Origin of the sequence: Sorangium sp. So ce834, assembly GCF_051521425.1 — a bacterium.
GTDB lineage: Bacteria > Myxococcota_A > Polyangia > Polyangiales > Polyangiaceae > Sorangium > Sorangium cellulosum_D.
Genome location: NZ_CP150351.1, coordinates 13,295,831 through 13,411,173, shown reverse-complemented (window position 1 = coordinate 13,411,173; position 115,343 = coordinate 13,295,831). Strand labels below are relative to the sequence as shown.

Below are 115,343 nucleotides of genomic sequence, written 5' to 3'. Positions count from 1 at the left end.
TCGTCGTCTCGTTCGCTGGATTCGTGACCGTCCAGAGGTAGCCCTCGGCGTCGTACGCGAGCGCGGTGGTCTGCCCGGTCGGCGCCACGATGGCCGTCGCGTCGCCGTTCGCGTCGCGCTCGACGGTCGTGACCTGCTGGTCGACATCGGTGATCGTGATCAGCCGCCCCGCGTCATCGTAGCCGAACTGGTAGCGCACGGTTCCGAGGAGCGCGTCGCGGGTGGCGAGGTGCCTCCCCCGCGGGTCGAAGATGTACACCTCGGTGCCGTCTTCGCTCGCGATGGCGATGTCGGCCGACGCGATCCCCGGGAGCGCCATGTCGACGCGGCCGATGACATTATCGTTGGGGCTTCGTTCGACGTACACCAGGCTGCCATCAGGAGCGACCGCCAAGTGGGCAGGACCCCGGAGCCAGACCGCGGTCGCTGGACCTCCGAAACCGCAAGGCAAGCCGGAGCATCCCGCGACGACAGGAGCGCGGTTGCCGAGGATCGTGGTGAGCACCCCAGTGGGCGTGACGCGCCGGATGAGCCTGACCGGGCGTGAGACCCCCGTGACCGGGTCCGTCGTGTACGATTGTGCGGAGAAGTACACGCTGCCGTCCGGTCCAACCGCCAACGCGTCGGGAATGCCGATCGAGGCCGAGATCGCATCGACGCCGTCATTCGATGTGCTCCTCCCGTCGGTACCCGCGATCGTGGTGATGATTCCGTTGCGATCGATCCGTCGGATCCGGTTGGCCGTCGACGAGGATCCGTTTCCCGATGTATCGATGACGTAGATGTCCCCATCCGGTCCGATCGCTATGTCCCTGATCCCGGTGAATTGAGCCTGGACAGCAGGGCCGCCGTCTCCGGAGGTGCCGGAGGTCGGGGTAGCCCATGTTCCTGCTATGGTCGTGATGATCCCGTCCGGTGCGACCTTGCGAATCTTCTTGGAGAATGCCAGGTACAGGCTGCCGTCGCTGGACACGGCCATGTCCAAGACAATGTTATTGTCGAGCGGGCCGGAAGTGGCGAGCGCGCCGTCAGGCACGAGCGTGCTCGTGGTGCCCGTGGCGCCGTTGCCCGCGGCGGTGCTGATGCTCCCGTCCGGGGAGACCTTCCGGATGCGGTTGTTGCCCCATTCGAATACATAGAGGCTGCCATCGGGCGCGAGCGCGATGTCTTCGGGAAAGAACAATCGCGCTTGCGTCGCAGGCTGGTTGTCTCCGTTGTATCCGAACTGCCCGTAGACGCCGGCAACCGTGGACACAAGCCCATCAGGCGTGATCTTTCGGACACGACTGCCGATACCCGACTCGGAATAGTAAATACTCCCGTCCGGACCGACGGCGACTCCGTCTGCCTCAGAGATCGGCACGGAGTCGGCGCGAACCCCCTCGGCGGTCGCGCTGCTCGCGGGTGGCGGTGGAGCGCCGGCCACGCGCTGGACGATGGAGACGATGTTATGGCCCGTGCGACGCCGGCCGTCTCCTTGGTAGAGCGTGGACGTGTTGGGATCGTAGACGTGATGAGCGCTCAAGCTGAAGCCGCCGAGGGCAGGCGAGCCGTTGGTCCAGGCACCGAGCGTGCTCTCCCAGCGCCGGCCGAGCGAGATCTCCTCCCGCGTGCGGCTCCCCGTGATCATCACGTCGGAGGGAAGCCCGAAGGACCGGGGCCCGCCGCCGCCGGAGCCGCCGCCGGAACCGCCGCCGCTCGACATGGTCACCTGCGCGGCCGGCACGAAGTAGAAGCCTTCGTAGACGTAGTCGATGTCGACCGTGACCGGCTGAACGCCGGTGAGCACGCGCCCGAACGCGTCCTCGCCGTCCCACTCGAACGTGTACTGCTGGTTCGGCGTGCAAGGGCAGTCGACGCTGAAATCGAACGTCCTGCCCGCCACGGTCACCTTGAACTCGATCCGCTCGAGGCGGGTCGGCACGGTCGACGTGGTCAGGGGGATCGCCAGGCGATAGAGCTCCCGGTTGCGCCCTGCGGTGCGATCGCTCTTGTAATGAAGGCCGAACGGCGTCCCGACGACGGGCAGGCGCTCACCGAGCGTCTGGCTCTCGCATTCGATGATGGAGCCGCACTCGACGCTCGGGTCGTCCGGGTCCGCGCCGCCGCTGCCGGAGCCGCTGCCGGAGCCGCCGCCCCCGGAGCCGCCGCCGCCGCCCGAGCCGCCGCCGCTGCCCGAGTCGCCGCCAGGACCGACCGGCGGCGGCCCGTCACCGGGAGCCGGGCCGAACGGCCAGTTGCAGTCCCACGGCGTGAAATGCGTGATCAGGGACCGCCAGAGGGTCGTCCCCGCCGTGTACTGCGCGGCGAGCTGCCCGAGCTCCTCGGCGCTGATCCCCAGCGCGGCCAGCGCGCTCACGCCGTCGGCCGAGCCGTCACCGTCGGTGTCCACCGACGCTACCCCGCCGCTCACAGAGAGGATCTCGATCACGCGCCCGTCGGTCGACGGCACCCACGCCCCTTTCTGTGCGTCGTAGTAGCCCAGCGGCACGTGCATTCCGACCGGGAAGTCCAGGAAGTTCTCGACGTAGAACGGAATGGGCTTGTTGAACTCGACCTTCGTCGCCCCGGCGGCGACCGCCTCGTCGAGCCCGAGCTCCACCGCGTATGTGTACCCGGTGGTGGGCGGCAGGGTCCCCGGCATCGCCTCGGGACCGTTTGGCCCGACCGTGTACTCGGTCGCGCGCACATGCACCTCGGCCGGCAGCGCCACGGTCATCGTCGCGCCCGGCGGACCGTTCGGGTCCGGTACGGTCATCGTCCCCGTCGTGCCCGAGGGGAACAGCAGCGTCGCCTGGCGCGTGCCGCTCTCGTCCGACTGGACGCTCCCGCGCGCGACCTGCGCGCCAGCGGAGCTGCCCAGCGCGACGGGGGTCACCACCGGATCGCTCTCGATCAGGACCACGTCGGGCGCCTCGGACCAGCGCAGCCACTGGGTGCCCACCTGCCGCTGCACCGGCAGATAGCCGGCCTTCTCGTACTTCATCGTGAGCGGCTGGCCTCCCCGCACGACCAGCTCGAAGGCGCCGTCCGCGCGCGTGAGGACCTGACCGAAGCTCTCCGCGCTCCCCGCGCCGTGGTGCAGCACGCTCACCTTCACGCCCGAGATCGGGATACCTGCTCTCGTCGCGACCTTCCCCTTGACGACCGCGACCGAGGCCGGGGCGATCGTCGCGGTCACGCCGGTCTGCGGCGCGTTTGGCCCCTGATAGATGCAGCCCACCGCGTCGATGAGCCGCGTGGGCACGGTCGGGTCCAGCGTCGGACAGGCCACGTGCGTCACCGCGCCGGTCGTCGGATCGCATATGTCGATCGTGCTCGGATCGCTGTCGTCAGTCGGGATGGGCGTATGCAGGATGCCCAGCACCGGGTCGCAGGTATCGGTCGTGCACGCGTCGCCGTCGTCGAGCGTGCCGGTGCAGGTCGACTCGGTCGTGTAACAGACCTCCAGGCTCGGCCGCCGGCTGACCGTCGGCTCCTCGCTGCTCGGGAAGCTGGTGGTGAGGACCGGCGCCTCCTCCAGGAGCACGCCGTGGTTCGGGACGGCGCCCGCGAGCCACGCTGCGGTGAGCGAGGTCAGGTCGGCCGAGCGGATCCCGACGCCGGGCAGCGACTGGAACGACGCCGCGATCGCCGGGTCGAAGTCGCTCCCGTTCCCCAGGCTCTGCCAGGTCACCGTCGACTCGGTCCACGGCGAGAGGATCCGGTGGATGTTGATGGTGCTCGAGGTCGTGGTGTCCCGGAAGATCTGCTCGAGCCGCAGCGTCGCCGAGACGACGTTCGCCCCGGCGGGCACCGGCGAGAGATCGAAGCGCAGGACGGCGTGCCGCACGCCGAACTCGGCCAGGGTGCCCGTGCGGAGGAGCACGGTCGAATCGCTCCAGGTCGGGAAGGTCTCCCAGATGGTGGCGTCCTCCACCGCGCCGGCCATCCCGCGCTGGATCGTCACGCAGGTCGGGTCCTCGGAGCCCGCGGCGAGCTTCGCGGTGCCGTGAAGCTCCTCTCCCGGAGAGCCCGAGCTGCAGCCGGCGCCGAGCGCGATGGCGCTCATCAAGACGGCGTTTGCAAGAAGGAGATATCTTCGCCGGCACCTGCTCGGCGGCTCGAAGATCTCGAGCGCTCGAAGGGATGCTCGCCGAGGTCGTCTCGCGAGCAATCTAGCTGTTGTTTCAAAGTTCATTGCACCTCCGCGATCCGGAGCGCGTGCGTTACAGGAATGCAACATCCACGCGCCGGCCTCGCCTCGCGCCCGCGGTCGCCGAGGTCAATCACGCCTAGCCGCATTGACACGCGAGGCGCACACGAACGCCCTAAAAACATCCGGCGCTCAGCCAGGCAATCCACATACCGGCCGGCGTCCCTTCCCCCGCTCGGTCTCCGCGACGCTCGATCGTCGTTCGTCCCGGGCATGCGATCAGCAGGTGACCGCTATCACGGCAAAAATTCATGAGCTCGCGTGCCAGCGTGCCAGCGTGCCAGCGTGCCAGCGTGCCAGCGCGCGCATGATGGATCGGTCGCTATCGGAAGCCGAGCTCGTGATGTCGACTGCAATGGCTCGTCCCTGTGACCTCGACCGGACGAAACCGTCGCTCGCTGCCCCGCAAACGACACAGCGGATCCCCGACGGCGCGGGCTCTCGGCGTCTCACCAGACGGAGAGCACCGCGTCCAGCGTGGAGGCGCGCTCGCACCACGCGACGAATTCCCCTTCCTTCGGCTCTGTCACGACGACGATATAGTCCGACGCTGGTGACCACCGCCCCTGACGACCGCAGGAGCCGATCGGGTTCGACCCGCTGCTCTGGAGCGCGAACACGCCGAGCGCCGTGTCGCGCGACGGCCGCCCCCAGACGAACGTGGAGTCGCGTGCACCGGAATCGAGCACCAGTTGCCTGGACGCGGAGCCATCCATCTCCAGCCATACGACGAGCGTCTTGCCCGCCGCGTGGCTGCGGACGCTCACCGTCCTCCACATGAAGAAATAAGCCCACACCGCCGCGACCACAGCGGCAACGAGCAGGCTGCGCACGGCAGCTCGGCCGAGCGTGAAAGACCGCGATCCAGGGCTCATGCGCTTGCCACCAGGTTGCCGAGCTACTCGGTCACGGGCAGATCGTGGCCCTTGCGGACGAAGTAGGCGACGACGCGGTTGCCCAGCGGCTCGCCGACGCGCCGCACGGCGGCCCCGCCGATGCGGTCCCGCGGAACCGCATGGAAGAGCTCTTCCACCGGGACCTCCGCGTCGGCGGCGCTGGCCGTCACCTCCAGCTTGCAGAGCGTCGCGGCGCAGTCGGCGCGCCTCACCGAGAACGCCTCGAAGCGAGGCTCGCGCGCGAGCGCCAGGATCGCCGACTCCGTGTCGCGCGCCCAGACGTCGTCCCGCGTCTCCGCCCGGAAGGCAGCGTCGAGCCCTTCATAGTGTGCCTCGATGCGCGCCGCCTCCTCCGCAGCGGAGATGGGCTCTGGCGCCGCGCCCTCCGCCTCGGAGGTGCCTCCGTGCTCGGGTCGGTCGACGGCTCGACCTGGAGCCGCGGCCAGGCGACGTTCCCGCTTCAGCGCTCGCACCTCCTGCTCGAGCTGCGAGAGCTTCCGCTCGAGGCTCGCATTCCCTGAATCCACGCTCGGGGCGAGCTCTTCCCGTTTCGGGCGCTCGGCGCCTCTCACGAGCGCCAGGCCGCCCAGGACCGCGGCGCCCGAGAGCGCCGCTGCAAGTACCACCGCACCCACGCGCACGATCGCACCTCAGTCCGTCTGGTCGTTCTCGACGACCCGATACGAATAGATGCGGCTGTTCTGGGGTAGGAAACACGAGAAGAAGTAGTGGTCCCGGGCGGCCGTGCCGCTCGTCGGCGCGCTGAACGACAGCGTGACGTCTCCCGTTTGAGCGGCCGTGGTGTCGTCGAACATCACGCTGAGGCTCGTGCCGTCCCCGCTCATGGATATCCAATTACACAAGATGCCCTCGGTGGAGCTGGCGTCGTGTACCCGCATCGTGGCCGTGGGACCGTTGCTGGCCGAGACGCGATCGCGAACCACAGGGCAGACGGTGCGGATGGCGCTGGCGCTCGTGGTGTTCAGGAAGTAGTAGTTCAGCAGGCTGTAGGCATTGTTGCTGTGCGCTGCCGTGCAGTTGACTCCAGCGTAGTCCTTGATATCGGTCGCGAACGACGGAAGCGACGCGCAAAGCACGGCCAACCCCAAGAGACCCATCACCTTCCGGATACGAACCATAAAATCTCCTCGCCTTCACCGGCAGCCGAATCGTCCTCTACTCGGAGCGCGTGCATTACAAGCGAGCATGAGAAATGCACGCGCCGGTCTCGGATCGCGCCCCGCGCTCGCACGGGTCGACCACGCCTCGCCGCATCGACGCGCTACGCGCACGCACGCGACCCGAGAACACCTGACGCACGCGACCCAGCAAGCCACGTACCAGCCTGCACGCGTTCCCTCGCTCGGCATCAGCGATGCTGGATCATCAACCGTTCCGTGCAGGCGCTCAGCCGATTACCGTGCCACGGTGAGAGTTCACGGACGAGCGTGCCAGCGGTGCCAGCGTGTCAGCGTGTCAGCGTGTCAGCGTGCCAGCGCGCGCACGAAGGACCGTCCGTTGTCGGCAGCCAAGCTCGGGGTCGAACATGGAAGGTAGCGCGGGATGCGCGCGCTATCAGGATGCTCTGCGACGCAAAAGCATCCTGACCGAGCGCCCAGCAGCGGCATGGCAGGATGTGGAGCTGGTCGAGAAGGAGAAGGGCGCCCGTGGACGTGATCTCGGTCGTCGCGATCGCGACGCGACCCTCATGCGGAGCAAGCACGTTGGCATCGCAGCGCGCTACGCCGTCTCGGTCCGGGACAGGTGTGGCGGATTGCGGGCTAGCGGGCGCGCCGGCGCACCGAGGTCATCCGCCGCCCGGCGTGCGCGTGCCGCCCTGGGTGCCGCTGCCTCCCTGCGTGCCGCTGCCCGGTGTACCCTTCCCGCCTCCCTGGGTGCCGCTGCCGCCGTGAGTCCCGCTGCCGCCGTGGGTCCCGCTGCCGCCGTGGGTCCCGCTGCCGCCCGTCGTGCCGGTCCCGCCGCTCGGCGGCGCGAGAGAGCCGCCCCCGTAGGTGCCCGAGCCGCCCGGCGTCCCGCCGGTTCCGCCCGGCGTCCCGCCGGTTCCGCCCGGCGTCCCGCCGGTTCCGCCCGGCGTCCCAGTGCCGCTGCCCCACTCATGCGTGCCGCCCTGCGTGCCTGCCCCGCCATGGGCGCCTCCTCCCGGAGCTCCCATCTCCCCTCCAGGCGTCGTCTCCGTGCCGGGAGCTCCCATTCCCTCGGTACCGCCGGGGGTCTCTCCGCCGGTGTGCCCGGTCCCCGGCGAGGTCTGTTGTCCGCGCCCGTGGCTGCCCCCGCAAGCCATGAGCGGCACCGCGGCCACCACTACCAGAAACATGCTTCGCATGATGTGTCCCCCAGGTCGTCTGCGTTCGCGGCCCGTGCCGAGCCGCCGGCGATGCGGACGCGTCCATGCGCACGAGGCCCCCGAGGGTCCTGCGGCGTAGCGTCCCACCCTCGACATGCTGGAGCCGTATCCAGCCGCCGGGATCGAGACGCCGCCGGAACGGCGCATCGGGCCGCGCCCGATCGAGCACCGCTGCGCGCTCGGACGCAGACTGGCCTCCTCACGCCGGCCGGCGCTCGCGGGCGCGCTCGACGGCACGCGACCGCGCAGGCGGGCGCGTCGATGCTCGCGCGGCACAAGCACCCTCACGGCTCGACGCGGCGCGCCCGGCGCTTGCATGGGGCCACGACCACCTGTGACCGCGGCGCACGCCACGCCCGCGCGCGGCCGCTCGCAACACGGCGTGGGCATACGTGCAACGCGGGTGGGCGCAGAAGAAGGGGTGAGGCATGCGCGACAAGTTCCGGAATACGATCGTCGTGATCACGGGCGCATCGAGCGGCATCGGCCGCGCAACGGCGCTGGAGTTCGCCAGGCGCGGGGCCGCGGTGACGCTCGCTGCCAGACGGGAGCAGCCGCTGCGCGACCTCGCCGCCGAGTGCGAGCAGGCCGGGGGCAAGGCGCTCGTCGTGCCCGCCGACGTGACGAACGAGGCCGCCGTCCTGGAGATCGCGCGGCGCACCACCGAGGCCTTCGGCCGGATCGACGTGTGGGTCAACAACGCGGCGGTGACGCTCTTCGGCCTGTTCGAACAGACGCCCTCCGAGCCCTACCGGCGCGTCATCGAGACCAACCTGTTCGGCTACATCCACGGCGCCCGCGCCGCCCTGCCCCAGTTCCGGCGGCAGGGCAGCGGCGTGCTCATCAATGTCGGCTCGATGGTGTCGAGGCTGTCCGAGCCTTACGTCAGCGCCTACGTCGCCTCGAAGCACGCGATCCGCGGCCTGTCCCAGAGCCTGAGGCAGGAGCTCCAGGTGCTCCGAGCCCGCGACATCCACGTCTCCACCGTCCTGCCCGCGACGATCGACACGCCGTTCTTCCAGCACGCAGGCAACTACACGGGGCGCACGCCGAAGGCCATGCCCCCGGTGTATCCGCCAGAGCGCGTGGCGCGCGCCATCGTTCGTCTGGCGCGGGCGCCCCGGCGCGAGGTCTTCGTGGGCAGCGCGGCCCGGCAGCTGTCCTTGCTGTCGCTGGTGGCGCCGGGCCTCGCCGAGCGCCTGCTCGCGCGGAGCGTCGACCGGCTGCACCTGAAGCACGACCGCACGGCCTACGCGACGAACGGCAACCTGTTCACGCCGCTGCCCGAAGGGACCACCGTGAGCGGCGGATGGAAGCCGCGCGGCAAGAAGCGGCTCCTGCGCGCCGTGGTCGTCGGCCTCTCCGCCCTCGCGCCCGCCGTGCTGGGCCTCCTGTGGCTCCGCCCGAGGCTGCTCCCGTCGAGGTGACGGCGCGCCCCCGCCCCCGCGCCCTGGGCCGCCTGTCGCAAAACGACACACCCTCATCGCCGGCCGCGGGCGACACCGGCAGCTGGGCTCGCGGCCCCCACGGGATCTGCGCCGGCCTCGGTTGCGGAGCGGGGCGCCGGCTCTAGGTGCGTCGGAGGGGACATGTCTCCGAGCGACGAACAGGGCAGCTGGAACAGGCACGTCCTGGCGCGCCGGTTGCCATGGAATCCACCCGACAACCGTTGAGGGCAGCATGAAGGAACGAAAGAAGCTTGCAGGGAAGCGGATCGCGGCGCTCGTGGCGGACGGGTTCGAGCAGATCGAGCTGACCGTGCCGATGAAGGCGCTCCGCGCCGCGGGCGCGACGGTGGACGTCGTCTCGCTCCATCACGGCAAGATCCGCGGGATGAACCTCCACGAGCCCGGCGCGAGGGTGCGCGTGGACCGGACGCTCGGCGAGGCGGATCCGGCCGAGTACGACGGCTTGCTCCTGCCGGGAGGGTTCATCAACCCGGATCTCCTGCGCCAGAGCGAGGAGGCGCGCCGGTTCGTGCGCGCGTTCGACGACCTCCGGAAGCCGATCGCGACGATCTGCCACGGCCCCTGGGTGCTCGCGTCGGCGGAGCTCGTGCGCGGGCGGCAGCTCGCCTCATGGCCCGGCATCCGCGACGACATCGTGCACGCGGGCGGCGTCTGGCGCGACGAGGAGGTGGTGCGCGACGGCAACTGGCTGTCGAGCCGCGGGCCGCAGGATCTGCCCGCCTTCGTGCGCGAGATGCTCGATCTCTTCGCCGAGACCGCGCCGATCCACGCGGCGGCGTCGCCGCTGGCCGCCGAGTCGGCGCCGCCGCGCACGTCGCCCCCGCTCGCGGCGCTCAGCGCCACGGCGTTCCTGCCCGCGCCTTCCACGGCAAGGAAGTTCCTGAGCACCGCGGCCACGCTCGGGGTGGGCGGGCTGGCGGTGCTCGCGCTGCGCCGGGCGCTCGCGTGACGCGCGGGAGGCGGGGAGCCGGGCCGCCCGGCCCCCGGAGGGGGTGTTCGCCGGGCGGCGCGGGGGCCCCGCCGGACTCGCCTGGGACGTTTTCTCTCCGGCGCGCTGCGACCGTGTAGGTCACTCCACCGATCGGAAGAAGGTCGGGCGAGGAGAAGTTCGCTTCTTCCCCGGCGGAATGGACTATTATGTCCATCCCTATGGCCGAGGACAGCTACACGTTTGCGGGTTCGGAGCGTGCGCGAGAGCTGGAGCGCCTGCGGCGGATCGAGGGGTTCTTCGACCCCGGCAGCTGGCGCCTGCTCAAGGCGTCCGGGATGGGTCCCGGCTGGAGCTGCCTCGAGGTGGGAGCCGGCGCCGGGTCCATCGCCTCCTGGATGGCAGAGCGCGTCGGCCAGGAAGGCGAGGTGGTCGCGGTCGACCTCGATGTCGGGTTCATGGATGCTTCTCAGCTGCCGGGCGTCCGGATCATCGAAGGCGATATCCGCCAGCTCGACTTTCACGCCGCGCGCTTCGATCTGGTGCACGCCCGCTACGTGCTCGTCCACAGCGCCCATTTCCAGGATCTCCTCGACGCCATGCTCGCGGCGCTGAAGCCCGGCGGGCGCCTCGTGCTCGAGGAGCCCGACTTCACCGCGGCCAGGGGCGCGTCCGGCCCGGATATCGAGGCCTTCGATCGGGTGAATCAGTCGATCCTCGCGATGTTCCAGGCCGAGGGCAAGGACCCGGGGCTGGGCCTGCGCCTGCCCGCGATCCTCGCGTCGCGAGGGCTCGCCATCGAGGCCGTCGAGAACGAGGTGCCGCTGTGCCCGGGCGGCCACCCGCTGTCCGAGATCATGAGCCTCTCCGCCACCCAGCTCCAGGACAAGTACCTCGCGACCGGGCGGATCAGCGCGGAGGATCTCGCCGGATACGCCCGGTTCGCGGCCGACCCGGCGGCGTGGGGCATCTACTACGGCACCGTCGGCGTCGTGGCCCGCAAACCGGCCAAGTCCGCGGACTGACGCGCCGTTAGCGCGCCGTTCGCGCATCGTTCGCCGGGCGCACGCCGCCCGCGCGCGGATCTCCTCCAGGGAAGCATCGATGTCCGTCCCGCCGCCTCCGCCGCGGCTGGACATGGCACATCGCCGATCGCCCGACAGCGCCGCTCCCCTGCCCCTGGCGACCTCCCGTGACCACGCGGGCGCCGCCGCCCGGGCAGCGCCCTCGTCCGTTCAGCCACATCGAGAGGTGGCACCCGCGCGCCGGTCCGTCGCGCGACGCCGACGATTCAGCCGATCCTGTGCGCTCGTGAGCATCATCGATTTGATGGCTTTCGCGCTTGCATATCCCCAGAGCCGTTCAAGATAGGTGACGGGGCGGGCCAGGCATCACCGCCAAGCGCTCAAGCGCCGGCGCCGCTTCCGTCATTGACATGGGGGGGAAGTATGAAGTTTCGAATCGACTCTCTTCGTTTTGCATCGATTGCAGCCCTGGCGCTCGTGGGGACCAGCGCCTGCTCCGTCGCTGCGGGAGACGACGGCCTCGCAGCGGCGGACCAGGACAGCGCGGAAGAGGCGGTCGAATCCGCGTCGCAGGCCTTCACGCTCTCGGTCCCGGAGCTCGCCTCGGTGTTCGACGCCTTCGACGCGCTCCAGATCGCAGAGGCGCAGATCGCCCTGACCCGCGCGACCGACGCGTACGTCCTCGAGCTCGCCCAGGAGCTGCTCAATCACCACACCGCCGCGAACCAGCAGCTCCTGGCCGCGCTCGGGCAGCTGGGCGTGACGCCGGCCGACAACGCGATCAGCCGGGCGCTGGTCGAGCAGGGCGCGTCGGATGGACAGATGCTCGAAGGGCTCAGCGGCCGCACCTTCGACTGGACGTACGTCAACCTCCAGATCGTCCGGCACCAGGAGTTCCTGGCCCATCTCAAGGAGCAGATCGCCTTCGTCGGACCCGAGCTGCACCCGGGGATCTCCCACCTCATCCCCGGTATCCGGGAGGCCACGTCGCGGCACCTCTCGTTCGCCATGTCGCTCGTCTCGCTCCTCGGTACCCCGTACGTCTCGGAGAACGGCAATCCGCCGCGCTCGCCGTACTACGGCAACGGCGCCCCGTATTACGGCAACACGCCGTATTACGGCGGCGGCGCCCCGTATTACGGCAACGGCGCGCCGTCCTACGGCAACGGCGCGCCGTCCTACGGCCCCGTCTACTACGGCCCCAACGGGCCTTACATGCCGGCCTACCCGCCCTACGGCGGTTACGGGCGCAGCGCGTCGTTCGGCTCCGGCACGAGCAGCCCGTATCCCCCGTCTCCCGGCGATCGCCCGTGAGCCGTCGCAGGGCGCCGGCGCCGCCCGCGCCGGACGCCCTCTGACGAGCTGCGGCGCCGACCGGACCGCCGCTCCGTCGAGGAGACGGGCGCGGCGCGCTACAGCCGGCGCCGCGCCCGGCCGCGGTCCGGGATGACGCCGTGGATCTCCGCCTCGGTGAAGCCGGCGGCCTTGTAGAGGCGCTTCAGGTGCACGAGCTCGATGTGCGCGCTCTTCGCCACCGCGGCGCGGATGCGATCGAGCACGCTCAGCCGCTCGAGCGGGAGCCGGGTCGCCTCGACCGTCGAGCGCAGCGCCGCGGCCGCCGATTTCACCTCGGCCGCCGCCGCCTGCGCCTTGTCCAGGCTGAGCTTGGGGTGGATCCCCGAGCCGAGCAGCTGCGCGAGCACCTCCAGCCGATCCGGCTGCCCCGTGATGTCGCCGTCCTCGTAGTCGGCGAAATACGCCGCGCCGCCGGGGAACAGGATCGACAGCGCAGGATCCGCGGAGGGGCGGCCCACGGCGTTCCAGACGTCGTCGGCGACCTTGCCGAGCGCGTCGTCGGCGCGCGCGGACTCGGCCTCCACCTTGGCGAGCAGCGGCTCCGCCTCGGACCGCGCGGCGTTGCGCTGGGCCTCGACGCCGTCGAAGAGCGTCAGCACGGGCACGAGCCGCTGCTCGGCGAGCTCCCGGAGGGACCCCCCCTTCGCAGAAGCGCTCTGGAGCGTCGCGCGCACGTCACCGATGATGTCGTCCGCCGGCGCATCCTTGCGAATCACCTCGCCCATGATGTCGATCCTCCTCTGGCCTCACGAGGCGCCAAGGCTGCGGAGTCCAGCGAAGCACGACCCGCGAACGCCCCCCGTCGGCGCTGTCACCTCGGGCACCATAACGGACCATCGCCCGCCCGATCAACCGGATCGCAGCCCGCCGACGCCGGCCCGACGTGGGCCTCCGGGGCGCGTCGCTGGTACACTCCGGCCGTGCACCCCGGCCCGCTGTCGCTCACGGCCCTGCTCGCCTTCCCGCTCGCCTTCCCGCTCACCGCCCACGCCGGTCAGGCGGGCGGCGAGCTCGTCGCAGCGGCGGCGGCGGCGGGGCGGCCGCCCGAGTGCTCGGCGCGGTCCAGCCGGGCCATCGCGCGGGGCCCCACGGTCTGGGAGCGCGCGCGCGCGCCGGAGCTCCCGCGCTACTGCGACCTGCTCGCGCGCGGCCAGGCGCAGCTCGGCAGCAACCCGGAGGCCGCGCGCGAGGCGGCGCACCTCGCCGACCAGCTCCTCCCGGGGCACGCCGCGCCGCAGGTGCTGCTCGCCCGCGCCGCGCTCGCCCTCGGCTCCCCCGAGGACGCGGGGCGCGCCTTCGATCGCGCGCGGGGCATCGACCCGCGCAGCGTCGAGGATCCGCACACGATGCACGATCTCGCCCGGTCGCTCGCCCGCACCGGCAAGCGCGACGAGGCGATCGCCATCTACCGCGCGCTCGTCCCGCGCATCGACCTGCTCGGCACCGCCGATCAGCGCGCGCTCGTGCTGCTCGAGGCGGCGCACCTCTCCATGGCCGCCGCCGGCGCGGCCGCGAAGCCGCCGTCCGGCGCGGCCGCGGGGGGCGCCCGCGGCGACCTCGACGAGGCGATCGCCTACCTGCGCGAGGCGCGCCAGCGCGCGCAGACGCAGCTCGCCCGCGACGTCACGCTGTCGCTCGCGCTCGCGCTGGACCGCGCCGGCGACAAGGCCCAGGCCGACGCCGCGCTCGAGGGTGAGGCGGCCGACGCGGGCGCCGGGGGCGACCCCCGCGCCCAGGCGGCCGCGCGCGCCCGCGCCGAGGCCGCCCGCGCCCGCGCGGCCGACCACCGCGCCGAGGCGGCGGCGCGGGCGCGCGCGGCCGACCAGCACGCCGGCGCGGCCGCCCGCGAGCACGCCGCCGACGATCTCGCCAGCGCGACGGCGCGCCTGCGCACCGTCGGCTACCTCGCGGTCCCGGAGGACAGGCTCGCCCTCGAGGCGCTCGCGCTGGAGCGGACCATGGCGGCCGCGGCGATCGCGCGCTGGGAGGCGTACCTGTCGGGCGCCGGCGGCCAGGGGCCGTGGGCCGGGGCGGCGCGCGCGCGCCTCGACGCGCTCCGGAGAGGCGCCGGCGGCGGGGGCCAGCGGCCCGCGCGCGCCGCGGCGACGGGGGCGGCCGGGCGCGCGATGGCCCCCGCGCCCGGCCCGGGCGCAGGGGGCGCGCGATGAGCCAGGGGCCGCGCCTGCGCCGGCGGCCTCGCTCGCCCCGGCGGGCCCGCCTGCCCGGCGTCGCGGCGCTCCTCGCGCTCGCGCTCGCGGCGGCGCCCCTCCGCGCGGCGCCGACCGTCTGGTCCCGCGCGCTGGATCCCGCGGCCGACGAGCGCGCTGCGCTCATCTCCCAGGCCGACGCGCTCCTCGCCCGGTACGACCGGCTCCGGCGCTCGCCGCTCCTCGAGCGGGTCGATGAGATCGGCCCGCTCTGGCTGCGCGAGGCGCGCACCCTGTACGAGCGCGCCGGCGCGCCGACCTCGCGCGATCCGTCGGTGCGGCTGCGCTACGCCGACATCCTGGAGCACCTCGGCGACGTGGAGGGCGCGGTCGCGACGCTCGAGGGGCTCTTGCGCGCCCAGCCGCCGGCGCCCTCCCGGGCCGACGCGTGGCACGCGCTCGCGGTCTGCTATGCGCGGCTCGGCAGGTACACCGAGGAGATCAAGGCGTACGACGAGGCGCTCGCGCTCGAGCCGCACGCCGCGTCGCGGGCGCTCTTGCTGGCCAACCAGGCCGAGGCGTACATGGCGCTCGGCGACATCACCGCCGCGGTCGAGGGCTACCGCGCGGCGCTCTCGACGCTCGGGTCGCTCGACATGTTCCGCTACGGCGTGACCACGCTCTGGGGGCTCGCCGTGGCGCTCGACCGGTCGGGCGACCTGGAGGGCGCCGTCGAGCACATCCGGCTCGCGAGGACCTACGACCGGAACGACCAGCAGATCAACGGCGCCGGCTGGTTCTACGTGCCCCCGTACGACGAGGCCTGGTACGCCGCGCTCGGCCACTGGGCCGCGGCGCGGAGCGCCGAGCTCGGCGCCGCGCGCGCGGAGGCCTACCTGCAGGCCGTGGCTGCGTGGGAGTCGTACATCGCGCGCGCCCCCGGGAACGACCACTGGGTGGCGCTGGCCAAGGCGCGGCGCGCGCAGTGCGATCGGGAGCGGGAGCAGACGATGAAGCGCCTGCGCAAGCCCGCGCCCGCGGCGCCGCTGCGGCGCTGACCCGCGGCGCTGTGCTGGGCGGCGCGCCGCGGTCCGGTCGCGCTCGCGCCGCGCTTCCGGCCGCCCCCGCAGGTGCTTCCGGGAGTTCCTGCACGTCGCCTCCGGTCGCGCTCCGATCGCACCGCAGCGGACGCGCGTCGCGCCGCGGCGGGATGCGAGGACGCCCCTTTACGACCCCGCCCGGCGGGTTCACCTTAGCGTGGTCGCCCTCGCGCGCGGGGGCGGCGCCGGCCAGCTCACCCCGAACGGAGATCCGTCGAGATGCGCGACTCGGTGTTCAATGAGCCCGTGCTCTGGTCCGGACGCCCCAAGGTCGTCGCGACGCCGCTGCTCTACGTCGTGGGCGCGACGGTCTGCGGCGTGACCTCCGCGATCAGCACGGCGTCCGCCATCGTCGTGAGCAAGGCGCTCGGCGCGTCGCCGACCCAGCTGCTCGCCTTCGCGGCCTGGATGGCGAGCCTGGCGGTGGCGTTCAGCTACCTGCCGCGCTGGTGGCGCTCGGAGCTCGAGTACCTGCTCACCGACCGGCACATCGTGGTGCAGCGCGGGAAGCTCCGGCGCTCCATCGAGCGGCGGTCGATCAGCTACGCGCGCATCCACTGGCACCCGAAGCACCCCGGCGTGGGCGACCTCGAGCTCGTGAGGGCGGTGCCCACGGGCGCCCTCCGGCGGCGGCTGTCGATCGTGCTCAACGGCGTCGTGGCCCCGGATCGCGTCTGGGCCATCCTGCGGGGCGTCGTCCCCTCGGCGCCCGCGGGCGACGGTCACCGGCTGCTCTCGCAGCGCCTCGACGAGGGCGAGCGGGTGCTCTGGTCGGCGCACCCGGCCGACGGCTGGCACAAGTGGCTCCCGAACGGCCTGCGCGGGGTCGGCTCGGTGCTGCTCGGCGTGCTCCTCGGCGGCTTCGCCGTGGTCACGGCGGTGCACGCCGTGCGGAGCATCCGCATCGTGACCGCGGCGGGCATGGATCCGGAGAGCGTCTCGTTCGTGGCGCTCGTCGCCTCGCTCTCGCTCACGATCGTGCTGCTCGTCGCCGCGGGCGCGGCGATGCTCTACATGTCGGTGGTGCGCCCGGCGCGGCTCGCGGCGCGGACGCGGTACCTCATCACCGACCGGCGCGTGCTCATCCAGCGGGGCGACGAGGAGCTGCACCTCGATCGCTCGCGCATCGTCGACGTGATCGACGCGCCGGGCGCCGGGGGCCTCCGCGACGTGTTCCTCGTGCTCGACGGCCCCCGCGCCCGCGCCGTGGCGGCGAGCGGCGCCTTCGGCGAGGCCCCGGGCGCCGGCCTCCAGCCGGTGCTGCACCGGGTCACGGACGTGGAGTCGGTGCGGCAGATCTTGCGGCCGGCGTAGCGCCCGCCTCGGCGCCAGCGCGCGCCGGCGAGCGCGATCAGCGGCGCGTGACCCGGGCCTCCAGATCGCGCACGCGCGCCTCGAGCTCGCGCACGCGCGCCTCGGCGGCGGCGCGGGCGCGCTGCTCGGCGACGCGGGCGCGCTGCTCCTGGGCGCGCGCCTCGCCCTCGGCGCGGAGGGCCTCCTCCTCGGCGGGCACGAGATCGGTCGCGCGGGAGGTCCGCGCGACGCGCAACGTCGGGTGCGGGCCGTCCTTCAGCACGACGACGTGCGCGTCGAACGCCTCGATCCAGAGGGGATCGGCGCCGGCGTGGACGCGCAGGTAGGTGCCGTCCGGATCGCGGCGGTAGAGCTGGAGCGGCACCCGCTCCTCGGAGAGCGGCGCGCGGGCCGAGGCCGCCTCGGGATCGAAGAGCAGCAGCTCGGGGCAGCCGAGCTGCCAGTACTTGGCCGGCGCGACCTCGTACGCCCGGCGATAGTCGCCCGTGACGATCTCCAGCGCGAACCGCGGCGGGCGGTGGCCCGGCAGCCACGTCTGCCACTGCCGCGGCAGCGGCGGCAACGGGCGGTGATCGAGGACGTAGAGGTCGGGCATGACGCGCACCAGCGGCTCGGCCCGCACCCAGGCGAAGGCGTGGTCGGTGCCGGCGTACCAGTCGACCCACCCGCGCTCGCGCGCGAGCTGCGCGAGCACCGAGAGCAGCAGGCGGACGATCCCGGACCGCTCGGCCTTGCCGTGACGCTCGGCGTCGTCGGGCAGGTACCAGCCGGACCAGTCGATCGCGGCGCTGGCCTCCTCGGGCGACAGATCGCGGAGCACGAGCGCGCGGGGCGGCCGCCGGGGGCTGAGCGGGTACCCGATGCGGTTCGGCGAGGCCACGCGGGGAAACTAGCACCCCGGCACGTCCCGCGGGAACGCAGCGGCGCGCCGGATGCGCCGGATGCGCCGGATGCGCCGGCGTCGCCGGATGCGGACGCCTCACGACCACCGGCGCGCTCCGCCGGGCGCCTCGTCGGGCGACATGCGCCGCCCGCGGAGCGCCCCCTGCGCGCCCTCATCAGGCGACATGTACCCGCGACTCGCTTGACAGGGGAAAAGGTTTCATGTCTTCCTACCTGCCCAGAGCTTTCTTTACATCCTTCACGCCGGGAAGCGCGTCGCGCTGAGCGATCTCGCGATCTGCGGTTGGCCCCCGCTGGAGCCCAGCGCGACGAAACAGCAGCACCACGGTGATCGCGCAACCATCGCGGCTGCCCGGATCCGGGCGCGCCGAGCCGCGTGGTCGTCCGGGCGAATCGAGCCCTGAGCGCGCGCACGGAGGAACTTAAAATGAGAACCTTACAACATCGGATCGAGACTCTATTTGTCGGCGTCGGCGCTGCCTTCATCGGCGCTGCCTTCGTGGTCGCCTGCTCGTCAGGTCCGGGTGGCTCCCCGCAGCAGGGCCAGGGCACCGGCGGCTCGGGCGGGGCGCCGGACGAGTTCGGCGCGGGGACGGGGAACATCTTCGACGTGGGCAGCGGCGGCCCCGTCGAGCCGCCCCCCTGCGAGGTCTGCGAGGACTTCCCCGCGGCCCCGGTGCTCGACGACGCCGGGACGCCGCCGCCGGCCAACGCGCCCGAGCTGTTCGGCGCCCCGGGCAGCGGCGCGCCGGGCGGGCCGTGCCTCGCCGAGCCGGAGATCGGGGCGCTCTTCCCGAACAACTGGCTGCGGCCGAGGTTCCGGTGGACCGCGCCCGAGGGGCAGGACCTGTTCGAGATCCGCGTGCACGCCGACCGGGAGAAGAACGACCTGGTCGTCTACACGACGAACCGAGAGTGGAAGATGCCCAAGGACATGTGGGAGAAGCTGGCGTCGCATGTCCGGAACGAGCCGATCACCCTCACGATCCGCTCGGTGTCGACGAGCGCGCCGGGCGCGCCGCTCCTCGGCACCTCCGGGCCGATCACCATCGCGCCGGCGCCGGCCGGCGGCAGCATGGTGTACTGGGCGGCAATCGGCGAAGGGCCCGCGGACGCGTGGCTGGCCGGGTTCGGGGTGGGCGAGGAGGGCGTCGTCGACGCGCTCAAGGTCGAGCAAGTGCAGCAGGGCGGCCGCAGGACCGAGAACGGCGGCCTCCGGAACGACGGCGCGGTGAGGTGCATCGGGTGCCACACGTCGACGCCCGACGGCGAGTCCGTCATCTTCACGGATCACTGGCCGTGGGGGCTCGCCATCGCCTCCGTGCAGAAGGACTCCGTGGGCGAGGTCCCCTCGTACGTCACGCCGGGCGGCTCCGAGGCGATGAGCCAGGCCTGGCTCGGCGCGCCCAGGATGTCGCCGGCGCACTTCTCCCCGGGAGACCGGATCGTCGTCACCTCCTATGGCCGGGATCGCGGCACGGTCTGGGACGGCCAGTCGTACAGCGCCATGCCGAACGCGCGCCTCGCGTGGTTCGACCTGGAGTCGCCGGTGCCGACCTACCCGCTCGACGCCAACCCCAACCTGGTCAAGGAAGAGATGGCGGCCGCGGAGGGGACCGCATACGGCTTCATCGCGCGCGAGGGCGACACGCGCGGAGCGCTGATGCCGGACTGGAGCCACGACGGCGACACCATCGTTTACGTGTCCACCGACGCCGGCAAGGACGGGCGGATCGCCGCCGGGGCCGGGGATCTCTACACGGTGCCTTACAACGACCGGCAGGGCGGCGCGGCGACGCCGCTAGAGGGCGCCGCGGAGCCGGCGTTCAACGAGTATTACCCGGCCTTCTCGCCCGACGACCGGCTGATCGCGTTCAACCGGACGCCGAGCCCGGGGGAGATGTACTATAACCCCGCGTCCGACATCTACGTGATCCCCGCGGCCGGCGGCGCGGCGACGCGGCTCGCGGCCAACGACCCGCCGGCCTGCGTCGGCGTCACGAGCCCGGGAATCCACAACAGCTGGCCCAGGTGGTCGCCGGAGGCCACGACCGTCGACGGCAAGACCTATTACTGGGTCATCTTCTCGTCGTCCCGCGACGGCTACACCCTCCAGAAGGACCCGCAGAAGAAGGCGTCCCAGCTCTACGTGACCGGCGTCGTCGTGGAGGGCACGACGGTGCACACGTACCCGTCGATCTATCTCTGGAACCAGACCAGGAACACGAGCAACCACACGCCCGCATGGGACGTGTTCAAGATCCCCCCCGCGCCCGTCCCCCTCTGACGCCGCGCGCAGGCATCCCCGCCGGGAGAGCGAGCCCCCGCCGCCCTCGGACACATGCCCCGCACGGCGCGTCCGTCCGGGCCCAATGAACATCCGCCTCATCGCGTGTTGGCGGAAATAGCCAGTTACGCCACCCACCCATGGCACACGTGTGCCAGGCGGCCCCCGCCAGCGCATGCATGTCGTGCTTCCCGCGGCGGGGCGGGCCGTGCGCGCGCGAGAATCGCCGCGTTTCGCGGTGAACCGCGCGAGCGAGCGGCTGGCGCGGGCCTTGCGACGCCGGCGGGCACCATGCGAACCCACCGCGCCCATTCCTCCCTCTGGCTTCTCCTAGCAACAGGCCTCCTCGCCGTCGGATGCGTCACGGAGCCCTCGTCCCCCGGACCCGATGAGAGCGCGTCGCAGCGCGCGGCGCTCCACCGGGCCCAGTCGTGCGACGACCTCGAAGCGCTGCTGAAGCAGGACGCGCTCGCCAAGATGAACGCCCAGATCGACGCCATGATCGCGAGCTACGGGGCGATCGGCGACGGCCGCGGCATCGGCTTCGGCGGCCCCGGCGTCGCCCTGCCCGGGGGGGCCGCGGACCCCACCGGCGTACCTTCCCCGACGCCGCCCCAGACCAACAGCCCCGAGGACTCGGCGGCGGGCGGCGAGAGCGATGCCCCGACCCACTCGGACACGAACACCCAGGTCGCCGGCGTCGATGAGGCCGATATCGTCAAGACCGACGGGAACAACATCTATATCCTGCACGACCAGAGCTTCTACACGCTGACCGCGTGGCCGGCGTCGTCGCTCGCGGTGGGCAGCTCGCTCGCGATCGAGGGCAGCCCGATCGAGATGTTCGTGGCAGGCGACAAGGCCGTCATCTATTCGTCGGTCAACGGGGCCTCGATCTACGAGAAGGCGGGCGTCGAGCCGCGGCCGGGATACTACGACTACAGGATCGACATCGGCATCGCCCTGCCCGGAGGCGCCGGCGCGCCCACCGTCACGCCGGGCAGCGGGCCGGCGCAGGACGATGCGCCGGCCCCCCCGGAGGGCTCCGGCACGCCGCCCAACGCGGGAGACGCCGGCGCGCCGCCGCCCAACCCGGGAGACGCCGACCCGCCGCCGGATGCCGACGACAGGCCCGCGGAGCCGCCGCCGGACGGCGACTCCGAGCCCACGCCGGCGGACGGCGCCCCGTCCCCCGATGAGCCGGTGACCGACGCGGCCCCGCCGCCCGACGTCTACGCCCCGCTCACCAAGCTCACCGTCCTGAGCCTCGCGGGCGGCGCCCCCAGCGTGGCCAGGGAGCTCTACTTCGAGGGCGGCTACGCCTCGGCGCGGCGCGCGGGCGAGGACGTCCGCACGGTGCTGACCGGCGGCGCCCACGGCCCCGCGCTCAGCTACTGGCCCACCGACCTCACCGCCTTCCCCGAGACCGCCGAGGCGTGGACCGCGGCGTTCGAGCAGCTCCGCGCCGAGAACACGGCGATCATCGAGGGGTCGTCGCTGTCGGCGTGGCTGCCGTACCGCTTCGAGAAGGAGGGGGAGACGGTCACGGAGCTCGGCGCGAGCTGCGCGGACTTCTACATCCCCGAGGCGGGCACGACGTCGTACGGCCTGACGCAGATCGAGTCGATCGACCTCGACGACCTCGACGAGGCGCCGGCGTCGACCTCGATCATCGGCGCGACCGACACCGTGTATTCGAGCCACGACGCCCTCTATGTCGCCGCGCGCGGCTGGCAGCAGCCGACGGCGCCCAGCGCGGTGAACGCGAGCACGGACGTCACGCACCTGCACAAGTTCGATCTGGTCGCCGACCCGAGCCAGCCCCGGTACGTCGCGTCGGGCTCGGTGCCCGGCCACATCCTCAACCAGTTCTCGCTCGACGAGCACAACGGCAAGCTCCGCGTCTCGACGACCGCCATGGTGCCCGGGACCGAGCGGTGGACGACCCGCAACGGCGTGTTCGTCCTCGAGGCGCAAGGGACCGAGCTGGCGCGCATCGGCGCCATCACCGACCTGGCCCCGGGCGAGCAGATCCGCTCGACCCGGTTCATCGGGGATCGCGGCTACGTGGTGACGTTCCTCCGGGTCGACCCGCTGTTCGTGCTCGATCTCTCCGACCCCGCGTCGCCCTCCGTCGCGGGCGAGCTCAAGATCCCCGGCTTCAGCGAGTACATGCACCCGCTCGACGACGGGCACCTGCTGGCGATCGGCAGGGACGGAGACGAGAGCGGCAGGGTGACCGGCCTGTCGCTGCAGATCTTCGACGTCACGAACCCGTCGGCGCCGGCGCTCCTGCACAAGGAGTCTCTCGATGGGGACTACGCGTTCTCCGAGGCCGAGTACAACCACAAGGCGTTCACGTACTACGATGAGCGCGACGTGCTCGCCTTCCCGGTCGTGAGCTACGACCGGGAGACCGGCGCGGTCGCGAGCGCGCTGGAGCTCTTCAACGTCGATATCGCCGGAGGGTTCAGCCACCTCGGCGCGGTCGACCACAGCGGCTTCTTCAGCGCGACGTCGGGGTGCTACTACTACGGCGGCGCCGACGTGAAGCGCGGCCTGTTCATCGAGGACTACGTCTACTCGATCTCGTACGGCGGCGTGCTCGTGAACGCGCTCGACGACCTCGCGACGCCGGTGGCGTCGCTGCCCCTGCCCGCCCCGACCTCGTGGGGGTACGGCTGCGACGGCAACGTCACCGAGCCCGCGCCGGGCGAGCCCGTGCCGACGCCGGGTCCGCGCGGCGAGGAGTAGCGCCGCGCCGCGGAGCGCAGGCCGCGGCGCCCCGCCCCTCGAACGGGGGCGCCGCGGCGGCGCCGCGGCGCTCAGGCCCCTTGCCGGGGCGCCTCCCACGGGTGATCCGGGTAGAACTCCCGCATGAGCCGCGCGGTGTACGCGACGAGGTTCGCGAAGCCCTCGGCCCTGCGCCGGAGCGGCGAGTCGAAGAACGGCGTGAGGATGCCGGCCAGCGCCGCGAAGGCCGTCGCGTCGACGCCCGCGGGGCGCCCGCCGAACAGGTACGACCTGTCCCCGAGCAGCGCCGAGAGCGCGGTCAGGGAGCGCACGCCGAGCGCGACGATCTCCTCGTCCGAGTGCCGCGCGACGCCGAGCGCGCGGTAGTTCTCGCGGACGCGCGCGAGGAGCTCCTCGCGCAGCTTCGGGCGCATCTCCTCCGGCGCGCCGTCGACGAAATGCGCCGGGCCCTTCTCGAAGTTCTCCGGGATGAGCCAGCGCGCGTACCCCGAGGTCGCGACGAAATGGTTCTCGAGCATGCGCTCGATGGCCCACGCCTCGGCGCGCTGCCGGGCGTCGAGGCCCGCGTCGAGATCCTTGCCGTACTTCCGCTCGAGGTGCTCGCGGATGAAGTGCGAGTCGGCGATGCGCGCGCCGTCGTCGTCGATGAAGGGGAGCTGCCCCTTCGGCGACAGGTCAGGCCGCGCGCGCTCCTTCCTGTAGGGCAGGCCGAGGAGCTTGAGCTGGACCTCGGTCTTCGTCACATAGGGGCTTGCTTCCGGCAAGCCGAACGTGGGGCCGAAGCCGTAGAGCGTGATCATGGGAATCTCCTGGAGCTTGGGTCCGCCGTGGACCTCGCTTGATGTAGACCCGCCCTGCTGACAACCTGGTGTCAGCATCCTCGTGCGGCGCGCCGATCGACTGTTCCAGATCCTTCAGATCCTGCGCCGGCAGCGGGCGCCGGTCACCGCGGCGGCGCTCGCCGAGGAGCTCGAGACGTCGAAGCGGACGGTGTACCGCGACGTGGCGGATCTCCTCGCCCAGCGCGTCCCGATCCGGGGCGAGGCCGGCACCGGCTACGTGCTCGAGCGCGGCTTCGACATGCCGCCGCTGATGCTCACGCCCGACGAGATCGAGGTCGCGGTCCTCGGCGCGCAGTGGGTCGCCCACCGCGGGGACGCCGCCCTGCGGAGGGCGGCGCAGGACCTCATCGCGAAGATCGCCGCGACGGTCCCCGAGCGGCTGCGCCCGCTCGTGCTCGATCCGGTGACGGGCACGCCCCCCGCGCTGGACCAGGTCCCCGACGCGCTCGACCTGGCCGAGGTGCGCGCGTCGATCCGCGCCGGCACGAAGATCTCGCTCCGCTACCGCGACGAGGCGGGCCGCGAGAGCGAGCGCGTCGTGTGGCCCGTCGTGGTGGGGTACCGCGAGTCGACGCGCCTGCTCGTGGCGTGGTGCGAGCTCCGCCAGGACTTCCGCTCCTTTCGCACCGATCGCGTGGTCGGCGCCACGTTCCTGCCGGAGCGCTACGGCGAGAAGCCGAGCGCGCTGCGCGCGCGGTGGCGCGCGACCCTGCCCGCGCGCGGCGAGCCGCGGAAGCGCGCGTAGCCTCGCCCGCCCGCTCAGCGCCCGAGCTTCGCGAGGAATGCGTCGCGGCCGCCCCGCCCCGCGAGCGGCCCGCCGCCGAAGTCGAGGACGCCGTCGAAGTAGCCGGTGAGGAGGACGTCCCCGCCCGGGTCGAACGCGACGTCCGTGGGCGTCTGGCTCTGCGCGTCGCCGAAGCGATCGCCCCACAGGGCGCGGCCGTCGGCGTCGAGCTCGACGAGGAAGACGTCCTCCTGCCCCGCGCTCTCGAGCCGCCCGCACGCGAGCTCGAGCGCGCCGCGGAAGAACCCGCCGACCGCCACGTTGCCGTCGGCGTCGGCGGCGATCGCCGTGCCGTCCTGCCGGAGCGCGCCGCCGAGGCGGCGGCTCCAGACGTGATGGCCCCTCGGGTCGAGCTTCAGGACGAACGCGTCGTTGTCGCCCGCGCTGCGGCGCGGTCCGCCGCCGAAATCGACGCTGCCGGTGAAGCCCCCGGTCACGAGGACGTTGCCCCACGGATCCACCGCGACGGCGGAGGCGTTCTGGCTGCCGGGATCTCCATAGCTCCGGCTCCAGACATGATGGCCGTCCGGATCGAGCTTGGCGACGAAGATGTCGGAGCTCCCGGCGCTCGGGAGCGGCCGGCCGCCGAAATCGAGGCCGCCGCCCAGGGAGAACCCCGCGAGGACGATGTTGCCCGCGCCGTCGACCGCGAGGCCCTCGCCGCGATCGATGTCCGCCGTGCCGAACCCCTTGCTCCAGAGGTGATCGCCGGAGGCGTCGAGCTTCGACACGAAGACATCCTCGTCGAACAGGCCTCCTGTGCTGACGAGCGGCGACGCTCCGCCGGAGAAGTCGAGGGAGCCTTCGAACGAGCCCGAGACGAGGACGTTGCCGGCGCCGTCCGCGGCGATGGCGCGCGGGAAGTGGCGCTCGTCGCCGGACGCGGCTCGGCTCCAGAGATGATTGCCGCCGGCGTCGAATTTCGCCACGAACGAGATCTGGAGTCCGTCGAAGGGGTTCATCAGCGAACCGCCGCCGAGATCGATGGGGTCGCGGAAGCCGCCCGCGAGCAGGATGCTGCCGTCCGCGTCGACGGCGACGGCAGACGCAAACGATGAGGGGGAGTCGAAGGCGCGGCTCCAGAGGAGGCCTCCGTCGGCGTCGAGCTTCGCGAGGAACGCCCCCGAGGCGGAGACAGGCCCGCCGCCGAAATCGACCGCGCCCGCGGCCGAGCCCGCGAGGACGATGTTCCCCGCGCCGTCGGCGGCGACCGAATACCCGATCTGCTCCCGTGCATCGCCGAACCGCCGGCTGAAGAGGTGGGCGGCGCCGGGACACGAGCGGTGGCACACGTAGCTCGCGGGCGGGCGCGTCGCGCGCGGAGCCTCGCGACACGCGGGCTCCGCGTCCTCCGCGCGGCACGGCGGCGACGCGGGCGCGCCGTGGCTCGGGACCGCGCCGTCCACGTCGCGGTGCGGCCTGCGAGGGGGGAAGGCGGCGTCCTCGACGTCCCCGGGGCCGCCCCGGCGGATCGTGGCGCAGGGCGGAGACGACGCCTCGGCGGGGATCGCGAAGAGCACAGGGAAGACGAGGAGGAGCTGAGGAACAGAACATCTCATGAGTTCTCCGGTGCCGGAGCGCGGCTGTCCGTTGCTATCGCACCGCGATCGTCGCCGATTCCGCCCAGCGCGCCGCCTCGGACGAGCCCGCTTCGCGCGGTCGGACGGCCTCGAGCGACCAGCGCGAAGCGCTCGACGCCCGCCGCGATTTCGAGCGCATGATGGGGCCGAGCCGGATGGATGGCTTGACAACGGACCGACCGATCGCGCCTGCTGGCACGATCCCCGCGCCGCGCTCCGCCGGTGGGGTGTAGGTCGAACACGCATGATCACCGGTCTGGACCTCTTCGCAGCGCTGCATCGCATTGTACAGGACGCCACGGACAGCCTGCCTGGAACGCGGCGCGGCAGCCTGCTGATCCGAGAGGGAGATCGCCTGATCTACCGGGCCGCCGTGGGCCTCGAGAGCCTGCTCTCAGGCCCGCTGCCGATCCCGTCGGACGCGGGGCCGGCCAGCGCGGTCTCTCGGCTCGATCCGGGCGACGGCGCGCGCGCGGCGGCGGCGGCGGCGTGGTACCGAGAGCACCTGCCGGGCGCGGTGGCGCTCGACTGGCTGCCAGCGGACGCGGTCGTGGTCCTCGCGCCGGTGTGCATGCGCGGGCGGCCGGTCGGCGTGCTCGCCATCGAGCAGCCGGCCGCGGAGCCGCTTTCGGACGAGCGCAGGGCCCGGCTGATGGCCCTGGCCGGCAGCGCCGGCGCGGCGCTGGAGCGGCGCGAGCTCTTCGACGACAAGGCGCGGTCGGCCCACGAGAACCGCGTGCTCGAGGAGGTGCTGAACGCGGTGGCCTCGCAGGCCAGCCCGCAGGAGCTCGTGGAGATCATCTCGAGCGGTATCAAGAGCGTGCAGCTGCGGCCGCAATGGAGCGCGGTGGAGCTCGCCCTTGTGGAGGACGACGCCTGCGGGGCCTCGCCCGCGAGCGAGCGCGGCGCGGCGCGTGAGCTCCGCGTCTACCGGGCGCCGCGGCGCGCGCCGGTGGCCTACTGGAACAACCTGCGGGAGGGCGCGCTCGTCGCGGGGCGCGCCCTCGGCGTCGGCGTGACCCACCGGTGCGGCAGCGCCGCCGGCGAGGCCGGCCAGCGCGCGCTCATCGACGAGGGCGTGCGCCGCGGGGTGAGCGGCATCGCCGTGGCGCCGGGCGACGCCGCGGCCCTCGAGCCGGCGATCCGGCGAGCGGCGGAGGCCGGGATTCCGGTGATCACGTTCGATACGCCGCCTGCCGAGGGCAGCAGGGCGCTGGCCTACGTCGGCACCGACAACGTGGCGGCCGGCCGGCTCGCCGGAGAGACGATGGCGCGGCTCCTCCCGGACGGCGGGGTCGTGGGCGCGCAGGTCTCGTCGCTCCGCGCCATGAACGGTCGCGATCGGGTCGCGGGGTTTGGCGCGGCGGTCTTCGGGAAGTCCATCTCGATGCGATCTCCGCTGGAGAACCATTACGATACTTCCGCGGCGATGCAGCTCGCCCTGGACGCCTTGCGCGAAGGAGGGCTGTCCGGCGCCTTCGGGGCTTGCGCCGAGAACGGCCCGGCCTGGGGCATGGCCGCGAGGGCCCTGGGGAGGGCGGGAGATCTCAAGATCGTGGCGTTCGATCTGATCCCGGAGACGATCGCGATGCTCCGGGAGGGCACCATCCATGCGGCCGTGGTCCAGCGCGAGCACGACATGGGCTATCGCGCCGTCGAGGTGCTCCACGACATGGTGTCGAGGGGGGTGGAGGCGACGCTGGCCGAGCTCCCGGCGGCGGGGCAGGCCGAGGATCGGCCCCTCCCGCGCTTCATCGACACCGGCGTGGACCTCGTGACCCTCGAGTCCACGCCCTGGTCTCGTCCGCTGTCGGAGCACCTGACCCTGGAGACGAGCCGCAAGTCCGCCAACCGGAGGCGCGGGGGCGCGGCGGTGGATCGCTCGCGCGAGTTCCTCGTCATCAGCCTGGATGCCGAGGAGCAGGGCCTCGCCGAGGGGCGCGCCCGGCTCGAGCGGGAGACCCTGGTCGGCCGGGTGCTGAGCGCCGGCCGGTCGGTCGTCGTCGACACGCTGGCGAGCGAGCACGACCGCTGGCCGGATGTCGTCGAGGCGCGCCGGAAGGGCAGCCGCACGCGGGCCGGCGTCCCGCTGCTCGCCCGGGGGGTCGCGCTCGGCGTCCTGGTCCTCGACAGCGCGCGCCACGCGGCGTGCTCGCCCGAGGACCTCGGGCTGATCGAGCGCATCGCCGACACCCTGGCGGTGGCGCTCGAGAATGCGCAGCTCGTCCGCCGCATCACCGAGCGGACCCAGGAGCTCGAGCAGGCGAACCGGCAGCAGGCGGCGCTGCTCAGCACGATCCATGAGCTCTCCAGCCCGGTCGTCCCGGTCGCGCGCCATATCGTGGTGATGCCCATCGTCGGGGCAATGGACCGCCAGCGCTCGGGCCGCTTCCTCGAGTCGATGCTGCGGGAGATCTCCGAGCGGCACGCGCGCGTGGTGCTGATCGACGTGACGGGGATGGCGGCGGTGGACGCCGCGGCGGCGGATCACCTCATGACGGCGGCGCGGGCAGCGGGGCTGCTCGGGGCCGAGGTCGTGCTCGTCGGCATCGCGCCGGCGGCCGCGCGGCTGATGGTGGAGCAGGGGCTGGACCTCGGGGGCGTCGTCACCCGCTCGACCCTCGAGCTCGGGTTCGCCTACGCGCTGTCGAAGATGGGCGGCCGGCTCGTCTACGGCGGCTCGCCCCCCGCCGCGCGGCCGTGAGCCGCGCGCCGCAGCGCGCCCTCGGCCTCTCGGCGGACCGGCGGCGCCGATCGCACCCCTTCAGCCGGCGTCGAGCTCGAAGGCGCCCTCGTAGATGGCGTCGACGGGAACGGCGGCGCCGATCGCGAGCGAGATCGCGCCTCCCGCCTCGATCACGAGGTAGCGCCAGGAGCCGTCGGCCTCGCGCCGGAAGTGCTCGACGCGCACCGAGGTCTGCGAGACGAGCAGGTAGTCGGTGAGGGACGGGATGCGCTGATACGCTGCCCACTTCTCGCCGCGGTCGTACGCCTCGGTGCTGGGCGACAGGACCTCGACGGCGACGCTCGGGTTCGCGAGCACGTCGCTGGTGCCCGGCTCCATCCGCACACCGCCGCACGCGACGACGGCATCCGCGTAGACGTAGCGCTCTCCCTGCTTCGCGGAGATCCGCTGGTCCGATGACAGGGCATGGCACGGCCTGCCGCGAACGGCCGCGCGGAGCTCCGCCCCCACGGCGTTCGAGAGGAAGTTGTGCCGCGGGCTGCCGCCCGCCATCGCGAAGACCTCGCCGAGGGAATACTCGTGCTTTGCGACCTGCGCGCGCTCCCACTCGAGATACGCTGCAGCGCTCATGCGCTGGGTGGCGGCGGCGTCGCCCATGTGCGCGAACATAACGGAACCGCCGGGCCGGAGCCAGGCTCGGCGGCCCAACCGGCGCGGCCGCCTGCCTGCCGCCGCTGCCCGATGAGGAGCGGACCGGCGCGTCAGGTGCCGAAGCGGCGCGCGTTGCGGAGGCGGGCCTTCGCGGCCTCGACTTCCTTGTTCTTGGGCGGAGCCGTGGTCTCCAGCGACTCGACGAGGCGGCGCGTGATGGCGGCGATGTCGTCGACGGCTCGCTCGAAACAGGCGACGTTCTTCCCGCTCGGGCTGCGGGTCCCGCTCACCTTGCGCACGTATTGAAGGGCGGCCGCCCGGATCTCTTCCTCCGTCGCCGGCGGCTCGAAGTTGAATAGAGGACGGATGTTCCGACACATGCCGCGAGCCTACCGCCGAACGCGGCGCGGTGGAACCGGCGCGGCCAGAGCGGCGCGGCGCTCCCGTCCTGCGCAGCGGCGCTGCGCACCGCGCGACGTGCCTTATCGCGGCTCCAGCTGCTCCAGCTCGCGCACCCGCGCCTCGAGCTCGCGCACCCGGGCCTCGGCGGCTTCCCTGGCGCGCGCCTCGGTCGCCGCGACCTCTTCCTGGGTGGGCACGAGCTCGCCCTTGCCGTCCGGGCGCGCGAGCCGGAGCCGCGCGTCGGCCCCGCTGCCCACGACGCAGAGCCAGCTGTCGAGCGCGGGGCTCCACGCGGGGCCGGCGCCGGCGTGCACGCGCACGTACGCGCCGTCGGGGTCGCGCCGGTAGGCCTGGAGCGCCACCCTGCCGGCGGGCGGCCGCTGCGCGGCGGCCAGCGGATCGAAGATCGCGAGCTCGGGACAGCCGAGCTGGCAGTACTTGAGCGGGATGTCCTCGTAGGCCTTCTGCCAGTCGCTCGCCACGATCTCGAGCGCGAAGCGCGGCGGGCGGTGGCCGGGCAGCCAGGTCTGCCATTGCTTGGGCAGCGGCGGCGCGGGCCGGTGATCGAGGAGGTAGACGTCCGGCGAGACGCGCACGAGCGGCTCCTCGCGCACCCACGCGAAGAACCGCTCCGAGCCGGCGTGGTGGTCGGTCCAGCCGCGCTCGCGCGCGAGCTGGGCGATCGAGGACAGGAGCAGGCGGGCGATCTCGTCGTGCTCGCCCCACGCGCCGATGCCGTCCGCGTCGTCGAGGTACCAGTCCGACCAGTCGATGGTCGCGCGGAGCTCCTCGGGCTCCGGATCGCGGACGACGAGCGCGCGCGGCAGGCGCGTCGCGTGGGGGTTGGCTCCGGTGCGGACGGGCGGCACGAGCTTCGACCGTAGCACCCCCGGCGCAGCGGCGGGAGGCGGGCAGGCGCGGGCGGGCGCGGGCGAGCGCCGCGGGCCGGCGCGGGCGAGCGCCGCGGGCGGGCACGGGCGAGCGCCGCGGCAGGCGTTGCGCGGGCGGCCGGCGGCGCATCGCATCGCCAGGGCGCCCTCGGGGCTCCCGGTACGGCGCGCCGGCGCCATGTCGGCGGCATGCGTTTCGAGGGGGTCCTCTTCGACGTCGACGGGGTGGTGGTCGACTCGCCGCACGAGCGCGCCTGGCGCGAGGCGCTGGAGGCGCTGATGGCGACCGAGTGGCGGGCGATCGCGCCCGAGACGCGCTACGCGCCCGAGCGGTTCACGACGGCCGTCTACCAGAGCGAGGTCGCCGGCAAGGCGCGCGAGAGCGGCGCGCGCGCGGCGCTCGACTACTTCGGCGTGCCCGACGCCGCCGAGCGCGCGCGGCTCTACGCCGAGCGCAAGCAGGAGGCGCTGCTCCGGAAGATCGAGGCGGGGGAGTTCGTCGTCTTCCCTGACGCGATGCGGCTGATCCTGGGGCTCAAGGCGCGCGGCGTGCCCATCGCGGCGGCGTCGTCGTCCAGGAACGCGGGCCAGCTCCTCCGGAGGATCCGCGCCGACGCCTTCTCCGAGCAGCAGCGCATCCGCCGCCCGGCCGTCGCGCCCGGCACGACGCTGCTCGACCTGTTCGACGCCGACCTCTGCGGCGTCGCGGTGGCGCACGGCAAGCCGGCGCCGGACCTGTTCCTGGCCGCCGCGCGCACGCTCGGCGTGCCCCCGGCGCGCTGCCTCGTCGTCGAGGACGCCCCCGCCGGGGTGCAGGCCGCCAAGGCGGCCGGGATGACCGCGCTCGGTGTGGCGCGGCTCGCCGACGACGCGTTGCTGGCCGCCGCGGGGGCGGATCGGGTCGTGACGACGCTCGACGCGGTCGATCCGGATGCCGTGGTCGAGGGGCGGATCGCGGCGAAGGCGGCGTGAGGGCGGCGCGCGGCCTGACCGCGGCGCGCGGTTCGAGCCCACGCGGGGCGTCGCTCTTTGGTCTGCCGGTTGCTCCCGGGAAGCGCGAACCCATGGTCGTCTTCACCGCGTGTCCAGCGGTCCCAGACTTGCCCATGGGAACGATCTGGTCATAATGGTCACATGCGCAAGGCGTCGCTCGCGGAAGCAAAGGCTCACCTTTCCGCCTTGGTGGATGAAGCGGAGCACCACAAAAGGCGCACCTTGATCCTACGGCATGGCAAACCCGTGGCTGCGATCGTGCCGATCGATGTGGCTGTCCCGCCAAAGCCGCATCTGTCCAAGGTGGAGATAGAGCGACTGTTCGCAGGGCTGGGTTCGACGGAACCCCAGGAAAGCGCGGTGGAAGATCTGCTCTCGGGGCGACGATGAAGCTCGTTCTCGATGCTTCCGTCGCCGTTGCCGCCGTGCGGCCGAATGAGCCTTCTCATGCGGTTTCGCGGGCCCGAGTCACGCGCATTCTCGAAGGTCTCGACGAGCTCGTCGTGCCAGCGATCTTTCCGATTGAGGTCGGCGCATCGCTGGCGCGCGTCGGTGAGCCGACCGCGGCCGTGTGCGCTTATGTTGATGCGCTGATGTCCGTCGCGAGCGATGTAGCTACCATAGGTCCCTTGCGCGCGCGAAGAATTCGAGACACGGCGATCGCATCGAAGCTTCGCGCAGCGGACGCCGCCTATGTCTGGCTCGCGGCTCAGGAGGCGATGCCCTTGTGTACACTCGACAGGGAGATGACGCAGCGAGGCAGCGCCTTTTGCCGAGTCATCCCGCCTTGATTTGAGCAGGCCTCGCCTCAGCCGCCCTGCTTGCGCACGACCGCGAGGCTCCAGATCTCCCCGGCGCTCGTCCCCACCCACAGGGTCGGCGACCCCTTGCCGGCGGCCACGAGCACGGCCGGCTCGCCGCGGGCGCCGAGCGCGACGCTGGCCGTCGGCGCGAGCGGCGCGCCGGAGGCGGCCTCGATGGCGGCGCCGTCGAACAGCGCGACGCGGCCGTCGGCGAAGCAGGCGAACAGGCTGGACTCGAGGACCGCCACGTCGGCGACCGGATCGCTGAAGGCGAGCATCTTCGCCGCCAGCTTGCCCGACGACCGCACGACCGCGCAGGCCGCGCTCGCGCCGCGCTTGTACACCGCCGTCAGCTTCGGGCCGCCGCGCACCCGGTCGAGGTTCTGGGCCGCGCGCGGCAGCGAGGCGCGCAGCGTCGGGCCCGGCTCGGGCGTCGCGCCGGGGTGGACGCGGAGCTCGCCCCCCTCCCCGGCGCCGTCCATCACCACGTGCGTCTCGGTGTCGGTCAGGTCGAACGCCCGCGCCGAGCCGCGCACCGCGAACGTGCGGCCGTTCACCTCGATCTTGTCGAGCTTCAGCTCCGTCGCGCTGCCGTCCCAGCCCAGCGAGAGCGCCGTCTCGCCGGACGGGCGCGTCGCGAGCTGCCGCGCGTCCCGGCCGACCTGATCGAGCTTCGGGCCGTGCGTGATGCCGAGCAGCGCCCAGACCGCGTCGTCGCTCCGCACGACGGCCACGTCCTTCGAGAGCAGCGCCACGTCGTGCGCCGACGACAGCGACAGGTTCGTCGTCCTCGCGCCGGCGCCGCCGATCGGGCAGACGCCGAGGCGCACGGGATCGGTCGAGACCATCGCGACCAGGCCGGGGCTCGCGAGGAACGCGGCGCCGCGGATCTCCGCGTCGAGGCCGTGCACCTTGCGGGGGGAGCTCAGATTGCTGAAGGGCATGGCCGACGAAGATACCGGTTCTCGCGGGGCGGCGTCAGCCCTTGATGAGCGAGCGGACCTCGATGTCGAGGTTCTCGGACTCCGCCACGGCGTCCATCGCCTTGCGGAGCTGGGCGAGCGACACCCCGACGGGGACGTCGACGTGGGCCTCCATCCGGAAGAGCTGCGAGCCGGTCACGGGCGCCTCGTAGGCCGAGGTCTCGAGCGAGACGATGTTGACGCCCGCGCCGTGGAGCGCGCGCGACACGGCGCGGACGATCCCCTCGTGATCGAGCGCGTCGACGGAGATGACGCAGGGGATGGTCGCCGCGCGCCGGTGCGACTCGGGGCTCTTGGTCCTGCGGCTCTGCACCGTGAGCCCCGTCGCCCGCGTGAGCGAGGCGGTCTCGCGCTCGACCGCCTCGATCGCGCCCGGGGGGCCCGACGCGAGCAGGAGGATGCCGAACTCGCCGCCGAGCACCGCCATGCGGCTGTCCTCCACGTTGGCGCCGCGCTCGGTCAGGTAGTGGGTCACCTCCGCGACGAGGCCCGTTCGGTCAGGGCCGAGGCAGGAGAGGACCAGGAAGGCTTCGGGCTCGGGCGTCGTCGTCATGCGGCGCATCTTAGTCCGATCCGCGCAGCCGGCGCGACCGGCGCTTCCGGCGCAAGGCCATCGCGGGCGCGCGTCCGCGGCGACGAGCGCCCGGACAGCGCCGTCCAGGTCGGCGCGCGCGCTCCCGCGGGATCGAGCGGCCGCGCGCCGCGCCCGACGAGGCGCTTGTCTCCGGCGGGGCGGTGGGCGAGAGGACGGCCATCCCCATGCCGTACGAACGCGACAACATCCACCGCCTCACGCCGTACACGCCCGGCGAGCAGCCGCAGCGGGCCGACGTGGTCAAGCTGAACACCAACGAGAACCCGTACCCGCCGCCGAGCGCGGTGCTGGAGGCGATCCGGGGCGTCTCGGCCGATCAGCTCCGCCGGTACCCGCCGCCCCGCGCGCAGCAGTTCCGCGAGGCCGCGGCGCGGCTCCACGGCCTGTCGCCCGAGCAGGTGATCGCCACGAACGGCGGCGACGAGCTGCTGCGCATGGCGGTGACGGTGTTCTGCGAGCCCGGCGGCCTCGGCCTCGGCGAGACGTACCCGACCTACTCGCTCTACGACGTGCTCGCCGAGATCCATGGCACGACGATCACCCAGGTCCCCCTCGAGGAGGACTGGTCGGTCCCGGAGGAGTTCGCGAGCCGCCTGAACGACCGCGGCTGCCGGCTCGCGCTCCTCGTCAACCCGCACGCGCCGTCGGGGCGGCGCGAGCCGCTCGACAAGCTCGAGCGCATCGCGCGGGCGTTCCGCGGCGTGGTCCTGATCGACGAGGCGTACGTCGATTTCGCGGAGGCCGACGCGATCCCGCTGCTCGATCCGGCGCGCGGGCTCGACAACGTGCTGCTCCTGCGGACCCTGAGCAAGGGGTACTCGCTCGCGGGGCTCCGGTTCGGGTACGGGCTCGGGCACCCGCGGCTCATCGAGACGCTCGACAAGGCGCGCGACAGCTACAACACGGATATCCTCGCGCAGGCCGCGGCGACCGCGGCGCTGTCCGCGCGGGACGAGGCGAGGAAGAGCTGGGAGCGCGTGATCGCGGAGCGCGCCCGGCTCACGGCGGCGCTGCGCGAGCGGGGGTTCACGGTGGCGCCGAGCCAGACCAACTTCATCCTGGCGACGCCGCCGGCAGGGGGGCTGTCGGCACAGGCGATGTACCGGGCGCTCCACGACCGGGCGATCTTCGTGCGCTACTGGGACGCGCCGCGCCTCCACGACAAGCTGCGGATCACGGTGGGCACGCCGGAGCAGAACGACGCGCTGCTCGGGGCGATCGCCGAGGTGTCCCGCGCGGCGGCCGGGGCGTAGACAGACCCCGTTCGCTGTCCGCTTCGTGCGCGGGTGTACGATCCTTGCGCAGCTCCTCACCTCCCCTGCCTCGCATTCCGCCGAGCGGCTCCGCTGGCCTCGACCGTGCAACACGCAGCGCGCGACGGACAGCGCGCCCGCGAGGTCGGCTGAGCCAGCTTCATTTCTTCACGAGGAGAGGAGATCGCTTCATGCGCCACCCCAGCATCCGGTCATCACGTCACGTCCTGTCGCGCCTCCTTCGCGGCGCGAGCGTCCCCTGCCTTTCTTTGGCGCTCGTGGCGGCGTGCGCTCCAGACGCTGGCGACGGCAGCCCGATCGGCGCGCTGACCTCCGGCGTGAGCGACGCGGGCGGCGGCGGCGGTGGCGCGGGCAACGGCAACAGCGGCGGCAGCGCTGGCAGCACCGGCGGCGACGGCAACGGCGGCGGCAGCGACGGCAGCGGCGGCGCGGGCGGTCCGCCCGGCGCCTGCGGGCTGAGCGGCGCCACCGTGGAGCGCTCCTATTCGCCCAAGCTGTTCGCCACGGGCGCGGATCCCTCCACGGACGCCGAGTGCAGCGGCGTGCTCAACCCCGAGCGCGGCCTCTTCCGCTTCACGGATCTCCGGAGCCTCGGCTCGCTCTCGCATCTCCGGGGCGAGGGCTACTCGCTGATCTACGGCAAGGTGCTCATCGACGACTACCGCACGCGGGACATCGACCAGGACCTCATCGACCGACTCGACGCGAGCTTCGCCGCCGCGCGCGCGGCGGGGCTGAAGGTGCTCCCCCGCTTCTACTATGCGGACACGGGCACCGCGCCGGACGCGCCGCTCGACCGCGTGCTGTCCCACATCGACCAGCTCAAGCCCGTGCTCGAGCGGAACGCCGACGTCATCGCCGTGCTGCACCCCGGCTTCGTCGGCGCCTGGGGCGAGTGGCACTCCTCGACGAACGACCTCACCAGCCCTGCCAGCCGCCAGCAGATCTTCGACGCGCTGCTCGCGGCGCTGCCGAGCGACAGGATGACCCTCGCGCGCCGCCCCTCGCACAAGCTCGATGCGTACGGCGGCCCGCTGACGGAGGAGACGGCGTTCTCCGGAGCGCCGCTCTCGCGCGTCGGCCATCTCAACGACTGCTTCCTCGCGAGCGCCGACGACGTCGGCACCTACCAGCTCCCCAGCGAGAAGGACTATGCCATCGCGGACTCCGCGTTCACGCCCGTCGGCGGCGAGACGTGCGCCCCCAATCCGCCGCGCAGCCAGTGCGGCTCGGCGCTCGCCGAGCTCTCGCTGCATCACTGGAGCTTCATCAACACGGACTACCACACCGACGTGATCGACGGCTGGCGGTCCGAGGGCTGCTTCGAGACGATCGCCTGCCGCCTCGGATACCGCTTCGTGGTGATGGGGCACGAGTCGCCCGAGCAGGTCGGTCGCGGACAGCCGCTGTCGCTGCGGCTGCGCCTGTTCAACGACGGCTACGCCCGGGCCTACAATCCGCGCCCGGTCTACCTCGTGCTCCAGCAGGGCGAAGCGCGGCGCGTCGTCCAGGTCGACGCCGACCCGCGCCGCTGGGCGCCGGGCGAGGAGAGCGAGCTCTGCCTCGAGGCGCAGATCCCGGCCGATCTCTCCCCGGGCGACTACCGGCTCGGCCTGTGGCTCCCGGACGGGTCCGAGCGCCTTCGCGACGACCCGCGCTACGCGATCCAGCTCTCGAGCGGCGCGGCGTGGGATGCCCAGAGCGGCGTCAACCTGCTCGACGCCACGGTCCGGGTGGTCGAGTAGGCGGATCCCCTCGCGTCGGCGCCGGGACGGCGCCCGGGCCCTTGCATCTCCGGCTCGCGGGCTTACCTCATCGCGTGATCCCGGCCCTCATCTCGCGCGTGGGCCCAGGCGAATCATCGGAAAGGAAGTCACGCCATGCGCGCTGTCGATCGTCTTGAAGTCGAGAACAACCCCGTCGCCACCGCCGAGGGCGGCGAGGGAGCTCCGTCCGGGAGCGAGAAGACCGTCGAGACCTCCTGGTCCGATGCCGTGCGCCTCCTGGAGGAAGCCGCCGCCATCGCCGCCGCGCGCGGGTGCGACCCGCAGTCGTTCACGAACGCCGCCTTCGCCGCCTACGTGGCCAAGAACCCGGCCTTCCGCCGGTGGATCGAGACCGCGCAGCTCGCCCACCGGCTCGATCACCTGCGGCGGGAGGGTCGCATCGGGGTGGCATGATCGCCGCCCGGCGCAGCGCTCACAGCACCCGCTCGAACGCGCTCTCCAGCGCGGCTCTCCCGCCGCGCTCGATCACGTCGCCGTGCGCCACCACGATGCGCTCCGGCGCCCACGCGAGCATCCGCTTCACCGCCGCGCCCACCGCCGCGCGATCGCGCATCATCGAGCGCGCGAAGCGCGACGGACCGAACCGCCCATACGCCCCGTTCAGGCGCATGAAGAGGCGCGTCGGGAAGTGCGCGCTCTGCGTGATGTGAAAGCAGAGATCCCAGAGAAAGAGGGTCCTGCTCGGCCGGTGAAAGAAGACCACCTCGTCGACCTTGGGCATCCCGCCGACCGTCACCTGGTCGATCTCCGCCGACCACAGCGGGTCCGGCGCGTCGCCGAGCTCGTCCGTGAAGGCCACGTCGGGCCGCTTCTCGCGGAGCCGCCGGGGGCCGAACAGCCGCGCCCCCGGGAACGCCCGCGCCGCCGGCGCGAGGCCGAGGTGGTGGAACAGGTTCGGCGCCACGATCGCCCGCACCTCCCCGAGCGCCCGGATCTCGCCCGCCACCTGCTCCACGCCCGGCAGCGGCGAGAAGAGGAGCAGCCCGCCGTCCGCGAGCCGCACGACCGGAGACCGCGCCGGGAAATGCATGCCTGGCAGCTTCAACGTGTCTTCCGCAACCCAGAGGGCTTGATCGAGTTGTCGCAGCATGCTCCAATTGGTAAAGCTGCTTGACCATTTAGTCAAGTAGCTTTACCATCATGGCCAAGAACGACCTCGATCCCAGCGATCTTGCCGAGCTCGAGCGGCGCAAACGCGCGAGCCTCGGTCAGCTCCTCCTGCGCTCGGCGCGGCTGCTCGACGAGCGGGCGATGGCGCGCATCGCGCGGCGCGGGGCGCCTGGGGTGCGCCGGGCGCACACCGCGCTCATGCCGTACATCGATCTCGAGGGCACGCGGCTGACCGATCTGGCCGAGCGCGCGCGGGTGACGAAGCAGGCGGTGGGCCAGCTCGTGGAGGAGCTCGAGGCGATGGGCGTCGTGGAGAGGACGCCCGATCCGGAGGACCGGCGGGCCAAGCGGGTGCGCTTCACGCCGCACGGGCTGAAGGCGCTGCTCCACGGGCTCGGGGTGCTCATGGATCTGGAGGAGGAGCTCACGCGGAAGCTGGGCGAGAAGCAGATGGCGTCGCTGAAGAAGGGGCTCGCCGCGCTGCTGGCGGCACTGGAGGCGAAGGAGGAGCCGCCGGAGGGCGGGTGAGCGCCGGGGCGGACGGTATTACCGCGCCCGGTAGATGCACCTTATCGGGCACTTTTTGAGCCGACTGCTCGATGACCATCCGGAGCCCGAACCCCCGCCGGAAGCATCCGTATGCCCATCACCCGCAGCGACGGCCAGCGGGCGCGCGCAGGACGCGTCAAGGGCGCGCTGCGGCGACCGGAGGGAGCGCACCCTTGCCGCGCCCGAGCACGCCCGCACCATCGCGCTCGTGACCGGCACGCATCCGGTTGCTGATGACGATCAGCCAGCCGGGTCTGCTCGCCATCAATGAACCGGCTCGGTAACAATGCTGAGCGACTTCGGCCGCACCGGTCTCAGCATCTCGGGCGGCGACGCATCATGCATCACCTGAACATCCTTTCAAGACACGAGCAACCGTGACATGTCGATTGCCTTATATTCCCATGGCTTAGCCGATCGCCCCCCCCTGCGGAGACTCTAGATCGCATCCGCCTGCATGTCGGTGCAGAGAAAGGTAGACACCACCGTCCCAGTGCCCTTAACCTGCACGCATGCGACTGGCGCAGGTTGTCATCAGACGGTTCAAGTCAATCAAAGATCTATCGATCACAGTCCCCGCAAGAGATGAAAGCCGACAAGGTTCAGCAGACTTCGTATCAATCGTCGGAGAAAACAACGTAGGCAAATCATCCATCCTCGAAGCTATTCGATTAGCCTGCCCCGGAAGCGGCCGACCAACAAATGATCAATTTCACAACCTGAACCCGTCGCTTGGACCAATCGAAGTCGAACTTGAGTTCGATAGGCTTACGGATGCCGACAAAGAGAAGCACGCAGTACGGTCTCACATATTCACAGATGGTGGCATCGAAAAATATCGAATAAAGAAGTCGTGGAGAGCTCCAGGGGTCGCCCCCGAATCATTTGCATACAGCCCGACCACGAGGCAACATCGGTTTCGTGAATGGCCCGAGCTAAAATCGAAAGCAGAGATCGCAAACCTCGGACCAGAGTGGAAAGCGATTGTCGATACCGCAGACGCGGCAGGCTCGAGAAAACTATCCAAGCCTAGCAAAGACTCATACCTTCGTGCCGCCGTGCAGATCAATTCACCTCTTATCGAAGAGACTCAGCCATGGGCGCCCAATCCCGGCGGCAATCTGTCGAATCTCGACTCTGTGCTTCCTACAGTAATATGGGTACCAGCGCTTCGCGAGACCGGGGCCGAGGCCGATGTCGGCGAGAAACAATCCGCCGTCCGCAAGATTGTCAATGCATTGTTCGAACAACAGCTGTCGAAGCACGAGAGAGTAATCAGATTTCGGAGAGCAGCAGAGGAGCTCGCGCAGCTTTTTGCGTCTGACGGCAAGCACAAGATTGTGGCAAGCGTCGAATCGCAGATCACCTCCAAGCTTAGAGAGCTGATTGACATCTGTGCCGATCTGCGATTTACCGCACCGGATGTAACCGCAGACTTGGCAAGCAAGACGGAATTTCGGGTTCTCGACGGTGACATATCAACTCGTCCAGAGCACCAAGGACACGGTGCACAGCGGTCCATCGTGCTCGCTCTGCTTCAGATGTGGGCCGAGCAGTTGCGCGTCGTTGGGAGCTCCGATGCTTCTAGAACACTATTTCTCATTGAAGAGCCTGAGATCTATTTGCATCCAGAGATGTGCCGCCGCATGCGGGACGCTTTGCTTAGGATTGCGCAGAGCGGAGTTGGCCAAGTCGTTTGCACAACACATTCTCCGGTTTTTCTCGATCTTGCGGATCGACACGACGGCATCGTAATTGTCAAGAAAAATGGTAATCCGGAAATCATTCAACGAACAAACGATATATTTGGCAACGGTGACAGCGACAAGGAACGGCGCTCAAGACTGAGGATGCTTCTCAATTTCGACCCTGCCGTAAACGAGGTATTTTTACGCGTAGGGTCACAATGGTTGAGGGAGACTGCGAGATCGCATCTATTGACGCAATCGCCAGGAAACTGTGCGATCTCGGAGAGGTTCACTGGCCTACATATCTTGCAACACGCAGGTCTGTTGCTCTGATTAACTGCAGGGGCAAATGGACCATTCCCGCATTTCAGATTGTCCTCAATGAATTCGGGATCGAATACCGCGTGATACATGATGAGGACGAGGCCGATGAGGCTACTAATGCTAACGACCAGATAGGTTCGCTCTTACCGTCGCAGCGCCGTCGTCTTGTTCATCGACCCAATTTTGAAAAGCAGATATTCGGCAAAAATTGGAGAAGCGACAAGCCATGGAGGGCAACAGCTGCGATAGGATCTGCCAGATCCGTCCATCACTCACTGCGCGAGTTCTTTGAGTATGCACTGCATGAAAAGATTGAACGCATGCGCCAGCCAAACGACGGCGCTGCGGCTAATGATCTCGCGTTCACGATGTACCAGCAGGCACCAAAACGCAAGCTTCGGGATCGGTTGAGAATGATAACTGTACCTGCTCACGTGATTCGTGAGGCTTATCGAGTTGAGCAGATATTTAAGCTCCCTGCTGGGCCGAGCTTCTCGCCTGACGTGTCCGACGCTGCTCAGTTGTTTCGCATAGAGGGATCGCGGGTTAGTGCATTCGCCATAGTAAAGGGCGATTCAATGGAAGACACTCTCGTCGACGGCGACGTTGTAGCCTTAGAATTCCTCGATTCGGTGTATCTGGATCCGGTGGGCGAAGATCGGGACAAGATGCCCAAGGAATTTTTTTGTGCCAGGATCAACCATGACGATATATATGCACTGGCAATAAATGACAACATTGAGCATAAGTCGTACACCATCAAGAGGGTTAGGGTGCACGAGCTGGTTACTGGTGGCTGGATCTGTCAGATCTCAGCTGATAACCCAGAGGCTCCATGGGGCGAGCGCGGCCATGTCGAAGTTCGCAAGACGGATAGGGTTCATTTTGCGGCACGGGTTATCGGTATTGTGACCGCTCCGGATGCCACTACGGTAACCGAGCCAATGGTTATTCCGATTGCGGACGCTTGAACGAATAAATTCTAATGGGAGCTTTGGCATGCATGGATGATCGTGAGGTGGCCAGGCTCGCCGTGAGCGGATTCGGGATTCCGCCGGAGAGCGCCGTAGGCGCTGGGACGTACGAACGCTGACACCGTGATCCTGGAGGCCGACGTCGAGCGCGGCACCGTGTCTGACGGCGGCGTTCTGGAAGTGCTTAGGAGCGAGTGCGCAAAGCGGTCGCGAGGTCGAGCACGGGCGCGACTGCGCGGGTGCGTGCGTAGCGTTAAGGAGCTCCGGGAGGGTGTGCGCGGCCATCTGCGCGGTCGCAAGATCATCCGCCGCAAGGTAGGCGCGATTGCTTGTGCGAGGATCCCGACGAGCACCTGGCGCGGGCTTGCTCATCGCGGCCGCTTCGGGCGGTGAGGGGTCGCCTGCGCTGCCTCATATGTGGGCGCCGAGTGCACCGCCGAAGATGCCACGGATCGTCCAGCCGGCCAGAGATCGCGCGGATAGCGCTCAAGATCCCCAGGCTGACGCCGGCCTCCGCTCCCTCGAAGGCCGCATAAATCCAGCCGGTCGTGCCATCCTGCTCCCCCACCCCGTGCGACGCACCCCCTCCCCGGCAGCCGGGCGGCTCGGCAACACCTCCCCCCGCACCGTGGACGAGCTCGGGCAGCCTCTCGCCCGCACCCGCGGTCCCGGGGATCTCCCCGAGCCCGGCGCTTCCCCTGGACCCGCCGCCGCGATACGACATCGCCGTGACACGCACGATCGCCCTCGCCCGCTGGCTCCCCCTCCTCGCAGCGCTCTCCTCCGGCTGCGCCCCCGCGGCGGCCCCCGCCGCACCGGCGGCCGACGAGGGCGCCACGAAGGCGGCGAGCTCGGCGCTCACCGCGCTGTCGCACCGCAAGTTCGACGTCCACGGCTGCGCCGCCTCCGAGGCGCGCGTCGTCCCGGAGGCCGAGGTGCGCGCGGGCTCGCCTCAGGGCGAGCGGTGCGTCATCCTCGTCGCGCGCAGGAGCGACCAGACATGGCTCGTCGCCGTCCGCTCCTCGCTGTCGTCCAGTTCCTTCGGGGCGCAGGCGCTCGTGACCGTCCTCCCCCAGGCCGAGGGCGTCGGCGCCATCGAGTACACGCGCTGATCCATCACCACAGCCGCGCCGCTCCGCTCCGACGCGTCCGCGCGACTCCGGCGCCGCCAGCCGCTCACCGCGCCGTCGCGACGAGGAACAACCTCCGGAACGGAAACGGCGTCTTCCCGTCCGCCGCCTTCGGATACGCCGCAGCCACCCGCGTCCCGTACGCCTCCAGGAACTCGGCCCGTTCGCCCTCGTCGAGCGCCGCGAGCAGCGGCCGGAGCGCCGTCCCCAGGGTCCACTCGACGACCGGGCTCTCGCCCTCGAGGATGTGCAGATACTCCGTCTCCCAGAGGTCGATCCGCGCCGCGTGCGGCGCAAGCACGTCGTAGTACGCCGCAGGCGCCGCGACCGGGCTCTCCCGCACCACCTTCGCCAGCTTGTCGCGGAAGCGCGGCATCCGGCTCACCTCCACCATCGCCGTGTGCGACGGCGCGCCGTGGTTCCGCGGCATCTGCACCGCCAGCACGCCGCCGCGCGCGAGCCGCCCGAGGAGCGCCGGAAACAGCGCCGCGTGGTCGTCCAGCCAGTGAAGCGCGGCATTGCTGAAGATCAGCGCCGGCGGCGCGGGCGGCGCGAAGCGCGCGATGTCGCCCTCGACGAACCGCCCCCCCGGCAGCGCGGCGCGCGCCTTCGCCAGCATCTCCGGCGAGCTGTCGACCCCGAGGATCCCCCGGCCCGGGAAGCGCTGCGCCACGAGACGCGTGATGTTGCCCGCCCCGCAGCCGAGATCGACGAGGTCGCCCGGGACGGTGACGTCGACCCGGCCCAGCAGATCGACCGCCGGACGCGCCCTCTGGTCCTCGAACTTCAGGTACTGAGCAGGATCCCAGCTCGCCATGCCGCCCTCCACCGGACCTGCGCAGCAGCTCGTGAGCTCCCCGCTGCCCGTCTCACCACCTCCCGTTCCACCAGATCCGGACGCGCCTGTCGACGCAGAAATCAGGGTCGCCCGCTCCCCCGCACCGACCGCCGCCCCGTCGCGTGGCGATCCGCCACAGCCCTGCCAGGTCGCCACGGCGACCCCGCGGGCCGATCGCGCCCGCGCTGCGCCCCCCGCTCCCGGCATGTCCATTGCTCGACGCGCGCCCGGAGTCCTGCGAGCCTTGGCAGCACGGTCCGGGAACGCGGCCGCCGGCCGCCGCCCCTCGTTCGCACCGATCCACAGGAGAACGCTTGAACACCCGAGCCACGAGCCGTCCACCGCCGCGCTCTCGCCTGACACCGATGCTCCTCCTGGGGCTCGCCGCGCTCGCGGCGGCGCCCGGCTGCTTCAGCGCACGCGCCTCCTCGGGCGGCGGCGAGACGACGCCGCCGCCCCCCGCCCGGTCGATCCGCACCGCGGACATCGAGGTGCCCGCCGGATACGTCATCGAGGTGGTCGCCACCGGCCTCACCTTCCCGACCGGCGTCACGTTCGACGACGCCGGGCAGGTCTACGTCACCGAGGCCGGCTACTCCTATGGCGAGGTCTTCACCACGCCACGGCTCCTCCGGATCGAGCCGGGCGGCCGCACCACCGTCGTCACGACCGGGAAGAACCCGCCGTGGACCGGCGTCGCCTGGGCCGACGGCGCGTTCATCGTCTCGGAGGGCGGCGTGACCGAGGGCGGCCGGATCCTCCGGATCACCCCCGGCGGCGAGCGACAAACCCTCGTCGCAGGGCTCCCGAGCTTCGGAGATCACCACACGAACGGGCCCGTCGTCGGCCCCGATGGCTTCATCTACTTCGGTCAGGGCACCGCCACGAACTCCGGCATCGTCGGCGAGGACAACTACAAGTTCGGCTGGCTGAAACGACACCCCGAGTTCCACGACGTCCCCTGCAAGGACGTGACGCTGACCGGCGCCGCGCTCACCACGCCGAACCCGCTCACCAAGGACCAGGACGACAAGGCCACGACCGGCGCCTTCGTCCGGTTCGGCACGCAGACGCAGAAAGGACAGGTCATCCCGGGCAAGGTGCCGTGCAGCGGCGCCGTCATGCGCGTGCCCGCCCGCGGGGGCACGCTCAACCTCGTCGCCTGGGGGTTCCGCAATCCGTTCGGGCTCGCGTTCTCGCCGGACGGCAAGCTGTTCGTCACGGACAACGGCTATGACGAGCGCGGCAGCCGCCCGGTCTGGGGCAACGCCGACTCCCTCTGGGCCGTGAAGCCGGGCACCTGGTACGGCTGGCCCGATTTCGCCGACGGCCGCCCCGTCGCGCAAGATCGCTACGCCCCGCCCGGCGGGCAGACGCCCCCTGCCCTCCTCGAGACGCTGCCGAACCCGCCGCCGCAGCCGGTCGCGCTCTTCGCCGTGCACAGCTCGTCGAACGGTATCGACATCTCGCGCGACCCGTCGTTCGGCTTCGTCGGCGACGCGTTCGTCGCGCAGTTCGGCGATCAGGCGCCCGACGTCGGCAAGGTCCTGCACCCCGTCGGCTTCAAGGTGGTCCGCGTCGACCTCAAGACCGGCGTCATCCGCGATTTCGCCGTCAACCGCGGCAAGGACAACGGCCCGGCGTCGCGGCTCAAGACAGGCGGCCTGGAGCGGCCCATCACCGTGCGCTTCGATCGCGCGGGGAAGTCGCTCTACGTCGTCGATTTCGGCGTCATGCTCATGGATGAGCACGGCGCCAAGCCGAAGCAGGGCACGGGCGCGCTGTTCCGCATCACCCGCGCGGCGGCCGCAGGCTGAGGGAGGAGGCGATCATGGTCCTGCGCGCTGTCATTTGCGGTCTCCTCGCCACGTCGCTCGGGCTCGCGGCCGGGTGCGGCTCCTCCCGGAGGAGCGAGCCGATCCTCGGGCCGCCCCCGCTCGACGAGCCGCCCGAGCGGCGCGGCGAGGTGGTCTTCATGAAGCAATGCAACCAGTGCCATCCGGGCGGAGCAGGAGGGCTCGGGCCGGGGCTCAACAACAAGCCGGCGCCCGCGGCGGCTATCCGGCTCCAGATCCGGAGCGGGCTCGGCGCGATGCCCTCCTTCTCGGAGAAGGAGATCTCCGACGCGGACGTGGACGCGATCATCGCCTACATGATGTCCATCCGGACCTACGAGAAGGGGGATTGAGCGGACGGCCACGGCGCCGAGCCGCCCTCGGCGCGCCGCCGCCGGACAGACCAGCTCGAAGCAGCGGAACCACGCGCAGGGAACACGCAGGGAAAGCGACAAAACCAGGAGAGGAGCCGGGTCATGGCAGCCATTCGCGGCGTAATCTTCGACGTCGACGGCACGTTGATCGACAGCAACGACGCGCACGCCCGCGCCTGGGTCGATGCGCTGGAGGAGTTCGGGCACAAGGTCCGGTTCGAGGAGGTGCGGCGGCTCATCGGGATGGGCGGCGACAAGCTCCTCCCCGAGGTGACGGGGATCTCGAGCGACAGCCCCGAGGGGAAGCGGATCAGCGGGCGCTGCTCGGAGATCTTCATGAAGCAGCTCCTGCCCGAGCTCCGCGCCTTCCCCGGCACGAAGGAGCTGCTCGAGGAGCTCCACCGGCGCGGCCTCAGGATCGTCATCGCGAGCTCGGCCCAGAAGGAGAAGCTCCGCGAGCTCCTCAAGCTCACCGGCGCCGACGGGGTGATCGAGAGCGCCACGTCGTCGAGCGACGCCGAGCAGTCCAAGCCGGATCCGGACATCGTGCAGGCGGCGCTCGACCAGCTGAAGCTGCCGCACGGCGAGGTCGTGATGATCGGCGACACGCCCTACGACGTCGAGGCGGCCGCGCGGGCCGGGCTGCGCACGATCGGCTTCCGCTCGGGCGGCTGGACCGACAGCGCCCTCGCGGGCACCATCGCCGTGTACGACGGCCCGGCCGACCTCCTGGCGCAGCTCGATACATCGCCCCTCGCCGGCGCGAGCACCGCCCCCCAGGCCGAGAAGACGCCGCAGCAGCGATACGTCTAGGCAGGCGCTCGGGCGGCCGCCGCCCGGCTCGGCGCGACGGCCGATGTCCGACCGAGGCTTGCCCGGGGCCGCGCTCCGCTCAACGTGCGCGCGCATGGACCCGTCGAGCGATACCCGCGATCCTCAAGAATCGGAGATCACCCAAAACGACGATTCGAACGAGCTGCTCTTCACGAGATCGCTGGAGCGATGCTCCCGGCTCGTGCAGACGGACGAGGAGCTCCGGCGGGCGCTGCCCTCCCCGGCGGCGCTGGAGAAGATCCGGAGCTGTCGCACGACGATCGAGTGCGTGGCGACGGCCTTCGAGCTCTACGCGGATCGCCCCTGCATCGGCCACCGCCCGCTCGACACCGCGGCGACAGCGGCCGCCGGCGGCAGCGCGCCGCGGTATCTGCCGGAGTTCCGCGCCGTCAGCTACGCGGACGTATGGTCCCGCGTCGAGGCGTTCGCCACCGGGCTCCAGCACGAAAAGCTCGCCGACACGGGCGATTTCGTGGGCATCTCGGGCTTCGGCAGCACCGACTGGGTCGTGGCCGGCCTCGCCTGCATGTACCTCTCCGCCGTCTCGGTGCCGCTGCAAACCGACGTGACCCCCGCCGACCTGGAGCTCATCGTCACCGAGGCCGAGCTCGCTTGCGTCGTTTGCAGCGTGGGCCAGCTCGCGCGGATCGAGGACATCCTGCCGCGGTGCCCCTCCGTGCGGAGCATCGTCGTCATGGACCTGCTGGAAGGGGATCGCTGCGGGCACAGCGAGCTCGAGCGCGCAAGGCGAGCCCTGCGGCCGCTGGAGGCGAGAGGCCGCCGCCTCGCCGTGCGGGCCATGCACGAGGTGGAGCGCCTCGGCCGGCAGCAGGGCATCGCGCCGAAGGTGCTGCCCGCGCAGCGGGGCGAGCCCGATCCGCTGATGACCCTCATGTACACGTCCGGGAGCACCGGATCGCCGAAGGGCGCGATGATCCCCGAGAGCCTCTGGCACCGGTACTGGCAGCGCGTGTTCACGAGGAGCCAAGACCCGCGCCTGGACCTCGTGCCGCACGTGGGCCTCAACTACAGCCCGATGAACCACTTCATCGGGCGCAGCCAGGTCGGCCGCTCCCTCATGCGCGGCGGGATCACGCACTTCGTGCTGAAGAGCGACATGTCCACCCTGTTCGAGGACCTCCGCCTGGCCAGGCCGACCACGCTGTTCCTGGTGCCGCGCATCGCGGAGCTGATTCACCAGCAATTCCAGGCCGAGGTCCTGAGGCGTGCTCGAGGGCTGAGCGCCGGCGGCGACGACGCCGCGCGACGGCGGATCGAGCGCGAGATCATGGCGGAGATGCGCGGGTCGCTGCTCGGCGACCGGCTGCTCCACGTGGGTATCGGATCGGCGCCGACGCCGCCAGAGGTCCTCTCGTTCCTGAAGCGCTGCTTCGACGTGCCCGTCTTCGAGGGGTACGGCTCCACGGAGGCCTCCTCGCTCACGTCCGATGGCCGGCTGGATCGGGAGTTCGTGACCGCGTTCAAGCTGGTCGACGTCCCGGAGCTCGGCTACTCCACCACGGACCAGCCGTACCCGCGCGGCGAGCTGCATATTCGATCGAGCCTCATGGTGCCCGGCTATTACAAGAACGAGCAGGCCACGAGGGCGCTCTTCGACGACGAAGGGCTCATGAACACAGGCGATATCGTCGAGCAGCGCGGGCCCGACACCCTCGTCTGGATCGATCGCGCGCGGAACGTGCTCAAGCTGTCGCAAGGAGAGTTCGTCGCCACCTCGCGGCTCGAGGTCCTCTACAGCGCCGGCAGCCCCTTCATCCATCAGATCTTCCTCTACGGCAACAGCGCGCGCTCGTACCTCCTGGCCGTCGTCGTCCCCGAGATGCGCGAGATCTCGGCCCACCTGCGGCAGCGCGACGTGAAGCCCGACGGCGAGCCCGTCCGGCAGCTGCTCCGCGCGGAGATCGACCGCATCGCGCGGGAGCACCAGCTCCGCGGCTACGAGATCCCGCGCGATTTCCTGATCGAGCCGGCCCCGTTCACCCGGGCGAACGGCCTGCTCACCGGGACGCAGAAACCGGCGCGCGCCCGGCTCAAGGCCAGGTACGGCGCCCGCCTCGAGGAGCTCTACGCGACGATCGAGCGCACCCAGCTCGAGGAGCTCCGCAGCCTCCGCGAGGGGGGCGGGGCGACGCCGGCGTCCGCCGCGACGGTGGTGAAGAGGGCCCTGGAAGCCACGCTCGGGATCGCCGGCGTCGAGCCGCGGAGCGCGCGGAGCTTCGCGCAGCTCGGCGGAGACTCGCTCAGCGCCGTCCGCGTGAGCCGCCTCATCGAGGAGATCTCCGGCGTGGACGTGCCCGTGGGGCTCCTGCTCAACCCGACGAGCAGCATCCGCGCGATCGCCGATCACCTGGAGCACGCCCTGGCGGGTGAATCCCCCCGCCGCGCCGCGCGCTTCGAGGATGTGCACGGCGCCGGCGCCGAGGTCGTCCGGGCCGCGGATCTGCGGCTCGACAGGTTCCTCGGGCCGGACGAGCTCGCGGCCGCGAGGCGCGCGACGCCGGCCGCCGCCCTGCCGCCGCAGGCCAGGGTGGCGCTCCTGACCGGCGCCAACGGGTTCCTCGGCCGGTTCCTCGCGCTGGAGCTCCTCGAGCGGCTGCCCGAGGAGGGCCGGCTGTACTGCGTCGTGCGCTCGCCGGACGACTCGCTCGCCTTCGATCGGCTCCGCGCGACCTACGAGTCCGATCCCGCCCTCCTGGAGCGGTTCGACGCGCTGTCGGCGCATGGGCGACTTGTCGCGCTCGCCGGCGACCTCGTGGAGCCGAGGTTCGGCCTGGCGGACGACCTCTACGCGCACCTCTGCGCGGAGATCGACTGCGTGGTGCACAACGGCGCCCTGGTGAACCACGCCCTGAGCTACCCGCAGCTCTTCGAGCCCAACGTCCTCGGCACGGTGGAGGCGCTCCGCCTGGCGCTCGCGCACCGGGTCAAGTCGATGAACTACATATCGACCGTCGCCGCGGTCGGCGGCCTCGACCGGAGCGGTCCCATCCGCGAGGACGAGGACATCCGGGAGCTCTGGCCGGAGCGCGCGCTCGGCGCCGGATACGCCGTCGGGTATGCGACGAGCAAGTGGGCGAGCGAGGTGCTGCTGCAGAACGCCCACGACGCGCTCGGCCTCCCCGTCAACGTCTACCGCCCGAGCGGCATCATGGCGCACAGCCTGTATCGCTCCCAGATCAACGTCCCCGATTTCTTCACGAGGCTCCTGTGCGGCATCGTGTACACGGGCCTCGCCCCGCGATCGTTTTACGAGGGCGGCCGCCCGCACCGCGCCGGCCACTACGACGGCCTGCCCGTGGACGCCGTGGCGCGGAGCATCGCCGCCGTCGCCGTCGATCGGCGGCCCTCCGCGGGCGATGAGGGGGAGACGGCGCGCCGCGCGACCTACCATGTCGTGAACCCCTACTGGGACGATGGCATCTCGCTCGACGTCATCGTCTCGTGGGTCCGATCGGCGGGTTACCCGGTGGAGCGCGTCGACGACTACGCCGCGTGGTACGCGGCGTTCCGCGACCGGCTGATGCAGCTGAGCGAGCCTCTCCGGCGCCACTCGCCGCTGCCGATCCTCAACGCGTGGGAGCGCCCCGCGCGCGCCGACGGGGAGGTGTTCGACGCGGAGCGCCTCCTCGCCCGGCTGCGGCAGCTCGCGGCGCGCGGCGGGGCGGGCGATCTCGCGCCCCTGCCGCACGTCAGCGAGCAGCTCATTCACAAGTACCTGGGCGACATGGTCGCGCTGGGGCTCGTCGAGCCAGCCGCCGTGCGCGCGGCGTCCTGACGCGGGACGACACCGCCCCGGCGCGCTCGGCCCCGCCCGAGGTCGCTACCGCTCGCCGCCCGCGATATGCGCGAACAGCACCTCGGGGGCGATCGGCTTGACCAGGTGGGCGTCGCACCCCGCCTCCCTCGATCGGCGCACGTCGTCCTGCTGGCCGTACCCCGTGAACGCGAGGATCCGCAGGGCGCCCGCGCCCGCCTCGCCCCGCATCCTCCGGGCGACCTCGTAGCCGTCCATCGCCGGCAGGCCGATGTCGAGCAGCACCACCTCGGGCGCGAACGAGCGCGCCGCCTCCAGCGCCGAGGGCCCGTCGTGGGCCAGCGCGGTCACGTGGCCCGCCTGCTCCAGGAGGAGGACGAGGGCGTGCGCGTGATCGCGGTTGTCGTCCACGACGAGGATCCGGCGCGTGAGCGTGCCCGAGACCGGCCCGGCCGTGCCCTCGGCCTCGGCCGGCGGCTCCACGGCGGGCAGGCGCACCGTGAACTCGCTGCCCCGGCCCTCGCCCTCGCTCGCCGCCGCCACCGAGCCGCTGTGCATCTCGACCAGCCGCTTCACCAGCGTGAGCCCGATGCCGAGGCCGCCGCGCGCGCGGCCGAGCGTCGGGTGCGCCTGCTCGAACAGGTCGAAGATGCGCGGCAGCATCTCCTCCGGGATGCCGTACCCCGTGTCCTTCACCCGGACGACGATCTCCGACCCCTCCTGGCGCGCCGAGAGCCAGATCCGCCCGCCCTCGCGGGTGTACTTCGCGGCGTTCGTGAGCAGGTTGACGACCACCTGCTCCAGGCGCGCGGTGTCGCCGAACACCGGCAACGGCCGCGGCCCCACGTCGAGCGCGAGCTCGTGCTTCGATGCGTCGATCAGCGGCGCGGCCGCCGCCACCGCCTGGTAGACGACGTGGCCGAGATCGAGCGGCTCCTGCTTCAGCGTGATCTTGCCGCGGGTGATCCGCGAGACGTCGAGCAGATCGTCGACCATGCGGCCGAGCTGGCCCAGCTGCCGCTGCATGACCGCCTGCGCCCAGGCCCGCCGCGGCTCGGGCACCGTCGGCATCTGCGAGATGCGGAGCGCGAACTGGATGGCCGAGAGCGGGTTCCGGAGCTCGTGCGCCAGCATCGCGAGGAACTCGTCCTTGCGGCGGTCGCCGTCGAGGAGCGCCTGCTCGGCCTGCTTGCGCGCGGTGATGTCGTTGAAGGAGACCGCCACGCCGTCGCCGACCTTCACCGCCATGTTGCGGACCCACACGCGGTGCCCGCGCGCCGTGTACGCGATCTCCTTGTCGTGCGGCTCGCCGGTCTCGACCACGCGCACGTAGAGCGGGAAGAGCTCCGTCCGCTGGTCGGGCATCACGTCGAGGAGCCGCCGGCCGACGAGCGCCGAGACGGGCACGCGGAGGAGCCGGCCGGCGGCCGGGTTCGCGAAATCGAAGAGGAAGTCGGCGATCCGGCCCGCCTCGTCGCGCGCCGGGCGCAGCACGATGAACGCGTCGAGCGAGAGCTCCTGGGCCGCGCGGAAGCGCTCCTCGCTGCGGCGCAGCGCCTCGTCCGCCTCCTTGCGCGCGGTGATGTCCTCGATCACGCCGACGGCCCGCACCGCCTTGCCGCGCTCGTCCCGGAACACCGCGCCGCGCACCATCACCCAGCGGACGCCGCCGTCCTTCCGGACGAACCGCTTCTCGCTGCGCCACTCGCGCTCCGCGCCGTGGACGGCCCGCTGGTACACGGCGAGATCCCGCGCGCGATCGTCGGGGTGCGTGAGGTCGACGAAGGTGCGCTCCAGGAGCTCCGCCTCGGAGTAGCCCGTCAGCGCGCAGAACTCCCGGCTGACGGCGAGGATCCGCGTCGTCGACGGCTCGCCGGTGGCCACGGCCACGCCGGCCAGCTCGAGCGCGAGGTGGAGATCGCGCTCGCTCAGCAGCGCCGCGGGTGCCCGGTCGAGCTCGCGTCGAAGGCCGCCGTCGCCGGAGCTCTCTGCCCCGGATAACGATGCGCTCTCCGCGTCATTCCGCTCCTCTCGAGTCCCCGTCACCCGCCCTCCCCCGGCGACGCCCCGCCGGACCGCCGGCCAGCGGGCCGGCGGCCCGGCGGCCCGGCGCGCGTCGCGGCCATCGTAGACCAACGGCGCGCTCCTGACAGTGACGAAACGAGCGGGCCCGACGCGTCGCAGAAGCGCCATGGACGCGGCGCCCCGTGGACCGGAGTCGCCTCTCGCCAGCGCCCGCGCCCCCCCCGCCACAGCGCGTGTCGACAGCGCGGATCGGCGCCGCGCCGGGAGCGGGATGGCGAGGGAGAAAGCTCAATGATCTTCGCGTCTTCTCACCGCCATGGGCGCCGTCCGCGCCAGTGCGGCCGGCGCCCGCGCCGCCGAGCGGGCGGATCGCCCGCGCCGCGAGGTCGTCGCGGCGCTCGCGGACGCCGCGCGGCGCCGAGCCCGCGCGCCGTCGAAGCCCTCGACGCGCCGCGCGAGCGCGCGGTAGCATCGCGCGCCGCAATTCACCGATAGCAAGGAGCGCCGCGCAGCGCCTCGCCCGCCGCACGCAAACCCTATGAAGCTCGCTGTCATCTCAGGTAGTCACCGCAATGGCTCCGAATCGGGGAAGGTCGCCCGCTACGTGCAGCAACAGCTGTCGTCGGCGCCGGACGTCTCCTCCGTCTACCAGCTCGATCTCGCCGACAACCCGCTGCCGCTCTGGGACCAGGAGGCCTGGCAGCCCTCGGAGAAATGGGAGCGCCTCTGGTCGCCCATCTCCGCCGAGCTCACCGCGTCGGACGCCTTCGTGATCGTGGCGCCGGAGTGGCACGGCATGGTCCCCGCGGGGCTGAAGAACTTCTTCCTCTTCTGCACCAAGGGCGAGCTCGCGCACAAGCCCGCGCTCATCGTCGGGGTCTCCGCGAGCATGGGCGGCGCCTACCCGATCGCAGAGCTGCGCATGAGCAGCTACAAGAACACGTACCTCTGCTACATCCCGGATCACGTGATCGTGCGCCACGTGCGCGATCTCCTCAACGACCCGGCGACGCCGCAATCGCCCGACGACGGGCGCATCCGCGAGCGGCTCCAGTACGCGCTGGGCCTCCTCCTCCAGTACGGCAAGGCCCTGCAGCAGGTCCGCGCGAGCGGCGCCGTCAACCTGGCCCGATACCCGTACGGGATGTAGCCGCCGGCCCGGGTGCCGAAGATCCTCTCGCGTGAGACCGCCGCGGTCGAGGGCAGCCTACGGGCCGCGCGGCGCGCCAGGCCATGCCCGCATCGCGACCTCGACAGCCGCGCGGAGGCTCTCCCGCGATGCGCCATCCCGCGCCTGGACCGACATTCCCAGCAAGACGGTCGCATAGAACGTGGCCAGCGCGGCGGCGTCCGTGTCGGGAGCGAGCTCGCCGGCCTCGACGGCGCGCTGGATCCGCGCCTCGAACCCGCTGTGCCACGCCCCTCGGTAGCTCCGCAGCAGGCCCTGTACGGGCCGGGCGCCGGGGGAGCACTGGGTCCCGGCCAGCGCGATCATGCACCCGGGCGGATGGTCGGGCCGGGTGAGCTCGTCGGCCGCCGTCTCGAGCAGCCGCTGCACCGCGCCCCGGGCCGTCGGCTCCTCGGCGACGATGCGGTCGATGTACCCGCCCCGCCCGGCGAGATACCGGTCGACCGCCGCCCGGAACAGCTGCTCCTTGCCCCCGAACGTCGCGTAGAGGCTCGACGGGCTGATGCCCATCGCCGCGCTCAGCTCGTCGAGCGACGTCCCCTCGTACCCCCGCTCCCAGAACAGGACCATCGCCCGCTCCAGCGCCGCCTCCTGATCGAAGCCGCGCGGCCGCCCTCGCCCCCGCCGGAGTACCCCCGTCGCTCTTTTCATAACGATCGTTCCAAAAATCGCTTGACGGACTGCAACAACCTACACAAGCTTCCATTGAAGGAACGTACTTAGCTTCCATTGAAGGAACGATCGTTCCAAAAAAGGGGGAAGCTGCGATGGGTACGTTGAAGGGCAAGGTTGCGCTGGTCACCGGGGGTTCGCGGGGCATCGGGGCGGCGATCGCCAGGCGCCTGGCGCACGAGGGCGCCGCCGTGGCCATCACCTATGTCGCGTCGCCCGCGAAGGCGGCCGAGGTGGTGGACGCCATCGAGGCGGCGGGCGGCAGGGCGATCGCCCTGCGGGCGGACAGCGGCGACGTCGAGGCGGTGAGGAGCGCGGTCGCCCAGACGGTGAAGGCCCTCGGCCGGCTCGACGTGCTGGTGAACAACGCCGGCGTCTCCGCCATGGCGCCCATCGATCAGGTCTCGCTGGAGGAGTTCGATCGCCTCATGGCGGTGAACGTCAGGGGCCTCTTCGCCGCCGCGCAGGAGGCTGTCCGCCACATGGGCGAGGGCGGGCGCATCATCAACATCGGGAGCATCTGCGGCGACGTGGCGCTCATGGCCGGGATGTCGGTCTATTGCGCGACAAAGGCGGCGGTCGCCGGCCTCACACGCGGCTGGGCCCGGGATCTCGGTCCACGCGGCATCACGGTCAACAACGTCCAGCCTGGCCCCGTGGACACCGACATGAACCCGGCCGACGGCCCGCTCGCCGCCGGGATGAAAGGCCAGATCCCCGTGCAGCGCTACGGGCAAGGCGACGAGGTCGCCAGCATGGTGGCGTACCTGGCCGGCCCCGAGGGCGCCTTCGTCAACGGCGCCAACCTGAACATCGACGGCGGCATCACCGCCTGATCGCTCCGGTTTGGCCGACCAGGCGGGCTGTGACGCTACGCCTCGTCCTCCACCAGCGAGACGGCGAGCAGGGCGCCCCCCGGCGCGATCGCCCGCAGCGCCGCGGGGACGGCCGCGAACGCGAGGCGCTCGACCTGCTCGGCAACCACCGAGGGCCGCACCAGGATCGAGCCAGGCGCGCCCTCCGGGGCCGGCGCATCGCCGTCGAGCTCGGCGAGGGATATCCACGCGAGCCCGCCGTGGTCGACGCTCACCGCACGGGCTGTCGGGTCGACGCAGCACTGGGCCGCGAGCAGCACCACGTGCGCGATGTCGGCGTCGACCTCGACGGCACCGGACGCAGGATCGACATAGGAGGCCACCTCGACGGCGTCGGGCACGAGCTCGCTCCAATCGACCTGTGGCGTCCACGAGGGCTGCGCGACGAGGCGCGCCAGCTCGAGCTCGAAATCGATGATGGCGTCGGCGGCGGCGAGCTCGCGCAACCCCTCCACGCGCTGCGCTGCGAGCGAGAGCGCGTTGTAAACGACGGTCGACCCGTCGACGAGGTCGGCGCCTGTCGCGCGGGCGCGCAGCGCCGCCGTCACCTCGTCGCGCGAGAGCCCGAGGACCGCGGCGAGCGTCGCAATCCGCGACGCCTCGATGGGCGAGCGCATGCCGGCGAGCGCGCGGTCGAACGCCGGCCGCCGCCGCGCGAGGAACCCGAGCAGGTCGTCGAAGGCAAACGCGCGGGGCACCTGGCCTTCGATCTCGGCCGGCGTGACCGCGTGCCGCTCGCGGAACGTCGCCTGCAGCGCGGCGTGGAGCTCCTGGACGGCCTCGAGGTCTGCCGGAAACACCCACGCTCCCGGAGGGAAGGGCGCGCGCCCCTGGCGGCCCCGGACGGCGAAGCGCTCGGCGCAACGGACGGTCATACCGGCACGGCTATCACGGGTGGGCTGGCGCGTCAGGAGCTTCTCCGACTCAGGGCGAGCAGGTGCCGGTGCCGTTGTTCTCCTGGAGCATCAGTGCAGGCACCCAGTCGAGTCGCTCCACGAGCGCCTCGACCTCGCAGCCCGGCAGGCTCTCGTTGTCCCGGATCTCCATCGTAGCGCTGATCGATCGAGCTCCCAGGTCGCGAAGCGTCGCGAGCGACCGGTTCCCCTCGATATTGAGGTGATCGAGGTTGGTCAGGTCCTCGAGTCCGGTCAGCCCGACCAAGGCGTCATTGTCTCGGATGGTGAGCTGGTTCACGCGGACCACGCCGCGCAGAGCGTCGATGTCGACGAGCGCCTGGTTGCCTGCGAGCCTCACCGCCTGGATCACGCCGCCGTCCGCGCCGAACGAGCCGACCCCGTCGAGGCTGGTGAGCGCGGCGTTGCTGGAGATGTGGAGCCCGCCTGTCACGCTGCGGAGGCCGCTCAGGCCCGCGAGGCTCGTGAGCCGAGGATTGTCGAAGAGCTCGAGCCGATCGAGCTCCGAGATCTGCTCGAGCCCCGTGAGGCTCACGAGCCCGGAGTTCTGGCCCACGACGAGGGCTGACAGCTCCGTGATGCCGGCGAACCCGGACAGGTCCGAGAGGGAGCCGCAGCCGGTGACGGACAGCTGCCCCACCCGTGTTCCGCCGCCGAAATCGATGGTGGTGAGCTTGGGGTTGTCCGAGAAGGAAATCGACGGCGCGTGGTCCAGGTCCGAGCGAAGGTGCGCGAAAGCGTTGGCGCTCACCAGCTCGGGGTTCGCTTCGACGGCGGCTTGCTGGGCGACATCGCGGAGGGAGGGCACGCCGTCCAGGCTGCTCATCGCTGAATTGCCGATCACGACGAGGGCGTCGGTGGTCTCGAGCGCTCCGAGCCCGGTCAGGTCCACGAGCCGCTCGTTCGAGTAGATGGCGATGGAGCGTGTGGAGACGAGGCCATCCAGGCCCGCGAGGCTCGTGAGCCGAGCATTATCGATGATATCCAGCCGGTCGAGCGCCGAGACCTGCTCGAGCCCCGTGAGGCTCACGAGCCCGGAGTTCTCTCCCAGGATGAGAGTCGACATCTCCGTGATGCCGGCGAACGCGGACAGGTCCGACAGGGAGCCGCAGCGGGTGACGGACACCTCGGCCAGCCGTGTCACGTCGCCGAGATCGATGGTGGTGAGCTTGGGGTTGTTCGAGAAGGAAAGCGACGACGCGCGGTCCAGGTCCGAGCGAAGGTGCGCGAAGGCGTTGGCGCTCACCAGCTCGGGATTCGAGTCGACGGTGGCTCGCAGGACACCGCGGAGCGAGGGCGCGCCGTCCAGGCTGTTCATCGCCGCATTGCCGCTGACGACGAGAGCGTCGGTGGTTTCGAGCGCTGCGAGCCCGGTCAGGTCCACGAGCCGCTCGTTCGACGAGATACCGATGACGCCTGCGGAGACGAGGCCGTCGAGGCCGCGCAGCGAGCTCAGCTGCCGGTTTTCCCGCAACGTGAGCTTCTTGATGGCCGTGAGCCGCTCGAGGCCTTTCAAGCTGACGAGCCCATCGTTCTTGGAGATGAAGAGCTCCTCGAGGCCGTCGACGGCGCCGAGGCCCTCGAGGCTGGTCAGCCCGTCGTTGTCGACCAGGTTGAGCCACCCCCGGCGCAGGCTGCGCAGCCCGTCCAGCGTCGCGAGCCGGTCATTGCCCTCGATCCAGAATACCCCTTCCTCGACGTTGTCGAGGCCTGACAAGGACTCGAGGGCATCGTTGTCGACCACGCGCCACTCGGCCGCTTTCACCCCAACGCCGGCGACGCTCTCGAGGAGCGGGTTCTCGCTGATCAGGACGGCCACGGCCTCTCGCAGGCTCTGAAGCCCGCTGAGGCTGAGCAGCGAGGAGTTCCGCATCACCTCCAGCTGCAACCAAACGGAGGAAAGGGCGCCGAGACCATCCAGGCTGGACAACCGCGTGGTGTCGATGATCTGGAGCTTCCCCTTGATGTTCTTCAGACACGCGAGCGGGGACAGGTCGGAGACGTCGCCGCCGATGGAGAGCGTGCCATCGAGCACGGTTACGCCGCGCAGGTCCTCGAGACCGTCCTGGTGAGTGACGCTCAACGAGCCGCTGTACACGCTCGGAGCGCACCCCTGCTCGGCGCCCCCCTCGCCCGCGTCCGGCTCGCTCGGCATGCCTGTCGACGAGGTTTGGCCGCCTGAGCTGGAGGCCCCCACGGCGTTCGCTGGGCCCTCGGCGCCCCCGGCGCCGCCGGCGCCCCCGGCGCCGCCAGCTCCTGTCGTCGATCCGACCTCGCCTCCGTCCGCCGGCGGTTCTTCGATGTGACGCTCGACCCGGCCCCCGCAGGCCGGCGCGAGCGCAACCGAGGCAAGCACCCCCATCCACCACGGCATCCGCATACCGCGACGCTGGGCTCACTCCGATTCCGCGTCAAGACCGGCCAGGGCCATGCTGGACGTGCGCGATTGCAACGCGGAAACTTTACAGGCGACACGGAGCGCGACGCGCCCGTCCAGCGCTGGTGGCTGCACGCCGCACCGAGACCAGCAAAACGACGGCGTCGTATCTGGATCAGGGAGCGGCGTCGATCGGCGTGCTGCCTCAGTTCGTCTCCAGCTCGCAGACCGGGAAGCCCTCCTCGTCCAGCTCGCAGGTCGTGCCTTCAGAGCACGGAAAGATCTCGATCCCCCTCCGCGGCGAACAGAACCGCGTGGCGGACACGCCTTCCTCGGTGACGGCGCAGTCGCCGACCTCGGGCATGAACGAGCAGTCGTACGGCGTGGAGTTCGGCCGGAACCAGCAGAGCGGACGTGCGCCTGGTCCTTCCGCGCAGGCGGCGTACGCGGCGTCCGCCTCGACCGTGGGATCGATCTCGACCAGGCGCGCGTACGGCGGGACGAGACCGGGGATGTCGGTGCCGGGGTTTCGCACCTGGCACAGGGCGCCGGCGAAGATGGTGTCCACGCGGCACTGGCTCCCCATGTTGTTGACGTTGGTGCCCGTCACGACCGTCGTCGAGGGCGTGTCGGTCGACGCCTGCGTCCCGCCGAGCCAAACCCCGAAATCGTTGGCGACCGCCGCGATGCGGTAGCAGAGATCGCGCTCCGCGTCGCCCGCCCAGACGCCGTCGCAGCGGGCCTTTGTCGCCGGCGACACCCGCGTCCGGTACGCGCCGTTCGCGTCGATGTCATCGCCCCACATCCGGGGCAGGCAGTCCTTCGACGCGAAGTAGTCGGACTGGCCCTCGGAGGCGCTCACCGTGCCGAACCGGCCTTCATCGAGCCCCTCGACCTGGGTGCGCTGCGGCGGACCGTCCTTGAACGGGAAGCCGCCGAGCGCGTGGCCGACCTCGTGGCAACCGATGAATGTCGCGAGGTCGCGCGTGAGGCCGGGACGGAAGAGGTCGGACCCCACGATGATGTTCCAGGTGCGGTCTGCGGCGATATCGATGCGCGTCAACGAGCCGGTGACGCGCACGGTGAGCTGCGCCCCGTGGGCCTGCGCTTCAGGGGCATACGCTGCCGCGACGCCTTCGACGAGGAGCTTCACGTCCGATTCGGACACCGGCTCATCGCCGGCGAGCGGCATGTCCGACGCCTCGACCCCCTCCGGGTCCTGTCCCACGGCAGACGCAGGGGGGCTCGAGCACCCCACGATGGCGCTCGTGGCCAGCGCCACCGCGAGCAAGGCTTTTGCGCTCCGCATACCAACAACGACCATGGTGCTCCTTTCGCCGCGCGTGCTGCGCGGAACGGTGCGCGCCGACGGCGGCTCGCATGCCGCGGCCGTCCGCGGACGAGCCCGCGTTTCGCTGCGATCCCGAGTCGATTCGGCGCCCCCAATGAAGCCGCCCGCGGCGTCATTCCCCCTGCGCGAGGCGCGGAGCGCCTCGATGAGAAGAATGGCCGCTGGCGAGCTCGACCCTAGAGGTCCAGCTGGGCCCTGCGTCGCTGCTCGGCTGTCCTGTGGATGCCGGCGCCCTCGGTCGTCCTTCGCTCGAACCGCGCGGGACGGCGTCGTTTTCCTGCTGTGCCAACCGGCGGTCCGACGCGCCGCGGCGCACCGCGCGCTCTGCCCTCGCGCCTGCTGGCCTGATTCCACCCACCAGCAGTCCAGCCAGGGATCCGGAGAGAGAGTTCAACGCAAAGGCGCAAAGGCGCAAAGGAAAATTAATATGTGTTGTTTTTGCGCCCTTGCGCCTTTGCGTTGAAAATTCTCTTCGCTCGCGAGGCAGATCCCTGGCGGGATTGCTCGGCGGAGGCGACCCCCTTTGGCCTGCTCGGCGATGGCATCTTTGGAGACTTCGTATGCCATACCGTGATCCTTTCCATCGCTCTCGACGAGAGACTCTGCCATGACGGGCTGCCGGCCCCGACAGTCGGGCCCGATGCCGTCCTGGTAGCCACTGAGCCCGCGAGCGACTCGACGTCCGCCGGCCCGCCCGAACGCGCGAGGGTCGGGTGAGCAAGCGGCGGACGGGGGCCAAGTCCCCGCCTGCACCGACACACCCCCCGGGCCGGTCACGGTCCAGCCCGAGGTGATCCTCGCCGAGACCCGGCCGCCGCGCCGAAATCCCTCGCCCAGGCTGCGCCTGACGCGCTCGGTGAATATCCACCTTGACAGGTGAACAGTACTGCGCAAAGTTCGAACGGGTAGGCCCGCGCTCGCCCCCCCTTCGAAGCGAGGAGATGACAATGCCCATCATCGGACGACAATGCACACGCGACGGCAGGACGGTTTGCCTTCGGATGAGTCAGGCCGATCTGCCGGTCAATCTCGAGGGGCCCGGGCTCACGGTCGTTTACGGGTGGTCGAGCGAGGAGCGCCGCGCGAAAGGGCTCCCGGCTTCGATCCAGGGCGTCGAATTCCGCACGGACTCGGGCAAGGTCCTCGCGTTTGACCACTGCCCGTTTTGCGGCGGGGAGCTCGCGGGCAGCGCGACGAGCGTCCGAGCGACCGTGGCACGACGCGCCGCGTCGGAGGGCGCCCGTGCCGAGCTGCCGCCGGTGAAGGCCGAGCGCGCACGGCCGGACGTGCGTGCGATCGAGGCCGCGCCGCCTCGCCCGCCGAGCGCACCGGCGCCGAGCGCACCGGCGCGCGAGCAAGCGGCGACGGGCTCGACCTCGCTGAAGGAGCTTCGCGAAAAGCTCGGGCTCTCGCAGGCCGAGCTCGGCGGAAAGCTCGGCCTCGCGCGCAGCTCGGTCGCCAACTACGAGAACGGACGGTCACCCCTCTCGCAACGGCTCCGCAAGTGGATCGCGAAGCACGAAGCGAAGCTCACCGAAGGGGGAAACGGCGCAGGCCGCCGCGGGAGCGCGGCCGCGTAGCACGCTCGTCATCGACCGGTGGTTCTGGCGGGACGTCTGACCCGCGGCACTGGGCGCAGCCGGTCACCTCGCGGCCCGGCCCCTGCCGCGGATCAGCCGCGAGCCCGTCCGCGCCAGCGCGATGGGCGCAGTCGAGGTGGAAGCTCGTCGGCCTCTCGCGCGGCTCGGGCGCCCCGAAGAGCGCCTCCTCGGCCGCGTCGAGCGCGCTGGCCTCCCGCCGGCCGCCGAGGATCTTGGCGAAATCTTCATGGATCTTGAGGTTGTCGTCGACGACCAAGATCCGTCGCGGCGGAGCGGCGGTCTCCACCTCGTTCAGGACCGGCTTCGGTGAGATCGACTCCATCTCGTTTCACCACCTGGCTCCATCTCACGATGCAGCAGAGCGCGGCGATCAGCGTGAGCCTTCCTTCGACGTCTGAGGGCGCAGCGGAAGATCGAGGATGAACGTCGCGCCCCGCCCAGGAGCGCTCCGGCACGTGAGCGTGCCGCCCATCTCCTTCGCGGCCAGCGCGCTCGTGTGGAGACCGAAGCCGTGCCCGCTCGGCTTTGTCGTGAAGCCCTGCGTGAACAGCTTCGAGGCGAGCCGCTCGTCGATCCCGGCGCCGTTGTCCTCGACCATGAGCTGGAACCGCGCGCCGCCGTCGCCGCGGATCGAGGCGACGATGCGCCCGCCCTCACGGCCGCACCCCGCGATCGACTCCGCGGCGTTGCGGACGAGGTTGACGAGGATCTGCAGCGCCTTGTGGCGATCCAGCGTCGCCTCCGCGACGGGCTGGTAATCCCGCGCGATCTCGATGCCCGTCAGCGCGAGCGACGCGGAGACGAGCGCGATCGCGTCGTCCACGAGCCCCGGGAGCTCGCAGAGCTCCGTCACGCCGATCGCGGTCGCATAGCGCTGCTGCTTGTTCACGATCGCCTTGAGGTGAGAGAGGTACTCCTGCAGCCGCGTGACCTCCGCGAGGATCTCGTCGCGCTCGGTCGCGAGGTGCGCCGAGAGCTCCCTCAGGAAATTGAGGATCTTCCAGGCGCGGTCGGGCGTGGACAGCGAGGCGGGGAGGCCCTCGCCCTCCGCCTCGAGCAACCGGACGAGCTTGCCCACGTTCCCGACGCGCGACGCCCGCAGGCGCTCGGCGACGAGCTCCGCGCCGACGTTGATGCTCGTGAGGACGTTGCCGACGTTGTGCAGCACGCCCGCCGCGATATCGGCCATCCCTGCCCGCCGCGACGTCTCGGCGACCAGCTTTGTCGACGCGATGAGCTCGCGCTGCGTCCTGCTGAGCTCGCGCAGGCTGGCGTCCAGCTCGCGGTTGGCCGCGACGATCTCGGTCCGCTCGCGCTCGACCTGGGCCGCGAGGATGCTGTTGTTCACGAGCGCGGCGAGGTGGTTGCCGAGGAGCATGAAGTGGTTCTGATCTTCCTCGGAGAACCTGTGAAACTTGGCGGTCCGCGGCGAGCTGCCCGCGAACAGGAGGAGGCGTGAGCCCCGGCGCACGCTAGACGAGAGCCAGAGGAACTCCTCGAGCCCGATGGCGTCCGCGAGCCTCCGCAGCGTGGGCGGGGCGCTCGGATCGCACCGCCCGCTCCCCTTCGCCCGGAAGAGCGCGTCCGCCTCCGCCTCGACGTGGGTCAGCGCGGGAGGCGGCCCCGGGTCCATCGTATGCATCGTCACGCGCCCGCTCGGCGCCTCGTATTCGAGCGCGCCGGCGCTCTCGAAGCTCAGGCTCCCCACGAGGAGGTCGCTCCACCTCGCGATCAGGCCCGCCATGTCGGTGTCCTGGAGCTCCGGAGAGAGCGCGTGAAACGCCCGGAGCCACTCCTCCGTGCGGCGCCGCGCCTGGCGGAGCTCGAAGAGCTCCCGTTCTCGATGGATCAGGAGCGTGGCCTTCGCCTTGAGCGTCTCGACCAGCGCCGCGGGATCCGTCGCCATGGCGCGCTCACTCCGAGAGGGCGAGGACCGGATACGTGTAGTTATGGTAGACCGGCTTTCCGGCCACCGGGTAGATCTCGCCCCAGCACACGACGCCGGCCCACGCCGCCTCCGGGCCGAGCGCCGCCTGCATGTCGAGGTTCTCCTTGTTGGTCAGCGCGTCTCCCAGGAACGGCTTGGTCCGCGCGCCGCACTCGAAGCCGAAGACGGCGCGGAGCTTCTTGCCCTCGAGCCGGGCCTTGAGCTCGTGCACGAGCCGGTTTGCGCTCGCGAGCACGTCGTCGACCGTCCGGTGGTGAAGCATGACCCGGGTCCCGGTCGGGATCGCCGCCCCGAGGAGGACGCCGCTGCGGCTCCTGTCGAGGACGAGCGCGCACCGGATCAGCTGCTCCGTCGCGGCGCCCGCGCCGTCGACCGCCATCCCGATCGCGATCGCCGAGGTGTTGCCGACGTCGCCGGGCGGCGCGGCGCCGCCGGTCATCTCCTCCCACACCTCGAGGGCAGGCCGCCCGTCCAGCTCGACGAGGTAGTTGCCCTCCGCCCGCGTCACCGTCATCTCGAGGCCGATGGGCGAGCACCCGATACAGCTCGCGATCGTGGCCGTGAAGTCACCCCACAGGGCGCAGGCGACCGCAGAGCGGGTGAGCACGCGGTCGTCATGGTATTGAGAGGTCTCCGTCATCTCCCGCCCGAAGAAATGGGAGGACGCGCCGCCGACGACAGGGCACTGCACCTCCGCGTGCAGGGCGTCGAGGAACACGTGCGCGTCGACGCCCGACAGCGGATCGTAATTCAGGAGGACGACCTTCGGCGGCTCCGGCGAGCCGGCGCGCAGGCGCTGGCCGCAGAGCCGGCCCTTCTCCGCGGTGTCGGTCTGGACCTCCTCGACGCTCGCGGCCGCGATCCGCACGCCGTCCCCGCCGAGGCCGAGGACGCTCGCGGCGTACCCCTCCTCGCGCACGCCCCCGCGGCCCATGACCCCTTGTCCGGAGCAGCCCACGATGGAGGCGCCCGCCCCGACGCCCTCGCGCAGGCCCTTCAGGAACGCGGCCTGATCGTGATTCACGGTGAGGTACGCGAACACCACCTTCGGGGGATCCGCGAGCTCGCGCGCGAGGCGCTGCCCGGTCTCGAGGCCGGTCTCGTACGACCGCCGCCCCTGCGTCATGATGCTCTGCACGCTCAGCTTCATGATCGGCTCCCTCCTGCGCGTCGCGCTTCGCTGTCGGCCGGCGCCCACCGCTGCGCGGCTTCGAGGCGCTCGATTCGCTCGAGCGCGTTCCGCCGGAAGCATGAAACGTTACTGGACTTCACCGCTGACGTCCATCTTATGCACGGGCGGGCGTCCGGGGCTCGTGGCCCAGGTCCCGCAGGTGGATGCCCAGGCGGGGCGGTGGTCGCCCGGGCTGGCGGCGCGGGCGGGACCCGCGGCGCGGGCGGCGCGGCACGCTGGTCGGCGGCGCGAGCCCAGCGCCGCCGGGGCCGCCCCGGATCGCTGCGCTTTCTGTGGTTCCCTCGCTGCGCGACCTGGGTGAAGCTCCAGAAGCGCGCCATCACGACACCGGTTGGGCGTCGAGGCGCACACCCCGGAGCGATCGAGCTCCGGAGCGACGAGAGGAGCGCCATCATGCATCGATCGTGGCCTGCGGTGGTCCCGTGGTTGATTCCCATCCTTTCGGCAATGCACGTCGCGTGCGGCGACGCCGGCGCAGATCCGGGCGGAGCAGGCGGCGCGGGCGGAGACGCGCGCGATGGCTCGAGCTCGTCAGCCCCGGCGGCCACCTCCTCGACGGCCGCCGGAGGGGGCTCCGAACTCTGGATCCCGGCGCTCGACACGCCGTGGCACTGGCTGATCGACCACCCCCTGGACCTCGACGACCCCAAGGACATGGGCCTGGTCGATCCCACCGGCGCGCCGCTCGATCTGCCGCCTCCCGTGGTCTACGACATCGACTGGGAGTTCACGCCGGCAGAGACGGTCGCCGCGCTCCACGCGAGGGGCGCCAAGGTGATCTGCTATGTCGACGTCGGCGCGTTCGAGGATTATCGATCGGACGCCGGCGACTTCCCGGAGTCGGTCAAAGGCGACCCGGACTACCACTGGGAGGGCTCGTTCTGGCTCGACATCCGGCAGATCGACGTCCTCGGGCCGATCATGCAGGCCCGGTTCCAGACCTGCAAAGACAAGGGCTTCGACGCCATCGAGCCCGACGAGGTCGACGGGTACGCCAACGAATCGGGGTTTCCGCTCACCTATGAGGACCAGATCGCCTACAACCGGTTCATCGCGGATCTCGCGCACGGGATGGGCATGTCCGTCGGGCTCAAGGGCGACATCGAGCAGGCGGAGGACCTGTGGCCGTACTTCGACTGGACACTGAACGAGCAGTGCTTCGAGTTTGAAGAGTGCGAGATCCTCGTCGATACCTTCGTGGCGAACGGCAAGGCGGTGTTCCACGTGGAGTACGACGATCCGTTCTCGGGGCACATGACGGACAGGTCGCTCTTCTGCGAGCAGACGAACGCGTGGAACTTCAACAGCATGGAGATGCCGCTCGACCTCGACGGGGGCCGGTGGCCCTGCCGGTGATCTCCGGGTCGCGCGCGCGATCTGCCCCGCGCCGACGCTCTGGCGACCGCTTTTCGTCCAGTCCTCGCCCCACCGGATCTCGCCCGGGTGCTTCTGGCGCAGACGCTCCAGCTACGGCTCCTCTGCTCGACGCTTCGGGATCCGCTTGAGAACGGAGCGCATTCCCCCGAATCGACATTGTTTCTCCCCGGCCGACCTCGCCATTGCGCGAAGCTTCTGCAGCCGATTTGATAACGCCGACGAGCTCTCCAGCGCGAGCGCGACCGCGATCCGTCGACTATCCTCGCGCACCGATGAACGCCAGGTTCCTCGCGTGCGTTTTCGCGATCACCGTTCTCACTGCATGCTCGAAGACCTCGCCAGATACGACGTCGACGGACGCAGGCGCAGGGCCTAAAAGCGGCGCGCGCCTCCGCATCGCCGTCGTGCCGAAGGGGACGACGCACGAGTTCTGGAAGAGCGTGCACGCGGGCGCGGTGAAGGCCTCGCGCGAGCTCGATGTCGACATCGTATGGAAGGGGCCGCTCAGGGAAGACGACCTCAAGGGGCAAATCGATGTCGTCTCGAGCTTCGTCGCGCAGGGCGTGTCCGGCATCGTGCTCGCGCCGCTGAACGGCACGGCGCTGAAGGCGCCGGTGCACGCGGCGACTCAGGCGAAGATCCCGGTGGTCGTGTTCGACTCCGACCTCGCCGGCGACGAGCACGCGAGCTTCGTCGCGACCGACAACCACGGCGCCGGCAAGCTCGCGGGAGAGCACCTCGGCAAGGCGATCGGCGGGAAGGGCAACGTCCTCATGCTCCGTTACCAGGAGGGCTCGGCGAGCACGCAGGGCCGCGAGAACGGCTTCCTCGACGCGGTGCGCGCGATGCCCGGCATCACGCTCGCGAGCGTGAACCAGTACGGCGGCGCCACCACCGAGACGGCGTTCAACAAGAGCGAGAGCCTGCTCCTCGCCCACAAGGCCGCGGAGGGGACGATCGCCGGGGTGTTCACGCCGAACGAGTCGACGACCTTCGGGATGCTGCAGGCGCTCCGCAAGACGGGCGCCGCGAGCCAGGTGAAGCTCGTCGGCTTCGACGCGTCGGAGAAGCTCCTCGGCGCCCTGCGCGAGGGCGACATCGAGGCGCTCGTCGTGCAGAACCCGTTCCACATGGGGTACGTCGCGGTCAAGACGATGGCGGCGCACCTCCGCGGCGAGCCGATCGAGAAGCGCATCGACACGGGGGCGCGCGTCGTCACGAAGCAGGACCTCGACGACCCGGCGGTGCAGGACATCGTGAAGCCCGACCTCGCCCGGTGGCTCGGGGAGTGAGCGGCCCGTGACGGCAGAGCGCGCGCCCCTCCTCGAGGCGGCCGGCCTCGCCAAGGCGTTCGGCCAGAGCGCGGTGCTGCGCGGCGTCTCGCTGCGGATCGCGCCGGCGAGCGTCCACGCGCTCCTCGGCGAGAACGGCGCGGGCAAGAGCACGCTGACCCGCATCCTGCTCGGCGTGGAGCGCGCCGACGCGGGCTCGGTGCGGCTCGGGGGAGCGCCGTACGCGCCGGCCTCGGCCGAAGGCGCGCGCCGCGCGGGCGTCGTCCTCGTCCCGCAGGAGCGGACGCTCTGCCCCCACCTCTCGGTCGCGGACAACGTGGTGCTCGGGATCGAGCCGGCCGCGCGCGCGCGGCCCGGGATCCGCGACCGCGCGCGCGCCCGCGCCATCGCCCGGGAAGCGATCGCGCTCGTCGCCGAGCGCCCGGACCGCGTGCCGCTCGACGCGCCGGCCGGGGAGCTCGGCGTCGCCGATCAGCAGCTCGTCGAGATCGCGCGAGCGCTCGCGCAAGGCGGCCTCCGCGAGGGCGGGCGGCTCGCGGCGCGGCTGCTCGTCCTCGACGAGCCGACCTCGAGCCTCGGCCACGCGGACGCCGCGCGCCTGTTCGACCGCGTCCGCGCCCTGCGCGACGCCGGCCTCGCGGTGCTGCTCGTGACGCACTTCCTCGCGGACGTGCGCGCGCACGCGGACCGCTACACGGTGCTCCGCGACGGCCGCGTCGCCGGCGAAGGCGATCCGCGCGAGACCGAGCCGGCGCAGATCGTCCGCGAGATGCTGGGCCGCGCGCTCGAGGGCGCCCGCGAGCGCGCGGCGTCCGAGGCGGCGCCGCCGGGCGGCGGCGAGGTGGTGCTCGAGGTCAAGGACGTCTCCGGCGTGAAGCGGCCGAAGCGCGCGTCGCTGACGCTGCGCCGGGGGGAGATCCTCGGGATCGCCGGCCTCGTCGGCTCGGGCCGGACCGAGCTCCTCCGCATCCTCGCGGGGCTCGACCCGAAGCAGGGCGGCACGGTCACGCTGCGCGCTCCCCGCGGGATCGGCCTCCTCAGCGAGGATCGCGGCGGGGAAGGGCTGATGCTCGGCCGCTCGATCGCCGAGAACATCTGGCTCTCGCCGCGCGCGCCCCGCTTCGCCGCGCCGAGCTCGCTCCTCCCGGAGGCGGCGCGCTGGATCGAAGCGCTCGCGATCCGCGCGGCGGGGCCGGATCAGCGCGCCGGCGAGCTCTCGGGCGGCAACCAGCAGAAGGTCCAGCTCGCGCGCTTGCTCCGCGAAGACGTCGACGTGCTCCTCGTCGACGAGCCGACGCGCGGCATCGACGTGCCGAGCAAGGCGCAGGTGCTCTCGCTGCTCCGCGGGCTCGCGGGCGCCGGCAAGGCCATCGTGCTCGTGTCGAGCCAGCTCGACGAGCTCGTGACGACGTGCGACCGCATCGCGGTCCTCCGCCGGGGGACCCTCGATCCGCCGCGGCCCGCGGCGTCGTGGACCGCGGCGTCGCTCCTCCTGGAGGCCTCCTCGTGAAGAAGCGCCCGCCGTGGCTCGGCCCGCTCGTCGCCCTCGTGCTCGTCTACGCGCTCTTCGCGGCGCTCACGCCCGACACGTTCCTGCGCAGCCAGAACCTGCTCACGATGGCGCGGCAGACGGTGGTGGTCGGCATCTGCGCCGTCGGCATGACCCTGGTCATCGCGACCGGCGGGATCGACCTCTCCACGGGCTCGCTGGTCGCGTTCACGACGGTCGTCCTCGCGACGCTCCTGCGCGCGGGGGTGCCGGCGCTGCCCGCGGCGCTCGCCGCCACGGCGGCGGCGGGCCTCGCGGGCGTCGTCGCCGGGACGCTCGTGGGGCGGGCGCGGATGATGCCCTTCGTCGTGACGCTGGGCACGATGAGCGCGCTGCGCGGCGCCGCGAAGGGGCTCGCGTCCGAGCAGAAGATCGACGCCGATCCGCGCGGCCTCGACGCGCTGCTCTCGGCCGACCTCGCCGCGCCCGGGCTGTGGATGACCGCGGCGCTCGCGCTCCTCGTCTTCGCCGTCCTCACCTTCACGCGCTTCGGGCGCCACGTGCTCGCGGTCGGCAGCAACGAGGCCGCGGCGCGGCTGTGCGGCATCGACACGGGGCGCGTGAAGGTTGCGGTGTACACCCTGTCGAGCCTCCTCGCCGGCGTCGCGGGCGTGATGGAGTTCTCGACGCTGACGGTGGGCGACCCGACGGACTCGGTGGGCCTCGAGCTCGAGGTCATCGCGGCGGTCGTCATCGGCGGCGCGCCGCTCTCGGGCGGCGAGGCGAGCGTCGCGGGGAGCGTGGTCGGAGCGCTGCTCATCACGGTCATCCGGACCGGCGGCGTCCACCTCGGGCTGCCGAGCTGGGTGCAGGAGATCGCGACGGGCGCGATCATCGTGGCCGCGGTGGCCGTCGATCGGGTGCGTCGCGCGCGCGGCGCCCGCGCGGCCGCGGGCTGTCAGCCTGCGCCGCGAGATCCACCAGCGCGACCATCCTCTGCGCAATCGCCGTGAAGGTGTCCTCCGCCTCGGGATCCTCCGGCAGCCGGTCTGGCAGGGTCGGGCGCGTGCGGTGGATACGGTAACGCTCGGCGAGCCGCGCCCCCGGGAAGGCGCGGTGCAGCTCCTCCATGCCGCCGATGAGCGCCACGAGCCCGCCCATCGTCGCCGTGCCGTTGTCGGAGTCCCACCCGGACAGGGTGCCGATCTGGACGGTGCGCCGGAAGCTCCCCCCGCCGAACAGGAGGGCCATCGTCCCGGTCGCCAGGTTGATCGCGGACTCCGTGAACCCTCGATAGACGAAGCCGTACGCCGAGGCCCGCTCCTGATAGCGATCCGCGATGGCGTCGCGGACGCTCTCCCAATCCTCGGGATCATGCGCCGACAGATACGCCGAGAGCACGAAATCGATGACATCGGCGGCCTTCGACGCATCCGGCAGGTAGCTCCTGGCCTCGCGGACGATGCGCACGATCTCCTCGCGCCGCGGCTTCTCCGGATCGACGGTCGCCGCGAGCGAGAAGAGGAGGACATGGAACTGCGCGGCGTGCGCGGCGTGACCGCGCGCCGTGGTCCGGATGGGGAGGTCGGCGATCCGCAGCGCGAGCTCCGGCATGCCGGGCGCGAGGGCGCCGAAGATCTCCGTGGTGAGCTGCGCGTCGATCTGGAGCGCGTCCGGGTTGAGCGCCGGGTCGCTCGTTTTGGGGGGCAGCACGCCTCGCTCCATGAGGTCGCGCGCCCTCCGGTTGGAGACCCAGATGAAATCGTTGATGTGCGCTCGCCACCCGTCCCGGATCGCCTCGGGAGACAGGAACAGCGTCCTCGCCTCGGTCATGAGGTGCAAGTAGACATATTCGATATCGGTGTCGTCATCGGCCGGGCAGGGGTCGAGGAGCACGAAGTCGATCCGCGCCCCGTTGCGGCCTTGGGAAGTCCCCCAGTCTGCGTCGGTGAAGAAGGGGCGCTCGACGCGGACGCCCTCCGTCGTCAGCCCCGTCCAGTTGGCGATGCACTCGCCGAGCCACATCGCGCGGAGCCGCTCGGCGTAGGCTGCGCGATCGAGCTGCCCGCGCGCCCTGGAGGAGATTCCCGGAAGGTCGCGTTGCTCCACGGGAGCTGCCGGCGCCCCGCCCGCGCCCGCGAGCGACGCGATGGAAAGAAGCGTGAGCAGCGGGCCGCGCCAGCGCGCGGAAGGCGCGATGCGGCATGTTCCTTCGAGGAGGCGAGGGCCGCCACGAGTGCGCATGAATCACTCCTTGAATGCGCGCCCGGAGCGTCGCGCCTGGTTTCGCCTCGCGTTAATGCAAGCGAGGTGCCGAGCCCGCTCCCCCGGCGCCGATCGCACCCTTAAGTTGTGCTCATGAGCATCGGGCAGCACATCGCGCGCGCCGCGGGCGCACGCCTGGACCTCCTCGTCTCCAGCGCGGGCCGCCATCTCCTCGGCGGGGCCCTCGCCGTCGCGCCGGGCGCTACGTCGATCGCTCCGGTGCTGGAGGATCTGCTCTCCTTTCACCCCGGGTGGATATCCCGGAGCGTGACCACCCACGACCCCTCGGGTGGCAACAACGATGGATATCGCCCTGGGGTCGCGCAGGAGGGGGAGCACCGGGTCCTGTTCCATGCCCGCGGCGAGGGGAGAATCACGCGGATATGGATGACCGCCCCGCGCGCGGAGCTCGACAAGCCGGATCAGGAGCTCTGGATCGAGATCGACGGGCGCACGACCTTCCGCGGCTCACCCCATGATTTCTTCGAGGGCCGCGGCCCCTGGAAGCCGCCCCTCGTGCTCGGCGTCGACGCGAGCTCGGGCGCATTCACCAGCTACGTCCCCTTCGCCTGGTCCAGCGAGGCCAAGGTCCGCTTCCGGGGCGTCCCCATCTATTACCAGGTCACCTACCGCGAGGGCCCCGGCGCCGCGTCGGGGCCGACGCCCGAGGAGCTCGCGGGGTTCATGACCGAGGACTGGACCGCCACCCTGCCCGCCCCCACGCATCGGCAGGCCCCGAGCCCCGGCGCACCGCTCGTCCTGGCGATCGGCCCAGCTACGGTATCGGGCATCGACCTCCGGATCCCCGCGGGAAGCCTGAAAGACCTGAACGTGAGGATCGGTGAGCAGCCGCCGGTGCCCGCGTCGTTCTTCTTCGGCCTGGCCAGCACGGGCGCCGAGGCCGACGGCGGGTGGACCACCTTCCGGAGCGCGCTGCACGCCGCCCGGGCGCCCGATGCCGCAGGGTTCGGCCGGCTCGCGACGCGCCTGCCCATTCCGCTCGCGGAGGGAGAGGTGCTGTCGCTCGGGGCGGCGCCCGGGGCGTCCATCGCGGGCCTCGAGGCGGCCGTCGACCTCGCGCCCGCCCGCAGCGGCGTGCGGCTCCTCGCGCAATACCGCGATCAGGTGGCCCCCGGACGCGAGACGACGATGCCCCTCTTCGAGGGCGAGGGGCCGCTCCAGCTCGTCGCCCTCCTGGAGCACCTCAGCGGCGGCCGCCCCAACGACCGGACCTATCTCGAGGGGGACGAGATGATCCGGACCGACAGGATGTCGTACCCCCTGCAGATCGGGACCGGCACCGAGGATTACTTCAACGGCGGCTTCTATTTCCTGGGCGCGCACCATAACCCGTTCAGCGGTCTGCTCCGCTTCATCGTCATCCATCCCGAGAATCGCTGGCGGAACGCGCTGTTCGAGCATTCCTTGTACCGCCTGCACGTGGCCGACCCCATCGTGAGCCGCTCTGGCATCCGCTTCGGCATCGAGGCCGGCCCGACCGGCGCCTATACGCCGCTGCGGGCGCGCTCGCTGGGCCTCGCCTACGCCTTCTCGGATCCTCGGGAGATCGGCGAGCAGGAGGTCCACCTCGAAGGCAGGCGGCACCGCGCGCGCGCGGCCTTCGACGCCGAGCGCTCGGAGCTCCGGCGGGTCTCCCGGTCGCGCGAGGGCCGCGGGATCACCCGGATCGAGGTCGACTGCCCGCCCGAGGCGCGCGGGCTCTTGCTCCTCCGCGCGTACTCCGCGGCGAAGGCGCCCCAGACGGCGCGCGTGCGGCTCGACGGGCGGGAGGTCGGCGTGATCCACGAGATGCAGGCGAACCCGGTCCGGCCGCTCGCGGAGGACGCGCTCTGGGTCGATCTGCTCCCCGGCCAGTGCGGCGCAGACCGGCGCCCGGTCCTCGAGATCGACGCGCGGAGCTCCCCCGCGCCGTGGAGCGAGCGCGGCTACACGCTGCGGTTCTTCTCCGGGCCCCCCGCGCCGCAGCTGACGCAGGGCCCCGCGAGGAAGATCTTCGACGCCAATGCCCTCCGCGAGGCCCCGTCCTACGTGAACGATCATTCGATCGTCCAGCTCTCCGACGGCCGCTGGCTGCTCACGGGCATCTTCAACCGCGAGCCCTATCGGCCAGACTCCGAGATCGAGTTCGTCCTGGCGACGGCGGCGGAGCCCGGGCCGGCGCGCTGGGTCGAAGCCGCCTCGCCGAGCTTCGCGCTGGCGCCCGAGCGCTTCTCCACCCGCGCCCTCCCCGACGAACGCTGGATCTGGGCGCCGCACGTGGTCCGCGATCGCGACGGCGGCCTCGTGATGATCTTTCACGTGGGCACGCCCGACCCCGATCGCTCCGGCTTCCGGATCGCGCGCTCGCGCGACGGGTTCACCTGGACCCGCGACGGAGGGACGCTCTTCGAGGACATCTGCGTCGCCCGCGATCCGATGCTCGTCCGGCTCGGCGACCTGTGGGTGGTGTATTATACACGCTGTGCGTCGCGGGAATCGCGCCTGAGCGGCGTCGCTTACCGCACGTCGCTGGATCTCGCCCACTGGAGCCCGCCGACCATGGCGCTCACGCTCGGGCCGGAGACCGCGATGCGCAACAGCGGATATACCGAGTCGCCGTTCGTGTTCGCGCGGAAGGGGTGGTTTTACCTGACGGTCACGAGCTATCCCGTCGACGTCGACGCCACCTTCGTCTACCGCTCGCGCTCGCCGTTCGCGTTCCCCCCGCACCCCGTCGCCCGGCTGCGCGCGCACGCGGCCGAGTGGGTCGCGGAGGGGGGCAGCTTCGACGCGGGGCGCCTGTTCTTCACCGACGCAGGGCCCGGCAAGGGCGGCGTGTTCCTCCAGGAGCTCTTCGGCCTCTGAGCCGCGCCGCGCGAGGCAGGCGTCCGAGAGGGGCAGATCGTCCTCTGCGCGGTGGGCGACCATGTGCCGCGCCCCGCCGGTGTCCTCCAGCACGAGGAGCCCCGGGCGGCTCGGGATCAGCGCCACACCCGCGACGGCGCGACCCGCGCCGTCATGACCCGCCCAGCGCTCGCAAACATCGATGCCATGGGGTTCCCCATCTTACACCACGGGGATCGCAGCGCCGCGCCGTAACCACCCAACCAAAGGCATCGTGACCACCCCGGTCGCGCCGGTTACCCGAAGGAAGCGGCACATCAACAACGTGGCATCGTTTCCGTGCCGCAGGAGGAAGCCGTCAAAGGTCGACCACGCAGACGACGCTCGTGGTCGTGTCCTCGCCGTATTCCTTGACCTCGATCTGGATCTTCGAGCTTGCCTCGTCCGTTCCAGCGCCGAAGCGAGCCGCGAAGTCCAGCTCGTACCAGGTCTCGGTCGAGATCGGATCGGACACCTTCCACGCGATCAGCTCGTAGCCGCCGATCGACGTGTGATCGAAGACGAAGATCGTGTCGGCGGGGGCGGTGTGTGAGACGGTGAGTGAGGGGCTCACGAACTCGTAGGCGCCGGCCTCGCCGAGCTCGAGGCTGCAGGCCTCGCCCGAAGGCGTGGTCCCATCGTAGGTGCCGACCAGGCAAGCGCTGGCGCTGGGATCGCTCGTCAGGGAGATGTCGGGACAGGCGGCGAGGCGCTCTTCGAGCGCCGAGGGGCTCGAGCCCGAGCCGCCCGGACCCGAGCTCGAGTCGCCCGACCCGTCGTCGTCCCCTCCGCAGGCCACCACCAAGCCGAAGGTGAGCACGGGAACGAAAACCAGGTAAGAGCGCCGTCGAGCGGGGTTCATGTCACAGGAGGATGAGGTCATCGGATAGAGGCTAGCGGACAGACCAGCCCTCGCTCAGCTGTCAGATCTGACAGGGGGGGGCTCCGCAAGAGCCCGAGCAGCATCGCTTTCGCGACGGCGTGCTGGCGGTTCGAGACGCCGAGCTTGGCGCTCGCGTTCTGCAGGTGGAAATTTACCGTGCGCTCGCTCATGGCGAGGATCACGCCGATCTCCCAGGAGGTCTTGCCCTCCGCCACCCAGAGCAGGCACTCCCTTTCGCGCGGCGAGAGCGGCTGGCTCATCCTCGCGCCCTCCGTCACGAGCACGCGCCGGAGCGCCTCGTGCACATACCCCGCGAGCAGGTGCACGTAGGGGAGCGCGCGCCGTGTCCGCTTCCTCGCCGAGCGTAGCTCTGCTCCGGTCGCGAAGCTCAGCACGCCGAGATCGCCGCGAGGCCCGTGGAGCGGCGCGCTCAACCCCTCCGATAGCCCGAAGTCCTCTGCTTCGCGCATGACGCGACTCTCGAGCGCCGCCGGCCCGAGCGAGCTCCACTCGGTCGGCACGATGTGCTCCCGGCAGTAGGTCATCACCGGATCCTGACCGAGCAAGCCCTCGCGAAAATAGTGCTCGATCCAGGCTTCGGGGTAGCCGTTCGCGAGCGCGAGCCGGGAGCTCGGCGCGCCTTCTTGCAGCTCGAGCGCGTAGACGAACCACTCGAAGCCGAGCTCGGAGGCGTGGAGCCGCAACAGCTCGGTCACGTCGAGCACCGAGTCGGCGGTAGAAAAGCCCTGGAGCTCCTCGTGAAAGCGGCCAATCTGCACTGGTTCGAGGTTACACGCCCCCTCGCCCCAGTCGAGCCGCGCTCACGGATCGGATCGATCGCGCCCCCCCGCGCCCGCGGGCGGCGGGGAGGACAGCGCGTCGACCTCGCCGCGGGTCACGAGCTTGTCGCCGTCGCGGTCGAGCACCTTCAGCAGCTCGCCGACGACGACCTCGGACGGCGTCTCGGAGGTCGCCCGCGAGACGGCCGCCCTCAGCTCCTCGGCCGAGACGCGGCCGTCGTGGTCGGCGTCGATCGCGTCGAAGGGCCCGAGCTGGCGCCAGAGCTCCACGGCGAACGACTCGACGAGGACGAGCTTCGGCTCGCGCCCGGTGTCCGCCGGCGGCACCTCCTCCGGGTGCGCCTCGGCGAAGCGGACCAGCGGGGCGATGTCATCCATGCCGCCGAGGAGCGCTCGCGGGAGGGCGATCCGGTACGCGCGGTCGTCGACCAGCGGCAGGCCGCCGATCGCGGTCAGGACGCCCCGGTCGTCGATCGCCATCCGGTCGTCGAGCTGGAGGAAGCCGGCGTGCTGGGCGGGGGCGCGCGACCGCGACGCGGCCACGGCCTCGCGCACGACGCGGCCGGGCAGGCGGACCACCACGAGCTCGTTGCTGAAGGGCACCTCGGCCTTGAGATCGCCGTAGGTGAAGCGCTCGCGGTACTCGCGGCCCCCGCGGATGCCGCCGCCGTTGAAGAGGCACCCGTCCGCCTCGAGCGCCTCCCGGATGCGCGAGCAGAGGAGCGTCCCGAGCGAGGTCTGCCGCGTCCGCGTGCCGATCGACGAGAGCGCGCTCCCCAGGGGGAGCCGGAGGAGGGTGGCCGCGTCGAGGTCGCGCACGAGCTGCATGTGGCGGTCGACGCGCTCGCGCATCGCCGGATCCTCGGGATAGGCGCGGACGTCCTCGAGCCGGACGGTGACCGCGGGCAGGTCGGGCCCCCCGGCGGGCGGCGCCTCGGCCGGCCACGCGAGATCGATGACGGCCGCGCTCTCGGCGTCGGTGCCGGACTTGACGACCCAGCAGCCGTCCACGTCGTCGATGAGCACCTCGTGCTCGTGACCGCCGAGGATCACGGGAAAGGGCGGGTCGCGCTGCGTCCGCGCCAGCGCGAGATCCGCGTCGCGGCTCTGGTGCGTTATCGGGATCACGCAGGCGCAGCCCTCCTCGCGGACGAGCCGTTCGGCCCAGCGGACGGCCGCCTCGTTCGCCGGCTCGATGACGCATCCCCCGAACGCGCCCCGCCGGTACAGGCCCTGGACGTGGACGAGCAGGCCGAGGAGGCCGACCCGGACCGCGCGCCCGCCGGGGCTCGCGATCTCGAGGATCTCGTGCGTGGGCAGCGCCGGCGTGAACGAGGGCATGTTGGTGTTGAGCCACGTTCCCCGGAACTCCTGCACCCGCGCCCTGAGCTCCGGGAGCTCGATGTCGGCCTCGTGATTGCCGAAGATGGTGTGCGTGATCGGCACCGCGTTCATGCAGTCGACCATGCCCCTGCCGTGATCGAGGCTCGACAGCAGGCTCGGCGCGAGGAAGTCGCCGGCCAGCACGGCGATGAAGCGATCCGCCGGCCCGGCGGCGTGGTGCCTCACGAGGCTCGCGAGGCGCGGGAGGTTGTCGAGCGCGTAGACGTCGTTCACGCAGATGATCCGCAGAGAGGGGCCTCTGGGCGTGCCTTGTTCGCCGGCGGTCATGTCCCTTGAAGATAGCCCAGCGCGCGGGGCCGTGCCCTCCGCGCGCACGGCGGCGCCCGGGGATCCACCAGCGCGCCGCGGAGGCGTCAGAGGGTAATGCGCTCCGGCACGCTCTCGAAGGAGAACACCCGCCAGGGATGCGGACGGCCCGGACGCGTCGTCTCCGTCGCAGCGCCGCTCGTGAACTCCGCGACGACGCTGCGCCAGAACGCGAGAGCGCCCGCATTCCCCTCGGAGACGCGCACGGTCCACTCGCCCGGAAAGCGCTGCCATAGAAGGACGGCCGCCCGGCGGCCCACGCCGGAACGGCGGTACCGACGCAAGATGAAGAACTCGGCGACATCGAGGACATCCGGGTTATCCGCCGCCGGTGAGCCCCGCGTCGTCAGGGCGAAGCCCGCGATGCGCCCGGCACACCGGACGATGAAGGCGAACCGGCGCTCCCGCTCGGACCAGTAAAGAGCGAGCTTGTCGTACCCGAAACGCCCATCCGGCCCCAGCTCGAGGCCGGGGAACACGTCGCTGAGGTCGTGAATGTACAGCTCGAGGAGGTTGGACAGCAGCAGGGCATCGGCCGAGGTCGCCTCCTCGAGAGCAACTGAGATGAAATCCGCCATGGCAATTCCTCTGGCCTGTTCAGCCCCGATGACCGATCCGCCTCGAAGGCCACCGGGACGACACCGCAGGGTAGCAAGGCGCGCGGTCGCCGCGCCAGGGCAGGAACGGTCGAGGCGCATCGTCGCGGCGTCGGGATGAATGCGGCGCGCCTATCGAGCAACGAAGCGACCATGGCCGAAGACATGGAACGTCGTGGCTCGCGCCCCGGGGCTCGCCAGTGGGCCGCGTCTGCCCTGACCATCGCGGCGCTCGCCGGCCTCACCGCGTGCGAGCCTATCGGCCGCGGAGGGGACAGCGGCGGTGGAGCAGGCCCGGGCGGCAGCGGCGGCTCTCCGGGGGTAAGCAGCGGCGGCTGCGCGGATGGCGCGGGTGGATCGAGCAACGATGGCGGCGCCCCTGGCACCGGCGGCGACGGCGGCGCCCCTGGCACTGGCGGCGATGGCGGCGCCCCTGGCACCGGCGGCGATGGCGGCGCGCCTGGCACCGGCGGCGATGGCGGCGCCTTTGGCACCGGCGGCGATGGCGGCGCGCCTGGCACCGGCGGCGATGGCGGCGCCTTTGGCACCGGCGGCGATGGCGGCGCCTTTGGCACCGGCGGCGATGGCGGCGCCTTTGGCACCGGCGGCGATGGCGGCGCCCCTGGCACCGGCGGCGATGGCGGCGCCCCTGGCACCGGCGGCGATGGCGGCGCCCCTGGCACCGGCGGCGATGGCGGCGCCCCTGGCACCGGCGGCGATGGCGGCGCCCCTGGCACCGGCGGCGATGGCGGCGCCCCTGGCACCGGCGGCGATGGCGGCGCCCCTGGCACCGGCGGCGATGGCGGCGCCCCTGGCACCGGCGGCGATGGCGGCGCCCCTGGCACTGGCGGCGGCAGCAGCTCGACCGGCGGTGGCGGCTCGCCGAGCACGTGCGTGCCGGGCTCGGTCGTCGCCTGCTACACCGGCCCTGCCGGGACGAACGGTGTCGGGAGCTGCGCTTCCGGGACGCAGACCTGCCGCCACGACGGATTCGGCTACGGCCCATGCACGGGCGACGTGACGCCCGCTCGAGAGCGCTGCGCCACGCCGGAGGACGAGAGCTGCGACGGCGAGCCCCGCTGCGCTCAGCCGCCGCCCTGGGCGCGGGGCTTCGGCAGCCCTGGCATCGACGAGGGCTGGGCCATCGCGAGCGACGCCTACGGCAACTACTACGTCTCCGGCTCCTTCGAAGGAACCGTCGACTTCGGTACCGGCCCCCTGACCAGCGCCGGACGGTCGGACATCTTCTTTCTCAAGCTCGACGCCGCGGGCTCGGTGCTCTGGAGCCAGCGCTTCGGGACCGAGGAGAACGAGCGCGGAGGCGCCCTGACGGTCGACGAGAACGGCAACGTCCTCCTCACCGGCACGTACCGCGTCCTGCCCGGCCAGCCAGGCCTCGATCTGAACGGGTGTCATCTCCCCGCCGTCAACGACTATTACACCGCCTTCTTCGTTACCCAGGTCGATCCCGACGGCAACCCCATCTGGTGCAATGGCCCCTATCCTTCTTCGGACATGTACTCCGTCGAGCAGATCGCCGTCGACGCTCACGGCGACATGTACGTCGTGTACCTCCAGTGGGAGAGCGCCTACCTCATGAAGATCGACGCCGCGAGCAAGAGCACCCTCTGGATAGAGTCGCTACCAGGATACTACGTCGGCGGCGCGCGGCTCGCGCTCGACAGCGCCGGCAACCCAGTGGCGGTCGTGACCGAAGGCTCGAGCATCACGGACCTCTTTCCAAGCCAGTTCGTCGTCTCCAAGTACGCTCCGACGGGCGATCTGCTCTGGTTGCAACATTACCAATCCAGCTCGGACCCTTGGATGGGCGGCGGCGTGACGGCGCACGCGGTGGCGATCGATGCGGAAGACGAGATCTTCGTGACGGGCGACACGGATGGCTCCGTCGACTTCGGCAGCGGCGTCCTCCCCGCCGGCTCCGTCCTCCTCAAGCTGGATGCCGCGGGCGAGCCCATGTTCAGCCGCTCGGTCCGCTTCGGCGACAGGATCGCGCTCGCTCCCTCCGGTGATATCATCGTCGGCGGAGTCGGCCTCGCGCAGCTCGACGCGAGCGGGACGGAGCTCTGGTCGGTCAACTTCGATGCCTATGCGCAGGATATCTCCTGGTCCCCGAACGGCGCGGTCGGCGTCGTCGGCCGCGCGGCGGGCCCCGTGGACTTCGGGACCGGCCCGATCACCTATGGAGGAGGGTATGCCGACGCCTATGTCGCCACGTTCAACCCGCCAAGGAGCGGCGACGGCACGATCGCCCTCACCGGCGCTGCCGAGCGGGCCACCGACTTCGGGGACGGGCCCATACCGTACGCGGCCGGCACCGACGCCTTCGTCGCCACGATGACCCCCTGAGCGCCCAGCGCCGTCGACCTGTGTCGAGCTCCAGCAGGAGGACACGGCTGCGCAGCGATGCTCGCAGCTGCGGGACGAGGCGAGGAATCGAATCGCTCCCTCGTCGAGGCCGCATGAATGCGGCGCACCTGCCGGGCAACGAAGCCGGCATGGCCGAATACATCGAACGTAATGGTTCGACCCGCAGGGGTCGCGTGCGGGCCGCGTCCGCCCTGACCATCACGGCCCTTGTCGGCCTCGCCGCGTGCGAGCCCATCGGCCGCGGCGGGGGCGGCGGCGGCGAAGCAGGCACTGGCGGCAGCGGCGGCTCTCCGGGGGTAAGCGGCGGAAGCGTGACCGATGGTGCGGGAGGCTCGATCAGCGACGGCGGCGCGCACGGCACCGGCGGCGACGGCGGCGCGCACGGCACCGGCGGCGACGGCGGCGCCCCCGGCACCGGCGGCGATGGCGGCGCCCCCGGCACCGGCGGCGATAGCGGCGCCCCTGGCACCGGCGGCGATGGCGGCGCCCCTGGCACCGGCGGCAGCAGCTCGACCGGCGGCGGCTCACCAGGCACCTGTGTACCGGGCTCGGTCGTCTCCTGCTACACCGGCCCTGCAGCGACCAGGGACGTCGGGCGCTGCGCCTCCGGGACGCAGACCTGCCGCCACGACGGATTCGGCTACGGCCCATGCACGGGCGAGGTGACACCCGCTCGAGAGCTCTGCGCCACGCCGGAGGACGAGAGCTGCGACGGCGAGCCCCGCTGCGCTCAGCCGCCGCCCTGGGCGCGGGGCTTCGGCGGCCTTGGCAGGGACCAGGGCTGGGCCATCGCGAGCGACGCCTACGGCAACTACTACGTCTCGGGCTCCTTCGAAGGAACCGTCGATTTCGGTACCGGCCCTCTGACCAGCGCCGGACAGTCGGACATCTTCTTTCTCAAGCTCGACGCCGCGGGCTCGGTGCTCTGGAGCCAGCGCTTCGGGACCCAGGACTACGAGGACGAAGTCGTCCTGACGGTCGACGAGGACGGCAACGTCCTCCTCGCCGGCAGGTACGACCTCCCGCCCGGCGAGCCGGGCCTCGATCTGAACGGGTGTCTTCTCCACACCTACGGCCCCGCCTTCTTCGTTGCCAAGTTCGATCCCGACGGCAACCACCTCTGGAGCCGTGGTCCCTATGCTGATTTGGACGTGTACTCCGTCGAGCAGATCGCCGTCGATGCTCACGGCGACATGTACGTCGCGTACCTCCAATGGGAGCGCGCCCACCTCGCGAAGATCGGCGCAGCGAGAAAGGACATCCTGTGGACAGAGGAGCTACCAGGACGTTACATCATCAGCGCGCGGCTCGCGCTCGACAGCGCCGGCAACCCCGTGGCGGTGGTGAACCTCCGCTCGAACAACGTTGAGAACGTTTCGAAGAGCTTCGTGGTCTTGAAGTACGCTCCGACGGGCGATCTGCTCTGGTCGCAAGATTTCCAAGCCACCTCGGATCCTTCATTGGGCGGCCGCGCGACGGCGCGCGCGGTGGCGATCAACGCGGAAGACGAGATCTTTGTGACGGGCGACACGGACGGATCCGTCGACTTCGGCAGCGGGATCCTCCCCGCCGGCTCCGCCCTCGTCAAGCTGGATGCCGCAGGCGAGCCCATGTTCAGCCGCTCCGTCCGCTTCGGCAGCGACGTCGCGGTCTACCCCGCCGGCGACATCATCGTTGCGGGGCGCGGCCTCGCGATGCTCGACGCGAGCGGGACGGAGCTCTGGTCGGTCAACTTCGATGCCTATGCGCACATCTCCTTGTCCCCGAACGGCGCTGTCGGCGCCGTCGGCTTCGCGGAGGGCCCCGTGGACTTCGGAACCGGCCCGATCTCCTATGGAGGAGGATATAACGACGCCTACGTCGCCACGTTCAACCCGCCAAGGAGCGGCGACGACGGCGAGGGCGGCGACGGCGCAGGGGCGACCGGCACGGGCGGCGGCGGCGACCCGCCTGCGACGTGCATGCCTGGCTCCGTCGTCGCGTGTTACTCCGGCCCCGCCGGGACCCGGGGCGTCGGCCCCTGCGCTCCTGGCGCGCAGACATGTCTCCCCGACGGTGCTGGGTACGGTCCCTGCGTCGGCGAGGTGACGCCCGCCGCGGAGATCTGCGTGACGCCGGAGGACGAGGATTGCGACGGCGAGCCCCATTGTCCTCTGCAGCCGCCGTGGTCGCGAGGATACGGCGGCGCCGGCGCCGACGCAGGCTGGTCCATCGCGAGCGACACCGCCGGCAACTACTACGTCACCGGCTCCTTCGAAGGTACCGTCGACTTCGGCGCCGGCCCGCTGACCAGCGCCGGCCCCACGGACGTGTTTCTCCTCAAGCTCGATCCCGCCGGCGCGTTGCTCTGGAGCAAGCGCTTCGGCAGCGACTCAACGGACACCGGGCACGCCGTCGCCGTCGATGGGAGCGGCAACGTCTTGCTGGCCGGCATCCACGGTAACAACAACGGACCGCGGGACATGAGCTATGGCGGCTGCGAGCCCCTGCCCCCTCTCGGTTCCGAAGGAGTCTTCGTCGCCAAGTTCGACCGCGAGGGGAACCACATCTGGAGCCGGCGATCCGTGGTGGACAGGCGCATGCGCCACCTGTTCGAACAACTCGCCGTCGACGCGCTCGGCGACGTCTACGTGGCGTTCTTCCTGGGCGAGTGGTACTGGGATCCATCCAGCCCCTACGTCACGAAGCTGGACAGCGCAGGAAACCTGCTCTGGAGCAAGCCGCTCACGGCGGGGATCCCGTATCACGTCGAAGACCAGCGTCAGAGCGACAACGTCCTCCTCGCGGTCGACAGCGCCGGCTTCGTGATCGCGGCGAGCGCGTCCATCAGCACGTCCATCACCAATGACCCGTCCTGCCCCTGCGCTCACCGGTTCACCGTCCAGAAGCTCACCCCGACCGGCGACGTGGTCTGGAGCCGCGAGCTCGGTCCCTCGGACCCCGCCGACACAGGCATCGGAACGTCCGCCCTCGCGCTGGCGGTCGACGCCGACGACGAGATCCTCCTGACGGCCTACACCGACGGGACCGTCGACCTCGGGGGCGGCGTGCTCCCCGAAGGGCCCGTCCTCATCAAGCTGGACGCCGCGGGCGAGCACGTCTCCAGCCAGCCCATCCCCTTTGGCGACGCGCTCGCCCTCGACCCCTCGGGCAGCATCGTCATCGCCGGCCACGGGCTCTCCAAGCTCGACGCGAGCGGCACGACGCTCTGGACGAGCACCTTCGACGCGAGCGCCAAGGACATCGCCATCGCCCCGAACGGCACGATCGCCCTCACCGGCGCTGTCGATGGAGCGACCGACTTCGGGACCGGCCCGATACCGTACGCCGCCGGCACCGATGCCTTCGTCGCCACGATGCTCCCCTGAGCGCCCCGGCGCCGCCGTACCGCCACGGAGCAGACGATTTTCCGGACGATCGTCCGACGAGCGCACCGGTGAGGTGCGAGAGGTGAGGAGAAGCATGCGAGTCATCCGCTTTCTGCTGGCGTCGCTGTTCTGCGCGCTCGCCATGCTGCCCACGCGCGAGGCCTGGGCGGCCATTACCGTGACATTCGTGGAGCCCGGGCAGCACGCGTGGAGCCAGACGTATGTCAATGTTCGCGTCGAGGTGAGCTCCACGGTCCAGATCGCGCGCGTCCAGGCGCAGCTCGGCGCAGGATCGGGGATCCTCACGAACATCGGAGGCACCACGTACAAGGCGGGCATCTCGACCTTCGGGCTGCCCTATGGCGAGCACGCCCTGACCGTCACGGCGACCGACGTCGAGGGCACCAGCGTGTCCGCGCAGCGCACCGTGTTCCAGGACCAAACGCCCACCGCCCAGGTCCTGGCGCCGACGCACGAGGCGGTCGCCCATCCGTCGCTCCGGATCGCCGCCACCTGCGTCGACGACCACCCGGCGGACTGCTCCATCCGGGCCATCGCCACCTTCCACGACACGAGCCCGTCGACCTCGGTCGAGCTCGCGCGGGCCACCGCGGCGCTCGACACCGTCGTCGACCTCAGCGCGTACAGCGGCCGCAAATTCAATCTGAAATTCGACGTGCTGGACATCCATAGCATGATGGTCCTCCAGGGGCCGACGATCCTGGTCGAGGCCAGCCCGCTGCTCGAGGTGATCGACGAGGTGCCCGGGCGCATCCTCGATTTCGACGGGACGCGGATCCTGTTCACCAAGGGGCGAGAGGAGCTCTTCGTGCTCGATCGGGCGACGCGGGCCACCACGCGCGTCATGAAGTTACCCTATCCGTACCAGCTCAACGACGCCACGAGAGCGTTCCTCACCGGCGCCGGCGCCGCGATGGAGGTGCCGGCGCCGCCCGCCATCGGTCGCCCCCCGAGCGCCGTCTACGAGTGGCGCCACGGCGCCCTGCTGAAGCTGGCGGAGAACGGCCGCCTCGCGTTCGTGAGCGGCGACGCCATGGCTTACTCGGGCAGCGGTACGTACGTGCGCGATCTCGCGTCGGGCACCGACGAGCTCGCGCTCGGGGCCGCGCTTGCCCCCCCCAGCATGGATATCGCCGAGGACGGGCTCTTCGCGTATGTGGACGGCCCCAGGTCGCTCTACACGCGCAGGGATGGAACGAGCACGCTGCTGACCACGAGCGGGGATGAAATGACGCGCCCCGTGACGGACGGGATCAATGTCGTATTCACGAAAATCCTCAGATCCGGCCAGCCTCAAAGCATCCTGGCCACGCCCTCCGGGCAGGTGCCGCTCGGCGTCGCCCCTGTCGCGCGCCCCGAGGGCGCCCAGACGGGCGCCTACCAGCTCCACGCGGGTTACATCGCCTTTCTCAAGGGCTCGCCCGGCGCGGAGCAGGTCTGGCTCAGGACCCCGAGCGGCGCGCAGCACCAGCTCAGCTCCAGCACCCCCAGCCAGCTCGACGATCCGCCCGCGCGCCTGGGACACGACGGCATCAGCGACACCGGCGAGGTGATGTTCCTCACCCCGCCGAAGCGCTACCTCGGCGCCGCCGGCGCCGCTCCGCGCGAGATAAGCTCGCACCTGGGACATGCGCGCTGGCTCCAGGGCGCCTGGTACGTGGTGATGGGAAATACGCTGTTCCAGGTCGACGACGGGTCGAGCGGTGCGGGCGCGGGCGGCGGCGCCGGCGGGACGGGCGGCTCCACCGGCGAGTCGTTCACGAGCGCGCGCGGCGCGCGCGCCGCCATGTCGATGACGAGGGTCGGCGAAGCGGGCGCGCGCGCGACGAGCGCCCCCGCGGCAGGCTCGCCCGACCTTCCAGAGGACGAGCTTCCGGCGTCCAGCGGCTGCGCTCTCGCGGCGCGAAAGCCCGGGCTCGGCGGCGCCCTGGAGGCCGCCGTCCTCGCGACGCTCGGCCTCGCCATGGCGGCGCGGGGGCGACCCAGGCTCAGGCGAGATCGCGGAGGAGCCGACGCCACGCCGTCGAGGCGAGCGACGCGGCAGCAGGGCTCGGACCCGCCGAGCCCCAGCGCGGCCGGCTACTCCTGCGTGCGCGCGTCGCCCAGATAGTAATCGCGCTGCGACGGGTAATAGTCGGCGAAGCTCGGCAGCGGCGCGCCGAGCCGGGAGGCGACGAGCATGTCGAGGTAATACTCCCAGCCCGGCCCGGTATCGCCGGCGAGCGCGGGGTCGGTGAGGTGCTGGATGAAGGTGAGCTCGGTGGTCTCGCCCTTCGCCGCGAGCGACAGCTCGAGCCGCCACTCGCCGTAATCGTCCTTGGCCGTGAGCGCGAGGCGACGCGGCGGCTCGCAGGCGTCGATCGTCATGTCGCACCACGGCGCGCCCTTCTCGAACGCCATCTGGAGGCGCACCGTCTTGCCGGGGCCCGCCTCCCCCTCCCACGGGCCGATCCAGCGCGCCGTGCTCTCCGACGCGGTGACGCTCTGCCAGACGTCCTCGATGGGCGCGCGAAAGCTTCGCTGGATGACGAGATCGGCGCCAGTCGCCGTGCTCCGGACGCGGCCGGTGGGTCGGGGGCTCATGCTGTCTCCTTCCTTCGCTTCGTTTCGTTGTGGGACGGGGTCGCGGCCGCCATGCGCCGCTGCCGGCCGACGCGGTGGACCTCGGTCTCGAGCGCGTCGAACCGGCGGTGCCACGGGCTCTCCTCGCGCAGCTCTCGCAGGAACGCCTCGAGCTCGGCGAGCGCGCCGAGCTCCAGGCTGTACTCGCGCTCGCGGCCGCGCTGCACGTCGCGCACGAGGCCCGCCTCGCGCAGGACCCGCAGGTGCCGGCTGACCGCCGGGCGGCTGACCGGAAACGCGCCAGCGATGGCGCCCGCCGAGGCGGTGCGGCCGCGCAGCATCCGCAGGATTTCCCGCCGGATCGGATCCGCCAGCGCCTGGGCAACCGCATCCATCGGACAAACGTGTAACCGATTTGTTACTCATCGTCAAGCCGCGCGTCGCTCTCCAAGCCGCGCGTCGCGCTCCAAGCCGCACGGCACACCTCGAGCCGCGCGGCGCGCTCCAGCGGTGGGCGCGGCGCTCATTGCATGCGCAACGTGAGCGCCCACGCAATGGGCGCTCACCACCATTCGGCCAATGCATGCGCCGATCCAAAAAAGCGCCGCGCCGGAACCGGAACCAGAACCAGACGAATGCGGGGCCGCGCGCATCGACGAATGCACGAAACACTTGATTCCAGAACGCAGCCGTGCGGTTCTATCGTGAGGGGATATCTCGTTTTCACCCCGCAAGGAGGTCAGGATGTTCCTACATCGTCATCCACGCTCGCCCAGTTCCCTGCTGGTCACCGCCGCCGCTTTCGCGGGCCTCCTGGCCGGGCGCCAGGCGGAGGCCGCTCCGTCGTATACGCTCTTCGAGAGCGGCCAGGTCAGGCCGCTCGCGCTCTCGCCCGACCGCACCCTGCTCCTCGCGGCCAATACGCCCGACAACCGCCTGGAGATCTTTCGCGTCACCTCGGGCGGCCTCTCCCACCTCTCCTCCGTCAGCGTGGGCCTCGAGCCGGTCGCCGTCGCCGCGCGCAACAACCACGAGGTGTGGGTCGTCAATCACCTCTCGGACAGCGTCAGCGTCGTCGACGTGTCGTTTCCGCGGTATCCGCGCGTCGTGCGCACGCTCCTCGTCGGGGACGAGCCGCGCGACATCGTCTTCGCGGGCCCCGGGCGCTCGCGCGCGTTCATCACCACCGCCCACCGGGGCCAGAACGCGCCGCTCGATCCGCAGCTGACGACGCCCGGGGTCGGCCGCGCGGACGTCTGGGTCTTCAACGCCGGCACCGTCGTGAACGACGCCTCGCTCGGCGGCTCGCCCCTCACCATCCTCACCTTCTTCACCGACACCCCGAGGGCGCTCGCGGTCAGCCCGGACGGGGCCTCGGTGTACGCCGCGGGCTTCCACACCGGCAACCGCACCACCGCCGTGCACCGCGTGCTCGTGGAGGAGGGCGGCGGGCTGCCGCCGCCGCTCACCAACTTCCTCGGCGAGCCGCAGCCGGCGACGTCGCTCATCGTCCGCCACGACGGCGACCACTGGGTCGATATCGCCGGCCGCGCCTGGGACGACGAGGTCATGTTCTCGCTGCCGGACAAGGACGTCTTCGTCATCGACGCCATGGCGACCCCCCCGCGGCAGCGCCCCGGCAGCGCCGGCTACTTCACCGGCGTGGGGACCATCCTCTACAACATGGTCGTCAACCCGGCGAACGGAAAGGTCTATGTCTCCAACACCGAGGCGTTCAACCTCGAGCGCTTCGAGGGCCCGGGCACCTTCGCCGGCTCGAGCGTCCGGGGGCACCTGCACGAGAGCCGGATCACCGTGCTCGGCGGCGGCGCCGCCCTGCCGCGACACCTGAACAAGCACATCGATTACTCGACGTGCTGCGCCCCCGTCCCCAACGCGGAGAGCGAGAAGAGCCTCGCCACGCCGCTCGACATGGCGGTGACCAGCGACGGCTCGAAGCTGTACGTGGCCGCGTTCGGGTCGAGCAAGGTCGGCGTGTTCGACACGGCCCAGCTGGAGAGCGACACCTTCACGCCGAGCCTCGCGAGCCAGATCCCGGTCACGGGCGGCGGGCCGAGCGGGCTCGCGCTCGATCAGGCGCGCCGCCGGCTGTACGTGCTCACGCGCTTCGACAACTCCATCTCGATCGTCGACACGACCACGCGCGCCGAGCTCGCGCACCTCCCGCTCCACAACCCCGAGCCGGAGAGCGTGGTCCGCGGGCGGGTGTTCCTCCACGACGCGCGCTTCTCCTCGAGCCACGGCGACTCGTCGTGCGCGAGCTGCCACGTGTTCGGCGATCTCGACAGCCTCGCCTGGGACCTCGGCAATCCGGACGCGACCACCCAGGCGAACCCCGGGCCGTTCACGAGCATCAACCCGCCGTTCCCCGCCGACACCACGCTCAAGCCCATGAAGGGGCCGATGACGACCCAGAGCCTGCGCGGGATGGCCAACCACGGGCCGATGCACTGGCGCGGCGACCGCACGGGCGGCAACGACGAGCCCACGGCGCAGCCGGACAGCGGGACGTTCAACGAGCGCGCGGCGTTCAAGAAGTTCCAGGCCGGCTTCACGAACCTGCTCGGCCGGCACGCGCCCATTCCGGACGACGACATGGAGGCGTTCACCGACTTCATCCTCCAGCTGACGTATCCGCCGAACCCGGTACGGAACCTCGACAACTCCCTCACCCCCGATCAGCAGGCCGGGCGCGATCACTTCGTCCGCGAGGGCGGAGACGGCACGTTCTCGTGCGCGACCTGCCACACCCTGGACCCCGACGGGAACGCCGCCGCCGGCGAGGCGTTCCCCGGCTTCTTCGGGTCGGACGGCTCGAGCATCGGACAGGAGAACGGCCAGAGCTTCAAGAACCCCCACCTGCGCAACATGTACCAGAAGGTCGGGATGTTCGGCATGGCCGCGGTCCCGAGCCTCTTCCACCCGGGAGACAACGGCTTCATGGGCGACCAGATCCGCGGCTTCGGGTTCATGCACGATGGCGTCATGGACACGCTCTTCCGGTTCCACCAGGCGATCGGCTTCGAGGAGAGCGAGTTCTCGCCGAACGGCTTCCCGCTCGGCCCCTCCGGGGAGGTCCTGCGCCGGCAAGCGGTGGAGTTCATGCTCGCGTTCGACACGAACCTCGCGCCGATCGTCGGCCAGCAGGTCACGCTCGGCGCGCACAACGCGGCGGCGGCCTGGCCGCGCGTCGACCTGCTCGTCGAGCGCGCCGAGGCCGGGGAGTGCGACCTCGTCGCGAAGGTCCCATTCCTCCTGGAGGAGGTCGGCCTGCTCTACGCCGGAGGTGGCCTGTTCATCACGGATCGGAGCGCGGCCCCGCCGGTCGGCGACGTCGGCCTGCGCTGGTTCTCGGTGCTCACCGGGCACCGCGTGACGTACACGTGCATGCCGCCCGGCTCGGGCCCGCGGTGCGGCGTCGACCGCGACGGCGACGGCATCCGCGACGGCGACGAGCGCGACGCCGGCACGGATCCGGCGGATCCGTCGAGCCCCGGGTGAGCGGGCGGCGCGCGCCTCGCCGCGCGCGCGACCCGGCCGGCGCGGCGCGGGGCCTCAGCCGCGCCGCGCCGCGCCCGACCCGAGGCGCGCCTCGCTCGACCCGCGGCGCGCCTCGCTCATGCACCAGCGGAGCGCCTCCTTCAGGCTGCGCAGCGTGCATACCTGCGAGAGATCGAAGCCCAGCCCGACCATCGTCTGCGCGACCGGCGGCCGGATCCCGGTGACCACGGCCCGGCAGCCGAGCAGCGTGAGCCCGTTCGTGATCTTGATGAGGTGCTGCGCCGTGGTCGTGTCCACCGAATCGAGGCCGGTGAGGTCGAGGACGGCGAAGGCCGCCTGCCGCTCCACGACGGCCGCGAGCAGCGACTCCATCACCATCGCCGCGCGATCGGCGTCGACCGAGCCGATCAAGGGGACGATGAGCACGTCCTGCCAGACCTCGATGATCGGGCTCGACAGCCGCGCGATCGACTCCTGCTGTTGCTGGGTGAGCCGCAGCTGCTCCCGCAGCTGCTGCTCCACGCGGCGCTGCTGCGTGACATCCTCGCTGATGGCGCCGACGCCGATGATCTCGCCGAGGACGTCCTTCTGCGGGACGAACCGGGTCCGCCAGACCCTGTCCTGCCGGAGCTGCTCGGTGTGCGCGATCTCCCCCGAGAGGGCGCGCTGGAACGCCTCGCGCACGTCGGCCGAGCTGCCGCAGAGCTCGAGCATGTGCTTGCCGACGCCGTTTCGCTCCACGGCGTCGACCTGCGCGAGCGCCCCGCCCTGCGCCACCATGCAGATGCCGTCCTTGTCGAACGCCCAGATGATGATCGGCATGCTGTCGATGCAGGTGCGGAGCAGCTCCGCCTGCGCGGCGAGGGTCACGTGGTCGGCCAGGTTGATGCCGAAGGTCTGGACGCCGTCGACCTCGCCGTCCTCGCCGCGGCGAGGCGCGTAGTGCACGATCCAGTGCACGCCGTCGGCCACGGTGTCCGTGCGGATCGTCTCGCCGGCGAGCACGCGCCTGCACAGCTCGAGGACCTGCGAGCCCTCGCCGTAGAGATCGCGCATGGTCATTCCGACGATCTGACCTGGCTTGATCCCGAAGTGCGCGAGCCCGTTGCCCTCGGAGACCTGGAGGACGCCCGCCTTGTCGACGGCCCAGATCACCGCATCCATGGTCTGGAACACGTCGACGAGGATGCGCGCCTGCGTCTCCCACGCCTCGCGATCGGGTTGCACGGCGGCCCAGAGCGCCGTGTCGTCGGCTCGCCACAGGGTCCATCGCAGCGGGGTGCTCTCACCGCGGCCGTCCACGAGGCGCGCCGTCGCGGAGGTGCTGCCCGCGGCGGCGCGCGCGGCCGCCATCCGCGCCGACAGCTCGCCGCGATCGCCTTCATGGACGCGCTCGAGGAGCAGCCCGGGAGGGCCGACGCGCTGCTCCCAGGCGGGGCTGCAGGCGATCACCTCCCCCGTGCTGGAGAGCAACGCCATCGGCGTGGGCGTGCCGTTCAGCAGCGTCGTCGATGAGAGCGAGGGGAGCCTGTTGTCCATCGGTTCCTTGCAAGGCGGCCAGAAGTGGCGATTCCCGGCGCGCCTCCGCAAGCCTCTCGCGATGGGGGAACAACCGAGCGCCGATCGAACCGAGCGCCGATCGCCGTCAAGACACCAGGTGCGAACAGGTGGGAGACTGCCGAGAGGACCTTGGCGCTGGAACGGTCGAGACTAGCTGCAAGCGAGCCGAGCCACGGTGATACCATTTGACGCCGCGCGGGCGCTACAGCCATCGCTATGGGGCGCGGTCAACCCGGGGTCACGTCGTCACATCGATTTCCCGCGGAGTTCCCGCGGCTCCGCTCCGCGCGCGCCAGGGCCACGAGCTCGTCGACCGACCACTGATCGTCGACGTGCTCGCCGTACTTCGCGGCGACCACCCGCCCGTCGCCCGCGATCAGCAGATCGGCGGGCAGGCCGAGCCGGCCGCCGTGCGGATCGAGCGAGGGGGCCGGCCGCCGCCGCGCCAGGACCGCGGGCAGGCTCGCCGCGATCGCCCTGAGGATCGGCCAGTAGGCGCGCGGATCCAGGAGCGCGCGGGGCGCGGACTCGACGCCGAACTCGCCGTACAGCCGCTTGTCCGGGTCGGCGACGACCGCGAACGGCAGGCCGGCCACGTGCGCGCGCAGCTCGTCGGCGGGTGAATGGAACATCACCACCTCGAGGACGCCCGCGGCGGTGACCTCGCCGTGGCGACGCGCGAAGGAGCGCAGGTGCAGGTTGCAGACAGGGCAGCCGGCGAAGCGCCGGAACTGCAGGTGCGTCAGCCGCGCGGGATCCGGGACGCGGACGGGCGCGCCGGTGACGCTCACGAGATCCCGCCCGGCGACGACGGCGCCGGGCTTCAACCGCTCGGACATCGAGCCATTCCTCCTCCCGCACTCCCGCACGCGCCTTCTCTCTTGTCGGCGGTCCGTAGGCGTACGGTGTATACTTACTCAACATACGCGCACGATGTACGCTGTCAAGGCCATGCCCCGACCTCGCTCGCTCTCTCAGCCAGGCATCGCCGCCGCCGCGCTCGCGGTCATCGACCGTGAGGGGCTCGGGGCGCTCTCGATGCGCGCGGTCGCCGGGGAGCTGGGGATGAGCACGATGGCGCTCTACCGGTACGTGAACGATCGCGAGCAGCTCGAGCGGCTGGTGGTCGATTTGGTGCTCGGCGCCGTCGACGTCGAGGTGCCGGCGCGCGCCCCGTGGATGCAGCGGGTGGCGCTCCTCGTCGCGCGCGTGCGCGACGCCGTGCGCGCGCACCCGTCGGTGGTCCCGCTGACGCTGACCCATCGGCACAGCTCCGAGGGGGTGCGCCGGTTCGGCGAGGCGCTGCTCGGGGTGCTGACCGAGGCCGGCTTCGCCGGGGCGCAGCGGGTCATCGCCTTTCGCAGCCTGATCAGCTACGTCATCGGCGCGCTCCAGGCCGAGCACCTCGGGCCGCTCTCGGGCGACGGCACGGCGCAGCTCTCGGCGCTCTCCGAGGAGGACTACCCGTTCCTCTCGGCGACGGCCCGCGACGCGCGGCGCGTGCCGCCGGACCAGGAGTTCTTCGGTGGGCTCGCGATCGTGCTGCGCGGCCTCCACGCAGGCGAGCAGCGCTCGCGATAGCGCCGCGCGCCTGCGGGGGCGCGTCGAGCGTGCGTGGGGCGTCAGTACTCGGTGTTGTTGGACGTCGTGATCCGCGACGAGGACAGGCCGATGAACAGCGCGTCGCCGATGTCGCTGTACCGCGTGTTCCTCATCGTGACGGTGCTGGTGCTGCTGTCCGTCCTGAAGATGGCCTCATCCATGTGGGAGATGTCGCAACCATCGATGACGACGTCGACCTTGAACGTGGTGCCGCCGTTCTGCCGGATGAACTTGCCCGCGTTGGACGCCCGGAAGTTCGAGACCCGGAAGGTGCTGGCCGCGTTGATCTGGAACACCTTGTCCTCGCCGTTCACGGCCGAGCCGCCGTTGAGCACGACGGTGCCGGAGGCCTTGACGGTCAGGGCGTCCTCGCCGATGTCCTCCCAGACGATGTTCTCCAGCGTGACGTTCCCGTAGGTGTGGATGCCGTCGGCCGCCGGCGCGCCGAGGACCACGTTCCTCAGGACCGCGCCGTCCTCCAGCTTGAACACCGGCTTCTGGCTCTCGGACTGGCTGCCGTCGCCGAGCGCGCTGCCGGCGATGAACCGCCTGCCGCCGCCGTCGTAGACCTGGCCGGATCGCACGACGATCGTCGAGTTCACGACCCCTCCGCTCCCGGTCGTCGTGCTGCCGCCGCCCCCGCCCGCGCCGCTCGACGAGGAGCTCGACGTCGAGCTGCTGCTGCTGCTCGAACCGCCGCCGCTGCCGCCGCTGCCCGTCGGCACGAGCTCGATGTAGTCGAGCTTGATATCGTAGTCCGTCGCGCTGGAGCTCTTGCCGGTGGAGACCAGCTTGAACGCGACGTTGCCCGACAGGCTCTTCGTGCCGAGCGTCACCGTCTTCCAGCTGTCGCTCGACGAGGAGGAATACCCGTCGAGGTTCCCCACGGAGGAGCCGTTCACGTCGAGCCGGTAATTGCCGTAGATGTTCCGCTGAGCATACCGCACCACGACCTTGTACTCCCCCGCGGCCACCGATTTCGAGAACTGGAAGTGGTCGCCGCTGGCGTTCGCCTTGAGCCGCACGGAGCTCGAGCTCGCGTCGATCCCGTCCCCCGACGAGGTGGACCACGACTGCGACTCGCCCTCGAGCCGCGCGGTGCTCGCCGCGCCCTCCAAGCTGCCCATCTCCAGCAGGGCTTCCTCTTCCGAGAGGCAGCCGGTCGCGACGATCCCGGCGGCGCCGAGGGCGAGCAGCACATGACGAGCGAACGTCGATCGAAGGTTCATCGTTCCTATCCTTTTGTCCAAGTAAGTTGAGGATCTGACGGCGCCTCGCGAGCACCCCCGGTCCGGAGGAGCTCTGCGCTTCGCTCGTCACAGCAGGCTTCTAGCAACGCGCGGTCCACACGCGAGCTCGCCCGCGATCGTGGCAGACATTCGATATTATTGGATGATTTCGCCAGGAATGCGCCGCCGCGGACCCTGGAACCAGCGGCGCGCCTGGGGCCGTCACGCGCGGCAGTACACAGTGTCAACCCGGAGTTGACGCGGCGAGCGCTCGCGCGCGTGAGAGAGCATGGAGCGCTCGGCGGCATGGGAGCACATGCGAGCACATGGGGCGCTCGGCCGCGCGCGAGCCCATGCGCGCCCCCGGAGCGCTCGAGGCGCGCCGCTCCGAGGGGGCGCGATCCGTCGGGGCGCCGTCACATTCCCGCCCGATGGCCCGGGCATGAGAGCCGCCGCCCCGACCGCCCTCGTCCTGCTCGCCTGCTCCCCCGCGCAGCCGCGCCGCCCCAGCGCGCGCGATCCCGCCGAGCACGAGTTGCCGCGAGCGCACCGGAGGCGATACGTTGGACTCCCCTGCTCGTGAGGCCCGACCAAGGTGCGTTGTCATGGGAAATGAGTTCTCCGGTAATCCCTCGCATTCGGCCGAGTACTTCGGCGATACGCGCGACGGCTGGTGGAATCGCGACTACGTCGAGCTCCTCGCGCGGCGCTGGGGCCTGAGCCGCGTGCGCGAGGTGCTCGACGTCGGGTGCGGCGTCGGGCACTGGGGGCGCGTGCTCGGCGCCGTTCTGCCCAGGGCGGCCCGCATCACCGGCGTGGACCGCGATCCCGTCTGGGTCGAAAAGGCCGCCGAGCGCGCGGCGGCGCGCGGGGAGGCGGAGCGGTTTCGCTATCAGGTCGCGGTCGCCGAGCGGCTGCCGTTCGAGGCCGACACGTTCGATCTCGTGACGTGCCAGACGGTGCTGATCCACGCCGCGGATCCGGGCGCGATGATCGCCGAGATGGTCCGCGTCGCCAGGCCGGGCGGGCTCGTGGCCGTGGCCGAGCCGAACAACCTGGCCGGCGCCCTGCTCGACGCGGCCGCGCTGCGCGCGCCGGTGGAGCAGACCCTCACCCTCGTCCGCTTCCAGCTCCTGTGCGAGCGGGGCAAGGCGGCCCTCGGCGAAGGGAACAACTCGATGGGCGAGCTCGTCCCCGAGCTGTTCGCCAGGCACGGTCTCATCGATATCCAGGTCTATCTCAACGACAAGGCGAGCGCGGTCCTGCCGCCCTATGCGTCCGCGGAGCAGCGCGCGACCGTGGAGGAGATCGCCGACTTCGCCCGGCGCGACTTCTGGATCTGGAGCCGCGCCGACACCCATCGCTATTTCCTCGCCGGCGGCGGCGAGGAGCGCGAGTTCGAGGCCTGCTGGGCGGCGGCGATGGCCGCCATCCGCAGCAACGCAGAGGCGATCGCCCAGCGGACGTACGCGAGCGCCGGCGGCAGCGTCGGCTACATCGTGTCAGGGACGAAGCCGTCGCCGCCGTCGAGCCGTCACCTGAGCTCCCCGGACCTGCGCCGGGATCGATGAGACCGGCGAGGTGGCCGCCGCCTCCGGGCGGCGCGCTACGTGGCCTCGTTCATGGGCCGCATCACGATCTGCACGATGCGCGAGCGGTCGCGCGGCAGCGCGGCGAGCACCACGGCCTCGGCGACGTCCTCCGCGGTGGAGAAGCCCTGCATGCGCTCCGAGCCCGCGGTGCGCCCGTCGCCGAGGGCGAAGTGGGTCTCGACGCCGCCCGGGCAGACGGCGCTCACCTTGATGTTCTCCTGCCAGAACTCGCGGTCGAGCGCCTGCGTCAGGCCGACCTGCGCGAACTTGGACGCGCAGTAGATGGCCTCGTTGGGATAGCCCTGCAGGCCGGCGACGCTGGCGACGTTGATGATGTGGCCGCCGCCCTGGCGGCGCATGTGGGGGATGACCTCGCGGCAGAACAGCCACGTCCCCTTCATGTTGGTCGCCATGATGCGGTCGTAGTCCTCCTCGGACCACTCGAGGAAGGGCCGGTAGCCGCCGATGCCCGCGTTGTTGACGAGGATGTCGATCCGCCCGAGCTCGCGGATCGCCCGCTCCACGCACGCGGCCACGGAGGCGGCGCGGGTGACGTCGGCCTCGATCATGAGCCCGCGCCCGCCCGCGGCGCGGAGCTCCCGCTCGAGCGCCGACAGGTCCGCCGCGGTGCGCGCCACGCCGACCACGACGGCCCCCTCGCGGCCCAGCGCCAGCGCGCTGGCCCTCCCGATTCCCCTGCTCGCCCCGGTGATGAGCGCGATCTTTTCCTTCAACCGCACGTGTCCCCCTGTCTGCCGCGCGCGGTGGCGAGCGAGGCGTCGCTCCCCGGGCGCCGGCGGCGGGCACCGTATCACGCGCGCGGGGCGCCGGGGCGGAGCCGGTAGGCAGCCTCGGGCGGAGCGCCGCCGCACAGCCAGGCCCGGGCGCGGTCGCCCTCGCTGCCCGGCTTGACCCAGACGATCGTCCGGAGCGCACGGACCCGCCGCGAGGCGCCGGCGAACAGGCCTCGGGCCGCGTCGTCCAGGGGAGGCCGGCGGATCTGCGGCAGCGCCGCGTCGACCACGAGGCTCAGGAGAGACGCGAATGTAACTGCATCATATTTGCAATTGACTTTCAGTTGGACCGATCGCATACGGTGCGCCGCCGGCGGCGATCGCCCCCGGCGGACCTGCCATGCTTACGGCGAACAAGCTTTCGAAGTCCTACAGGGGCGTCCCCGCGCTCGACGCGCTCGATCTCGAGGTCCCGGCCGGAGAGGTGTTCTGTCTCCTCGGCCCCAACGGGGCGGGCAAGACCACCACGCTGAGCCTCTTCCTCGGCTTCATCAGGCCTTCCTCCGGCGCCGCCTACGTGGGCTCCGCCCACGTGGAGCCCGATCCCATCGCGGCGCGGCGGCTCATCGCCTACGTCCCGGAGCAGGTGCGGCTCTATCCGCACCTCACCGGCTGCGAGAACCTCGCGTATTTCCTCGGACTGTCGCGGGCGCGCGTGCCCTCTTCCACGGAGCTCTCGCGGCTGCTCACCGCCGCCGGCCTGCCCGAGGGCGCCGTGCACCGCCCGGCGAGCGGGTACTCGAAGGGCATGCGGCAGAAGGTCGTCCTCGCCCTCTCGCAGGCGAAGAGCGCCGGCGCCCTGCTCCTCGACGAGCCGACCTCCGGGCTGGATCCCGGCGCCGTCCGCGAGCTCTGCGCCGCGATCCGGCGCGAGAGCGACCGCGGCGCCGCCGTGCTGATGGTGACCCACGACCTCGGCGCCGTCGCGAGCATCGCGCACCGGATCGGCGTCATGAAGGCCGGCCGGCTCGTCGAGGTCGCGAGCGCCGCCGGCATGTCCGAGGCCGATGTCCTCGCGCTGTACCGCCGGCACTTCGACCCTCCCGGCGACGCGACTCCCCCGCTCCCCTCGCGCAGCGGCGCGTCCCCCGCCCCCGCGCCCGAGGCCCTGTCATGACCCCGCGCGCGCGCACCTCCGGCCTCGCCGCCGCGCTCTCCGCGCTGCTCTCCGCCCCCGCCGCCGCGGCGGCGCCCCCGGAAGGCGCCGCGCCCGCTGGCGCCCCCCAGGCTGCGGCGCTCGATGCTTCCGTCGACCTCGGCGAGGAGGTCGTCGTCGTCGGCCAGCGGATCGGCCCGCTCGACAGCGCCGACGTCGTCGCCTCGGTCGACATCCTCGGCGGCGAGCTGATCCAGGAGCAGAGCGCGGCCGAGCCGCTCGAGCTGCTCCGGCGCGTGCCGGCGGTCTACATCGAGTCCTTCAACCAGGGCATCATCAACGCCGACATCGGGCTCCGCGGCTTCAACACGCAGGGCGACGTCGCCCACACGAAGCTCCTCATCGACGGCATCCCCAGCAACCACCACGTCGGCCTCCCCGACATGAAGGCCGTCTTCCCGCTCGAGATCGAGCGGATGGAGGTCGTCAAGGGCACGAACGACCCGCGCTACGGGCTGAACAACGTCGCTGGCAACATCAACGTCATCACCCGCAAGACGGGGAACGAGCGCATCGCCCGGCTCCTCGCCGGGAGCTTCTGGACCGTCGAGCCCCAGGTGCTCGTCGCGACCGAGCGCGACGCGCTGAGCCAGACCTACTTCGCCGGCTACCGCGGCTCGGACAACTACCGCGATCACGCGAGGACCGACCGGGTCGCCGGTTCGGCCAAGTGGTTTTACGAGCCGTCCAGGGAGCTCCGGATCGGGCTCATCCTGCGCGGCATGCTCCTCGACGCCGACGCCCCCGGCTACCTGTCCGGCGACGACGCGCGCTCGCGCCCCACGACGTCGCCCGCCCACGCGGCGACCGACGGCGGCCGGCAGACGACCCTCCACGCGAGCGTCCACCTGGATCACGAGCTCGCCGACGGCCTCTCGTGGCAGCTGAAGGGCTACGGGCAGGCGTTCCTGCGCGACCGGTGGGTGAAGTTCGATCGCGACCTCGACCAGCAGCTCCGGGTCGAGGACGACCGGCAGTACGGCGCGATCTCGGTGCTCACGTACCGCGCGCGCGACCCCCGGGCGCTCGGCCTCACCGTCGAGTGGGGGGTCGACTACCAGCTCCAGGACAGCCGGTACCAGCGCATCCCCACGGTCGAGCGAAAACGGCAAGGCCCCGCGCTCCGCGACGAGGACTTCGCCCTCCACGCCGTCGGCTCCTACGTGCAGGCGAGCGCGACCCCGATCAAGCCGATCAAGCTCGTCGCCGCGCTGCGGGCCGATCGCCTGGCCGGCGCCGGCAGCTTCCTCGAGCAGCCCGAGGGCGAGGCCGCCCGCAGGGTCGATCGCGACCTCAACGACTACGGCTTCATCTGGCAGCCGAAGGCGAGCGTCATGGTCACGCCCGTCAAGGGGCAGAGCCTGTACGCGAATTACGGGCGCACGTTCCAGATCGGCACGGGCAAGGGCGCCTTTGCCGTCCAGGGCACGCCGCTCGATCCATCGATCAACGACGGCTGGGAGGTCGGCTATCGGTCGAGCGTCTTTCCGTGGGTCAAGAGCCACCTCGCCTATTGGGAGCAGCGCGCGAGCGGCGAGGTGCGGGACAAGGGAGACGGCTCCGGCGACGTCGAGAACGTCGGCGAGACGCTGCGGCGCGGCTTCGACGTCGAGCTGACGCTGCGGCCGTTCGATTTCCTCTCGGTGTGGGGCGCGTTCAGCCGCACCCTCTCCGAGCAGGTCGAGCCCGGGCCGGCGCTCGCCCCGAACAAGGGCAAGGAGCTCAACCACGTCCCGAGCTTCAGCGCCAAGGGGGGAATCGACCTCCACCCCGTGCAGGATCTGCTCGTCTCGCTCTTCTGCTACGCGCAGGGCGGTTACTACCTGAACAAGGAGAACTTCACCGAGGAGCACGGCGCGCGGAAGGTCGGCGACTACCTCGTCGTCAACGCGAGCGCGGCCTACGACGTCACCGAGGCCCTCTCGGTCGGCGCCGAGGTGAACAACCTGCTCGACCGGTCGTACGACACGTCCATCTGGTACAAGGACTTCGGCGCCGTAGGGGCCCAGCACAACCCGGGCAACGGTCGCTCGGCGTACGTGACTGGCACCTTGACCTTCTGACGCTGCCGCGGTCCGACGAGCCCCCTCAGGGAGTCAGCGCATGAGAGCCCTCTTCACAGCGGCGCGGCACGAGGCGATCCGCGCTTTCCGCAACCGCACCTTCCGCGTCGCCGCAGCGCTTGTCGCGGCGCTCCTCGTCGCGGCGTTCCTGCTCGAGGCCGCGCGCCACACCGCCGAGGCCCGCCAGCGCGCCGCCCTCCAGGAGCTCGTCCACCGCCAGTGGGTCGAGCAGCCCGACCGCCACCCGCACCGCGCCGCCCATTACGGGTCCTTCGCCTTCCGCCCCCCGAGCCCGCTCGGCTTCTTCGATCCCGGGCTCGAGTCCTTCGCCGGCACATCCATCTTCCTCGAGCCGCACCAGCGCAACGCCCTGAGCTTCAGCGAGGCCGCGCAGTCGAGCGAGCTCGCGCGCTTCGGGACCCCGAGCGCCGCCTTCGTCCTCCAGGCGCTGCTCCCGCTGCTCATCTTCTGCATGACCTTCGCCAGCGTCGCCGGCGAGCGCGAGGCGGGCACCTGGGCCCTCGCGATCTCGCAAGGCGTCACCGCGCGCGTGCTCATCGCCGGCAAGGCCCTCGGGGCGCTGCTCGCCGTCGCGCTGTGGCTCGCGCCGCTCCTCGCGCTCGCGCTCGCGGGCGCGCTGCTCACAGGCGTCCTCGACGCCTCCGGGGACACGCTCCTGCGCGCCGCCCTCCTCGCGGGCGGCTACGCCGTCTATCTGGTCGCCTGCGCGGCGCTCGGCGTGCTCGTCTCGTCATTCCACCGCCGCGCGCAGGCCGCCCTCCTCACGCTGCTCGGCCTCTGGGTCGCGCTCTGGATCGTCGTGCCGCGGCTCGCCACCCAGGCCGCGAGCCGCCTCCACCCGACGCCCTCGCGGGCCCAGGTCGAGCTCGACCTCGCGCGCGCCATCCGCGACGTCGGCGACAGCCACGATCCCAGTAACCCTCATTTCCAGGAGCTGCAGCGCCGCACCCTGACCGAGCACGGCGCCGCGCGGGTTGAGGACCTCCCGGTGAACTACGGAGGCATCGTCATGCGCGAGGGGGAGCGGATCACCACCGAGCTGTTCAATGATTATTATACGCGCCTGTTCGACGCGCACCGCGCCCAGGACGGGCTCGCGCTCCGGGCGGGCCTGTTCACGCCGCTGCTCGCGATACGGTCGTTCTCGATGGGGCTCGCGGGCACCGACGCCCACCACCTCGTCGACTTCGAGCAGCAGGCCGAGGCGCACCGCTACGCCTTCATCCAGCACCTGAATCACCTGCACACCACCAAGATCCGCTGGCACGACGACAAGGCGCAGCGGGTCGACCGGGCCGAGTGGGGCGAGTTCTCCCCCTTCCAGCACAGGCGGCCTCCCGCCGGCTGGGCGCTGTCGCGCGTCGCGCCCGCGGGCCTCGCGGTGCTCGCCTGGGCGGCGGCGCTCTCGCTCGGCGTCGCGCTCTTCACCCGCCGCAACGGAGAGGTCACATGAGCCCCTTTCTCGCATGGGCTCGCCTCGAGCTCCGCCAGCTCCTCCGCGCGCGGGTGCTCCTCGTCACCGCCGCGCTCCTGCTCGCGGCCGGCGCCGCCGCCATCGTGGACGGCGCGGCCCGCGTCGCCGCGGAGCGCGAGGTCATCGCGGCGCTCGAGCCTGCGCTCCGGGAGGAGGAGCGCTATCTCCGCACGACCCACGCGCCGAACGACGATCTCGGCCTCGTCCTCTATTACCTCGCGATGCCGATCGCGCACGCGCCGAACGAATGGACGGCGCTGTCGACCGGGCTGCGCGACGTGCACCCCTACAGCCGGCACCTGCGCTTCATCGGCCTCGTGCCCCAGCTCTACCAGACGGACATCGCCAACCCGCTCAAGCAGCTCGCCGGCAGCTTCGATTACGGGTTCGTCCTCATCTTCCTCGTCCCGCTGTTCATCATCGGCGTGAGCTACGATGTCCGCTCGCGCGACGACGACCTCGGCACCGAGGCGCTCGTCTGCTCCCAGCCGACGCGCCTGTCGCGCCTGCTCGCCGTCCGGCTCGCGCTGCGCGCCGCGCTGGTCTCCGCCGTCGCGCTCGCGCTGTTCGCCTTCGCCGCCGCCTGGCTCGGCCTCCCGCTCGACGCGCGCACTGGCGCCTTCGCGCTCGCCTCGCTCGCGTACGTCGCGCTCTGGTTCGTCCTCGTGTTCCTCGTGGCCTCGCTGCGCCGCTCGTCCGCGTGGAACGCCATCGCGCTCGTGGGCGCCTGGATGGCCTTTTGCGTGCTTCTGCCCGCGCTCGTCAACCTCGCGATCCTCACGGCCTCTCCCGCCCGCGGCGGCGTCGAGCTCACGCTCGCGCAGCGCCAGGAGATGAACGCCGGCTGGGACCGGCCGAAGCGCGCCACGCTCGATCCGTTCTTCGCCCGGCGCCCCGAGTGGGCCGCGACCCCGGTGCCCGAGGACCGGTTCTCCTGGCCCTGGTACTATGCGATGCACGAGATGGGCGACGCGCACGTCGCCCGGGAGGTCGAGGCGTACCACGCGGCGCTCGCGCGCCGGGAGCGCTGGACCGAGCGGGCCGCGCTCGCCCTGCCGCCCCTCGCGCTGCAGCTCCTGCTCGACCGGATGGCGGGCACGGACATGGCCACGGAGCTCGCCTTCCGGGACAGCATCGCCGCCTACCACGAGCAGCTGAAGCACTATTTTTATCCGCTCATCTTCAACTACAAGGGCCTCGCGGCGTTCGACATCGACGCGGTGCCGCGCCACCGCTTCGCGGGCGCCGGGCAGCCGGTGCACCTCTCCGCGCTCGCGGGGCTCCTCGGCATGCTCGCGTTGCTCGTCGTCCTGCTCCCGCGGGCCGTCCGCCGCATCGACGCGACCCCGGCGCGGGAAGAGGCGGCCGCCGCGAGGAGGGGTCCGGTCCGGCCGGCCGCCGGCGAGGAGCCCCCGAGTCGCCGCTACGGGCGGCTGACGCGCGACACGGACGCGCGGGAGACGTGAGCCATGGATGATCGAACGCCCCGAATCGAGGACATCGACGGCCTGCTCTTCACCCCTGGCGAGCTCGCCGCGCTCGGCGAGCCGCAGAGGGCCCTCTATCTCTCGCTGCCGCCCACGCTCCCCGCCGAGGAGATCGAGCGGGTCAACCGGGGCACCAAGGTCGCGGGAGGCGACTACGCCTACCGCGGGCTCGAGTTCTCGGTCCCGCCCGGCGTCCTCGTGCCGGGCGGGACGAGCGAGGTGATCTTCGACGCCCTCCACGACGGGCTCGTCGAGACGCGGGGCGCCTCGGTGATCGTGATGGGGTGCGGGGCGGGCGTCGAGCCCGTCCTCGCGCGACAGCGCGGCGCCCGGGAGATCCATGCCATGGACATCCACGAAGCGAGCGTCGCGTCGAGCCGCGCGAGCTTCGAGCGGCACACGGGCCCGCGCGACCCCGACCGGCATCGCTTCCTCGTCTCGGATCTCTTCTCCTCGCTGCCGCGCGGCGAGCGCGCCGACGTGATCGTCTTCAACCCGCCCGCCAACCCGCTCCGCTCGGACGACCCCGATCTCACCCGCGTGAACTTCTCGGGTTCCGCCATCATGGTCCGCTTCTTCGACGAGATCGCCTCGCGGGAGCTGCTCGCGCCGGGCGGCAGGGTCGTCACCGTGCTGTCCAACGCGAGCGACCTCCGGGGCATCGTGGCGCACGCCCTGCGGCGGGGCTTCAGGCTCGAGATCTTGAGGCGGAAGACCTGGTCTGCTCCCTACGACAGGATCCTGACCCACCTCCTCTCCTTCACGCTGGGCGAGCGCTGACGAGGATTCGACCGATGGCCCAGCACCGAACCGAGCCCGGCCAGCCGCCCTTGAGCTTCGGGTCGTACTGGAAGCTCGCGCTTCCCCTGACCCTCGCCGGGCTGTCGGGGCCCATCATGAACGCCACCGACACCGCCGTCATGGGGCATTTCGGCGACGCGGCGACGATGGGTGGAGTCGCCGTGGGCAGCCAGATCTTCAACACGCTCTACTGGCTCCTCGGCTTCTTCCGGACCAGCACGAGCGGCTTCGCCGCCCAGGCGCGCGGCGCCGAGGACCGCCGCGAGGCGGCCTTGCAGCTGTTTCGCCCGCTGGCCTTCGCGGGGCTGGTCGGCTGCGTCTTTCTGCTGCTGAAGTCCCCGCTGGAGTCCGCCGGGATCCATCTGATGGGGGCCCACGGAGCGGTCGAGTCCCACGCGGCGACCTACTACGAGGCGCGCATCTGGGGGGCGCCTGCGGTGCTCATGGGCTACGTGGTCGCCGGCTGGCTCATCGGCATGGCCGAGGTGCGGTGGGCCATGCTCCTCGCTATCGGGATGGACCTCCTCAACCTCATCGTGACCGTCACCTTCGTCAAGGTGCTCGGCCTCGGGGTGAGCGGCGTCGCCTGGGCCACCGTGCTGGCCGAGGTGAGCAAGGTCCTCGTCGGCTTCCTCGTGATCTGGCACAGAGGCCACCTTCGCGGCGTCCATCTCCGGTGGCAGGACTTCGCCGATCTCCATGCCATCACCCGGATGTGGCGGGTGAACGGCGACGTGCTGGTGCGCACCACCTGCCTGCTCGGCGTCTTCGGCTGGATCACCCGCCAGAGCGCGCTCCTCGGCCCCGAGGTCCTCGCCGTCAACGCGATCCTCATGCACATGCAGATCGTCATCTCCAGCGCGCTGGGCGGGCTCGGCAACACCGCGGGGATGCTCGCCGGCCAGGCGATCGGGGCTCAGTCCCGGCAGCGCTTCCACGACACGCTGCGGCTCTCGTTCTGGACGGCAGCCGTATCCGCGCTGGCCATCAGCCTCGGGTGCATCGTCGCGCAGCCGGCCATCCTCGGGCTGTTCACGCCCGTGGAGTCCATCCTGCAGACGACGGGCCGCTACTACGTCTGGATGGTCCTGTTCCCGCTCGCGATCTTCTGGAGCATGATCCTCGAGTGCGTCTTCACGGGCGCGACCCGCGCCGGCCCCGTCCGCAACTCGCTGCTCGCCGCCACCGTGGTCTTCTTCGCTGGGTGGCTCGTCTCCTCGACCCGCTGGGGCAACCACGGGCTCTGGATGGCCTTCCTCCTGTTCAGCTCGACCCGCTCTCTCTACCTCCAGCTGGCGCTCCCGAGGCTCGTGCCGCAGGCGTTCCCGGCGCGCTCTCGAGAGCCCGTCGCCGCCTGACGCCCGCCCCCCGCGGGCCGCCGTTCCTCCTCCAAAGGAGAGTGCTCGATGTGTTCCATCGCCGGCATCTTCAACAAGAAGCGGCCCATCGCGGCCGCGCAGCACGACGAGATGGCCTCGCTCCTCGAGGCGATGCACCACCGCGGGCCGGACGCGCGGGGCGCCCTGCAGTGCGCGAGCTGGGCGCTCCTCGGCAGCAACCGGCTGCGCATCACCGACGCCGGAAACCCGGGCGCGGACATGCCGCTCACCTCGATCGATGGGCGCCTCGCCATCGTCTATAACGGCGAGATCTACAACCACCGCGACCTGCGAGAGCGGCTGTCGGGCTTCCCGTTCAGGACCGCCTCGGACACCGAGGTCATCCTCGCGGCGTACGAGGCCTGGGGGCTCGCCTGCCTGGAGCGGCTCGAGGGCATGTTCGCCTTCGCCCTCTTCGACAGCGCGACGCAGACGGGATTCATCGCCTGCGACCCCACCGGGCAGAAGACCGTCTATCTGTGGGAAGACGACGACGCCCTGGTCTTCGCCTCGGAGATCGATCCGCTCATCAAGGATCCTTACCGGAGGAAGGACTGGGATCTCGACGGCCTCGCGGAGTTCACCGCCCACCGCTTCATCCTCGGCAGCGGGACGCACGTCCGGCAGATCCGCAAGCTCGAATCCGGCACCTGGCTGGCCAGGACGCCGGAGCGGCAGGAGACGGGGCGCTTCTACAGGATCCCGCGCGGCGACCTGTCGAGGACGGACGTCCCCGCGATCAAGCAGGAGATCAACGAGGCCGTGGTCGACGGCTGCCGCAGGACGTTCGATCTGGAGGTCCCCTACGGGCTTCTACTGAGCGGCGGGATCGACTCCACGGCCGTGCTCGCGGCGGCGCGCCGGGCGGGCCTCGAGATGAGGACCTTCTCGATTGGCTTCCGGCCGACGGGTCAGCTCCTCCCGCGGAGCGCCAGCGTCTTCGACGAGTTCGCTTACTCGAGAGAGCTGGCCCGGCAGCTCTCCTCGAAGCACACCGAGATCACGCTGTCGGACACCGACTACTGCGCTTACCTCGACCGGTGGATCGCCATCGCCGGCGAGCCGCTGGGCTCCCAGGAGGCGCCGTGCCTGATCCGGCTCTTCGAGGAGGCCGGCCGAGAGGCGCGCGTCATCTTCTCCGGGAGCGGGCCTGACGAGATCTTCGACGGTTACTCCTACGGCCGGGCGATGGCGGACGTGCCCCTCTCGGCTCTCGCCGAGCGCTACGACGCGACCTTCCGCTGGTGCGGGACGGCCGACCTCGGTCGGCTCATGCCCCACCACGACGCCGCGCGCATGACGACCGCCAAATACCGCGAGATCCTCTCGCTCTACCGCGACTGGCCGCTCGACAGCCTGCAGGCCGTGCAGCTCCTTCACTTTCACGGCCGGCTCGTCGTCTACGAGTTCCGGCAGATGGATCTCATCAGCATGCGCCACAGCGTCGAGGCCCGCTCGCCCCTCGCGAGCACCGGGCTCGTCCGCAGCGCCTTCGCCTTCCAGAGCAAGCTGAAGCAGCTCGACGGCCACGAGAAGGGAATCTACAAGCAGGCCCTCGCCGCTCTCGTTCCCCCGGTCATCGCCTCGCGAAAGAAGCAAGGCTTCCCCATCCCCGCGGAGATGTGGTTCTCGAGGCCGTTCCTGGAGAGGGCAGCCATCCTCTTCGAGCCGGGCTGCGTCCTGAGCGGCACCGGCCTCATCGATCAGCGAACCCTGCGGCGGCTCTGGGAGGACCCGGACCCTGCCACGCGCAACCTGTTCTCCCGCCTGTACACGGCCGAGGGCATCCTCCGGCGCCAGGCGCCGCACCTCTCGCCGTCGCGCGCCGCCTGATCCGGGTCACGCCGGGCCGGGCGATGATAGACCGGCCCCGACACGCGCGCTCAATCGCAACTGTTTTGCAATTGACATTTATTGTGTATTGACGCATAAGGGACCTGCCGGCGGCAGCGAGCCCCCCGGCGGTCCCGTCATGCCCCTGGCGTAGCGGCGTCTGGAGCCGCGCGGCGGAGCCCCCGTGCGCGGCGCGCCCGATCTCGAGGTCGCACAGCACGCCCGAGGCGCTCGCGCCTCGACTCCCGTCGCGCGTCTGTTCCGGCGTCGCGCGCGCTGCCGCCGGCCGAGAGCGGCGCTGTGGTTGAGGGGCACCACGTAGCTTGAGAAGGGAGTCCTTATGAATGTGATGGATGAGCCGATCGCGAGCCCTCCTCCGGTGGCGCTGCCGTGGAGGACGGACCGGGGGCGCCTCCTCGCCGAGGGGTGCACCGTGGTGCCCGGCGTCCTCGAGCCCGACGAGGTGCGCCGGTACCAGGCGCTCGCAAGGGGGATCCTCGCGCCGCAGCAGGCCAGGGACTACCAGGAGAAGCACGCCGCGATCGGCAGTCTGCTCGACATCCTGCGAGAGCCGGGGTTCGTCGATCTCATCGGGCACCCGCGGGCCCTCGCCGAGCTCCGTCGCCTCGGCTTCGACGAGCCGCGCTACGAGCACGGCATCGTCTTCAACAAGCTCCCGAGGACGCCGCGGACGTTCTGGCACCAGGACTGCACGATTTGGAGTCACCCGGCCGCGTACGAGCCGGAGCCGCACGAGCTGATCCTCATCTATTACCTCGTCGACACGACGCCCCACAACGGCTGTCTCCGCGTCATCCCAGGTAGCCACAGGAGGCGTCACCCGCTCCATGAGCCGCTGCGCCGCGCCAGCATCCCGGACCTGGAGCGCATGCGGGATCCGAGCTCACCTGCCTTCCGCAGCTACCCCGACGAGGTCTCGATCCCGGTCAAGGCGGGCGATCTGGTCATCGTCGACGTTCGCCTCCTGCACGCCACGCACGCGAACGACAGCGACGCGGAGCGAACCGCGCTGAGCCTCTGGTACATCCCGGCCTGCCGAGATTTACCCGAGCGCGTCCGCGCCCGCTTCACGCTCCGGGCGGGCCTCGATGAGCGGCTGCCGTACGTGCCCGCGGGCTGGCCCGGCGAGGCCGCGGCGCGGCTCCGCGCGCTCTTGCCGCCTGCTTACGAGGGGAGCGCCGCGCCCTTGCCCTGGCACACCGACCCTGACGAACGGCTCCGATGATCTGGAGGGCCTCATGAACCCGGTCACCGATTCTTCGCTTTCAACACGCATCCACCGCATCTATCAGGAGCTCGCGACCATGGGCTCCCTCGAGCCGAGCCAGCGGGTGAACCACCTGTTCAGCGAGCTCGTGAGCATCTCCATGTCCCGGTCGCGCGGCGAGGTCGACGAGGTGCTCGGCGACCCGGTCGTGAGCGCGATCCGCGAGGGCCTGTGGCGCGTCTGCTCGCGCGGCGAGTTCGAGCTGGAGCGCCACTGGGCGCGCCGCATCGCCGCCGCGGACGACCCGGCGGCCGAGCTCCGGAGCTTCCCCTACGCCGTCAATTACGAGAAGCTGACCCGGCTCGAGCTCTCCAGCCTGCGGGGCGTGCGCGACGAGCTGCCGCGGCGCGTACTGTTCATCGGCTCCGGCCCGCTCCCCTTCACCTCCATCCTGCTCGCGGAGCGCTATGGCCTCCCCGTCAGCAACATCGACGTCGACGAGGAGGCGTGCGAAGACGCCCGCGCGCTCGCGCGGCGGCTCCGGCTGTCGGAGAGGCTCGAGTTCGCCTGCGCCGACGCCCTGTCCTGCTCCGATCTCTCGGAGTTCGACTGCGTGTTCCTGGCCGCGCTCGTCGGCATGAACCGGCGCGAGAAGAGCCGCCTGCTCCACCACCTGCACGGGGCCATGCGCCCGGGCGCGCTGCTCCTCGTCCGCAGCTCGCAGCGCCTGCGCACGCTCCTTTACCCCGAGGTCGACATCCACGGGATGGCGCCGTTCGAGCCGCTCCTGGAGATCCACCCGCACGACGAGGTGATCAACTCGGTGATCATCGCCGAGCGGCCTGGGCACGACCGGAGCGCCGGCTGAGGCGGCCGCATGCTAAGGTCCCGGCCTGTCGAAACCCGGCCGAGGACCCCTCCATGACCACGCCCCTGCTCCCCTCGAAGCTGCCGTCGACCGGCGTCAGCATCTTCACGGTGATGACGCGCCTCGCGAACGAGCACGGCGCCATCAACCTGTCGCAGGGCTTCCCGGATTTCGACTGCGCGCCGGAGCTCGTCGAGGCGGTGGCCCGGCACATGCGCGCCGGCCACAACCAGTATGCCCCCATGCAGGGCGTCTTGGCCCTGCGCGAGGCGCTGGCGATGAAGATCGAGCGGCTCTATGGCCGCCGCTACGATCCGGCGACCGAGATCACGGTCACCTCGGGCGCGACCGAGGGCATCTTCAGCACGATCACGGCGTTCGTCCGGCCCGGGGACGAGGTCATCCTGTTCCAGCCCTGTTACGACTCGTACGCGCCGGCCGTGCAGCTGAACGGCGGGACCCCCGTGTTCGTCACGCTCCGTTTTCCGGAGTACCGCGTCGACTGGGACGAGGTGCGGCGCGCGCTCACGCCGCGCACGCGGCTCTTGCTCATCAACTCGCCGCACAACCCGACCGGGACGGCGCTGTCGGCCGACGACATGCGCGAGCTCGCGAAGGTCGTGGACGGGCGGGACGTCATCGTCGTCGGCGACGAGGTCTACGAGCACATCCTCTTCGACGGGCGCCGGCACGAGAGCCTCGCGCGGTATCCGGAGCTCTCGGATCGCTCCGTCGTCATCAGCTCCTTCGGCAAGACGTACCACACGACCGGCTGGAAGGTGGGCTATTGCGCGGCGCCGCGGCCGCTCTCGGCCGAGATCCAGCGGGTGCACCAGTTCGTGACCTTCGCGGTGAACGCCGCCATCCAGCACGCGTATGCCGAGGTCGTGATGCGCGACCCGCTCGCCGCCGATCTCGCGGCCTTCTACCAGGCGAAGCGGGATCTCTTCCTGCGGCTCATCGAGAGCTCGCGGTTCCGCCCGCTGCCGTGCGAAGGCACGTATTTCCAGCTGGTCGATTACTCCGCGATCACGACCGAGCGAGACGCCGATTTCGCGCTGCGCCTCATCCGCGAGCACGGCGTCGCCTCGATTCCCATCTCCCCGTTCCTCTCCGGCGTGGAGCCCGGGCCGGTCCTGCGGTTCTGCTTCGCCAAGCGGGACGAGACGCTGGAGCGCGCGGCGGAGCGGCTGCGCCGGGTCTGAGGGGCCCGCCGCGGCGGCCCCGCCCGGCCCGTCAGGCGTCCGCCCGCGTCCGCTCCGGGAAGAGCGATCGCAGCCCGTCCGGCGAGGCCTCGCACACCCCGCGCTCGGTGATGAGGGCCGTGACCAGCCGCGCGGGCGTCACGTCGAAGGCGTGGTTTTCCGCCTGGCTCCCCGGCGGGGTGATCCGCACCGTCGCGAGCTCGCCGGACGGCAGCCGCCCGGTCACGTCGCAGAGCTCCGCGCCGTCGCGCTGCTCGATGGGGATCTCGCGCACGCCGTCCTGAAGGGCCCAGTCGATGGTGGGCGACGGGAGCGCCACATAGAAGGGCACGCCGTTGTCCTTGGCCGCGAGCGCCTTGAGGTAGGTGCCGATCTTGTTCGCCACGTCGCCGCGCGCCGTCGTTCGGTCGGTGCCCACGATGCACAGGTCCACCAGGCCGTGCTGCATGAGGTGGCCCCCGGCGTTGTCCGCGATGACGGTGTGCGGCACACCATGCTGGCCCAGCTCCCACGCGGTGAGGCCGGCGCCCTGGTTGCGCGGTCGCGTCTCGTCCACCCAGACGTGAACGGGGATGCCCGCGTCGTGCGCCATGTAGATGGGCGCGAGCGCCGTGCCCCAGTCCACGGTGGCCAGCCACCCCGCATTGCAGTGGGTGAGCACGTTGACGCGCCCCTCGCGCCCTCTGCGCGCCCAGGCCTCCTGGAGGAGCGCTAACCCGTGCTCGCCGATGGCGCGGTTGATGGCGACATCCTCTTCGCACAGCGCCGCCGCGCGCCGGTAGGCGGCGGCCGCGCGCTCGGGCGGCGGCAGCGGCGCCACCGCGCGCCGCACCTCGTCGAGCGCCCAGCGCAGGTTCACGGCCGTCGGGCGCGCGCTGCCGAGGAGGGCGTACGCTCGCTCCAGCGCCCCGTCCGACGCATCCTGCCGCAGCGCGAGGCACATCCCGTAAGCCGCCGTGGCGCCGATGAGGGGCGCCCCGCGCACCAGCATGCTCCGGATCGCGCGCGCGGCGTCATCCGCAGTCGCCAGCCGCGCCGTCGCGAAGCGGTGCGGCAGCTGCGCCTGGTCGATGACGCCGACGGACCAGCCGTCGGCCTCGACCCAGATGGAGCGCATGGCCTTGCCGAGGACCTTCATGTCCGCAGCCCCCGGCCGGACAGCGCGCGTCGCTGACGCGAGGCCATGGGCCCCGGCGTGACGGCCGCCCGCGCCCCGCTCACGGCGCGTACCTGGGGAACAGGTCCGCGATGGCGCTGCCGGTGAAATCGCCCACCCAGCCCTCCGGCCGCTCGAAGAAGCGGATGGCCGCGAACAGGGGCCGGGGCCCCATATCGAACCAGTGCCGCATCCCGGCCGGCACGCTGATGAGATCGCCGCGCGTGCACACGATCTGGAGCACCTGCTGGCCGGCGTGCAGGTAGAAGCAGCCGCTGCCTTCCACCAGGATGCGGGACTCGTCCTCGGCGTGCGTGTGCTCGGAGAGGAACTTCTTCCGCGCCTCTCCCGCGTTCGGCGCGTCCGGCTTCATGCGCACCACGTCCACGATCTCGTAGCCGCGCGCCGCGCGCTCGGCCTCCACCACGTGGCGGTAGGCCGCGAGCACCTCGTCCTGGCCGGCGCCGTCCGGCAGCGGAATGGACGCGTCCACGCGCTCGAAGCGGACGCCGACCGCGCCGAGCTCGCGACGGATGTCGTCGATATCGGTGTACACGCCCGACGGCGTACCCGGCTGATCGTCGGGGTAGATGGTCAGATGGCTCATCGGCGCAACCTCATCTTCTCGAGCTCGTAGGTGAGCAGGTGTTCCAGCGCCACCGTGTGGCGGCGCGCCTCGCGCATGGAGCGGCCCCAGGCATACAGCCCGTGACCCGCGATGAGGTAGCCCACCGCCTCCGGGCGACGGGCCAGCGCCGCGGACACGCGCGCGGCGAGCCGCGGGACGTCCTGGTCGTTGGGAAAAATGGGCACGAGGACGGTGGTCTCGTGGGTGCGCGTGTCGCCGAGCGCCTTGAGCAGCTCGAAGCCCCGCAGCGGGATTTCCCCCTCGGCCTCGCGCAGCGAGGACAGGAGCGCGCTGACGATCGAGTGGGTGTGCAGCACGGCGGCCACCCCGGGGCGCTCGCGGTAAAGATGGAGGTGCAGCGGCGTCTCCGCCGAGGAGCCCGCCGGCGGCGGCTCGTGGATGTTCGCCACCAGGAGATCGGCGTCGGTCAGCTCGCCCTTGTCCACACCGGAGCGCGTGATCACCGCCGTGCGCGCGTCGAGCCGGCGCGAGAGATTGCCGCTCGTGGCCGGCACGGCGTCGCGCAGGCTCAGGAATCGACCCGCCTCCACGAGCTCCCGGGCAGCCTCGGCCAGGGTGATCGAGGCCGGGGAGGCCGCCACGGGAGAAGCTGCCGAGATGATCACCTGTCCTCTCCTCGACCGCCATCTACGACGGGGCTCACAAAAATGCAACTCGTTTGCATGTGTCTCTCGCCGCTCGGGCGCCCCCTGGTCGCGGCGCATGCGGGCGGCTCCGGTGACCACGGTCTCGGGATCAGCGCGCTATCGCGTGCGTGTACTTGAGCAGCAGCGCGCGCTCGCGCGCCGCCGCCGCGTTGCCGAGGCGCTCGTCGTAGACGATCCACAGGTCGGTGCCCTCGCGGATGTGGTGGCGCAGGCGCACGTTGATGCTCGTGCGCTCGGTGAGGCTGCTGTACTGAAGGAAGGCGCTGAGGGAGGCGTGGATATCGAAACCGAGCCGGAGGCGCAGCCGCGCGATGTGCGCGTCGAGCGAGGCGCCCCGGTCTGGAAAGCGGATCGCGTCGAACCGGTACTCCCCGCCCAGGCCGAGGTGGGGCGACGGGTTCCACGACGGGCTCAACGAGGCGGAGAGGCTGTAGCCGTCATAGAACCCGCCCGCCTCGATGGACGCGCCGCAGCGCAGCCTGCGGCCGTCGGGCATGGTGAACTCCGCGCCGGCCCGGTGGAAGGCGTAGCGGCCCACGGGCACCTCGATCCCGCCGTCGAGCAAGAGCGGCTCCGGCACCTCCTCGCGCCGGTGTCGGCTCACCAGCTCGAGCTCGTCTCCGCTAGCGAAGGTGAGCCCCACGAAGGGGCTGGCCTCCGCCGCCTCCAAGACGCCGTCGCGGCTTCGCTGGAAGGCCTGGCCCTCCGCGCCGAGCCACGCCGCGCGCACGGGGGTGCCAGCGTCGAACAGCCACTCTTGCGTGGCGGAGAGATCGGCCGACCGGTACCCCTGGTAGGGCTCGAAGCCGACGCCGGGGTCGAAGGCCTCGCCGGCCCACCCGATCTCGGCGCGGTAGCTGAGCCCCGCCGCGCGCCGGCGCTCCCAGGCCAAGAGGGCCCGGCCGCTGTCCAGCCAGCGCGCCGGCTCCGCCTCACCCGGCCGCGCCGAACGCGGGGATCGCAGGCTCTGCGCCCACGTGAGCCTCAGGAACTCGTCCCCGACGACGTGGATGATGCCGTCGGCCCCGTAAGCGACGTTGTAGCGGCCGTCGAGCCCGATCCGGCTCGTCAGCATGCCGCCGACGCTCGAGAGCGGATCGTCGAGCTGGCGCCGCAGCCGGAGCACGCCGAAGTTCTCGGACGGCAGCGCGCCGCTTTCGGCCGTCTGGAGGTCGAGCGCGCCGATCTCCCACCGCCCCGCGCGCCCGGCGAGGCGCGCCCCGCCGAGGATCGCGACCGGCTCGCCGTCGGCGAGCCCGATGCGCCGGCTATGGAACAGCCGGCCGTCCCCCGAGAGCGCGAAGTCGAAGATCCCGGCGCGCTCGAGGAAGAACTGCCGCTTCTCGGGGTAGAAGAGGGGAAACCGGGTCAGGTTGATCTGCTCGTCGTCGGCCTCGACCTGCGCAAAGTCGGTGTTGACGGTGACGTCGAGCGTCAGGTTGCTGGTGACGCCGTACTTGGCGTCCACGCCCGCGCTGTACGCGGCCGCCTCCTCGTCCAGGCCGCGCGGGCGCTCGGCCTCGGGAGGGCTCCGGACCGAGTAGCCGAGGAGCACGTAGGGCGTGACGGTCAGCGCGCGCCGCGAGGCCACGCCCGTGAGCGCGACGTCCCTCAGCTTGGAGGGCTTCGCGTAGGCCCGCGGCCACCTGGGCGGGACGGGCGGCCAGACGTGCCGCTCGCTCTGCCGCGCCAGCCAGCGATAGACCGACAGGCCCATCCTCACGCTCCCTGTGTCGCTCTCGAAGCCGAGCGTCGAGAAGGGAATGCGCATCTCCGCGGACCACCCGTCGCTCGTCCGCTGCGCCGCCGCCTCCCAGCGGCCGTTCCAGCTCCAGTCCGCCTCGCCAGAGGCCATGTCGGACGAGACCGTCCCGTCCACCCGCGCGCCGGTCGGCATCGTGTAGAACCAGAGCGCCGTGGAGTCGTCGTTGAACGGGTCGACGATGAGCCCCACCGTGTCGTCGCCGGCGTATTCATCTCGGTACAGCGAGTTCGCCCTCACCTCCGCCGGCTCGGTGTCGCGTAGCCGCGCCGCGAGGTAGAGGTGGCCGCCATCGTGCGCGACGCGGATCTCCGTGCGCTGCGACGGCGCGCCCCCGAAGGCCGGCTCGTAGACGACGGCCGGCACCGGGGCCACCGCCCGCCACGCGGCCTCGTCGACGAGGCCGTCGAGCACGACGGGCCCCGCGAGCCTCGGCAGGTGCATGGGCGCCTCGGCCCGCGCATTCCGCGGCGAGGAGAGCGCCAGCGCGGCGGCGATCGCCGGCGTCCCTCTACATAGACTCCATTTCATTTGCAACTAAGTTACCTTAGTAGTACCAGGGGGCGCGCCCGGGATCAAGCCCGGTCGCCGCCGCGCGCGCCGCGGCGGCCCATCGACGTCGATGGGCATGACTCGCCCGCCATCCCCCCTTTACGACGGGCGCCGCCGAATGGAGGCCTCATGCTGAAGTACACGTCCCAGCTCAGAGAGATCCCCCACGACGTCGTCGCCGGCATGCTCGAAGACGTCGCGCGCGCCGACATCCCGTGGACCGAGAACTACTCGCGGTATCAGTCGGGCGGGTGGAAGACGGCCGCGCTCTACAACGCGAGCGGAGACTCGCAGGAGAACGATCTCGCCGACTGCGCGCCCGTCCCCACCGAGGTCGTCCCGCGGTTGCCCCGGGTCCGCGCCTTCGTCGAGGGGTCAGGCCTCAAGCTGATGTGGGTCAGGCTGCTGCGGCTCGATCCCGGCGCGTTCCTGTGGGAGCACACCGATTACGGGGCTCACAACCTGAGCCGCGTTCCCCGGCTGCGGCTCCACGTGCCCCTGAAGACCAACCCGGACGCGGTCATCGTCCTGCCCTCGCGCTCGGT

General features: G+C 71.4%; 89 protein-coding genes and 2 pseudogenes (2 of these 91 running past the window's edge). 50 read left to right on the top strand and 41 right to left on the bottom strand.

What is annotated here, in order from left to right; all coding sequences use genetic code 11:
- The 5 genes from WMF20_RS49095 to WMF20_RS49075 all read right to left on the bottom strand — a co-directional run.
- On the bottom strand, nt 1–4,051 hold the 5' portion of the coding sequence (locus WMF20_RS49095; RefSeq protein WP_437608929.1) for a DNRLRE domain-containing protein. It extends 3,275 nt beyond the left edge of the window; the window shows 4,051 of its 7,326 coding nt (coding positions 1–4,051); the start codon lies at nt 4,049–4,051; its stop codon lies off the left edge, out of view.
- Between the two features lie 593 nt (nt 4,052–4,644).
- Complete coding sequence (locus tag WMF20_RS49090) at nt 4,645–5,028, bottom strand: hypothetical protein (protein WP_437608927.1); 384 nt, start codon at nt 5,026–5,028, stop codon at nt 4,645–4,647.
- A gap of 65 nt (nt 5,029–5,093) precedes the next feature.
- Nucleotides 5,094–5,732 carry a hypothetical protein gene (locus tag WMF20_RS49085; protein WP_437608925.1) on the bottom strand — a complete coding sequence of 213 codons (639 nt, stop codon included), beginning with the start codon at nt 5,730–5,732 and terminating at the stop codon, nt 5,094–5,096.
- A gap of 9 nt (nt 5,733–5,741) precedes the next feature.
- Nucleotides 5,742–6,230: a hypothetical protein gene (locus WMF20_RS49080; RefSeq protein WP_437608923.1), complete on the bottom strand. Its 489-nt coding sequence runs from the start codon at nt 6,228–6,230 to the stop codon at nt 5,742–5,744.
- A 668-nt stretch (nt 6,231–6,898) separates the two neighbouring features.
- Entirely contained in the window at nt 6,899–7,426 is a 528-nt protein-coding gene (locus WMF20_RS49075; protein ID WP_437608921.1) for a hypothetical protein, read from the bottom strand.
- A 458-nt stretch (nt 7,427–7,884) separates the two neighbouring features.
- Between WMF20_RS49075 and WMF20_RS49070 the strand changes: the two genes are divergently transcribed.
- From WMF20_RS49070 to WMF20_RS49055, 4 genes are all read left to right on the top strand, one after another.
- Nucleotides 7,885–8,883, top strand: coding sequence for an SDR family oxidoreductase (locus WMF20_RS49070; protein ID WP_437608919.1), 999 nt, complete (start codon nt 7,885–7,887; stop codon nt 8,881–8,883).
- 253 nt (nt 8,884–9,136) lie between these two features.
- Nucleotides 9,137–9,874, top strand: coding sequence for a type 1 glutamine amidotransferase domain-containing protein (locus tag WMF20_RS49065; protein ID WP_437608917.1), 738 nt, complete (start codon nt 9,137–9,139; stop codon nt 9,872–9,874).
- 188 nt (nt 9,875–10,062) lie between these two features.
- Nucleotides 10,063–10,878, top strand: a complete 816-nt coding sequence (locus WMF20_RS49060) for a class I SAM-dependent methyltransferase (RefSeq protein ID WP_437608915.1) — start codon at nt 10,063–10,065, stop codon at nt 10,876–10,878.
- A gap of 423 nt (nt 10,879–11,301) precedes the next feature.
- Nucleotides 11,302–12,192: a DUF4142 domain-containing protein gene (locus tag WMF20_RS49055; protein ID WP_437608913.1), complete on the top strand. Its 891-nt coding sequence runs from the start codon at nt 11,302–11,304 to the stop codon at nt 12,190–12,192.
- Between the two features lie 98 nt (nt 12,193–12,290).
- On the opposite strand, the gene WMF20_RS49050 is transcribed toward WMF20_RS49055, so the two are convergent.
- Nucleotides 12,291–12,959, bottom strand: a complete 669-nt coding sequence (locus tag WMF20_RS49050) for a hypothetical protein (protein WP_020741980.1) — start codon at nt 12,957–12,959, stop codon at nt 12,291–12,293.
- A 195-nt stretch (nt 12,960–13,154) separates the two neighbouring features.
- Between WMF20_RS49050 and WMF20_RS49045 the strand changes: the two genes are divergently transcribed.
- The 3 genes from WMF20_RS49045 (at nt 13,155) to WMF20_RS49035 (ending at nt 16,795) form a co-directional block, all read left to right on the top strand.
- On the top strand, nt 13,155–14,402 hold the full coding sequence (locus WMF20_RS49045) for a hypothetical protein (protein WP_437608911.1): 1,248 nt from the start codon (nt 13,155–13,157) through the stop codon (nt 14,400–14,402).
- On the top strand, nt 14,399–15,439 hold the full coding sequence (locus WMF20_RS49040; RefSeq protein WP_437608909.1) for a tetratricopeptide repeat protein: 1,041 nt from the start codon (nt 14,399–14,401) through the stop codon (nt 15,437–15,439). The genes WMF20_RS49045 and WMF20_RS49040 overlap by 4 nt, the downstream gene beginning before the upstream one ends.
- Nucleotides 15,440–15,700: 261 nt before the next feature.
- Nucleotides 15,701–16,795: a hypothetical protein gene (locus tag WMF20_RS49035; protein ID WP_437608907.1), complete on the top strand. Its 1,095-nt coding sequence runs from the start codon at nt 15,701–15,703 to the stop codon at nt 16,793–16,795.
- A gap of 37 nt (nt 16,796–16,832) precedes the next feature.
- Here WMF20_RS49035 and WMF20_RS49030 read toward each other — a convergent pair whose 3' ends face one another.
- Nucleotides 16,833–17,675, bottom strand: a complete 843-nt coding sequence (locus WMF20_RS49030; RefSeq protein WP_437608905.1) for a Uma2 family endonuclease — start codon at nt 17,673–17,675, stop codon at nt 16,833–16,835.
- Nucleotides 17,676–18,125: 450 nt separating this feature from the next.
- Here WMF20_RS49030 and WMF20_RS49025 point away from each other — a divergent pair, with 450 nt between their 5' ends.
- Together WMF20_RS49025 and WMF20_RS49020 are read left to right on the top strand one after the other, a co-directional pair.
- A complete protein-coding gene (locus WMF20_RS49025) occupies nt 18,126–19,985 on the top strand; it encodes a hypothetical protein (protein ID WP_437608903.1) in 1,860 nt (619 codons plus the stop codon).
- 291 nt (nt 19,986–20,276) lie between these two features.
- Entirely contained in the window at nt 20,277–22,739 is a 2,463-nt protein-coding gene (locus WMF20_RS49020; RefSeq protein WP_437608901.1) for a beta-propeller domain-containing protein, read from the top strand.
- Between the two features lie 71 nt (nt 22,740–22,810).
- Here the strand turns inward: WMF20_RS49020 and WMF20_RS49015 are convergent, their stop codons facing one another.
- Nucleotides 22,811–23,539, bottom strand: coding sequence for a glutathione S-transferase family protein (locus WMF20_RS49015; RefSeq protein WP_437608899.1), 729 nt, complete (start codon nt 23,537–23,539; stop codon nt 22,811–22,813).
- A gap of 82 nt (nt 23,540–23,621) precedes the next feature.
- Here WMF20_RS49015 and WMF20_RS49010 point away from each other — a divergent pair, with 82 nt between their 5' ends.
- A complete protein-coding gene (locus tag WMF20_RS49010) occupies nt 23,622–24,326 on the top strand; it encodes a helix-turn-helix transcriptional regulator (protein ID WP_437608897.1) in 705 nt (234 codons plus the stop codon).
- 14 nt (nt 24,327–24,340) lie between these two features.
- On the opposite strand, the gene WMF20_RS49005 is transcribed toward WMF20_RS49010, so the two are convergent.
- A complete protein-coding gene (locus WMF20_RS49005) occupies nt 24,341–25,924 on the bottom strand; it encodes a hypothetical protein (protein ID WP_437608895.1) in 1,584 nt (527 codons plus the stop codon).
- 265 nt (nt 25,925–26,189) lie between these two features.
- Between WMF20_RS49005 and WMF20_RS49000 the strand changes: the two genes are divergently transcribed.
- Nucleotides 26,190–28,649 (top strand): substrate-binding domain-containing protein, encoded by a 2,460-nt coding sequence (locus tag WMF20_RS49000; RefSeq protein ID WP_437608893.1) that lies wholly within the window; start codon nt 26,190–26,192, stop codon nt 28,647–28,649.
- A gap of 60 nt (nt 28,650–28,709) precedes the next feature.
- Here WMF20_RS49000 and WMF20_RS48995 read toward each other — a convergent pair whose 3' ends face one another.
- The 3 genes from WMF20_RS48995 to WMF20_RS48985 all read right to left on the bottom strand — a co-directional run bounded on the left by WMF20_RS48995 (nt 28,710) and on the right by WMF20_RS48985 (nt 30,571).
- Nucleotides 28,710–29,288, bottom strand: coding sequence for a Uma2 family endonuclease (locus WMF20_RS48995; RefSeq protein WP_437608891.1), 579 nt, complete (start codon nt 29,286–29,288; stop codon nt 28,710–28,712).
- A 104-nt stretch (nt 29,289–29,392) separates the two neighbouring features.
- Entirely contained in the window at nt 29,393–29,662 is a 270-nt protein-coding gene (locus tag WMF20_RS48990; protein ID WP_129580703.1) for a DUF2277 domain-containing protein, read from the bottom strand.
- Between the two features lie 102 nt (nt 29,663–29,764).
- Nucleotides 29,765–30,571 (bottom strand): Uma2 family endonuclease, encoded by an 807-nt coding sequence (locus WMF20_RS48985; RefSeq protein ID WP_437608889.1) that lies wholly within the window; start codon nt 30,569–30,571, stop codon nt 29,765–29,767.
- A 192-nt stretch (nt 30,572–30,763) separates the two neighbouring features.
- On the opposite strand from WMF20_RS48985, the gene WMF20_RS48980 reads away from it, so the two are divergent.
- The 3 genes from WMF20_RS48980 (at nt 30,764) to WMF20_RS48970 (ending at nt 32,358) form a co-directional block, all read left to right on the top strand.
- Complete coding sequence (locus WMF20_RS48980; protein ID WP_437608887.1) at nt 30,764–31,546, top strand: HAD family hydrolase; 783 nt, start codon at nt 30,764–30,766, stop codon at nt 31,544–31,546.
- Between the two features lie 162 nt (nt 31,547–31,708).
- Nucleotides 31,709–31,957: a type II toxin-antitoxin system Phd/YefM family antitoxin gene (locus tag WMF20_RS48975; RefSeq protein WP_129580700.1), complete on the top strand. Its 249-nt coding sequence runs from the start codon at nt 31,709–31,711 to the stop codon at nt 31,955–31,957.
- Nucleotides 31,954–32,358: a type II toxin-antitoxin system VapC family toxin gene (locus WMF20_RS48970; protein ID WP_129580699.1), complete on the top strand. Its 405-nt coding sequence runs from the start codon at nt 31,954–31,956 to the stop codon at nt 32,356–32,358. Before WMF20_RS48975 ends, WMF20_RS48970 begins: the two co-directional genes overlap by 4 nt.
- 17 nt (nt 32,359–32,375) lie before the next feature.
- On the opposite strand, the gene WMF20_RS48965 is transcribed toward WMF20_RS48970, so the two are convergent.
- Together WMF20_RS48965 and WMF20_RS48960 are read right to left on the bottom strand one after the other, a co-directional pair.
- Complete coding sequence (locus tag WMF20_RS48965; protein WP_437608884.1) at nt 32,376–33,314, bottom strand: hypothetical protein; 939 nt, start codon at nt 33,312–33,314, stop codon at nt 32,376–32,378.
- 34 nt (nt 33,315–33,348) lie between these two features.
- Complete coding sequence (locus WMF20_RS48960; protein ID WP_237244816.1) at nt 33,349–33,906, bottom strand: glycine cleavage system protein R; 558 nt, start codon at nt 33,904–33,906, stop codon at nt 33,349–33,351.
- 206 nt (nt 33,907–34,112) lie between these two features.
- Here WMF20_RS48960 and hisC point away from each other — a divergent pair, with 206 nt between their 5' ends.
- The 3 genes from hisC to WMF20_RS48945 all read left to right on the top strand — a co-directional run bounded on the left by hisC (nt 34,113) and on the right by WMF20_RS48945 (nt 37,402).
- Nucleotides 34,113–35,201: a histidinol-phosphate transaminase gene (gene hisC / locus WMF20_RS48955; protein ID WP_437608882.1), complete on the top strand. Its 1,089-nt coding sequence runs from the start codon at nt 34,113–34,115 to the stop codon at nt 35,199–35,201.
- A 191-nt stretch (nt 35,202–35,392) separates the two neighbouring features.
- Nucleotides 35,393–36,967, top strand: coding sequence for a DUF4832 domain-containing protein (locus WMF20_RS48950; RefSeq protein WP_437608880.1), 1,575 nt, complete (start codon nt 35,393–35,395; stop codon nt 36,965–36,967).
- Nucleotides 36,968–37,102: 135 nt separating this feature from the next.
- Nucleotides 37,103–37,402 (top strand): hypothetical protein, encoded by a 300-nt coding sequence (locus WMF20_RS48945; protein ID WP_437608878.1) that lies wholly within the window; start codon nt 37,103–37,105, stop codon nt 37,400–37,402.
- 19 nt (nt 37,403–37,421) lie between these two features.
- Here the strand turns inward: WMF20_RS48945 and WMF20_RS48940 are convergent, their stop codons facing one another.
- The gene (locus WMF20_RS48940) at nt 37,422–38,099 is read right to left on the bottom strand and encodes a DUF4336 domain-containing protein (protein WP_437608876.1); all 678 of its coding nucleotides are present in this window, start codon (nt 38,097–38,099) and stop codon (nt 37,422–37,424) included.
- Nucleotides 38,100–38,149: 50 nt separating this feature from the next.
- Between WMF20_RS48940 and WMF20_RS48935 the strand changes: the two genes are divergently transcribed.
- The 4 genes from WMF20_RS48935 to WMF20_RS48920 all read left to right on the top strand — a co-directional run bounded on the left by WMF20_RS48935 (nt 38,150) and on the right by WMF20_RS48920 (nt 42,766).
- Complete coding sequence (locus WMF20_RS48935; RefSeq protein ID WP_437608874.1) at nt 38,150–38,647, top strand: MarR family winged helix-turn-helix transcriptional regulator; 498 nt, start codon at nt 38,150–38,152, stop codon at nt 38,645–38,647.
- 533 nt (nt 38,648–39,180) lie between these two features.
- Nucleotides 39,181–40,689, top strand: a complete 1,509-nt coding sequence (locus WMF20_RS48930) for an AAA family ATPase (protein WP_437608872.1) — start codon at nt 39,181–39,183, stop codon at nt 40,687–40,689.
- Nucleotides 40,575–41,651 carry a TOPRIM nucleotidyl transferase/hydrolase domain-containing protein gene (locus WMF20_RS48925; RefSeq protein WP_437608870.1) on the top strand — a complete coding sequence of 359 codons (1,077 nt, stop codon included), beginning with the start codon at nt 40,575–40,577 and terminating at the stop codon, nt 41,649–41,651. The genes WMF20_RS48930 and WMF20_RS48925 overlap by 115 nt, the downstream gene beginning before the upstream one ends.
- 731 nt (nt 41,652–42,382) lie before the next feature.
- On the top strand, nt 42,383–42,766 hold the full coding sequence (locus WMF20_RS48920; protein ID WP_437608868.1) for a hypothetical protein: 384 nt from the start codon (nt 42,383–42,385) through the stop codon (nt 42,764–42,766).
- Between the two features lie 64 nt (nt 42,767–42,830).
- Here WMF20_RS48920 and tam read toward each other — a convergent pair whose 3' ends face one another.
- Entirely contained in the window at nt 42,831–43,601 is a 771-nt protein-coding gene (gene tam / locus WMF20_RS48915; protein WP_437608866.1) for a trans-aconitate 2-methyltransferase, read from the bottom strand.
- A 386-nt stretch (nt 43,602–43,987) separates the two neighbouring features.
- On the opposite strand from tam, the gene WMF20_RS48910 reads away from it, so the two are divergent.
- From WMF20_RS48910 to WMF20_RS48895, 4 genes are all read left to right on the top strand, one after another.
- Nucleotides 43,988–45,439 carry a PQQ-dependent sugar dehydrogenase gene (locus tag WMF20_RS48910; RefSeq protein ID WP_437608864.1) on the top strand — a complete coding sequence of 484 codons (1,452 nt, stop codon included), beginning with the start codon at nt 43,988–43,990 and terminating at the stop codon, nt 45,437–45,439.
- Nucleotides 45,440–45,453: 14 nt separating this feature from the next.
- Nucleotides 45,454–45,810 (top strand): c-type cytochrome, encoded by a 357-nt coding sequence (locus tag WMF20_RS48905; protein ID WP_129580687.1) that lies wholly within the window; start codon nt 45,454–45,456, stop codon nt 45,808–45,810.
- A 123-nt stretch (nt 45,811–45,933) separates the two neighbouring features.
- Entirely contained in the window at nt 45,934–46,644 is a 711-nt protein-coding gene (locus WMF20_RS48900) for an HAD family hydrolase (RefSeq protein WP_437608861.1), read from the top strand.
- 94 nt (nt 46,645–46,738) lie between these two features.
- On the top strand, nt 46,739–50,461 hold the full coding sequence (locus tag WMF20_RS48895; RefSeq protein ID WP_437608859.1) for a thioester reductase domain-containing protein: 3,723 nt from the start codon (nt 46,739–46,741) through the stop codon (nt 50,459–50,461).
- 45 nt (nt 50,462–50,506) lie between these two features.
- Here WMF20_RS48895 and WMF20_RS48890 read toward each other — a convergent pair whose 3' ends face one another.
- Nucleotides 50,507–52,576 (bottom strand): hybrid sensor histidine kinase/response regulator, encoded by a 2,070-nt coding sequence (locus WMF20_RS48890; RefSeq protein ID WP_437608857.1) that lies wholly within the window; start codon nt 52,574–52,576, stop codon nt 50,507–50,509.
- A gap of 427 nt (nt 52,577–53,003) precedes the next feature.
- Between WMF20_RS48890 and WMF20_RS48885 the strand changes: the two genes are divergently transcribed.
- Nucleotides 53,004–53,615, top strand: a complete 612-nt coding sequence (locus WMF20_RS48885; protein ID WP_437608855.1) for an NADPH-dependent FMN reductase — start codon at nt 53,004–53,006, stop codon at nt 53,613–53,615.
- A gap of 57 nt (nt 53,616–53,672) precedes the next feature.
- Here WMF20_RS48885 and WMF20_RS48880 read toward each other — a convergent pair whose 3' ends face one another.
- The gene (locus WMF20_RS48880; RefSeq protein WP_437608853.1) at nt 53,673–54,305 is read right to left on the bottom strand and encodes a TetR/AcrR family transcriptional regulator; all 633 of its coding nucleotides are present in this window, start codon (nt 54,303–54,305) and stop codon (nt 53,673–53,675) included.
- A 116-nt stretch (nt 54,306–54,421) separates the two neighbouring features.
- Between WMF20_RS48880 and WMF20_RS48875 the strand changes: the two genes are divergently transcribed.
- Nucleotides 54,422–55,162 carry a 3-oxoacyl-ACP reductase family protein gene (locus WMF20_RS48875; protein WP_437608851.1) on the top strand — a complete coding sequence of 247 codons (741 nt, stop codon included), beginning with the start codon at nt 54,422–54,424 and terminating at the stop codon, nt 55,160–55,162.
- Between the two features lie 35 nt (nt 55,163–55,197).
- On the opposite strand, the gene WMF20_RS48870 is transcribed toward WMF20_RS48875, so the two are convergent.
- From WMF20_RS48870 to WMF20_RS48855, 4 genes are all read right to left on the bottom strand, one after another.
- Nucleotides 55,198–56,076: a hypothetical protein gene (locus WMF20_RS48870; protein ID WP_437608849.1), complete on the bottom strand. Its 879-nt coding sequence runs from the start codon at nt 56,074–56,076 to the stop codon at nt 55,198–55,200.
- A 49-nt stretch (nt 56,077–56,125) separates the two neighbouring features.
- Nucleotides 56,126–58,270: a leucine-rich repeat domain-containing protein gene (locus WMF20_RS48865; RefSeq protein WP_437608847.1), complete on the bottom strand. Its 2,145-nt coding sequence runs from the start codon at nt 58,268–58,270 to the stop codon at nt 56,126–56,128.
- A 427-nt stretch (nt 58,271–58,697) separates the two neighbouring features.
- On the bottom strand, nt 58,698–59,816 hold the full coding sequence (locus tag WMF20_RS48860) for a hypothetical protein (RefSeq protein ID WP_437608845.1): 1,119 nt from the start codon (nt 59,814–59,816) through the stop codon (nt 58,698–58,700).
- 417 nt (nt 59,817–60,233) lie between these two features.
- On the bottom strand, nt 60,234–60,410 hold the full coding sequence (locus WMF20_RS48855; protein WP_437608843.1) for a hypothetical protein: 177 nt from the start codon (nt 60,408–60,410) through the stop codon (nt 60,234–60,236).
- Nucleotides 60,411–60,844: 434 nt separating this feature from the next.
- On the opposite strand from WMF20_RS48855, the gene WMF20_RS48850 reads away from it, so the two are divergent.
- A complete protein-coding gene (locus WMF20_RS48850) occupies nt 60,845–61,423 on the top strand; it encodes a helix-turn-helix domain-containing protein (RefSeq protein ID WP_129580678.1) in 579 nt (192 codons plus the stop codon).
- Here WMF20_RS48850 and WMF20_RS48845 read toward each other — a convergent pair.
- From WMF20_RS48845 to WMF20_RS48835, 3 genes are read right to left on the bottom strand one after another with little or no spacing between them, the layout of a single operon-like run.
- Complete coding sequence (locus tag WMF20_RS48845) at nt 61,374–61,766, bottom strand: hypothetical protein (RefSeq protein ID WP_437608841.1); 393 nt, start codon at nt 61,764–61,766, stop codon at nt 61,374–61,376. The genes WMF20_RS48850 and WMF20_RS48845 overlap by 50 nt on opposite strands.
- 48 nt (nt 61,767–61,814) lie before the next feature.
- Complete coding sequence (locus tag WMF20_RS48840; protein ID WP_129580676.1) at nt 61,815–63,350, bottom strand: sensor histidine kinase; 1,536 nt, start codon at nt 63,348–63,350, stop codon at nt 61,815–61,817.
- 7 nt (nt 63,351–63,357) lie between these two features.
- Complete coding sequence (locus WMF20_RS48835; RefSeq protein ID WP_437608838.1) at nt 63,358–64,542, bottom strand: FIST signal transduction protein; 1,185 nt, start codon at nt 64,540–64,542, stop codon at nt 63,358–63,360.
- 435 nt (nt 64,543–64,977) lie between these two features.
- On the opposite strand from WMF20_RS48835, the gene WMF20_RS48830 reads away from it, so the two are divergent.
- From WMF20_RS48830 to WMF20_RS48815, 4 genes and pseudogenes are all read left to right on the top strand, one after another.
- Nucleotides 64,978–65,940, top strand: a complete 963-nt coding sequence (locus WMF20_RS48830) for an endo alpha-1,4 polygalactosaminidase (protein ID WP_437608836.1) — start codon at nt 64,978–64,980, stop codon at nt 65,938–65,940.
- Between the two features lie 425 nt (nt 65,941–66,365).
- Nucleotides 66,366–67,253: an ABC transporter substrate-binding protein gene (locus WMF20_RS48825; RefSeq protein ID WP_237244813.1), complete on the top strand. Its 888-nt coding sequence runs from the start codon at nt 66,366–66,368 to the stop codon at nt 67,251–67,253.
- A 7-nt stretch (nt 67,254–67,260) separates the two neighbouring features.
- Nucleotides 67,261–68,763, top strand: a complete 1,503-nt coding sequence (locus WMF20_RS48820; RefSeq protein ID WP_437608833.1) for a sugar ABC transporter ATP-binding protein — start codon at nt 67,261–67,263, stop codon at nt 68,761–68,763.
- Nucleotides 68,764–68,870: 107 nt separating this feature from the next.
- Nucleotides 68,871–69,587, top strand: a pseudogene (locus WMF20_RS48815) (ABC transporter permease); the annotation flags it as partial.
- A 46-nt stretch (nt 69,588–69,633) separates the two neighbouring features.
- Here WMF20_RS48815 and WMF20_RS48810 read toward each other — a convergent pair.
- The gene (locus WMF20_RS48810) at nt 69,634–70,986 is read right to left on the bottom strand and encodes an ADP-ribosylglycohydrolase family protein (RefSeq protein ID WP_437608831.1); all 1,353 of its coding nucleotides are present in this window, start codon (nt 70,984–70,986) and stop codon (nt 69,634–69,636) included.
- Between the two features lie 114 nt (nt 70,987–71,100).
- On the opposite strand from WMF20_RS48810, the gene WMF20_RS48805 reads away from it, so the two are divergent.
- Nucleotides 71,101–73,872 (top strand): DUF2961 domain-containing protein, encoded by a 2,772-nt coding sequence (locus WMF20_RS48805; protein ID WP_437608829.1) that lies wholly within the window; start codon nt 71,101–71,103, stop codon nt 73,870–73,872.
- Nucleotides 73,873–74,209: 337 nt separating this feature from the next.
- On the opposite strand, the gene WMF20_RS48800 is transcribed toward WMF20_RS48805, so the two are convergent.
- From WMF20_RS48800 to WMF20_RS48785, 4 genes are all read right to left on the bottom strand, one after another.
- Entirely contained in the window at nt 74,210–74,710 is a 501-nt protein-coding gene (locus tag WMF20_RS48800) for a hypothetical protein (protein WP_437608827.1), read from the bottom strand.
- Nucleotides 74,711–74,769: 59 nt separating this feature from the next.
- Nucleotides 74,770–75,552: a LuxR family transcriptional regulator gene (locus WMF20_RS48795; protein ID WP_437608825.1), complete on the bottom strand. Its 783-nt coding sequence runs from the start codon at nt 75,550–75,552 to the stop codon at nt 74,770–74,772.
- Nucleotides 75,553–75,594: 42 nt separating this feature from the next.
- The gene (locus WMF20_RS48790; protein WP_437608823.1) at nt 75,595–77,244 is read right to left on the bottom strand and encodes a 5'-nucleotidase C-terminal domain-containing protein; all 1,650 of its coding nucleotides are present in this window, start codon (nt 77,242–77,244) and stop codon (nt 75,595–75,597) included.
- Between the two features lie 86 nt (nt 77,245–77,330).
- On the bottom strand, nt 77,331–77,861 hold the full coding sequence (locus WMF20_RS48785) for a GNAT family N-acetyltransferase (protein WP_437608821.1): 531 nt from the start codon (nt 77,859–77,861) through the stop codon (nt 77,331–77,333).
- Nucleotides 77,862–78,044: 183 nt separating this feature from the next.
- Between WMF20_RS48785 and WMF20_RS48780 the strand changes: the two genes are divergently transcribed.
- The 3 genes from WMF20_RS48780 (at nt 78,045) to WMF20_RS48770 (ending at nt 85,766) form a co-directional block, all read left to right on the top strand.
- Nucleotides 78,045–80,246, top strand: coding sequence for a hypothetical protein (locus WMF20_RS48780; RefSeq protein ID WP_437608819.1), 2,202 nt, complete (start codon nt 78,045–78,047; stop codon nt 80,244–80,246).
- Between the two features lie 149 nt (nt 80,247–80,395).
- Nucleotides 80,396–83,635: a hypothetical protein gene (locus tag WMF20_RS48775; protein WP_437608817.1), complete on the top strand. Its 3,240-nt coding sequence runs from the start codon at nt 80,396–80,398 to the stop codon at nt 83,633–83,635.
- A 94-nt stretch (nt 83,636–83,729) separates the two neighbouring features.
- Entirely contained in the window at nt 83,730–85,766 is a 2,037-nt protein-coding gene (locus WMF20_RS48770) for a hypothetical protein (RefSeq protein ID WP_437608815.1), read from the top strand.
- Here WMF20_RS48770 and WMF20_RS48765 read toward each other — a convergent pair.
- Entirely contained in the window at nt 85,736–86,239 is a 504-nt protein-coding gene (locus WMF20_RS48765) for an SRPBCC family protein (RefSeq protein WP_437608813.1), read from the bottom strand. The genes WMF20_RS48770 and WMF20_RS48765 overlap by 31 nt on opposite strands.
- Nucleotides 86,236–86,613, bottom strand: a complete 378-nt coding sequence (locus WMF20_RS48760) for a metalloregulator ArsR/SmtB family transcription factor (protein WP_437608811.1) — start codon at nt 86,611–86,613, stop codon at nt 86,236–86,238. Before WMF20_RS48760 ends, WMF20_RS48765 begins: the two co-directional genes overlap by 4 nt.
- Nucleotides 86,614–86,962: 349 nt before the next feature.
- On the opposite strand from WMF20_RS48760, the gene WMF20_RS48755 reads away from it, so the two are divergent.
- On the top strand, nt 86,963–89,740 hold the full coding sequence (locus WMF20_RS48755; RefSeq protein WP_437608809.1) for a hypothetical protein: 2,778 nt from the start codon (nt 86,963–86,965) through the stop codon (nt 89,738–89,740).
- Nucleotides 89,741–89,794: 54 nt separating this feature from the next.
- On the opposite strand, the gene WMF20_RS48750 is transcribed toward WMF20_RS48755, so the two are convergent.
- Both WMF20_RS48750 and WMF20_RS48745 read right to left on the bottom strand, forming a co-directional pair.
- Nucleotides 89,795–91,279: a PAS domain-containing protein gene (locus WMF20_RS48750; RefSeq protein ID WP_437608807.1), complete on the bottom strand. Its 1,485-nt coding sequence runs from the start codon at nt 91,277–91,279 to the stop codon at nt 89,795–89,797.
- Nucleotides 91,280–91,527: 248 nt separating this feature from the next.
- Nucleotides 91,528–92,139 carry a peroxiredoxin-like family protein gene (locus tag WMF20_RS48745; RefSeq protein WP_437608805.1) on the bottom strand — a complete coding sequence of 204 codons (612 nt, stop codon included), beginning with the start codon at nt 92,137–92,139 and terminating at the stop codon, nt 91,528–91,530.
- Nucleotides 92,140–92,251: 112 nt separating this feature from the next.
- Here WMF20_RS48745 and WMF20_RS48740 point away from each other — a divergent pair, with 112 nt between their 5' ends.
- Complete coding sequence (locus WMF20_RS48740) at nt 92,252–92,881, top strand: TetR/AcrR family transcriptional regulator (protein ID WP_437608803.1); 630 nt, start codon at nt 92,252–92,254, stop codon at nt 92,879–92,881.
- A 41-nt stretch (nt 92,882–92,922) separates the two neighbouring features.
- Here WMF20_RS48740 and WMF20_RS48735 read toward each other — a convergent pair.
- Nucleotides 92,923–93,531: pseudogene (locus WMF20_RS48735) on the bottom strand (pectate lyase); the annotation flags it as partial.
- A 1,205-nt stretch (nt 93,532–94,736) separates the two neighbouring features.
- On the opposite strand from WMF20_RS48735, the gene WMF20_RS48730 reads away from it, so the two are divergent.
- Complete coding sequence (locus WMF20_RS48730) at nt 94,737–95,702, top strand: class I SAM-dependent methyltransferase (protein WP_437608801.1); 966 nt, start codon at nt 94,737–94,739, stop codon at nt 95,700–95,702.
- A 35-nt stretch (nt 95,703–95,737) separates the two neighbouring features.
- Here the strand turns inward: WMF20_RS48730 and WMF20_RS48725 are convergent, their stop codons facing one another.
- Both WMF20_RS48725 and WMF20_RS48720 read right to left on the bottom strand, forming a co-directional pair.
- Nucleotides 95,738–96,463, bottom strand: coding sequence for an SDR family oxidoreductase (locus WMF20_RS48725; RefSeq protein WP_437608799.1), 726 nt, complete (start codon nt 96,461–96,463; stop codon nt 95,738–95,740).
- A 71-nt stretch (nt 96,464–96,534) separates the two neighbouring features.
- A complete protein-coding gene (locus WMF20_RS48720) occupies nt 96,535–96,747 on the bottom strand; it encodes a hypothetical protein (RefSeq protein WP_437608797.1) in 213 nt (70 codons plus the stop codon).
- Nucleotides 96,748–96,857: 110 nt separating this feature from the next.
- Here WMF20_RS48720 and WMF20_RS48715 point away from each other — a divergent pair, with 110 nt between their 5' ends.
- The 10 genes from WMF20_RS48715 to WMF20_RS48670 all read left to right on the top strand — a co-directional run bounded on the left by WMF20_RS48715 (nt 96,858) and on the right by WMF20_RS48670 (nt 110,032).
- Complete coding sequence (locus WMF20_RS48715) at nt 96,858–97,634, top strand: ABC transporter ATP-binding protein (RefSeq protein ID WP_437608795.1); 777 nt, start codon at nt 96,858–96,860, stop codon at nt 97,632–97,634.
- Complete coding sequence (locus WMF20_RS48710; RefSeq protein WP_437608793.1) at nt 97,631–99,736, top strand: TonB-dependent receptor; 2,106 nt, start codon at nt 97,631–97,633, stop codon at nt 99,734–99,736. Before WMF20_RS48715 ends, WMF20_RS48710 begins: the two co-directional genes overlap by 4 nt.
- Nucleotides 99,737–99,776: 40 nt before the next feature.
- Complete coding sequence (locus WMF20_RS48705; RefSeq protein WP_437608791.1) at nt 99,777–101,210, top strand: DUF3526 domain-containing protein; 1,434 nt, start codon at nt 99,777–99,779, stop codon at nt 101,208–101,210.
- Entirely contained in the window at nt 101,207–102,697 is a 1,491-nt protein-coding gene (locus tag WMF20_RS48700) for a DUF3526 domain-containing protein (RefSeq protein ID WP_437608789.1), read from the top strand. The genes WMF20_RS48705 and WMF20_RS48700 overlap by 4 nt, the downstream gene beginning before the upstream one ends.
- 3 nt (nt 102,698–102,700) lie before the next feature.
- On the top strand, nt 102,701–103,498 hold the full coding sequence (locus WMF20_RS48695; RefSeq protein ID WP_437608787.1) for a methyltransferase: 798 nt from the start codon (nt 102,701–102,703) through the stop codon (nt 103,496–103,498).
- Nucleotides 103,499–103,512: 14 nt separating this feature from the next.
- A complete protein-coding gene (locus tag WMF20_RS48690; protein WP_437608785.1) occupies nt 103,513–104,877 on the top strand; it encodes an MATE family efflux transporter in 1,365 nt (454 codons plus the stop codon).
- Nucleotides 104,878–104,925: 48 nt separating this feature from the next.
- On the top strand, nt 104,926–106,731 hold the full coding sequence (gene asnB, locus WMF20_RS48685; RefSeq protein WP_437608783.1) for an asparagine synthase (glutamine-hydrolyzing): 1,806 nt from the start codon (nt 104,926–104,928) through the stop codon (nt 106,729–106,731).
- A 340-nt stretch (nt 106,732–107,071) separates the two neighbouring features.
- Nucleotides 107,072–107,977, top strand: coding sequence for a phytanoyl-CoA dioxygenase family protein (locus WMF20_RS48680; protein ID WP_437608781.1), 906 nt, complete (start codon nt 107,072–107,074; stop codon nt 107,975–107,977).
- Between the two features lie 13 nt (nt 107,978–107,990).
- On the top strand, nt 107,991–108,827 hold the full coding sequence (locus tag WMF20_RS48675; RefSeq protein WP_437608779.1) for a nicotianamine synthase family protein: 837 nt from the start codon (nt 107,991–107,993) through the stop codon (nt 108,825–108,827).
- A gap of 53 nt (nt 108,828–108,880) precedes the next feature.
- Nucleotides 108,881–110,032, top strand: a complete 1,152-nt coding sequence (locus WMF20_RS48670; protein ID WP_437608777.1) for a methionine aminotransferase — start codon at nt 108,881–108,883, stop codon at nt 110,030–110,032.
- A gap of 31 nt (nt 110,033–110,063) precedes the next feature.
- Here the strand turns inward: WMF20_RS48670 and mtnA are convergent, their stop codons facing one another.
- From mtnA to WMF20_RS48650, 4 genes are all read right to left on the bottom strand, one after another.
- Nucleotides 110,064–111,170, bottom strand: a complete 1,107-nt coding sequence (gene mtnA, locus WMF20_RS48665; protein WP_437608775.1) for an S-methyl-5-thioribose-1-phosphate isomerase — start codon at nt 111,168–111,170, stop codon at nt 110,064–110,066.
- Between the two features lie 79 nt (nt 111,171–111,249).
- Entirely contained in the window at nt 111,250–111,795 is a 546-nt protein-coding gene (locus tag WMF20_RS48660; protein WP_437608773.1) for a 1,2-dihydroxy-3-keto-5-methylthiopentene dioxygenase, read from the bottom strand.
- Nucleotides 111,792–112,442, bottom strand: a complete 651-nt coding sequence (locus tag WMF20_RS48655) for a methylthioribulose 1-phosphate dehydratase (RefSeq protein ID WP_437608771.1) — start codon at nt 112,440–112,442, stop codon at nt 111,792–111,794. Before WMF20_RS48655 ends, WMF20_RS48660 begins: the two co-directional genes overlap by 4 nt.
- 130 nt (nt 112,443–112,572) lie before the next feature.
- On the bottom strand, nt 112,573–114,777 hold the full coding sequence (locus WMF20_RS48650; protein WP_437617245.1) for a DUF5916 domain-containing protein: 2,205 nt from the start codon (nt 114,775–114,777) through the stop codon (nt 112,573–112,575).
- Nucleotides 114,778–114,927: 150 nt separating this feature from the next.
- Here WMF20_RS48650 and WMF20_RS48645 point away from each other — a divergent pair, with 150 nt between their 5' ends.
- A protein-coding gene (locus tag WMF20_RS48645; protein ID WP_437608769.1) for an aspartyl/asparaginyl beta-hydroxylase domain-containing protein crosses the window boundary here: on the top strand, nt 114,928–115,343 show its beginning. Its footprint extends 439 nt past the window's final position; the window shows 416 of its 855 coding nt (coding positions 1–416); the start codon lies at nt 114,928–114,930; the stop codon falls past the right edge of the window.

Bases quoted from the DNA above. Each gene is read 5' to 3' on its own strand.
- WMF20_RS48855 (WP_437608843.1), bottom strand. From the start codon at position 60,410: ATGGCATACGAAGTCTCCAAAGATGCCATCGCCGAGCAGGCCAAAGGG.
- WMF20_RS48740 (WP_437608803.1), top strand. From the start codon at position 92,252: ATGCCCCGACCTCGCTCGCTCTCTCAGCCAGGCATCGCCGCCGCCGCG.
- WMF20_RS48980 (WP_437608887.1), top strand. From the start codon at position 30,764: ATGCGTTTCGAGGGGGTCCTCTTCGACGTCGACGGGGTGGTGGTCGAC.
- WMF20_RS48695 (WP_437608787.1), top strand. From the start codon at position 102,701: ATGGATGATCGAACGCCCCGAATCGAGGACATCGACGGCCTGCTCTTC.
- WMF20_RS48960 (WP_237244816.1), bottom strand. From the start codon at position 33,906: ATGACGACGACGCCCGAGCCCGAAGCCTTCCTGGTCCTCTCCTGCCTC.
- WMF20_RS48675 (WP_437608779.1), top strand. From the start codon at position 107,991: ATGAACCCGGTCACCGATTCTTCGCTTTCAACACGCATCCACCGCATC.
- mtnA (WP_437608775.1), bottom strand. From the start codon at position 111,170: ATGAAGGTCCTCGGCAAGGCCATGCGCTCCATCTGGGTCGAGGCCGAC.
- WMF20_RS48975 (WP_129580700.1), top strand. From the start codon at position 31,709: ATGCGCAAGGCGTCGCTCGCGGAAGCAAAGGCTCACCTTTCCGCCTTG.
- WMF20_RS48745 (WP_437608805.1), bottom strand. From the start codon at position 92,139: ATGTCCGAGCGGTTGAAGCCCGGCGCCGTCGTCGCCGGGCGGGATCTC.
- WMF20_RS48775 (WP_437608817.1), top strand. From the start codon at position 80,396: ATGGCCGAATACATCGAACGTAATGGTTCGACCCGCAGGGGTCGCGTG.
- WMF20_RS48805 (WP_437608829.1), top strand. From the start codon at position 71,101: ATGAGCATCGGGCAGCACATCGCGCGCGCCGCGGGCGCACGCCTGGAC.
- WMF20_RS48935 (WP_437608874.1), top strand. From the start codon at position 38,150: ATGGCCAAGAACGACCTCGATCCCAGCGATCTTGCCGAGCTCGAGCGG.
- WMF20_RS48950 (WP_437608880.1), top strand. From the start codon at position 35,393: ATGCGCCACCCCAGCATCCGGTCATCACGTCACGTCCTGTCGCGCCTC.
- WMF20_RS49080 (WP_437608923.1), bottom strand. From the start codon at position 6,230: ATGGTTCGTATCCGGAAGGTGATGGGTCTCTTGGGGTTGGCCGTGCTT.
- WMF20_RS48905 (WP_129580687.1), top strand. From the start codon at position 45,454: ATGGTCCTGCGCGCTGTCATTTGCGGTCTCCTCGCCACGTCGCTCGGG.
- WMF20_RS49050 (WP_020741980.1), bottom strand. From the start codon at position 12,959: ATGGGCGAGGTGATTCGCAAGGATGCGCCGGCGGACGACATCATCGGT.
- WMF20_RS49040 (WP_437608909.1), top strand. From the start codon at position 14,399: ATGAGCCAGGGGCCGCGCCTGCGCCGGCGGCCTCGCTCGCCCCGGCGG.
- tam (WP_437608866.1), bottom strand. From the start codon at position 43,601: ATGGCGAGCTGGGATCCTGCTCAGTACCTGAAGTTCGAGGACCAGAGG.
- WMF20_RS49020 (WP_437608901.1), top strand. From the start codon at position 20,277: ATGCGAACCCACCGCGCCCATTCCTCCCTCTGGCTTCTCCTAGCAACA.
- WMF20_RS48895 (WP_437608859.1), top strand. From the start codon at position 46,739: ATGGACCCGTCGAGCGATACCCGCGATCCTCAAGAATCGGAGATCACC.
- WMF20_RS48845 (WP_437608841.1), bottom strand. From the start codon at position 61,766: ATGGAGTCGATCTCACCGAAGCCGGTCCTGAACGAGGTGGAGACCGCC.
- WMF20_RS48940 (WP_437608876.1), bottom strand. From the start codon at position 38,099: ATGCTGCGACAACTCGATCAAGCCCTCTGGGTTGCGGAAGACACGTTG.
- WMF20_RS48900 (WP_437608861.1), top strand. From the start codon at position 45,934: ATGGCAGCCATTCGCGGCGTAATCTTCGACGTCGACGGCACGTTGATC.
- WMF20_RS49060 (WP_437608915.1), top strand. From the start codon at position 10,063: ATGTCCATCCCTATGGCCGAGGACAGCTACACGTTTGCGGGTTCGGAG.
- WMF20_RS48715 (WP_437608795.1), top strand. From the start codon at position 96,858: ATGCTTACGGCGAACAAGCTTTCGAAGTCCTACAGGGGCGTCCCCGCG.
- WMF20_RS48750 (WP_437608807.1), bottom strand. From the start codon at position 91,279: ATGGACAACAGGCTCCCCTCGCTCTCATCGACGACGCTGCTGAACGGC.
- WMF20_RS48780 (WP_437608819.1), top strand. From the start codon at position 78,045: ATGGAACGTCGTGGCTCGCGCCCCGGGGCTCGCCAGTGGGCCGCGTCT.
- WMF20_RS48970 (WP_129580699.1), top strand. From the start codon at position 31,954: ATGAAGCTCGTTCTCGATGCTTCCGTCGCCGTTGCCGCCGTGCGGCCG.
- WMF20_RS48690 (WP_437608785.1), top strand. From the start codon at position 103,513: ATGGCCCAGCACCGAACCGAGCCCGGCCAGCCGCCCTTGAGCTTCGGG.
- WMF20_RS48990 (WP_129580703.1), bottom strand. From the start codon at position 29,662: ATGTGTCGGAACATCCGTCCTCTATTCAACTTCGAGCCGCCGGCGACG.
- WMF20_RS48670 (WP_437608777.1), top strand. From the start codon at position 108,881: ATGACCACGCCCCTGCTCCCCTCGAAGCTGCCGTCGACCGGCGTCAGC.
- WMF20_RS48860 (WP_437608845.1), bottom strand. From the start codon at position 59,816: ATGGTCGTTGTTGGTATGCGGAGCGCAAAAGCCTTGCTCGCGGTGGCG.
- WMF20_RS48995 (WP_437608891.1), bottom strand. From the start codon at position 29,288: ATGGGCGACGCCGCCGCCACCCAGCGCATGAGCGCTGCAGCGTATCTC.
- WMF20_RS49015 (WP_437608899.1), bottom strand. From the start codon at position 23,539: ATGATCACGCTCTACGGCTTCGGCCCCACGTTCGGCTTGCCGGAAGCA.
- WMF20_RS48875 (WP_437608851.1), top strand. From the start codon at position 54,422: ATGGGTACGTTGAAGGGCAAGGTTGCGCTGGTCACCGGGGGTTCGCGG.
- WMF20_RS49005 (WP_437608895.1), bottom strand. From the start codon at position 25,924: ATGAGATGTTCTGTTCCTCAGCTCCTCCTCGTCTTCCCTGTGCTCTTC.
- WMF20_RS48885 (WP_437608855.1), top strand. From the start codon at position 53,004: ATGAAGCTCGCTGTCATCTCAGGTAGTCACCGCAATGGCTCCGAATCG.
- WMF20_RS48880 (WP_437608853.1), bottom strand. From the start codon at position 54,305: ATGAAAAGAGCGACGGGGGTACTCCGGCGGGGGCGAGGGCGGCCGCGC.
- WMF20_RS48770 (WP_437608815.1), top strand. From the start codon at position 83,730: ATGCGAGTCATCCGCTTTCTGCTGGCGTCGCTGTTCTGCGCGCTCGCC.
- WMF20_RS48850 (WP_129580678.1), top strand. From the start codon at position 60,845: ATGAGTCAGGCCGATCTGCCGGTCAATCTCGAGGGGCCCGGGCTCACG.
- WMF20_RS49065 (WP_437608917.1), top strand. From the start codon at position 9,137: ATGAAGGAACGAAAGAAGCTTGCAGGGAAGCGGATCGCGGCGCTCGTG.
- WMF20_RS48700 (WP_437608789.1), top strand. From the start codon at position 101,207: ATGAGCCCCTTTCTCGCATGGGCTCGCCTCGAGCTCCGCCAGCTCCTC.
- WMF20_RS48810 (WP_437608831.1), bottom strand. From the start codon at position 70,986: ATGCGCACTCGTGGCGGCCCTCGCCTCCTCGAAGGAACATGCCGCATC.
- WMF20_RS49000 (WP_437608893.1), top strand. From the start codon at position 26,190: ATGATCACCGGTCTGGACCTCTTCGCAGCGCTGCATCGCATTGTACAG.
- WMF20_RS48930 (WP_437608872.1), top strand. From the start codon at position 39,181: ATGCGACTGGCGCAGGTTGTCATCAGACGGTTCAAGTCAATCAAAGAT.
- WMF20_RS48965 (WP_437608884.1), bottom strand. From the start codon at position 33,314: ATGCCCTTCAGCAATCTGAGCTCCCCCCGCAAGGTGCACGGCCTCGAC.
- WMF20_RS48870 (WP_437608849.1), bottom strand. From the start codon at position 56,076: ATGACCGTCCGTTGCGCCGAGCGCTTCGCCGTCCGGGGCCGCCAGGGG.
- WMF20_RS48755 (WP_437608809.1), top strand. From the start codon at position 86,963: ATGTTCCTACATCGTCATCCACGCTCGCCCAGTTCCCTGCTGGTCACC.
- WMF20_RS48785 (WP_437608821.1), bottom strand. From the start codon at position 77,861: ATGGCGGATTTCATCTCAGTTGCTCTCGAGGAGGCGACCTCGGCCGAT.
- WMF20_RS48660 (WP_437608773.1), bottom strand. From the start codon at position 111,795: ATGAGCCATCTGACCATCTACCCCGACGATCAGCCGGGTACGCCGTCG.
- WMF20_RS48650 (WP_437617245.1), bottom strand. From the start codon at position 114,777: ATGAAATGGAGTCTATGTAGAGGGACGCCGGCGATCGCCGCCGCGCTG.
- WMF20_RS49055 (WP_437608913.1), top strand. From the start codon at position 11,302: ATGAAGTTTCGAATCGACTCTCTTCGTTTTGCATCGATTGCAGCCCTG.
- hisC (WP_437608882.1), top strand. From the start codon at position 34,113: ATGCCGTACGAACGCGACAACATCCACCGCCTCACGCCGTACACGCCC.
- WMF20_RS48790 (WP_437608823.1), bottom strand. From the start codon at position 77,244: ATGACCGCCGGCGAACAAGGCACGCCCAGAGGCCCCTCTCTGCGGATC.
- WMF20_RS48840 (WP_129580676.1), bottom strand. From the start codon at position 63,350: ATGGCGACGGATCCCGCGGCGCTGGTCGAGACGCTCAAGGCGAAGGCC.
- WMF20_RS48680 (WP_437608781.1), top strand. From the start codon at position 107,072: ATGAATGTGATGGATGAGCCGATCGCGAGCCCTCCTCCGGTGGCGCTG.
- WMF20_RS48925 (WP_437608870.1), top strand. From the start codon at position 40,575: ATGGTTGAGGGAGACTGCGAGATCGCATCTATTGACGCAATCGCCAGG.
- WMF20_RS48765 (WP_437608813.1), bottom strand. From the start codon at position 86,239: ATGAGCCCCCGACCCACCGGCCGCGTCCGGAGCACGGCGACTGGCGCC.
- WMF20_RS48710 (WP_437608793.1), top strand. From the start codon at position 97,631: ATGACCCCGCGCGCGCGCACCTCCGGCCTCGCCGCCGCGCTCTCCGCG.
- WMF20_RS48705 (WP_437608791.1), top strand. From the start codon at position 99,777: ATGAGAGCCCTCTTCACAGCGGCGCGGCACGAGGCGATCCGCGCTTTC.
- WMF20_RS48830 (WP_437608836.1), top strand. From the start codon at position 64,978: ATGCATCGATCGTGGCCTGCGGTGGTCCCGTGGTTGATTCCCATCCTT.
- WMF20_RS49025 (WP_437608903.1), top strand. From the start codon at position 18,126: ATGAGAACCTTACAACATCGGATCGAGACTCTATTTGTCGGCGTCGGC.
- WMF20_RS48945 (WP_437608878.1), top strand. From the start codon at position 37,103: ATGCGCGCTGTCGATCGTCTTGAAGTCGAGAACAACCCCGTCGCCACC.
- WMF20_RS48910 (WP_437608864.1), top strand. From the start codon at position 43,988: ATGCTCCTCCTGGGGCTCGCCGCGCTCGCGGCGGCGCCCGGCTGCTTC.
- WMF20_RS49075 (WP_437608921.1), bottom strand. From the start codon at position 7,426: ATGTTTCTGGTAGTGGTGGCCGCGGTGCCGCTCATGGCTTGCGGGGGC.
- WMF20_RS48760 (WP_437608811.1), bottom strand. From the start codon at position 86,613: ATGGATGCGGTTGCCCAGGCGCTGGCGGATCCGATCCGGCGGGAAATC.
- WMF20_RS48730 (WP_437608801.1), top strand. From the start codon at position 94,737: ATGGGAAATGAGTTCTCCGGTAATCCCTCGCATTCGGCCGAGTACTTC.
- WMF20_RS48835 (WP_437608838.1), bottom strand. From the start codon at position 64,542: ATGAAGCTGAGCGTGCAGAGCATCATGACGCAGGGGCGGCGGTCGTAC.
- WMF20_RS48865 (WP_437608847.1), bottom strand. From the start codon at position 58,270: ATGCCGAGCGAGCCGGACGCGGGCGAGGGGGGCGCCGAGCAGGGGTGC.
- WMF20_RS49070 (WP_437608919.1), top strand. From the start codon at position 7,885: ATGCGCGACAAGTTCCGGAATACGATCGTCGTGATCACGGGCGCATCG.
- asnB (WP_437608783.1), top strand. From the start codon at position 104,926: ATGTGTTCCATCGCCGGCATCTTCAACAAGAAGCGGCCCATCGCGGCC.
- WMF20_RS49035 (WP_437608907.1), top strand. From the start codon at position 15,701: ATGCGCGACTCGGTGTTCAATGAGCCCGTGCTCTGGTCCGGACGCCCC.